The organism is Mesorhizobium qingshengii (assembly GCF_900103325.1).
GTDB classification, from domain to species: domain Bacteria; phylum Pseudomonadota; class Alphaproteobacteria; order Rhizobiales; family Rhizobiaceae; genus Mesorhizobium; species Mesorhizobium qingshengii.
The window spans coordinates 1-87329 of sequence record NZ_FMXM01000027.1 but is presented as its reverse complement, the minus strand read 5'-3'; the positions used below and the strand labels follow the sequence as shown (position 1 = coordinate 87329).

Annotated in this window: 77 protein-coding genes and 8 pseudogenes; 40 read left to right on the top strand and 45 right to left on the bottom strand. The window is 59.8% G+C overall.

The annotated features are described in order from the left end of the window. The 6 genes and pseudogenes from BLS48_RS30295 to BLS48_RS30270 all read left to right on the top strand — a co-directional run. Positions 1–291 (top strand): transposase (locus BLS48_RS30295; protein WP_208604696.1); only part of this gene is annotated, 291 nt, incomplete at its 5' end. 995 nt (positions 292–1286) lie between these two features. After that, positions 1287–1895 (top strand): annotated as a pseudogene (locus BLS48_RS30285) (DDE-type integrase/transposase/recombinase); the annotation flags it as partial. A 63-nt stretch (positions 1896–1958) separates the two neighbouring features. After that, positions 1959–2445, top strand: a pseudogene (locus BLS48_RS30280) (transposase); the annotation flags it as partial. Positions 2446–2774: 329 nt separating this feature from the next. Next, positions 2775–3107 (top strand): annotated as a pseudogene (locus BLS48_RS36875) (PAS domain-containing protein); the annotation flags it as partial. 18 nt (positions 3108–3125) lie between these two features. Beyond that, on the top strand, positions 3126–4316 hold the full coding sequence (locus BLS48_RS30275) for a helix-turn-helix domain-containing protein (protein WP_244529971.1): 1191 nt from the start codon (positions 3126–3128) through the stop codon (positions 4314–4316). 183 nt (positions 4317–4499) lie between these two features. Next, positions 4500–4634, top strand: a pseudogene (locus BLS48_RS30270) (transposase); the annotation flags it as partial. Positions 4635–5256: 622 nt separating this feature from the next. Here the strand turns inward: BLS48_RS30270 and BLS48_RS30265 are convergent. From BLS48_RS30265 to BLS48_RS30245, 4 genes are all read right to left on the bottom strand, one after another. Continuing rightward, the gene (locus BLS48_RS30265; protein WP_091585718.1) at positions 5257–5550 is read right to left on the bottom strand and encodes a hypothetical protein; all 294 of its coding nucleotides are present in this window, start codon (positions 5548–5550) and stop codon (positions 5257–5259) included. 122 nt (positions 5551–5672) lie between these two features. Beyond that, complete coding sequence (locus BLS48_RS35320; protein ID WP_143019550.1) at positions 5673–6005, bottom strand: hypothetical protein; 333 nt, start codon at positions 6003–6005, stop codon at positions 5673–5675. Between the two features lie 986 nt (positions 6006–6991). Next, positions 6992–7165, bottom strand: a complete 174-nt coding sequence (locus BLS48_RS35835; protein ID WP_167365304.1) for a hypothetical protein — start codon at positions 7163–7165, stop codon at positions 6992–6994. 304 nt (positions 7166–7469) lie between these two features. Beyond that, the gene (locus BLS48_RS30245) at positions 7470–7703 is read right to left on the bottom strand and encodes a ribbon-helix-helix protein, CopG family (RefSeq protein ID WP_091585711.1); all 234 of its coding nucleotides are present in this window, start codon (positions 7701–7703) and stop codon (positions 7470–7472) included. A gap of 164 nt (positions 7704–7867) precedes the next feature. Between BLS48_RS30245 and BLS48_RS36870 the strand changes: the two genes are divergently transcribed. The 3 genes and pseudogenes from BLS48_RS36870 to BLS48_RS30230 all read left to right on the top strand — a co-directional run. Then, the gene (locus BLS48_RS36870; RefSeq protein WP_425284754.1) at positions 7868–7984 is read left to right on the top strand and encodes a helix-turn-helix domain-containing protein; all 117 of its coding nucleotides are present in this window, start codon (positions 7868–7870) and stop codon (positions 7982–7984) included. Positions 7985–8000: 16 nt separating this feature from the next. Further along, positions 8001–8363, top strand: coding sequence for a KTSC domain-containing protein (locus BLS48_RS30235; RefSeq protein ID WP_208604695.1), 363 nt, complete (start codon positions 8001–8003; stop codon positions 8361–8363). Between the two features lie 291 nt (positions 8364–8654). Continuing rightward, positions 8655–8954: pseudogene (locus tag BLS48_RS30230) on the top strand (hypothetical protein); the annotation flags it as partial. Positions 8955–9131: 177 nt separating this feature from the next. Here the strand turns inward: BLS48_RS30230 and BLS48_RS30225 are convergent. Further along, on the bottom strand, positions 9132–10049 hold the full coding sequence (locus BLS48_RS30225) for a LysR family transcriptional regulator (protein ID WP_091585707.1): 918 nt from the start codon (positions 10047–10049) through the stop codon (positions 9132–9134). Positions 10050–10321: 272 nt separating this feature from the next. Between BLS48_RS30225 and BLS48_RS30220 the strand changes: the two genes are divergently transcribed. From BLS48_RS30220 to BLS48_RS30205, 4 genes are all read left to right on the top strand, one after another. Beyond that, complete coding sequence (locus BLS48_RS30220) at positions 10322–10981, top strand: ABC transporter permease (protein ID WP_091585705.1); 660 nt, start codon at positions 10322–10324, stop codon at positions 10979–10981. 13 nt (positions 10982–10994) lie between these two features. Next, positions 10995–11747: an ABC transporter permease gene (locus BLS48_RS30215; protein ID WP_091585704.1), complete on the top strand. Its 753-nt coding sequence runs from the start codon at positions 10995–10997 to the stop codon at positions 11745–11747. 51 nt (positions 11748–11798) lie between these two features. Next, positions 11799–12647, top strand: a complete 849-nt coding sequence (locus tag BLS48_RS30210; protein WP_091585702.1) for a transporter substrate-binding domain-containing protein — start codon at positions 11799–11801, stop codon at positions 12645–12647. A gap of 75 nt (positions 12648–12722) precedes the next feature. Beyond that, a complete protein-coding gene (locus tag BLS48_RS30205; protein WP_091585700.1) occupies positions 12723–13976 on the top strand; it encodes a CapA family protein in 1254 nt (417 codons plus the stop codon). A 16-nt stretch (positions 13977–13992) separates the two neighbouring features. Here the strand turns inward: BLS48_RS30205 and BLS48_RS30200 are convergent, their stop codons facing one another. Then, a complete protein-coding gene (locus BLS48_RS30200; protein ID WP_244529970.1) occupies positions 13993–14502 on the bottom strand; it encodes a helix-turn-helix domain-containing protein in 510 nt (169 codons plus the stop codon). A gap of 164 nt (positions 14503–14666) precedes the next feature. Here BLS48_RS30200 and BLS48_RS30195 point away from each other — a divergent pair, with 164 nt between their 5' ends. Beyond that, positions 14667–14903 carry a helix-turn-helix domain-containing protein gene (locus BLS48_RS30195; protein WP_023705965.1) on the top strand — a complete coding sequence of 79 codons (237 nt, stop codon included), beginning with the start codon at positions 14667–14669 and terminating at the stop codon, positions 14901–14903. A gap of 709 nt (positions 14904–15612) precedes the next feature. On the opposite strand, the gene BLS48_RS30190 is transcribed toward BLS48_RS30195, so the two are convergent. From BLS48_RS30190 to BLS48_RS30175, 4 genes are all read right to left on the bottom strand, one after another. Next, positions 15613–20457 (bottom strand): HNH endonuclease, encoded by a 4845-nt coding sequence (locus BLS48_RS30190; protein ID WP_091585698.1) that lies wholly within the window; start codon positions 20455–20457, stop codon positions 15613–15615. A gap of 432 nt (positions 20458–20889) precedes the next feature. Then, on the bottom strand, positions 20890–22290 hold the full coding sequence (locus BLS48_RS30185) for a hypothetical protein (RefSeq protein ID WP_167365303.1): 1401 nt from the start codon (positions 22288–22290) through the stop codon (positions 20890–20892). A 1-nt stretch (position 22291) separates the two neighbouring features. Then, positions 22292–23497 (bottom strand): MFS transporter, encoded by a 1206-nt coding sequence (locus tag BLS48_RS30180; RefSeq protein WP_091585694.1) that lies wholly within the window; start codon positions 23495–23497, stop codon positions 22292–22294. Between the two features lie 107 nt (positions 23498–23604). After that, positions 23605–24396, bottom strand: coding sequence for a helix-turn-helix domain-containing protein (locus tag BLS48_RS30175; protein WP_244529969.1), 792 nt, complete (start codon positions 24394–24396; stop codon positions 23605–23607). Positions 24397–24769: 373 nt separating this feature from the next. Between BLS48_RS30175 and BLS48_RS30170 the strand changes: the two genes are divergently transcribed. From BLS48_RS30170 to BLS48_RS35305, 5 genes are all read left to right on the top strand, one after another. Then, the gene (locus BLS48_RS30170) at positions 24770–25768 is read left to right on the top strand and encodes a class I SAM-dependent methyltransferase (protein WP_091585742.1); all 999 of its coding nucleotides are present in this window, start codon (positions 24770–24772) and stop codon (positions 25766–25768) included. A 148-nt stretch (positions 25769–25916) separates the two neighbouring features. Further along, entirely contained in the window at positions 25917–26441 is a 525-nt protein-coding gene (locus BLS48_RS30165) for a M24 family metallopeptidase (RefSeq protein ID WP_091585692.1), read from the top strand. A 218-nt stretch (positions 26442–26659) separates the two neighbouring features. Further along, positions 26660–27400 (top strand): response regulator transcription factor, encoded by a 741-nt coding sequence (locus BLS48_RS30160; RefSeq protein ID WP_091585690.1) that lies wholly within the window; start codon positions 26660–26662, stop codon positions 27398–27400. Between the two features lie 317 nt (positions 27401–27717). Continuing rightward, complete coding sequence (locus BLS48_RS30155; protein ID WP_091585688.1) at positions 27718–28290, top strand: NADPH-dependent FMN reductase; 573 nt, start codon at positions 27718–27720, stop codon at positions 28288–28290. A 215-nt stretch (positions 28291–28505) separates the two neighbouring features. Beyond that, the gene (locus BLS48_RS35305; protein WP_143019547.1) at positions 28506–29147 is read left to right on the top strand and encodes a hypothetical protein; all 642 of its coding nucleotides are present in this window, start codon (positions 28506–28508) and stop codon (positions 29145–29147) included. Here BLS48_RS35305 and BLS48_RS30145 read toward each other — a convergent pair. The 3 genes from BLS48_RS30145 to BLS48_RS30135 form a co-directional block, all read right to left on the bottom strand. Beyond that, positions 29137–29442, bottom strand: a complete 306-nt coding sequence (locus BLS48_RS30145; protein WP_280142555.1) for a pyridoxamine 5'-phosphate oxidase family protein — start codon at positions 29440–29442, stop codon at positions 29137–29139. The genes BLS48_RS35305 and BLS48_RS30145 overlap by 11 nt on opposite strands. Positions 29443–30152: 710 nt before the next feature. Then, positions 30153–30965, bottom strand: coding sequence for a DUF1365 domain-containing protein (locus tag BLS48_RS30140; protein ID WP_091585684.1), 813 nt, complete (start codon positions 30963–30965; stop codon positions 30153–30155). Next, positions 30965–32323, bottom strand: coding sequence for an NAD(P)/FAD-dependent oxidoreductase (locus BLS48_RS30135; RefSeq protein WP_244529967.1), 1359 nt, complete (start codon positions 32321–32323; stop codon positions 30965–30967). Before BLS48_RS30135 ends, BLS48_RS30140 begins: the two co-directional genes overlap by 1 nt. 136 nt (positions 32324–32459) lie before the next feature. On the opposite strand from BLS48_RS30135, the gene BLS48_RS30130 reads away from it, so the two are divergent. The 5 genes from BLS48_RS30130 to BLS48_RS30110 are packed head-to-tail and all read left to right on the top strand — an operon-like array spanning position 32460 to position 36235. Continuing rightward, the gene (locus BLS48_RS30130; protein WP_091585682.1) at positions 32460–33116 is read left to right on the top strand and encodes a sigma-70 family RNA polymerase sigma factor; all 657 of its coding nucleotides are present in this window, start codon (positions 32460–32462) and stop codon (positions 33114–33116) included. Continuing rightward, on the top strand, positions 33113–33766 hold the full coding sequence (locus tag BLS48_RS30125; protein ID WP_091585680.1) for a ChrR family anti-sigma-E factor: 654 nt from the start codon (positions 33113–33115) through the stop codon (positions 33764–33766). The genes BLS48_RS30130 and BLS48_RS30125 overlap by 4 nt, the downstream gene beginning before the upstream one ends. A gap of 9 nt (positions 33767–33775) precedes the next feature. Next, the gene (locus BLS48_RS30120) at positions 33776–34600 is read left to right on the top strand and encodes a DUF1295 domain-containing protein (RefSeq protein ID WP_091585678.1); all 825 of its coding nucleotides are present in this window, start codon (positions 33776–33778) and stop codon (positions 34598–34600) included. A 2-nt stretch (positions 34601–34602) separates the two neighbouring features. Beyond that, positions 34603–35631, top strand: coding sequence for an SAM-dependent methyltransferase (locus BLS48_RS30115; RefSeq protein ID WP_091585738.1), 1029 nt, complete (start codon positions 34603–34605; stop codon positions 35629–35631). A 4-nt stretch (positions 35632–35635) separates the two neighbouring features. Continuing rightward, a complete protein-coding gene (locus tag BLS48_RS30110) occupies positions 35636–36235 on the top strand; it encodes a hypothetical protein (protein WP_091585676.1) in 600 nt (199 codons plus the stop codon). On the opposite strand, the gene BLS48_RS30105 is transcribed toward BLS48_RS30110, so the two are convergent. The 3 genes from BLS48_RS30105 to BLS48_RS30095 are packed head-to-tail and all read right to left on the bottom strand — an operon-like array spanning position 36207 to position 38468. Then, the gene (locus BLS48_RS30105) at positions 36207–36617 is read right to left on the bottom strand and encodes a DUF2177 family protein (protein WP_091585674.1); all 411 of its coding nucleotides are present in this window, start codon (positions 36615–36617) and stop codon (positions 36207–36209) included. The genes BLS48_RS30110 and BLS48_RS30105 overlap by 29 nt on opposite strands. Continuing rightward, on the bottom strand, positions 36614–38080 hold the full coding sequence (locus tag BLS48_RS30100) for a cryptochrome/photolyase family protein (protein WP_091585736.1): 1467 nt from the start codon (positions 38078–38080) through the stop codon (positions 36614–36616). Before BLS48_RS30100 ends, BLS48_RS30105 begins: the two co-directional genes overlap by 4 nt. A gap of 13 nt (positions 38081–38093) precedes the next feature. Next, on the bottom strand, positions 38094–38468 hold the full coding sequence (locus BLS48_RS30095) for a DUF2147 domain-containing protein (RefSeq protein ID WP_244529966.1): 375 nt from the start codon (positions 38466–38468) through the stop codon (positions 38094–38096). Positions 38469–39393: 925 nt separating this feature from the next. On the opposite strand from BLS48_RS30095, the pseudogene BLS48_RS30085 reads away from it, so the two are divergent. Both BLS48_RS30085 and BLS48_RS35300 read left to right on the top strand, forming a co-directional pair. Beyond that, a pseudogene (locus BLS48_RS30085) lies at positions 39394–39986 on the top strand (SOS response-associated peptidase). A 49-nt stretch (positions 39987–40035) separates the two neighbouring features. Then, complete coding sequence (locus tag BLS48_RS35300) at positions 40036–40518, top strand: hypothetical protein (RefSeq protein WP_143019546.1); 483 nt, start codon at positions 40036–40038, stop codon at positions 40516–40518. Here the strand turns inward: BLS48_RS35300 and BLS48_RS30080 are convergent. From BLS48_RS30080 to BLS48_RS30060, 5 genes are read right to left on the bottom strand one after another with little or no spacing between them, the layout of a single operon-like run. After that, positions 40502–42211, bottom strand: a complete 1710-nt coding sequence (locus tag BLS48_RS30080) for a dihydroxy-acid dehydratase (protein WP_091585670.1) — start codon at positions 42209–42211, stop codon at positions 40502–40504. The genes BLS48_RS35300 and BLS48_RS30080 overlap by 17 nt on opposite strands. Continuing rightward, positions 42211–43665: an NAD-dependent succinate-semialdehyde dehydrogenase gene (locus tag BLS48_RS30075; protein WP_091585668.1), complete on the bottom strand. Its 1455-nt coding sequence runs from the start codon at positions 43663–43665 to the stop codon at positions 42211–42213. Before BLS48_RS30075 ends, BLS48_RS30080 begins: the two co-directional genes overlap by 1 nt. Before the next feature lie 11 nt (positions 43666–43676). Next, positions 43677–45575, bottom strand: coding sequence for a thiamine pyrophosphate-binding protein (locus BLS48_RS30070; RefSeq protein ID WP_208604694.1), 1899 nt, complete (start codon positions 45573–45575; stop codon positions 43677–43679). Between the two features lie 10 nt (positions 45576–45585). Continuing rightward, entirely contained in the window at positions 45586–46656 is a 1071-nt protein-coding gene (locus BLS48_RS30065) for a Gfo/Idh/MocA family protein (protein ID WP_091585666.1), read from the bottom strand. Next, entirely contained in the window at positions 46646–47386 is a 741-nt protein-coding gene (locus BLS48_RS30060; RefSeq protein ID WP_091585664.1) for an IclR family transcriptional regulator, read from the bottom strand. The genes BLS48_RS30065 and BLS48_RS30060 overlap by 11 nt, the downstream gene beginning before the upstream one ends. Positions 47387–47625: 239 nt before the next feature. Between BLS48_RS30060 and BLS48_RS30055 the strand changes: the two genes are divergently transcribed. From BLS48_RS30055 to BLS48_RS30035, 5 genes are all read left to right on the top strand, one after another. Continuing rightward, complete coding sequence (locus BLS48_RS30055) at positions 47626–48897, top strand: ABC transporter substrate-binding protein (protein WP_091585662.1); 1272 nt, start codon at positions 47626–47628, stop codon at positions 48895–48897. A 67-nt stretch (positions 48898–48964) separates the two neighbouring features. Further along, the gene (locus BLS48_RS30050) at positions 48965–49852 is read left to right on the top strand and encodes a carbohydrate ABC transporter permease (RefSeq protein WP_208604693.1); all 888 of its coding nucleotides are present in this window, start codon (positions 48965–48967) and stop codon (positions 49850–49852) included. Continuing rightward, positions 49845–50702, top strand: a complete 858-nt coding sequence (locus tag BLS48_RS30045; protein ID WP_091585660.1) for a carbohydrate ABC transporter permease — start codon at positions 49845–49847, stop codon at positions 50700–50702. Before BLS48_RS30050 ends, BLS48_RS30045 begins: the two co-directional genes overlap by 8 nt. A gap of 14 nt (positions 50703–50716) precedes the next feature. Further along, positions 50717–51802 (top strand): ABC transporter ATP-binding protein, encoded by a 1086-nt coding sequence (locus tag BLS48_RS30040; protein ID WP_091585658.1) that lies wholly within the window; start codon positions 50717–50719, stop codon positions 51800–51802. A gap of 834 nt (positions 51803–52636) precedes the next feature. Continuing rightward, the gene (locus BLS48_RS30035; protein WP_208604692.1) at positions 52637–52933 is read left to right on the top strand and encodes an adenylate cyclase; all 297 of its coding nucleotides are present in this window, start codon (positions 52637–52639) and stop codon (positions 52931–52933) included. 837 nt (positions 52934–53770) lie between these two features. Here BLS48_RS30035 and BLS48_RS36385 read toward each other — a convergent pair. Next, positions 53771–54175 (bottom strand): hypothetical protein, encoded by a 405-nt coding sequence (locus BLS48_RS36385; RefSeq protein WP_244529965.1) that lies wholly within the window; start codon positions 54173–54175, stop codon positions 53771–53773. A 116-nt stretch (positions 54176–54291) separates the two neighbouring features. Beyond that, positions 54292–54615 carry a hypothetical protein gene (locus tag BLS48_RS30015; protein WP_091585652.1) on the bottom strand — a complete coding sequence of 108 codons (324 nt, stop codon included), beginning with the start codon at positions 54613–54615 and terminating at the stop codon, positions 54292–54294. 1497 nt (positions 54616–56112) lie between these two features. Between BLS48_RS30015 and BLS48_RS30010 the strand changes: the two genes are divergently transcribed. Next, positions 56113–56343, top strand: a complete 231-nt coding sequence (locus BLS48_RS30010) for a hypothetical protein (protein ID WP_091585728.1) — start codon at positions 56113–56115, stop codon at positions 56341–56343. Positions 56344–56453: 110 nt separating this feature from the next. On the opposite strand, the gene BLS48_RS30005 is transcribed toward BLS48_RS30010, so the two are convergent. Further along, positions 56454–56972, bottom strand: a complete 519-nt coding sequence (locus tag BLS48_RS30005) for a LysR family transcriptional regulator substrate-binding protein (RefSeq protein WP_244529964.1) — start codon at positions 56970–56972, stop codon at positions 56454–56456. Between the two features lie 46 nt (positions 56973–57018). Here BLS48_RS30005 and BLS48_RS35295 point away from each other — a divergent pair. After that, positions 57019–57114: pseudogene (locus tag BLS48_RS35295) on the top strand (carboxylating nicotinate-nucleotide diphosphorylase); the annotation flags it as partial. 721 nt (positions 57115–57835) lie between these two features. Here the strand turns inward: BLS48_RS35295 and BLS48_RS29995 are convergent. Then, positions 57836–58486, bottom strand: coding sequence for a class I SAM-dependent methyltransferase (locus tag BLS48_RS29995; protein ID WP_091585649.1), 651 nt, complete (start codon positions 58484–58486; stop codon positions 57836–57838). A gap of 149 nt (positions 58487–58635) precedes the next feature. Continuing rightward, positions 58636–58953 (bottom strand): YMGG-like glycine zipper-containing protein, encoded by a 318-nt coding sequence (locus BLS48_RS29990; protein WP_091585647.1) that lies wholly within the window; start codon positions 58951–58953, stop codon positions 58636–58638. Positions 58954–59196: 243 nt separating this feature from the next. Between BLS48_RS29990 and BLS48_RS36865 the strand changes: the two genes are divergently transcribed. Further along, positions 59197–59643 carry a recombinase family protein gene (locus BLS48_RS36865; protein ID WP_425284753.1) on the top strand — a complete coding sequence of 149 codons (447 nt, stop codon included), beginning with the start codon at positions 59197–59199 and terminating at the stop codon, positions 59641–59643. Positions 59644–59955: 312 nt separating this feature from the next. Here BLS48_RS36865 and BLS48_RS35290 read toward each other — a convergent pair whose 3' ends face one another. The 11 genes from BLS48_RS35290 to BLS48_RS29935 form a co-directional block, all read right to left on the bottom strand. Continuing rightward, positions 59956–60237 (bottom strand): hypothetical protein, encoded by a 282-nt coding sequence (locus BLS48_RS35290; RefSeq protein ID WP_143019545.1) that lies wholly within the window; start codon positions 60235–60237, stop codon positions 59956–59958. 13 nt (positions 60238–60250) lie between these two features. Then, on the bottom strand, positions 60251–60910 hold the full coding sequence (locus BLS48_RS29980) for a Crp/Fnr family transcriptional regulator (RefSeq protein WP_167365301.1): 660 nt from the start codon (positions 60908–60910) through the stop codon (positions 60251–60253). Between the two features lie 557 nt (positions 60911–61467). Continuing rightward, positions 61468–63030, bottom strand: coding sequence for a response regulator (locus tag BLS48_RS29975; RefSeq protein ID WP_091585643.1), 1563 nt, complete (start codon positions 63028–63030; stop codon positions 61468–61470). Further along, positions 62999–63394, bottom strand: a complete 396-nt coding sequence (locus BLS48_RS29970) for an Hpt domain-containing protein (protein WP_091585641.1) — start codon at positions 63392–63394, stop codon at positions 62999–63001. The genes BLS48_RS29975 and BLS48_RS29970 overlap by 32 nt, the downstream gene beginning before the upstream one ends. 16 nt (positions 63395–63410) lie before the next feature. Further along, positions 63411–66734: a GAF domain-containing protein gene (locus BLS48_RS29965; RefSeq protein ID WP_167365300.1), complete on the bottom strand. Its 3324-nt coding sequence runs from the start codon at positions 66732–66734 to the stop codon at positions 63411–63413. Between the two features lie 422 nt (positions 66735–67156). Next, entirely contained in the window at positions 67157–67789 is a 633-nt protein-coding gene (locus BLS48_RS29960; protein ID WP_091585637.1) for a tyrosine-type recombinase/integrase, read from the bottom strand. 235 nt (positions 67790–68024) lie between these two features. Beyond that, positions 68025–68837 carry an SDR family NAD(P)-dependent oxidoreductase gene (locus tag BLS48_RS29955; protein WP_091585726.1) on the bottom strand — a complete coding sequence of 271 codons (813 nt, stop codon included), beginning with the start codon at positions 68835–68837 and terminating at the stop codon, positions 68025–68027. 55 nt (positions 68838–68892) lie between these two features. Next, positions 68893–69396, bottom strand: coding sequence for an SRPBCC domain-containing protein (locus BLS48_RS29950; RefSeq protein WP_091585635.1), 504 nt, complete (start codon positions 69394–69396; stop codon positions 68893–68895). A gap of 3 nt (positions 69397–69399) precedes the next feature. Beyond that, positions 69400–69999, bottom strand: a complete 600-nt coding sequence (locus BLS48_RS29945) for an NADPH-dependent F420 reductase (protein WP_091585633.1) — start codon at positions 69997–69999, stop codon at positions 69400–69402. Positions 70000–70027: 28 nt separating this feature from the next. Then, a complete protein-coding gene (locus BLS48_RS29940) occupies positions 70028–70810 on the bottom strand; it encodes an SDR family NAD(P)-dependent oxidoreductase (RefSeq protein ID WP_244529963.1) in 783 nt (260 codons plus the stop codon). Positions 70811–70859: 49 nt separating this feature from the next. Further along, entirely contained in the window at positions 70860–71594 is a 735-nt protein-coding gene (locus tag BLS48_RS29935) for an SDR family NAD(P)-dependent oxidoreductase (RefSeq protein ID WP_091585631.1), read from the bottom strand. 255 nt (positions 71595–71849) lie between these two features. Here BLS48_RS29935 and BLS48_RS29930 point away from each other — a divergent pair, with 255 nt between their 5' ends. Next, positions 71850–72746: a LysR family transcriptional regulator gene (locus BLS48_RS29930; protein WP_091585629.1), complete on the top strand. Its 897-nt coding sequence runs from the start codon at positions 71850–71852 to the stop codon at positions 72744–72746. Positions 72747–72997: 251 nt separating this feature from the next. Here the strand turns inward: BLS48_RS29930 and BLS48_RS29925 are convergent, their stop codons facing one another. Beyond that, positions 72998–73210, bottom strand: a complete 213-nt coding sequence (locus tag BLS48_RS29925) for a hypothetical protein (protein ID WP_091585627.1) — start codon at positions 73208–73210, stop codon at positions 72998–73000. Between the two features lie 1152 nt (positions 73211–74362). Between BLS48_RS29925 and BLS48_RS29910 the strand changes: the two genes are divergently transcribed. Next, positions 74363–74572 (top strand): hypothetical protein, encoded by a 210-nt coding sequence (locus tag BLS48_RS29910; protein WP_091585621.1) that lies wholly within the window; start codon positions 74363–74365, stop codon positions 74570–74572. Here the strand turns inward: BLS48_RS29910 and BLS48_RS36860 are convergent. The 4 genes from BLS48_RS36860 to BLS48_RS29890 all read right to left on the bottom strand — a co-directional run bounded on the left by BLS48_RS36860 (position 74549) and on the right by BLS48_RS29890 (position 77532). After that, positions 74549–75022, bottom strand: coding sequence for a type II toxin-antitoxin system RelE/ParE family toxin (locus BLS48_RS36860; RefSeq protein ID WP_091585619.1), 474 nt, complete (start codon positions 75020–75022; stop codon positions 74549–74551). The two genes, BLS48_RS29910 and BLS48_RS36860, sit on opposite strands and share 24 nt — an antisense overlap. Next, positions 75015–75320 carry a type II toxin-antitoxin system ParD family antitoxin gene (locus BLS48_RS29900; RefSeq protein ID WP_091585617.1) on the bottom strand — a complete coding sequence of 102 codons (306 nt, stop codon included), beginning with the start codon at positions 75318–75320 and terminating at the stop codon, positions 75015–75017. The genes BLS48_RS36860 and BLS48_RS29900 overlap by 8 nt, the downstream gene beginning before the upstream one ends. Positions 75321–75621: 301 nt before the next feature. Next, positions 75622–76245 carry a DUF2585 family protein gene (locus BLS48_RS29895; RefSeq protein ID WP_091585615.1) on the bottom strand — a complete coding sequence of 208 codons (624 nt, stop codon included), beginning with the start codon at positions 76243–76245 and terminating at the stop codon, positions 75622–75624. A gap of 63 nt (positions 76246–76308) precedes the next feature. Beyond that, on the bottom strand, positions 76309–77532 hold the full coding sequence (locus tag BLS48_RS29890) for a tetratricopeptide repeat protein (protein ID WP_167365299.1): 1224 nt from the start codon (positions 77530–77532) through the stop codon (positions 76309–76311). 568 nt (positions 77533–78100) lie between these two features. On the opposite strand from BLS48_RS29890, the gene BLS48_RS29885 reads away from it, so the two are divergent. Further along, positions 78101–79435, top strand: coding sequence for a WD40/YVTN/BNR-like repeat-containing protein (locus tag BLS48_RS29885; RefSeq protein ID WP_167365298.1), 1335 nt, complete (start codon positions 78101–78103; stop codon positions 79433–79435). Between the two features lie 90 nt (positions 79436–79525). Beyond that, positions 79526–81106 carry an oleate hydratase gene (locus BLS48_RS29880; RefSeq protein ID WP_091585608.1) on the top strand — a complete coding sequence of 527 codons (1581 nt, stop codon included), beginning with the start codon at positions 79526–79528 and terminating at the stop codon, positions 81104–81106. Positions 81107–81333: 227 nt separating this feature from the next. On the opposite strand, the gene BLS48_RS29875 is transcribed toward BLS48_RS29880, so the two are convergent. The 3 genes from BLS48_RS29875 to BLS48_RS29865 all read right to left on the bottom strand — a co-directional run bounded on the left by BLS48_RS29875 (position 81334) and on the right by BLS48_RS29865 (position 86049). Further along, a complete protein-coding gene (locus tag BLS48_RS29875) occupies positions 81334–82485 on the bottom strand; it encodes a tetratricopeptide repeat protein (protein ID WP_091585606.1) in 1152 nt (383 codons plus the stop codon). A gap of 564 nt (positions 82486–83049) precedes the next feature. Continuing rightward, complete coding sequence (locus BLS48_RS29870; protein ID WP_091585604.1) at positions 83050–85164, bottom strand: SEL1-like repeat protein; 2115 nt, start codon at positions 85162–85164, stop codon at positions 83050–83052. A 513-nt stretch (positions 85165–85677) separates the two neighbouring features. Next, positions 85678–86049 carry a YybH family protein gene (locus tag BLS48_RS29865; RefSeq protein WP_244529962.1) on the bottom strand — a complete coding sequence of 124 codons (372 nt, stop codon included), beginning with the start codon at positions 86047–86049 and terminating at the stop codon, positions 85678–85680. 454 nt (positions 86050–86503) lie between these two features. On the opposite strand from BLS48_RS29865, the gene BLS48_RS29860 reads away from it, so the two are divergent. Then, positions 86504–87073 carry a hypothetical protein gene (locus BLS48_RS29860; protein ID WP_091585600.1) on the top strand — a complete coding sequence of 190 codons (570 nt, stop codon included), beginning with the start codon at positions 86504–86506 and terminating at the stop codon, positions 87071–87073. 39 nt (positions 87074–87112) lie between these two features. Further along, a pseudogene (locus tag BLS48_RS29855) lies at positions 87113–87329 on the top strand (IS256 family transposase); the annotation flags it as partial.

The following is an 87329-nucleotide window of genomic DNA, read 5'->3' as shown; positions in this document are numbered from 1 at the left end:
GATCAGAATGCCTTGCTGGCGTTCTACGATTTCCCCGCCGAACATTGGGATCATCTGCGGACATCGAATCCCATCGAGAGCGTTTTTGCCACCGTTCGCCATCGCACGGTGCGCACGAAAGGCTCCCTATCATCGAAGACCGCAAGGCTGATGGTCTTCAAACTGGTCATGGCCGCCGCCAGGACATGGCGACGATTGAAAGGACAAAATCAGTTGCCGAAACTCATCGCAGGTGCCAGATTCCAAGATGGAATCGAGGTCATCGAATTGAAGCCGCAGAGCGCCGCTTGATCAGCCTCGTCACCCAAATTCCAGCATAGCTCCATTGGCCCTGAGGCAAACTAACCGCCTTATCCAAACGCGGCCTTAACCTAGATCAAAACGGAGCGGACGCGCCTATGCTTAACTTAAGGCATCTTGAGATACAGGTTGCGGACGAATGTATCGAAATGACTCAGAGTTGTGCGAGTGGGCGAGCGCGCGAGGGATCGCGCTATACCAGCGTTCGAAGACAGTGTGGATTGCGTCAGGAGACCATCTAGGCCGTGAATATGAGGTGAAGGGTCGTACGCCTGCCCTTGCGCTCGCTTTGTGGAAGGAGGCCGCACAGTACCGAGGTTCCGCAATCTAAGCTGATCAGGCGACAGTCTTTGGGATGTGGCCGGCGCTCGCAGGGTCAGGGTGGCTCCATAGAACGCCGGCCGTGGCAGGGTCGGGGTTTCTGCCGCCGCATAGATTAGGCAAATCTAAAAAAAACTTGGTACCGATTGAACTAACCAATTGGCACAGCAGGAGCATGCGAAACCCCTGCATACTCCCTGTCACCCCAGGGGCGGCCCGCCGCTGCCGTGAATGGAGCGGCGGGTCTTTTTGCTGGCCGCGGTCGGCAAATCGTCCACCGGTTAGTCGCTGGCGCGCGATGATCCCATCAGTTCGGGCGCGAGAGGCCTGTCGTTCCACAACCGATTTTCTGAAGGCTGCAATGATTATGATCAAAGCGAATGAAATTGCGCTAAGGGCATATTGGCCCGATGTGGCAATCGATCATAACAGCTCCGTTTTCCCGTTTTCTGGAACTGGCCGTTCTCGATGAGGATGGCGTGCACCCGCTCGTATTCCCTTGCGAAAGAGTGCTTGACGGGTGGCGGCACGCGATAACCGGCCTTCTCGTCGATGTTAATCCTACCCACTGGCGACATTGGGGCGAAGGGGATGAGGAAGCCTAGGTGTCTGGTCCCGGAGTGTGGGGGAATCAGTCAAGCTGATCCTTCATTTCGGGAGAAGCTATGGGACAGATACTTCACGGCAGCGCCACGACCACGCACGCCATCCGAGCAGCGATACAGCGATCGAAGGCTTCGCTCAAAGAGTTAGCCTCGCAGCACGGCCTTAATCAGAAGACCGTCGCCAAGTGGCGCAAACGGGCCTTTGTCCACGATGCGCCGATGGGCCCGAAGACTGTGCGCTCGACCGTACTGACGGCCGAGGAAGAGGCGATGGTCGTCGCCTTTCGCAAGCATACGCTGCTGCCTCTGGATGATTGTCTCTATGCGCTGCAGGCGACGATCCCGCACCTGACGCGGTCGTCCTTGCACCGTTGCTTGCAGCGCCACGGGATCAGCCGCCTGCCCGAGGTCGCCGGCGACAAGCCCGCCAAGCGGCCCTTCAAGTGTTACCCGATCGGCTACTTCCACATCGACATCGCCGAGGTCCGAACCGAGGAGGGCAAGCTCCACCTCTTCGTGGCGGTAGACCGGACCTCGAAGTTCGCCTTCGCTCGGCTGATGCAGAAGGCGACCACCGTCACCGCCAGGACTTTCCTCGAGGAGTTGGTCGAAGCCGTCCCCTACAAGATCCACACCGTGCTCACCGACAATGGCATCCAGTTCGCCGACCTGCCGTAAATCTCGCGCAAATCCGTCTTCATGTTGGCCTGCACCGAGAGCGGCACCTTATTAAGGACGTTGGCGGTCTTGTGGACGTTATGCCGACGTCGGCATAGCGTCGCCTTCATGAGGAACGTCATGGCGCACGCCGGCAAGAGCGGCCGCCGCGTCGTCTCGGCGTTCATTGCCACCGCCTTCAAGCTGGCCGCCATCCTCGACAACGCCGAACCTGACGTGCTCGCCTACATGACCTTCCCGAAGGAGTACCGGGCCAAGCTTCACAGCGCGAATCCGATCGAGCGTCTCAACGGCGAGATCAAGCGCAGGACCGAGGTCGTCGGCATCTTCCCCAATGACGATGCCATAGTCCGTCTCGTTCGCGCGTTGCTGCTTGAACAAAATGATGAATGGGCCGTGCAGCGGGCCTGCTACATGACACTGGAACCACCACCAGTTGAGCGATGATCCGCTCATCAGCCTGCCAGCCGTGCACGCTGATCAACCCGGCTGTCTGCCGGAGAGCGCGGCGACCAACGCCGTTAGCTACACCACATCCTGAGGCACGATCGATTTCGAAAATCTTCGACATGTGCAATTGAAATCCCAAGATAGCGGGCGATTTCTCCATTCGTCATGCCAAGGTCAACCAGTATTGCGACAGACATTTGCGGCTTCAATCGCACAGCCAACACCTTACAAGATGCATTCGCAACCACACTCTCAGCCTCCAAAGCGGTTAACGCTATGCATTTTGACAGGGCAGCCGCCGAAGGGCTTTGATTCGGGTTAATTTGCGGTCAAAAAATCTTGATTGAGATCAAAGGGCGGAGGGTTCTTTTCGTCCATTGTGAGCCGTAGTCGTGCAAATTTGCAACCGATGGACGGCGGATGGTAAGTGGCGAAAAACAAGAAGATTCGACGGCAGCTGCGGCGGTAGGGATTGGCGAATGGGAAGCTGATCTTGCAAGCGGTGAGGTAGTTTTCTCTCCCCAGATCAGTCAGCTTTTTGGCTTTCCAGAAAGCAAGCGCCTCGACTTCGAAGAGATTCGCGCGCGGTATATTCCAGAAGACCGGGTCCGCGTTGCCGGAGAAACCGCTGCTGCGTTCAAGGACGCTACTAGAGGATTCGTGCGTAACAGATTTCGTATCCATCGAGCAGACGGTTCCATCGGATGGCTGGAAGCACGTGGCAAAATATATCGCGACAATAGCGGTCGGGCTATACGCACTCGCGGAGTGATGCTCGACGTCACCGACCAGAAGGAGACTGAAGAAGCGCTTGCGCAGAGCTGGCGCCGGTTCGAGGAAGCGTTGTCAAACACTTCCGTAGTGGTCTTTCAACAGGATCTTTCTCTTAGATACACGTGGATCCATAATCCCAAGCTCGGGTACCAGGCGTCCTCCGTTCTGGGAAAGACTGATGCCGAACTCATGCCTGCGGAGTACGCGAAGCCGCTCGAGGCGGTCAAGCGAAAGGCTATTCAGACCGGTCTCTCTAGCCGTCAGGAGGTGGTGGTCCTCGGAGCCGAGGGACAAGGCCGATATGATCTCTACATCGAGCCGAAGCGGAACCAGCTTGGAACGGTGGAGGGCATAACCTGTGCCGCGATAGAGCTGCCCCAGCTCGGACAGGAGAACCCTCTTCTGGCTATCAGGATGCAGCGCGATCGCGACTTTCTCCTCAACCGTGTGGGTCGAGGTGCCGGGCACGGGCTAGTCACGATGTGCGCAGTTGCCCTGCAGCGGAAATTGCGAGGGTTTCGTGAGATGCGCGTGGAGGACCTGTCTTCATTGTTTAGCCTCCGGTCTGAGCGGCGCTTCGTGCGGGCGAGACAGGACCTGTGGGGCAGGCAAGCTGTCCGGAAAAACCGGGTCTGGCTTATTGGAAGTGGGTGGGCCTACTCGTGGAAAGTGTTGCTGAGCGGGGAACGGCAGATAATCGGGTTCTACCTTCCCGGTGACATGATTGCGCCGAAGGATCATCCTGGCGACGCCTTCACCGCCGTATCGGACTGCGTCCTCTGTGAAATGGTCCAGTCTGACCTCATGCATGTGGCTCGCTCTGAGAATCAGATCGGCGATGCGCTTCAATGGGCTGCGTCACGGCAGGAGGCGATTCTTGAGCAGCAAATCGTCAATCTCGGCCGGCGCTCGTCACTTGCTCGCGTGGCGCATCTGCTCTTGGAACTGGACGCTCGCCTGCGGCTGGTTGGTCTGGGCGACGAGGCTGGATACCGATGCCCACTAACCCAAAGCATCATCGGTGACGCGTTGGGTCTGACTAACGTCCACGTCAATCGCATGCTTCGCCAGCTTCGGCAGCAGGGCTGCGCAACCTTCACCAGGGGCTATGTCGCATTCGCCGACAGGGAAAGACTAAGCGATATTGCTGAATTTGATCCCGCCTATCTAAGACAAGCGCCGCGATAAATAGCGACCTCTACGGCGCAGCTGAGGACAGACTGCCGATGAGCCTCGGCGGTCTGGCCTCCCCGCATCCTGCTCTCGCGGCCGCCAACAAATCTGATGGCAGGACCATTGCCGGATGAAAGCGACGCAGTCTCTTCCACCAAACCTACAGGAGCAACCCTGCTGCGTTGTCTCTAAACAGCTCTTTGGATCGATGCGACTTATTTCAAGGTGCGCCGCGGCGGCCGCATCGTCTCGGTCGCCGTCATCATCGCCGCGGGCGTGAACAGCGACGGCCGGCGCGAGGTGCTCGGCATGGAGATCGGCTGTGAAAACGCACCGAACCGTGACCCCCGCGGTGGAACGGTTAAGTATCTGCGTCAGCTGCGCTTTTCGGCGCCGGTGAGGGGTCACGAGAAGCACCAATCGTGACCCTGCAAAATTGTTAATTTTACTCGCAAATTCAACACGATAGACCCTATCCGTGATGGGGTCCGAGTTCGGTGCGTTTCTACACAGATCACCCTCCCAATGGCCTGGGGGGCAACGTCAGAGCGTCTCGAGACCGCCATTGACGCCGCTAGGCCTTTGCTAAATCGGATCGCTGGGGATGGAGCGGCCCTGGGCGGCATTTTTCGACAAGATGGCCGGAGGGCAATTCGGCGAACCTGACCGAACCGTCGACTTGGAACGAGCAAAGGAGGTTCGATTCGCTGCGGCTGTTCTCATCCGAGACCTTGGCTTCGCGACAGATAGGAAGTTACTCGGTCAGCGCAACTAGGGGCCCTGCACCGATCCGACCGCCGCTCGTTGACCCTATGCTGGCTGATCCCAGCACTCCAGACCCTGGCCCGCTGCCTAAAGGTGGCGGGCGTTTTAGCTTTTTGCTCGGCCGTCGCGCTGGGAATTTGAGGATCGTGGCGTCGGGTTCCGGCTCCAGCGGATCATGCGTTGTGCCGGTTCATTCACCACCATCTTCGTCGTCGTTTCCATCATCGGACTGGCTGTTCTGATTGGAATCTGGCGATTGCTCCGCAACGTACGCTTGGCAGCCCTCGTTGAAAGACCGGCTATTCCCGTCACAATCGCTGTCGTCGGTGATGTCGTTCCTTTGCGCCCAATCGTATCCCGCCTGATGCCCCGAACAGTCATCAGTGCAATCGTAGCCATAGAACGTCTCTTGCGCGTTTGCGGGAGCGGCGAGTGGGCTGGCCAGCGCAAGGGAACCTGCGGCGAAAAGAATTCGGATGTTCATGAAATACTCCAACCAGCCTTCGATGCTGGGTTTGTTTTGGCGACCTAGGCGACGGTGAGGCTGGCTACGGGAGGCGACGCTCCCCGACGCGTGGGGACGTTTGCGCCGCGCTTCTCAACTTCTCAATAGTCCCAGCCATCATCATAAAACGGTGGATAGTTGGGAATGACCCGGATGATCGGCCGCGGGCGATAGTAGCGCCCGTAGTATGGCGGCTCGTAAGTCCGATAGATCCGCCGATAGTGGTGGTGCCGGTAATAACGCCGATATCCCCTATGTTTGTACACCCTGTGCGGTCGGACGCAGTATCCGTCCCGGGTCAGGTATGCACACGTCACGCGCGCCTGCTGGATCAGGCCATCGTGGGCCGGCGCGCCAATCGACAGCGGCGCTGCCTGAGCGCTAAATGCCAGCGATAAAATCGAGCTGGCCAAGGCAAGAACCGACAATTTCATCGACCTCTCCGTCGTCTCCGATCTAGCTGACCAACGCCTCGATTCTGGACGATTTAGGGCGACAAGAAATCACTTTGTTTTTCGGCTGCACATATGAGCTGAAACATATGCTTCTCTTTGCTCCGCACGCTTGATATAGCCGGGCCGCGGCGGAGCCCGCCTGCGAGATTGCCAGTAGTGAGGGCCACCAGGGCGAAGCCTCCTCCACCATTTTCCACTTCAGCACAAGCTCTCGGATGGAATGCCATTCTTGTCGCGGTCGAGCTTGCCGCCCCAGGCGCAGTTGGCCAGATACCAGTTTGCTTGATCGCAGGAGCTGATTTGCAAGCAGGTTCGGCGCGGCTGGCATGTCGCGGGCCGAGCATTATCCGCATGCGCGGCACGCCAATCCCACGGGACCTGAAACGCTCCGATCCACAGCCCGACCTTCGCCGCCTCGGCCTTGACTTAGATCAAGACGGAGCGGACGCGCCTGAGCAATGCTTTGCCGCCGTAGACATTAGGCAATCCTAAAATAGAAAACTTGGCACCGGTTGAACTAAACCATTGGCACAGCAGGGGCATGCGAAACCCCTGCATAGTCCCCGTCACCCCGGGGGCGGCCCGCCGCTGCCGTGAATGGAGCGGCGGTTTTTTGCAGGCCGTGGTCGGCAATCGTCCGCCGATTAGTCGTTGGCGCGCGATGATCCCATCAGATCGAGCGCGAAAGCCCTGCCGTTCCACAACCGATTTCTGAAGGCTGGAAAATAATCGTGATCAAAGCGAATGGAATTGCACTGGTGGCATATTCGCCCCATGTGGCGATTGATCATCACAGCTCCGTTTTCCCGTCTTCTGGAACTGGCCGTTCTCGATGAGGATGGCGTGCACCCGCTCATATTCCCGTGCGAAAAACTGCCGAACGGATGGAGGAACGCGATAACCGGCCGCCTCGTCGATGTGAATCCTACCCACTGGCGCCATTGGGGCGAAGGGGATGAGGAAGCCTAGTTCAACCACTCCGTTGGTGGGCAGTTGGTAATCTTCCGGAGCTTCGCCTTTTCCTCGTCGATCTGCTTCTGAAGCATTGCCCGAGCAGCGGGCCCCATCTCGGTCTCCAGCTTCTCTTCCAAGTACTTGATGTTTTCGCGGTGCATGAGTTCCGCCTCGCTTCGAGCCATGGTGGCGCTCTTCCCCAAACGAGCGGTTTCGCTGCATTCAATATGCTTTCCCAGCCGATGGGTCTAGAGGCGCTACCCCGCACGGTGCTAACCACCAAGGCCAAGGCTTTGACGATGGCGAAGGAGATCGGCGACAAGGTGCGGGTCGAGACGAGACCCAAGAAGCGCTCAATGCAAAAGTTGGCCGGCGCCAGTTGGGAGCTGGGTGGCTTTGGGGGTGACGCCGGCCAAGCGGACATCAGGTCCGCCGCACTGCACACATGACCGATTCGAGAGGGCACGGTTATGGCGCGATCACGGAAGCCTAAGCGCTCCCGTCGGTTTCAGAGTCTTCGTCGAGTTGCCTGACCAGCAGATAGGCATTCGCTTCCAGCCACTCACGCAGCACGATCTGAATGAGGTCCGACCGGCCTATCTTCATCTCAGCAGCGATGGAGTTCAGGGCGTCCGCGGTCGCCGGGTCCAGCGGCACGCCAGCGACGTTTCGGAGCATCAGCGCGGCGCGCCGGAGAATGATCTGAAGATCGGGGCGCGACATGTCCGCGATGCCGTTGGCGGCGCTGATGTTGAACTTGCTGGGCTCAATCGCGGAGTTCGGACGGGGCTAATGCTTGAGAGGCAACGCGAGGGGATCGCGAAGGCCAAGGCCGAGGGCAAGTACGAGGGGCGGCAACCCACGGCCCCGCCAAGGCAAAGGACGTGATGAGGATGCGGGCGGAGGGGAAATCTGTTAGCGATACAGTCGCGGCATTGGGGATCAGCCGGGCCAGCGTTTTTCGGATACGGGCAGAACACGCAGAGGCGGCGCCTACGAGCTAGGTGGATGGGGTGAGGAATGCATGTGAAGGCAAGATGCCACGCGGTTGGTGCCGCTCTATGGCTCGCGTTAATGACCTCTTGGCCAGTTGCCGCCGAAGCGGTGGACGTGAAGTATCGTGGCCCGGTAGACCTCGCCAAGTTCCAATGCACCGGGGAACTGGACAGCAGCGTGGTAAAGCGCGTCTGCTACAATGCCGAGCACTCCTATATGCTCATACGGCTCAAGCAGGTCTGGTACCACTACTGCGAGATTGACCAAGGCACGGTGTCTGCCCTGTTGGCGGCGGGGTCCAAGGGGGCTTTCTACAACGAGAGCATTAAGGACTCGGGGACGGGCGGCAAGTTCAGTTGCAGAGACAAGCCGGTGCCGGAGTTATGAAAATGCTTGGCAAGTCCTGGCCTTTGGAAATCAAGTTGACGGTCGGCGTTTGGCTCCTCTGTTTGCTCTATTCAATCGGGATTGGCCTCTGGGTAGCGACAGGCCATCCTGTACAGGCGGTCGAGTGGCTCCTGCCTATCGCTGTTTGGTGGGTCTTCAACTTCTATGTCGTCATGCAGTTCATCACTTATCGGGCCCTGGGGATGGGGTTCTTGTCATTTTGCTGGAGGATGCTCATTGATCCATCGTCTCGGTATCCCGCAAGAGATCGGATCATTGAGACGATGACCAATTTCAAACGAAGGCCTTCGCGCAACAGCAGTCACAACGTGCAACCTCTACAACCTCACCACGTCGCAAGAGGCCATCCGTCAGTGGACCCGGGCCTTGCGGGACATCCTGGGCAACCTTGAGCCGTCCATGGACATCTATCCCAACCAGCCCGGCCCAGTGGTCCGCAATGCGCTGGACGGGGAGCGAGAGCTTGCCAATCTGTTATGGGGCATGCCGACGCCAATTGAGCGGATGAAGGGCAAGGCGGACTACGGCACCACCAACATCCGCAATCCGCAGTGTGGCCATTGGCAGCAGATTTGAAGGGCGCCAGCGAAGCGCCGCAAGATCGGCATCAAGACGAGTTGACATCGGAGCTCAAAAGGACCGCGTTCTGTTGCACAGGGGCGCGGGCTGATCGTTTTCTGATAGGGATGAACCCTTACCCTCATTCAAAGGCAGCCGCTGTCGAAGACACCATCCCTCTAGGGGTGGTCACCCTGTCGCAGTCGGCATATTTGAAAACGCGGCGATGATCGCCTCGAGCGATACGTTCAATGCCCTGGAAAACGTCCTGCCCTTCTGCCAAATCGCGACGTAGTGATAGAGCGCGGATGGTTCCACTGGCTTTATTCCCAAGTGAAACGCCGCGTATTCGCGCGCGATGATTTCATTGGTTATGGAAACACCGAGGCCAGCCGAAACGTATCCGGCTTCGTGACCGTTGCAATCGAATTCCACCAGTATGTTCGGCTCAACGCCGGCGAAGCGCAATGCATTGAAGTTCATTTGGTGGGCGGCGAACTGCGGATCGATATCGACGATCGTTTCGCCTGCCAGGTCGTGAGCCTCGATACAGGTCTGCTTTGAAAAGCGGTGGTCGGGATGGAAGATGCATACGTTGCGTGCCGGCCCAAGCGGCGCCCATTCAAACAGACTTGGGTCCAGCGGCAGTCTCGAGATTCCAAGATCCGCCCGCCCAGCCAGGATGTGCTCGCCGATCTGCTCGTAGCTTCCCGAAATCGACCGGACGTTTGACGCCGTCTTTGAGTGGATGATCGCCACGACCTTGGGCAAGGTCACGAAACCAAAAACAGAAGGCGCGGCAATCGCGATCCGTTGATTTTCGTCGTTCTTCATCGCGAAGATCGACGCTTCCAGCCGATCCAGCGACGCCAGGGCGAGTTCTACGTTTCGCAGGAGTTCCCAGGCTTCCTGCAAGGGGACGATGCGGTTGGCTGATCTCTTGAAGAGTGTGATGCCGAGCGTGGTCTCGAGTTGCTTCACGTGTTGACTGACGGCCGGCTGGCTTATCCCGAGCGCTGCCGCCGCTCGCCTTGTCGAACCGGCCCGCAACACTTCTCGGAAGACTTTCAGTTGACGGAGCTTCAGGTCGCTCTGCAGCAACTCCATTCCCTGCGCTCCTTTCCCTGATACCGCCACCCGGGAAGCAGACAACGCTAACCTGGGGAGCAACGTACCACCTCAGTATATAACGGTGAGTTATAGATAAAACAATAAAAATTATAGATTGAGTGTGCAATTTCAGGCGCTACAATTAGGTAATATCTTCAATTAACTCCAAGTTACAAATATAACAATTCGCAACCTTGGATTATATGACTTGGTCTGAGTGAAAAAAGACCGGCGTATCCTGCGGTATAGCGAGTCGAGGAGAGCGCCCCATGGGTGGTTTTACTACTCAGTTTGTTGTCGCACTCAGCGTGACCATAAGCCTGGCTCTTGTCAGCGGCTGCCTGGGTACGGCATTTGGGCTGTTTCTGGCCATTTCGAAGGGCACGGCCCTACCCCGCGTCAACGCAGTGGTGACGGCTTACACGACGGTTGTCCGTGGTGTGCCAGAACTTCTCATTATCCTGCTCATCTACTTCGGCGGAACCACGCTCGCCAGCAAGATCGCCGGCCGGTACGTGGAGGTGAACGCATTCACCGCAGGGGTTATCGCGCTCTCGGTCGTCTTCAGCGGTTATGCGACCGAAGTGTTCCGCGGCGCGATTGCGGCGGTGCCTGCGGGTCAAACCGAAGCGGCAAAGTCGCTTGGGCTGAACGCCTGGCAGCGCTGGGTCTTCGTCATCGGACCGCAGATGCTGCGGCTGGCGCTACCTGCCTATGGCAATCTCTGGATCTCGCTCTTCAAGGATACCGCGCTGGTTTCGATCGTCGGCCTGACAGACATCATGCGCGTTGCGTATGTGGGGGCCGGATCCTTGCGCGCACCACTGACCTTCTACCTTGCGGCATCCGCCCTCTATCTCTCGCTGACCACCGTCACGCTGCTGTCGATCCGGCTGGCTGAGCGACGCTATCCGGCACTCGGCCGGTAGGAGGGCGCGCCCCGTGAACCTCGGCTTGATGTTTGACGCAATGGTTGTCCTGCCTTCGGGCATTGGCCTCACCCTGACCCTGACGGTCTTGTCGCTGACGGCCGGATTTCTTCTGTCCGTGCCGCTGGCCTTCATCCGCGCGTTCGGACGCCCCGGCCTCTCGCTCGCGGTGCTCGCATACACCTATGTCATACGCGGCACGCCGATGCTCGTTCAGCTCTTCCTGCTCTACTATGGCCTCGCTCAGATCGAGGCGGTGCGAGCCAGCATCTTCTGGGTGATCCTGCGCGATCCTTTCTGGTGCGCCCTTCTGACATTTTCGCTGAACAGCGCGGCACACACCACCGAGATCCTGTGCCGCGGTCTCCAGTCCGTGCCTAAGGGTGTCACCGAAGCGGCCACGTCTCTCGGCTTGAAACGCTTCCAGATCGCTCGCCTGGTCACCTTCCCGATCGCTTTCAGGATATCGCTTCCGGCCTACGGCAACGAGGTCGTGGGGATGATCAAGGGTTCATCCCTGGCAAGCACCGTGACGCTGCTCGAGATCACCGGCATGGCGAGACAGATGGTTTCGACCACATTCGCACCCTACGAAATCTTCATCGTCGCCGGAGCGATCTATCTATCGCTCACCTCGATCGCGGTGAAGGCGATCCAGCTCCTGGAGCGATGGCTTTCGACCGACGGCCATCCGGTGCATCGACGAAAGCCGCGCTTGCGCCCCGCCCTGGCTGATCACGAGATCACGACGCCGCCCCTGCCCTGACGCCGCGGCTTTTGAACTGCTTTTCCATCCAAACCAACGAAGAGGTGCATCATGCGCATACCCCTGGCTATTGCTGTTTCTATCGCATCCCTGATGTCGGCATTCCCGGCGAGCGCGCAAAGCGAGCGCGTCATTTCCATCGCCTCCGAAGGCGCTTCGCCACCCTGGGACAGCACCGACGCGAATGGTCAACTCTACGGTTACGATATCGATGTCGGACAGGAGCTGTGCCGTCGCATCCAGATCAAATGTACCTTTGTCCCGCAGGATTGGGACGGGATCATCCCGGCACTGCTTGTCGGCAAGTTCGACGTGATCATGTCTGGCATGGCGATCACGGAAAAACGCAAACAGAAGATCGCGTTCTCCGTTCCCTACGCCGCCGGCTTCAACCAGTTCGTTGTGCGCAAGGACTTGGGTCTCGACGCCGGCGACATCAAGGAGAAGGTCAACCTCTCGACCATCGGCGACAAGGAGAAGGCGACTATAGAACGCCTCAGATCGACACTCGCCGGCAGGGCGATCGGGGCCCTGCGCTCCTCGAATTCGGAAGCCGTCGTGAAGGAGATCCTGGGCGATGTCGTGACCATTCGCAGTTATGACAGCCTGGACAACATGAAGCTCGATCTTGCCGCGGGTCGCATCGACGGCGGCCTCGCCGACTATTTCACCTGGCGCGATTTTCTGGAGACGCCTTCCGGCTCGGATGCGGTGTTTTTCGGGCCAGAATTGAAGGGCGGGCTCTGGGGGCCGGGCGTCGGCGCGGGCATGCGCAAGGACGATACCGAGTTGCTCGCCAAGTTCAACGCGGCCATCGACGCGGCCACCAAGGATGGGACGATCAGGGCGCTGAGCCTGAAATGGTTCAAAAGCGATATCTCACCCGCCGTCTCGCAATAGGCGGTAACCAACTTCGACATTTGACGTGGCGCTGGCCGGAACGCCAGCGCCCTCCCCTCCTTCAAGGCGAGTTCCATGAAAGACCAGTTCTGCGCGGTCGTTACCGGCCAATCCCTGATCAAGCACGACATCCGTGACGTCAATGACGAACGCTTCATCGCGGTTACGGACTTCCTGGGCCAAGGCGACGTCGTCTTCACCAACTTCGAGTCGACGATCCTCGGCAAGCACGGCGGGTGGCCGACCAAGGGCAAATACTTCGGCTATTCCAGGGCTGAAGTGCTCGACGCATTGCAGGCCATCGGTTTCAACGCGCTTGCGCTCGCGAACAACCACGCTTTCGATCTCGGCGCTGGCGGCATCCTCTCGACGCTGGAGGAGGTGGAAGCGCGCGGTTTCCTGCATGCCGGCATCGGTGCCGACGAGACTGACGCGAGGAAACCGGGCCGCCGCCGGCTGGGCGCGAGCGAGGTCGCGCTTCTTGCGATGGATGCAGGCCCCGGCCCGGCCAACATGTATGCCGAAGACCGCACGGCCTTCCGGCCGGCTCGGCCCGGCGTCAATCGTCTGAACACCGTTCGCAAGATGGAGGTGCCGGACGGACATTTCCGCAGACTGGCAAGGCTGGGCGCTCATTTGCAAAGCTCCCCCTTTGAACTTGCCAACTATGCGCAACCGGAGGACCCGGTAGAGGTGTCGGCCGGCAAGGAGATCAATTTCTACGGCACCGTGTTCACGCAAGCCGCCGATTTTGGCCGTCTGATCGAAGTCGATCAGCGGAGCGCGACTGTCCATCTGTCCGCTATCCGGCACGCGGCGGCACAAGGCGATTTCGTCATCGCCTATCTGCACCACCATCATTGGGAACCAGGCTGGCAGGACGTGCCGCGCTGGGTGCGGACCTTTGCCCGGATGTGCATCGACGCCGGCGCAAACCTGTTCGTCAGCCACGGCGCTCCGGTGCTGCAGGCCGTGGAAATCTACAATGGCTCGCCGATCTTCTACGGTTTGGGAAATTTCCTCTTCCACGTCCACCCCGACGAAACCGAATGGGATCCACCGGAAGTCTGGCAAAGCATCGTCGCCGCCTGCCGCTATGATGCGGGCGGAAACCTCGCAGAAATAGATCTCCTGCCCGTCGTGATCGGGGCGGAAGCCCAGTCTCTCGGATCAGCAACGGGCAGATTGGTACCCGTCGCCGTCACGGGAAGCACGGCGCGAGAGATCCTCGAGGGATTCGCGACCCGCTCGCGGGCGTTCGGCGTCGAAATCGACGTGTCCTCGACTTGCGGCCGCATCGCCCTGCCCGCTACACGAAAATTCGGCTGACAAGCGCATCCGGCTGTCAGACGGTCCTGCATTCGGCCGGCGCGGATTCGCCGGCCGTTTCGCTATCCGCCTTTGTGTCTAGGAGGGCCAGTTCTTCTCCTAACGCTGCGATCAGGGACGAGATGCGACCGCGCACACGCGGCGGAAGGTTCACTAGCCCCTCGATCAGGCGCCGACCCTCAGCGCTGGCAATGAAATCCAGGCGCTCATCGACCGGCAGGGGCCGTGCCTCGACGCGGGTCTCGTCGTTTCCCGGCAGGCCTTCGAAGAAGCGGCCGACAGGAACGTCGAGCGAGCTGGCGATCTCGTAGAGCATCGACGCGCTCACGCGGTTCCTCGCGTTCTCGTATTTCTGGAGCTGCTGGAAACTGATGCCTATGGATCGGGCAAGCTGGGCTTGCGAGACGTCCGACTGGACACGAACGGTCGCGATCTGCCTGCCGACATGCTGATCGGCGGGATGAGGGTCACTCTCGATCTTCGGCTTCGGCTCCGTCCGAAAGAGGACGGAGCGTTGCAGCTTCAACAAGGCCTTTCCTCCATTAGTCGGGCCTACAGAGAGTCTGTCGCGTAAGCTCCGGGTTCTCGTATCGGCATGATCCGAAAGTCGAATCGCCACTTTATATACCTTACAGGGTGCAAAATAACCCTATAGGTGGCGAAGAATATCGGGCTGCCGATTGTGGACTCATGGTCAGTCCACGACAGATTCGAGCCGCACGAGCTTTGCTTGGTTGGTCGCAGCAGGAGCTTGCTGACAAGGCAATTGTGTCGCTGAATGCACTTGCCCGATTGGAAAACGGCAAGGTCGATTCCCGGATCAGCACTTTGCAGGCGATTGAGGCGGCTCTGACAAAAGCGGGTGTCGAATTCTTGTCCGCTGGCCAAAAGGGTGAGGGTGTACGGCTCTTAGATCCTCATGCTTGAATGTCTAGTTAGCGGAACACACGATCCCACTAGATGAAGGGGTTTGATAATCCGGGACTGCTTTTCTATAAATTTGCCGATTGGCCCAACCCCGTATGGAAATACCTGGTTCGGCTTTGTGTGCCGGCCAATGCGAATACATCCTCCAAGGCCGATCGGATCTGTGGCCTAGGAAACTCAGCATCGTCCTTCGAAAACTGCTGTCCCTGCAAACAGCCCTTGCGGGACGGAAGGCAAAGTCGTGGTATTGTCGGAATCAGCCATGACCCGAACTCCTGACAGCCTGGTTGTGGTCAGACCGATCAGAGTGGCTCCCGCACTCAGACCGGCCGCAGCACGCGCGATGCATGTGCATTGCACGTGCACAGTTATGCATTTTTTGACGCAAGGTTCAAGCCGAAAAGCGACAATGACAAAAAAGCCATTCACAACGCGTTTAGATCCATCTGTGCTAGCTCTGGCTGAACAACTCGCAGCGTCCGAACGTCGTTCGGTAACCGCTGTCATTGAACTCGCATTAATCGAGTATGCAGAACGTCGTGGTGTTAAAGCGCGAGATGCCGAAAACGGCGGATAGCTGCATCGCGATGCACACATTGAACGGCCGAAATGGGCCGTCAGCAGACTGGCTGCTTTTGGCGCCCCTGGGAAAGTAGCGGATGGTCATTCAGTAGTGCGAGGAGCCGAGATGGCCCAAGGCGACATTGACCTATGACTTCGCGCTCTGCCCCCTCCCTCGCTTCGCCGCCCGGTTTCGGCGAGGCAGCCGTTGGCGTTGCGGAGCCTGCGTCCTGAACCTGTTGTCAATCTGCTCCAGCGTCTCCTTGGCGGTGTAAGCTTGGATCTCGACCAGCTGTTCGAAAAGCTCTAGGCCTATCTCTCGCGTTTCTTCGCCGATGCGGTGAAGTGTAATGGCAAGGTCAACCAGCTCGGATGCTGACCCTGCTGTTCCGGTCTGGATGTCCCCGAGTTCGTCGCGCCAGGTTTCGATCAGGTGCTTGGCGATCCTCGCCACAAGCAGCGCGTGATGGGGGAGAAGCGTCTGGAGACGATCAACGACGAATGTTGCATTGATCTTCTGAGCCCCGGCAAGGTTGGCTTCGATGGCAGTGAGCAATGCGAGCCAGCTTGGGTCGGGCGTGATCTCATCAACGAGCCGGAACACATCGAAAAGGTTGTTCCAGGCGACCCCGCTTATCATGGGGATTATGCGAACAAGCAGCTCAGATGCGCGGTCGCGAAATTCGACATCCGGGAAGAGGTTGACTGCGGCATTGATGGCCCCCAGCCGGGTCCATTCCGTGCCCGGTCCAAAGACGATCTGCTCAAGCAGCGGCTTCGTCCAGGACAGCTCGGGTTGCAGGAAGGCAATCAGCGGCGTCAGTTCACCCGCAAGCTGCTCGAAGTACTCGTCACCGGAAGTTGCCCACCTTTCCAAGTACGTGCGCACGAAGTCAGCGTGCCGCCAATGTAGGTAGGCGAACAGAATGGCGAGTTGGTTCGTCTTCAGAAGAGCTGGATAGCGGTCAAAGACCGCGTCCAGAAGCCGCTCAAGCGCCGCACTATCGGTCGGCTTCAAGTAACGGAACCAGTGGAGGATTGCCGTCCATACTCTCTCGTCTTCCCCGCGTTCGCCTGCACGTGTCAGTAGGGCCAGGACGCGGTCGTGCTGATCTGCTAGGAGCAGCGCATGAACCAGCACGTCCAGCTTTGGGAAGTTTCCAGACGAGACTGCCGAGCCCATTCCCCAGAGAATGCTTTTCTCCCGTCTCGACGGATCCTTTTCGCTTGCCTTTTCCGCCCCCATATCGAGTAGCTCCAGATCGTCATCCTCGCTCTTGCTATTCGCGGCCTGTGCGGGGACAAGATCGGGAGCAACGGACTCGTTGAGCCATTTCTCAATGAGATCGAGGATTTCCGATGAGACTGCAATTTCGCGGCGAACCAGTCGGCGCGCAGCTTCGGAAGCGGAGTTCGTGAACTCGTCGCCGGTAAAGCCACGCCCGTCCAGCTCCTTCATCAGCGTCATGACGAGTTGCGGGTCACCGGCTTCTGCGATGGCTTCCAGAGCATAGCCTGCTGCGCGTGTGCCAAAACTCGGCTCGAACCTGCGGATGAGGCTTGCCGCTCGCTGAGGGTCGGTCTTCGCAAACTCTGCGAAGGCCCGCGAGAGCTGTATGTTGCCACCCTCCATCATGCGGTTCGGATGGTCCCATTCATACTTATCAGGCAGTTGGCGAAACGCGTTCAGAACCTCGTCATCCTGCGCCTTTGCGAGCTGCTCCGCCGATATGGGAGAACCTATCCATGACGGACCGTAGTGCCGTATCCCCTCGTCGGAACGGGGGAACCGGCGGCGTTCCTCCATGACAAGTCGTCGGGTCGCTTCCGGCAAACGTTCGGACGGCAGGGCCGAGAGAAGGCCCAGCTTTATCCGGCGAACCCTCTCGCTAAAGAGCTTGCGGCCTTTAGCGTCCAAATCGGCATAAGGCGTCGGGTCGTAAGCATAGACGGCGGCAACAAAGGCTTCGACATCTGCGCCAGACCAGTGCGGGCTTACTTGCGCTATCAGTCGCTTAGTCGTCGCAGATGGGTCTTCGTGGTTTCCAAGCCTGAAGCGCCGAGGGTCGCCTTGAAGGAAGCGATGGGCCGCCTGCGCATACTTTTCCGGGTAGAGCGACAGGACATGTGAGAACAGCCGCTGAGCCGGGCTGAACTCCTCTTGTTCATGCTCCGATAGCCAGGCAAGAAAGCTCTCTTCATCGCTGAACGCAAGCGTCTCAAGCGCAACGCGAATGGCGCTGAGAATGGGGGCGTCAGAATGGCCCCGGCCTCGCTCCTCCTGTTCGAACTTGAAATCCAGAGTGTACTGGACCGGATAGTCAAGGCTGTCCTCGCCGCGTTCAAGATCGCGAAGCGAAATCATCGCCTCAGTCAGCCAGGGCCACATGGTATTGAGGAACAGCGCCGGATTGTCCTTCCCGAGCGCTTCCAACGTGTCCCATGCGTTCGCCTGCTCGACGACGCTTGTGATAGGTTCTCTGGGCGACGACGAGATGCGCCATTTCCAATATTCGTCCCCGTTTTCTTTCGGCGCTGACGCAAGTCTCGCGGCGGACTCCTGCTTTGCCGCTTGTAGCTCCTTGTCGAGATTTGCCAGCAGAAGCTGGATCGCAACGTCGGGCTGGCTCGTCCCAATAGTGCTGATTGTGTATTCGAGGCTGCGTGCGTGGATTGTTGTCCGCCGAAGGAGCGCTCTTGTGATTTCGACCATACCGGGCGTCCAGACACGCGCGTGCCCTAAGGCAGCCCAGATGAAACCATCCCTATCCGGAAGTGCCGACCAGTTTTCTACGATCAGCCTCTCCACTTCATCTGGAGCGAAAGCCCACGCCAGATCGAGAACGCCAAGCGCAAGGACGGCTTCCCTGTCGTTGTTCATCGCGCGAGGAATCTCGGTGTGCCTGTATCGCTCGAACCATCCAGGACTCCCCGCCATTGCCATGAGGGCCGCTGGCCGCCTGTCGGACGCAAGCGCCTCGTCAAACAAGCTCACCTCGACGGCATCCGGGGTCGCTTGCTGGCCCAAGAATTCGACGAGAAGTGTCCGAAGGTGGAGGCGAAGATCCGGCGTGTGGAAGAGCGTCTGCATCTCCACGTCATACGCTGCAGGATCAACCTCCCTGAGGTACGTCAATCCGGACCACAATTTTGGCCGCACGAATAGCGAAGTCTGCCGGGCGATTGCAAACTCGGATAGCCGTCCTTCACTGCGGGTGAAGGATCGAGCGAGTGCATGTTCAAACATCGTCTGGTGGGAGAAGCCAATTTTGCTCCCGGCCTGGCCCAAGTCGGAGAGCAACCCCGCCCTCACCAGATAGGTGATGTCTTCCGAGTGCTGGTCAAAGCGGGCGGCAGGGAGCCAGAGGACTTCCTTCTCCGCCATCTGGTCTGCGATGTCGGTGACAAGCTGGGCGAGCCGTGACCCGCCGGGCTGCCTGGTGATTGTCTCAGCCCACATCTGGTCCAGCATGAGCTGGTACTTGCGGTAGGGTTCGCTGCTTCTTTCCTCCAGCTTCAGGAACGTGTTAAGCGCCTGGGGTGACCTCAAAACTTCCTGCGCGTCGGCAGGCCAGCCTGCCGGATTGAAGCCATTGCGCTCCAGCACCGGAAGGACCTCCGACCAGGGCGGAAGGTCGAGGTGGATCGTCTCTGCCTTAATGGACTTGAGACGAGCGTCGTGCTCGTACTCGAACTCGCGGGCCGAAAGCACAACATGCACGTTTGTCCGCCCGCTGACGCGCCGGACCAGACTGAGAAGTACGCTAAGCCGACCTGTTTTGATGTCCGTGTACCCTGCTAGCGCATCGAGCTGGTCGATCATGAGAACGACAGGGCGCAGCTGACTTATCCGCCAGAGCATTGCGCTGGGAAGGATGGTCAGTCCTAGCCACTCGGCTAGATCGTCTTCAGTTTCGATTGCCGGATCGAGCAGGTCCGCCTTGATCGTCAGAACCCTGACGCCGTCATTAATGAGCGTGTTGGCGACCTCCGCGAGCAGCGCCGACTTACCTGAACCTGGCAGCCCCAGGACAGCCTGCGTCGTGCTGTCCTGGCTCGCGATAGCCCCAAGTATCTGATCCTTCTCGGGGCGGGTGAAATGCGTCCCGTCGGGAAGAGTCTGCGACCAGTCCAGCAAGGCGCGCGGGACGCGGTCCAGTTCGTCGTCCCTCATCCGCGCCTGCCGGAATGACTGTTCGTCCACGACGTTCGTTAGAATGGCGTTAAGCTCCCGGAGAAGCAGTGCCCTTGTCTCCGGTGTGTCGATCTTTGCTTTGCCGTCGGCGGTTGTCCGAATTAGCATCAGGAACGAGCCGCGCTCGGTCGCGACAAGCTGAAGCCCGGCGTCGCCGGTAATCTGTCTCAGCGAGTCGATAATCGCATCCACCCTCTGGACGTTGAAGTCTTCCGCACTGCCTTCAAAATTCAGAACGATGACTCTGGTCTGCACTGCTTTAGGCTGTGGGAGCGCGAGTGCCTCTCCGGGCTCGGCAGTGGAGACTTCGCTCTCGGGTATTCGAATAGCGCGCTCGGCGTTCCGCCGCTCAACCTCGACTTCCCAGTTCGCCTTGTTGTACCTCAGCCACTCCGGCTTGATCGAAAGAGTGAGCTGATTAGACGAACGATGCGCCTGGTCGTGGCAAGTAGGACAGAGGACGATCAGGTTATCGTAGCCGTTGTCCTGTGAGGTCGAATACTCGTCGATGTGGTGAACAATGAAGGATTGGCCCTTGTCGCCTTTGCAGCAGTTGCAAAGATAGTTGCTCCTTTCGAGCAGCAAGAGCAGCACCACCTCGTCAATTGGCTGACGAGCTACCGCGTCCTTGAGTGCCTTAGCCTCGTCCTTGAGAAAGCCCTTGTCTACGAGATCCTTTTGACTGGCCGCCCGGACTTTCGTAACCGTAAGCGCAGCCGCTACCGCACGCTGCCCCAGGTCCTGTGACACGCCGTATTGCAGAAATTTGAGCAAGTTCTTTTCAAGCTGTGGGGCCAAAGAACGTCCTTCGAAGCCGTATTTTTCTAGGGCGGGCGGATTTAGTAGCCCAGATTATCGAGCTAAGTCTCGCGCGGGAAATCAGCAGAGGTTACCTGGCCTGACTTATCCCGCATTATTTCGTGGGCGTCAGATCGTGAGGCAATACCCAAGCGTCGTTTGAGCCAGTCGGTGGGCGCTCTAAGACTCTATCCACTGATGTGGGCAAGGTAGTCTGGCGAGCCCCGCGGACCCTGCCGTCCCGCGACGCTCGCCGGCGGGCTGCCGAACTGCAGAGTTTCGCTCTTGACACGGCTTTGGACGCAAGCGGGAGCCAACCGGACCGGCAGCTTTTGGATTAGACGAAATGCTGCTTAACGACGGAAATGCGGCGCGAAACAGCCATTCGCAACCCGGCGTACACACGCCAGTTGCTGGAAGCGCAAAGAAATTTCAGGAACAGGCCCATTCCGCATCGGCCGGCGTGACCAACCCCTGCCGAAGTCGTCTGTGAAGTTCATGCCACGACGGGTCTGACACGAAGCCTTTCATGCTTCCACAAGCCTCGGCGAAGGAGATGTCGCCCAAACGCTCAATAATATCACTCTTCGCGCCGTTCCTGCCATTTAGGAATAGCTCGAACGGATCATCATCGCACTCAATGACCCGATGTCCCCAAGCTCCCGGCACGTCGTCCCTTGCCAGAGCCTGCAGAAGATCCGCATCCACGCCGGCAACCTCAAGCGCCCGGCGGACAACATAGCGCATCAAGGGATAGTAGACCGGCTGATGACTGCCTCCGAGCACGCGAACGCCGGGCAGAATGGACAAAACCAAGAACACGAGGAGGAGATTCGGAATGAGGGTGCGGTTTGCCAGCCGCTCAAGGATTTCGGGGGCCGAAAAGGGGGCGACCTTCATGCCGGTCGCTGGATGGACGAGTTCCCCCGCGGCGAGCCGCAGCGGCAGGCGCTTGCCATTCTCATAGAACCAGAAGAAGTCGGTGCCGCGCGGGAGCCAGCCACTCCAGGGACCGGCTACCAGCCTGTCGATCTCGGCAAGGATATTCGAAGCAAGCTTCGAGTCTTCCAGCAGCCACGCCCGTAACCAGGAATCTGCGTCCGACAGATGGTCCGCCACTAGGTCGGCAATATCCTCGTCGTCGATCTGCAGAAAAGCGAAACGGCCTGCGAACATTTTTGGCCAAAGCATCAGATTGGCTGCCTTGATGGCATGCGCCGGCCGCTCGAATTGGGTCTTGGGCAGAAGACTGCGCAGCCGCGCGAGCGCGTCGCCCTGAAGGTTTGGCTCCGTCGGCACAAGCTCAAATCTATAGGAGCCCGGCCCGGCCAGAAGGTTATATCCCGCCATCCGGCTTCGGCTCAGACCAAAGACGTTGACCGGCTTGCCGCCAACGGTGAGCCAGCCGGGCCCCTTGCGTGGCTTTTCAACGAGGCTGACTGTCGAAACGGCGTAGGAAACGTAGGTCGAGCAGCCATGCGCCGAGAGACCAAGGAGGCTGAAGACATGCGTGTAATATGCTTCCGGGTCCATGAGGAGAAGCAAATGCGGGCCAGTCTGCAACACGCGGCGCCTTTGGAAATCCCGGCAGATTTCCGAGGCGGCATCGGCCGATAACCCGTTTCGTGTCGCTGCCTTCCTGATGAGGTCGAGTAGTTTGGTGAAGGCTCGAAACCGGATTTCTGGCATGGGCCTTGAAGCTGGCGCCTCGAACAGGCGAAACGCATAGTCGCGTATCGGCCGGGAATGATATGGGCTCATCCAGGGGTAGAGTGCCCTCAGCGACCCCAGGACTGCCTGTTTCGCGTCGGCACCTGCTGTTAGCTCTTCCACCTCACGATTCACCTTTTTCTTGTGTCTGAACGACACCGGCGCTCAAACACGAAATACTGATGAGGAGCACTACTCCAAAGCTGAAGAAAATCGTCGAAGGAAATGCTCGATCTCCTACAGCGGCGGCGATGCCGAAGACGAGTAACCCGAGCACTACGGCCGCACTATGCATAATGCCTTTTGCCCGGCCCAACAGATAAACGGATACATGCGACTGCAATGTGACTTCAACGCTGACGCGTCCAAGATTGTATAGAAATCCGAGTGCGGCAAAAAGGATGACTGTCCAAGGCGTGCGCAGAGATGTCAGCGCCATGAGGACCAGCGCCGTTAAGCCCAAAAGCGTGAGATGCCGCACGTGGGTACTCATCGCTCTTTCAATCAGGAATAGAGAGACCGCGCCGATCAGCGAGCCCGCCGACCATGCAGCCTCGAGGTAGCCGAAATCCACGGCACTACCCTTCTGCTCCTGAAAGACGAAACTCGATCCCATGACGCTGACAAGCACCGCGCTTGTATAGAGAAGCGCGTAGACGACAATGAGACGACGCAGGCTCAGATCGATTTGTGCTGCAGAGATTTTGGCGATGCGGACGTCGCGCGAAACCGGTTCCAGCCGCATCAAGGCAAGGCAGCCCGCTGAAAACATGAAGAAGGCAGCAAGAACGGTGAATGGCAGGGTTGGGGAGCGCTCATGTAGCAAAGGCCCCACAAGCAGCGCTGCGCCGAGATTGCCGAACTGCATGACGAAGAAGACGGCGGAATTCGAGGCTACTAGATCGCGGCCGTCAGCCATCACAGGGATCATTGCTTGCGAGCTCGTAAGCGCGACACGGTCGCAAAACGAAAAGAGGGCCGCTGACAGACAGATGGTCAGAAAGACGTCGAGGTAGAGAAGCGCGCAAGCGGTAGCGAGCATGACGACCAAGCGGCTGAGGTCTGCCGCAACGTTCAAGCGTCGCCTGTCAAATCGATCCGCCGCTGCGCCGGCCAGAGGGCTTGCGATGAATTCGACAACGCTGGCGATCGCAAGGAACCTTGCCACGCCGGCTGTTCCGTATCCTCGCTCGACGAGGATCCAGGCGGATGCGATGTAGTAGCCGTTTCGGGCAACAGCAGCCAACAGCGTGCTGGCCAGGAATCCGAGGCAGGGATTGGACCGGTCGGCCCGTCCTTTGCCATGATGAATTCGAACCAGGTTTGACATGAGCGGCGTATCCGGGCTGACCGCCGATATAGACCTTCTTCCGCCAAGCCTGCTTTACTGTGATGTCGGGGTTTTCCGATACTTGCTGAGAACTGACAAGCGGCGGCCTAGATTCTGCACTTACGGCGAAATTCGGTGGGAGACGCGCCGAAGGCCCGCTTAAAAGCAATGGTGAAATGGCTCGAGCTTCCAAAACCACACTCCATCGCGATTTTCGTTGCCGACAAATTGGTAGATCGCAACATGTCCGCCGATTGTTCCAGTCGACGACGCGCAATGAATGCATGTGGCGTCATGCCTGTCGACTGCTTGAAAGCCCTGCAGAAATGGAACCGGCTGACGCCAACCTCCTTTGCCAAAGCGGCCAAGGTGGGTCTGCCGTCCGACGAGGCCTCGATCATTCCTATCGCCCGCTTGAGATCGAACGATGACAGACCGCCTTTTGCCTGTTCACGATAGACGCCGCTCAACCTGACCATCTGTGCGAGCAATTGCGTGGCTTGGCTCTCCACCATCGTTACGCTGATAGGATCGGGCTGCTTGAGTTCGATGGCGATCCTCTGCAGCGCCATCTCCGCGACGCTGTCTCGAAATCCGATCGAAGGCGGTAGGTCAGCCGGGCGAGCGCCCACCATTCCCCCAAATACCTCGTCAGCGAAGCCCTGTTCGATCGAAACGAGCAGGTAGGCGGCGGTCGCGTCGCCCTCATCCCAGCCAGTCCAATCCTTGCCTCCAGGCATATAGACTATTGAGCCGGCGCGCCGCGGCTGGAAGGATATCCGGCGCCCATCGACGAAGTCTTCTCCGTTGCGCGCGACACCCTTTAGATTCAACAGGAACACAGGCCCTGGAAAGGCGATCTTTGTTTCCTGACGCTCCAGTCCAGTCCTTTTGATCAAGTCCGCCCGCACTTGCCCCCAGCCCCCACACTGGTGAGCAAGCGTCTGGTGCAGAGATGGGCGAATCTTGTTGGGGTCGAGGCAAGGGTATCCGCGAATCGAAGCAGCCTCCCAATAGCGACCAGCTCGTTCCGCTGTGTTTTGCCGAACCACAGGTTGCCGAACAACTCACAAATAACTGGGAGTTGGTGGAAGATGTGACTTTAGTAAAAATATGGCAATTGAATGAAAGCCGCGCGCCCCACGCAGCCCTACCAGTGTCCTCAGCCAGTACTTGAGCCAACGGGAATATTAGACCATTCTTATTTTATTGGCATTTCCCCATCGAGTTCTTGGCGTCTCACAGATGGAACGGTGTGGGAGACATACTGCGATGCGAGGTCTAAAGGATTTCCTGGCCGAATGCGATCATGGCCCGCGGATTAACGGACTTGCCGGCTTCTTCGCGGCTACCGCTGCCGGAAAGAGCGGGATGCCGATCCGGAAGCCCATAGCCGACGCACGCCTTCTACCCAGCGATGGACTCCTACGCGATCTGGTTGCGCTGCACGCGACCCGCCAAGGCTTTTTTGACCAGCACTATCACGGCAGCATCCCTTATAGATTGGAAGAGGAGTGCCGGATGGCCCATGCAGTGCTGAAATACGCACGGCACCGTGGCGCTCCGTTTGCGCTATACAGCCTTGGAACAGCGGAAGGGACGATGGCGAGAACACTGTCCGAACTGTCCGAGGGACAGATACGCACGCTGTCGTGCAGCCCGAACGCGGAAAATTACAAATGCTTCATGGCTTATGGCGAACCGCCGCACGCCGACTTCTTCGTCGGCCCCTTCCATCATTTGACGAAGGACGTCCTGGGTTCAGATCCGCGACTGGCAGGTTTCGCTCACGGATTCGATGTTATTCTGGAAGATACGACGTTTCAGATGTACTCGCCGAATAGGGTCAAGCAGATCGAGTTTGTCAGCCAGCACCTCAAGGAAGGCGGCATCTTCGTCTTCGTCGAGAAATTTCGCGCGATCGAGGAGACCGACTATCGGCGTCGCGAGTACCAGAAGGATTTCGGGTTCAAGGCACGCTACTTTCCACAAGACGAGATCGAAAAGAAGCAGACCTCGGTCCTCAACACGATGTTCAACAATGAGGTGACTCTGGGCGAGATGCATGACGCGGTGCGAGCGCATTTCAGCCACTGCGTCATGACGTGGAACAGCGGAAACTTCTGCAGCCTGGCGGCAAGCAACGACCGGGAAAATTTGAACCACTATGTTTCCCAGATGGCAGCCCCTGCCATTCCACACGAATATGTCTACGAGACCAGCCTCGATCCTGACGCCGCCGATCTCAGCGCCGAAGGGGAGAGAGAATGAAATGCGCGGCGCGGATCGCGCGGCGATGGGACGCCGCGACCGCTCGCAAACGCGGTTCACACCTTATCGGGTTCGTTGAATGTAGCTGCTGTTGGATCGACAGTCGCGTCAGCCAAGCTGTCTGTGGGGCGGGTAGGCCGTTTGGACCATGTGCTGGCAGCCGTCGATCATGGCAGCCTCAGGCAGGCCGCAAAGGCTCCGCAGAGGTGAGTTCAACTACGGCCGGCCGCCAAGGATGCAGCCATTGCAGGTCGGCCAGTACGCGTGGAAGGATTTTCCGTCAACTTATGGCGGCTATCCGGCCGACAGAAACCGCATTGCCCGAGGTGGCTCACCCGAGGTCTGCAAGATCGGCGCCTATGAGCGAACACGCGGGCTTACCGTGGCACCCGCGGGCGGCATCAAGGCCGGGATGAGCGGTGGTGAGGTCTTCGCAGCGTTTGAGCAGCTTTGGCGTGATGCGGGTCTGCCACCCGCCTACGGGCTCGTTTCCCGTATCGGTCACGTTGGTGGCCTCGATGTCACCGAGCCGCCGTCGATCTCCAAGGCCAATGTCGAGATCGTCAGACCCGGCATGATCTGGCACCTGGAGCCCAAGCTGGAGATCAACGGGGGGCCGTCTTTCAGTTCGAGGAGGTTGTCTGCGTTCGAGAGAACGGAGTTGAATTTCTGAGCGAGCTTTCTCCGGAACAACTGCCCGTCATCAACTGATTGCTTGCCAATGCCGCGGTCGGACCGGTCGCAACGTTCCGGCCCGGCAGGTGGGATATAACGGCTAGGGCGACGCGGCGAGCAGCAGCCAAATGCAGCGAGGTAGCCGTGCGTCATGGAGAGGCTCGGGTGCTCAAGAAACAGGCGAGGCCATTAGGCTCCCGAAACGCGAATTACGTCATGAAGCCAAAGATCGCAATATGCTCCCATGATGCGGAATTCTACCTGGTGCTCAGCCACATCCTCAAAGTGGATGGCTTCAGCGATGCGTTGGCCCGCGATGTTGATGAAATGGTCGAGCTGGCCGCCGAAACACCGGTCGATGCCTGGGTGATGGACTGCAGGCCGCACAATCATATGGCGGACGTTTGCAGCCGGCTGAGGCAGGATCCTCGAACAGGCCCCCTGCCGGTCGTCGCGTTGATCGCGCCCGGTGCCGAGGATCAGCATATTGGCCTGCTGAAGTCAGGAATAGACGAGAGTTTTATCCGGCCGTTGGCGCCGGCGAAGCTGCTCGACTACCTCCACACCAGATTGGGAACCGGCCGCCAATTCGGATTGCGAACGCACAGCGCGATGTCGCTGAACTGCGGGGACATCGAAATGCAGATCGACACCCACCATGTGCGCTGCAACGGAACCGAGATTTCGTTAGGACCGATTGAATTCAAGCTACTGCGTCACATGCTGGAACATCCCGGCAAGGTGCTTAGCCGTGACGAGCTGATCAGGGCGGCTTGGCCTGGCAATATCTATGTTGGTCCCAGGACGGTAGATGTTCATATCAGCCGGTTGAGAACGTCGATCAAGCAGTCCGCTCACACCAATCCCATCCGCACGGTCAGGCTCGGCGGATATGCGCTGGAATATCAGAAGGCTCAAGGGACAAGCGTCGGGTCGTTGCTGGCCGACGATCTGTAGGCTGGGTTGGACCCCGCAACGTCGCCGACCAGGTGGGGATGAAAACGGGACAGATCGAGCCTGTTCTCGAGGGTCGGCAGCGCGACGGTAGCCTCGACGTCAGCTAAGCGGATGTCGAGCGCCTTTCATGGAGGACAGACGGTAACGCGCGGAGACGCGGAGAGATGTGATTTTGCCGACTCGACGATTGCGCAAAATCGCACTGGTTTCGGGAGAGTTCCCGTATCTTGCCTTGAACACCGGCAAAATCTCACTGGCGCCCGACCTTTGTTGGGCGGATAATATGAGGGGTGGCGGTGGCGATACGGTAGATCCTCATGACCACGCACAAAGTCGGCTATCTGATCGGCAGCCTCGCAAAAGGCTCGATCAACCGCAAGCTCGCGACAGCCCTCGTCCAGCTCGCCCCGCCAGAGCTTGAAATGTCGGAGATCTCCTTCAAGGATTTGCCCCTCTACAGCTACGACTACGATGCGGATTTTCCGCCTGTCGCGCGTGCTTTCAAGGATGCCATCGCCTCGGTCGAGGCCGTCCTTTTCGTCACACCTGAGTACAATCGCTCTATCCCGGGCGGGCTCAAGAACGCCATCGACTGGGCAAGTCGGCCCTACGGCAAGAATTCCTTCTCCCGCAAACCGTCTGCCGTCATCGGGACATCGCCCGGAACGATCGGGACCGCCGTAGCCCAACAGAGCCTGCGCAGCGTGCTCAGCTTCTGCAACTCGCCCCAGATGAACGCGCCGGAAGCCTATATCCAGTTCACGCCGGGCCTGATCACGGACAGGGGCGAAGTCACCGTTGAATCCACCGAGCAGTTCTTGCGCAGTTACATGGCGGAGTTCCACATGTTCATCGCGCGGGTTCTCCAGGTCCTTCCCAGGGAGGCGTAGGGCCGGTGCAAGCCTGTGGGCGCCCCCATTCCGACGTTCTGTTTCCAAGAGTGGTATCGTGGCTGGCAGCCTTTGCCGGGAGCCTTTCATACGGAGGGGCGCCGGTACGATCTCGGTGATCCGTCATATGCCGCGCTGCTCCTTTGGCTTTGAGGCGGCTTATCGGCGTTGACCCAAGCGACAACCGCGCCGGATGCGTTCAAGGACCCCCTGCGATGCGGGCTCAATTCCAGAACGAGGCACGCCATGCGACGGCCTGGATGCAGCCGCGGTCGCCGCCCGGTGACGAAAACGACATCGCAAACACAAAGTATCGCTCTGGACCCGCTGCGGCAAAAGCTTATATCGCGCGTAGAGTTAGCAACGTTCTGCAGCCAAAGGGGCGCGCATTGCCCATCAATACGCTGAATTTGTACACCAAAGAAACATCAGGCATTTCGAAAAGAAGCTGGAAACAGAAACAGACGCTGCAAATCTCGAGTTGCTTCTACAGTTGTTGGCCGAGGAAAACGCGAAACTTTGCCGGTCGAGCGGTTCTAAGTCGGCGCAAGGTTAGCCCAGACGATCTCGGCGATAACAGTCTTCGCAGTGACCGTGCCATGCAGACCAAGGCCGCCGGTATGCTCGCCTTGAACCTGTCGCCGCCTTTGATCATCAGGCCTGGACGGCACTTGTCCAAGGGCAACTGCCGGCCTGCGGGCGTGGTAGAATTCTTCGGGAACCGGGTCCATGTCGCGCCGAACAGCCGGCCATTCCTGGCGCTGCCCGAGGACCGGATCGCGGTGTATTTCGTCGCAGGATTGTGCATCTGTTTCTCCGGCAATGCTGCCGACTGGCCTGACCATCTCAGAGATTGACCTCTGCATTGTCGACCACATTCGGCTTGGCGCCGGTGACAGCCGCGAACACCATCGTTGCGGTTGCGACGACAAGTCCTGGGCTGTCCCACAATTCGCCTTCGTCCGGTGTCACCGTTATCAGCCGGATTTCAGGGTCGTCGGCATTGTCCCACCATGCCGCGTCAGTTTTCTCCCAGAGCTCGGCAATTTTTCCCTTGTCATTTGTCACCGAAGCCGAACCGGCGATCTGTCGCCTCGGCGGGTGTGAGGTCTGTTTCTTGCTCTCGACGCTTTGCCATAAGATGTCCTCCAATGAACGGATTGCGCTCGTACAACTCGCGCTCGGCTGCGGCGTTCCAAGTAGGATTTCGTCAGGTTGCGTTGGTCGGGATGACGTCCGACCTTGGCCACGGCTCGAAACAGAACTGGCTGTCGCCTGCCCGGTTTCACGCTGTCGATTCGCCGGCGCGGTTGCTGATTGCCAATACAAGCGCAAATCATCGACGACAGCTTTCGGCAGGGCTCATTGCACCCTCAATGGCCAAATGAGGCGCAAAGCGGACAAGGTTACCGAACCCACTAACCTGTCTGCGCAACGATCGTATCCTGGGCACGTCCTCAGTTGTTTGACGCCATGGCAGCCCTATCCCCGGTGATGTTTTCCAGGCCGACGATGGCTTGGCCAAAGAAATCCTCGTTCCCCTTGCCAGAGGCAGCAAGCGCGAGATTGCTTCCGCTCGCCATGTCGAGGGCGCGCCGTAGCAGGAAGAAAGCCCCGATATTCCTGGCTCGACGGCTCGTCCGTGGTGGCGCCTTCCAGCAGGGGACATCCTCCGCCGCGACAAGGCGAACAGGCGGCTCGAGGGATATGCCGTTGGAGCCTTTGATCTCGAGTGTGTAAACGCCTGGCGCCCTACCGCGAACACTTCATCGCAAATGCAGGAGCCTCTCTCTTACCGACCTGCAGGAACTCCACGCGGCAGAAAGTCTGCGCTCCGGCAACAATCATGTTCAACTAAATGGCTATGACGGCTCGATTTCCCTCTGGGAATGCCGCTCCACGGAAACATGAGTCACTGGCTCGCGCGGCGGGTCCGGGCGCGCGTAGAACCGCATACCCTTTGCCCATAAAAGGAGTGCCTCCCAATGGATGGCGGCGATGACTTTTATTGTCAGCAGCGGATAGGCGAGGAAGGCGCGCGCCAGCGTAGTGTCGGTGAGCGGACGCCGCTTGCCGGAGAAACTGGCGACGATGAGTGGTCCTTGGTCATCGCTGGCAGTAATGTGAATCGACACTTCGTTGCCTGGTGGACCGACCCGGAAGCGATAGTGCATGCCCATGGCGATGAACGGTGACACATAGAAGTGTTTGTCGCAGTGCTGCTCGATCAAACCCTCCCGCCCGCTGTCAGCGACGGGGATCAAGTAGCTGTGACGCTGGCCGAAAGTGTTGCTGACTTCGTAAAGGATGGCGGTGAGATCGCCCTGCCGACGATGGCAGAAATAAACGCTCAGCGGATTGAAGGCATATCCGAGCATCCTCGGCATCGACAAAAGCCGGATCGGCCCGCCATCCGCCTCGATCCCCGAGGCGTTCAGCTGCCGTTCGACATAGGCACGAAGCGATCCATCCGAGCTGTCGCCGTGATCGCGGTCAACGAAGCCAAAAAAGTTGAACCGGTTGCGCGAAAACAGCCGCAGCCTCGTGCCAAGAGCGTCGATCTCGTCGAGGTCGAGCAGCAAAAGGAACATGCGATAGGATAGCCTGTGCCGACGCGGCTTCAGCCGCTGGTGCATGACCTTGCCTGCGTACAGAGCTGATTGCGGTTCCGGCATCAGGCAGCCACGAGGTGGGGCCGCTTGACCGCGGTCGAAATGTGGATCCGGCCCGATTCATCCGGCACGTCCCAAGGGCGACGCACACCCCCCAGCGCCTCGGCTACGGCAAGGCCGGACTGCAGCCCGTCCTCGTGGAAGCCGGCGCCGAAATAGGCCCCGCAGAACCAGGTGTTGCGGACCCCTTGCAGCGACCAAAGCGCCCGTTGCGCCCGCATTGCGGCTGCGTCGAATGCCGGATGCTCGTAGATTTCGCGATGTCTCACAGTCCGGGCCTCAGGCTCCACGGCAGGGTTGAGCGTCACAAACAGCGGCTGTCGGTCCGGCAGGGACTGTAACCTGTTCATCCAGTACGTCACGGACAACTTGCGGGTTTCACCTTGCGTCTCGGCAAGGTAGTTCCAGCTCGACCAGGCGCGTTTTCTGCGCGGCATGAGGCGCGGATCGGAATGCAGCACGGCCTCGTTGCGGCTGTAGCCGAAACTGCCCAGCAGTTGTTCTTCCTCGTCGCTCGCGTCGGCCAGCAGGCGCAGTGCCTGGTTGGCGTGGGTTGCGACAACGACTTGATCGAAGCGGTGCTCGACGCCCTCGGCATCCGTGAGCCATGCCGCTCCCGAGTGCCGTGCAATGGACCGGACGCCACGTCCGAGGAATATCCGCCCGGTGAAGAGCTCGGCAAGGCGCTCCACATACTTGCGGCTTCCGCCATCGACGGTCCGCCACATCGGCCGGCCCGCCAGCTTGAGCAAGCCATGATTTTTGCAGAACCGGATGAAGGCTGCGGCCGGGTAGTTGCCAACCTCCGCCGCCGGGGTCGACCAAATCGCCGCCGCCATAGGATAGAGATGGTCCTCACGGAATGCGGCTCCATAACCCTTGGCATCGAGATATTCGGCGAGGCTGCACTCGCCAATACGGGAGATATCGTAAGGTGCCTCGCGATAGAACCGGAGCAGCTCCCGAAGCATGCGCCAGAACCGAGGGCGTCCGACATTGCCTGGCTGGGCCAGCAGCCCGCCCAACCCGGTCCCGGAATACTCCAGGCGTCCACCGTCCAGCGAAACCGAGAACGACATCTCGGACGGCTTGCTGCGCACGCCAATATGGGCAAACAGGGCCGTCAGATTAGGGTAGGTAACTTCATTGTAGACAATGAAACCGGTGTCGACCTGGATGCCGCTGGCCTCGACTGTGTTGCTGTGGCCACCGAGGCGGGAACCTGCCTCGAACAGGGATACGTTGTGGCGTTCCGAAAGCAGCCATGCGGCTGACAGTCCGGAGATGCCGCTGCCGACGACCGCTATATCCTTGCGCTGATCCGTGACCAAGTGCGTGCCGCCTGCCATGATACGCGCCATCCAGTTTCGAGTGGAAGGGGCGGCGCTCCTCCCCTAACTTCAACTTGTACGCGGCTGCGCGCAGTGTGGATCACAGTCCTGGCGGATTACCGCACGGTTGGTGATCCGAACGTCGTGGCCGCGCGTAACAGGGTCCATGAATGCATCGGGAAATTGGTTCATTGCTGATACGGTTTCGCTGGCCTTCGATTCCACGAAGATCGGATTGGCGATGACCATGCGCGCGGATGAAGGGACCCTATCTCCGGAGGAGGCGATACGCCTGATTTCCGCGGTCGCCAAAGGGCGGGATCGCGCGGCCTTCGCCGCGCTCTTCGGTTTCTACGCGCCGCGATTGAAGGCCTTTATGATGCGATCCGGGATGACGGCTTCGGCGGCCGAGGATGTTGCTCAGGAAACCATGCTTCTGGTCTGGAAGAAGGCCTCCTACTTTGATCCGCGGCGAGCGGGAGTCTCGACCTGGATATTCACGATCGCCCGCAACGTGCGGATCGACCGGCTGCGCCGGGAAAGCCGCCCCGCGACTGTAGCCAGGGCCTTCGATCCTTCAGATGAGGTGGATGGTCCGGTTTCGGGGGAAGCGGCGGTAATGACGGCAGAGCGCGAAGAGCGCGTGCGTTCGGCGATCGCCCTGTTATCCAGCGAACAAGCCCAGATCCTGCGGCTGTCCTTCTTCGGCGACAAACCCCAATCGGAGATCGCGGGCGAGCTCGGTATCCCGCTCGGCACTGTAAAATCGCGCGTTCGGCTGGCCCTCGGCCGTCTGCGCCTCATCCTGGACGACCTCAAATGATGAAGCATCATCCGAGCGACGAGACGTTGTTCCGCTTCGCAAGCGGCTCGCTGGAGAGCGGACCGCGCATCGTCGTGGCCGTGCATGTCGGCGGCTGCACGGCTTGCGCCGCGCGGATTTCCGAGTTCGAAGCAGTGGGCGGCGCCCTGCTGAATGGAATCGAGCCGGAAGAGATGGGCGAGGACGCCCTGGACCGCCTGATGGCGAGGATCGAGGTGGATAGCGATAGCGGCGGTGAGGCAGCGCAGCGCTCAAGGCCGACGCGTGCCGATGTCGGCATCCGTCTGCCCGAGGCGTTGGACGGGTGCGGCATCGGCCCGTGGCGCTGGATCGGACCCGGAGTGCGCTGGAGCCGCGTGACCATCCCCGAAGATGCCAGTGCAAATGTCATGCTGTTGAAGGTAGCAGCGGGTCGCAGGCTGCCGGAGCATACGCATTCCGGCTGCGAATACACCCAGGTCTTGAAGGGCTCGTTTTACGATGCGCGTGGCCGTTACGGGCCCGGAGACCTGGATGAGGCCGACGACGAGATCCAGCACCAGCCGGTCGTTGACGAGACGGGGGAATGCATATGCCTTGCCGCGCTCGAAGGTCGTATGCGGCTTCGCGGCTTCTTTGGACGCCTGGTCCAGCCTTTCATCGGCGGCTGAGCGCCTTTGATGAGCATCGTTTTCGCCCTGTTGATAATTGCCGTCGGCCTGTCGGCGACGATGGCGGTGGCGTACCTGGTGGCAGTCCGTAGCGGCAGGTCAGGATGGATCGATGCGATCTGGTCTTTTTCCGTCGGCCTCTTCGGCGCCATTGCGGCGTTGCTCACTTATGCCGACAACGAAATACTCCCACGACAGTGGCTGGTGGCGGGTCTTGCGCTTGCCTGGTCGCTCAGGCTCGGCTTCCACATCGCCATGAGGACCGCCGGCGGCGGCCAGGACGATCCGCGCTACAGCCAGCTCAAACATGAGTGGGGCGCCGACTTCCGCGCCAGGCTGTTCTGGTTCCTGCAGATCCAGGCCGCAGCCGCCTTCCTGCTCGTGCTGTCGATCATGGCGGCTGCCCACAATCCCGGCCCGGCGCTAGGCTCCAATGACTGGGCTGGTATCGTGCTTATGCTGGTGGCGGTGGGTGGAGAGGCGATAGCCGACCGGCAACTGACGGCCTTCCGGGCTGATCCTGCCAACACGGGCAAGGTCTGCGATGCGGGCCTTTGGGGACTGTCACGACATCCCAACTACTTCTTTGAATGGCTGGGATGGCTCGCCTACGCGGTCATCGCGATCGATACCACAGGCGTCTATCCGTGGGGATGGGTGGCGTTAGGAGGGCCTGTCCTGATGTATTGGCTGCTCGTCCATGTATCGGGCATTCCGCCGCTGGAGGCCCATATGCTTCGCTCGCGGGGCGAGCAATTTCGTCACTACCAGGCACGCGTCAACGCGTTCTGGCCGGGATTGCCAAGGGCCGCCGCCCTCAACCAGGGGAGATGAACGTGAGCCTGATCGGGTCCGCAATTCGCGCCGTCGAGCGCGCGCCGCTGCCGGATTCCGCCACTCGTTATGCCATCGACGTTCTTGTTGGCAGGACACGACGGCGCCTGGCGACAGCGCCATTGGTCGATGAAATGCGCTTTGCACGGAACATGGCAAGTCACGCCATCGCGGAGCACACCTCTGCAGCCAACGAGCAGCATTACGAGCTGCCGCCCGATTTCTTCGCTCTGACGCTCGGACCTCGTCGAAAATATTCCTGCTGCCTTTACGACACCGGCGGTGAAACGCTGGCCGAAGCGGAAGCGGCTGCCCTTGCGCAAACCGTCGAGCATGCCGCACTTCAAGACGGACAATCCATTCTTGAACTGGGTTGCGGCTGGGGTTCGCTGACGCTGTTCATGGCAGAGCGCTTTCCCTCCGCACGCATCGTGGCGGTATCGAATTCGTCACCGCAGCGCCTGCATATCCGGTCCGAGGCGGCAGCGCGCGGCCTGCGAAACATCGAAGTGATCACCGCCGACATCAATGAGTTCGTGCCGGATGCAAGTTTCGACCGCGTGGTGTCGGTCGAGATGTTCGAGCATATGTCCAACTGGCGCGAGCTGCTTGCCCGCGTCAGGACCTGGCTCGAACCCGAAGGCAGGCTGTTCGTCCATGTCTTCAGCCATCGACATAGCCCCTATCGCTTTGACCATCGCAGCGACGCCGACTGGATTGCGCAACATTTCTTCACCGGTGGGATCATGCCGAGCCATGGCCTGATGGCCCACTTCGCCGATTGTTTCTCGATCGAGCGTGAATGGCGCTGGAGCGGCAGACACTACGCGCGGACCGCGCGTCACTGGCTTGAGCGGTTCGATGCCAACCGCGAGAAGATCGACCGCATCCTGGGCAAGGTTTACGGCGGTGATGCAGGGCTGTGGCGGCGGCGCTGGCGGTTGTTCTATCTCGCGACCGAGGGCCTGTTCGGCCATGCGGGCGGTGAGGAATGGGGCGTCAGCCATTATCTGCTGCGACCAGCACGCTAAACCGATGAAAAGCCTCGCACGCCTGTGGCGCTGGTTGAACGCCTATGCCGCGCACAGCGATCCGCTGACCGTTGCCGCCAACTGGATTGCAATCGTCGTTGCGTGGAATCAGCCTTTCTATCCGCTCTATCTCTGGGCTGTCGTTGGCGCGGACAAGATCGCGCCGTCCTTTCTCACCTTCCTGTCGACCCCTTTCTTCCTGGCGGTTCCGGCTGTCGCAAGGCGTCACTCGATGATTGGGCGCCTCATGCTGCCGATGACGGGTATCGCCAACGGAATCGTCAGCACCAAAGCCTTCGGGACAGGCTCGGGAGTGGAGATATTTCTCATTCCCTGCGCACTGATAGGCGCGGCTTTGTTCAGGCCGTCTGAGCGTGCGGCCGGCCTCGCGGTCATAACGCTTGCCGCCGGCGCATACTTCATTCCCGACCGTTTCTACGGCCTGCCGCTGGCTGCCTATAGTGCCGCTGACAATGCCGCGATGGTCGGGCTCAATGCGTTGAGTGCCGCGACGCTGATCGTGTTCATCGGCCTTCTGCTCTCCGGCGTTGTCGCTGCGTCGGAAAAACGCGACGTCAGGCACCGCGCAAGAAATAGCGGGTGACAAGAAAGCCCAGCACCGCCGTCGTGGCACTGAGCAGCGAACCCCAGCACATGTCAGCGATCGTGATTGCAAAGGGCCAGCCGCGTATGGTTGCCTGGTTGGTCAGGTCGTAGGTGGCGTAGGCGAAAAACCCGTAGAGCGCGCCATAGATGGCAGCCGTGGTCCACCTGCCGGTCGAAAAGGCGGGTGCCGTTGCGAAGATGATGATGCCGGCGACGTAGATCAGGTAGAAAAGAGCGGCCGGAACAGGGCTGAATGTTTCCACCAAAATGTCGCCGAGATATCGACGATAGAGGCGCTGCGACATCGTCGTCAACCAGATCGCATCGATAGCCAGGAATATGAGGAGGCTGGAAACATAAGCGACGAGATAGCGGGTCATGAAGGCTCCCTGTTTTCGTTGGTGTCGGCCTTGCCCCTGACGGAATGGTAGGCGGCCAGCGCCCGGTCCCGGGCAGCGCCGTGATCGACGATTGGTTTCGGATAGTCCCTGCCCAGCTCGATTTGCTTTTCTTCCAGCAAGGCCTTGGGTGCATCCCATGGCCGATGGAGGTAGCGGTCTGGCAGCGCGGCAATTTCGGGCACGTAGCGGCGCACGTAGTCGCCATGCGGGTCGAATTTCTCGCCCTGAAGGACGGGATTGAAAATACGGAAGTAGGGCGCGGCGTCGGCTCCCGAGCCGGCCACCCACTGCCAGCTCGCGGGATTGTTCGCCGGGTCCGCGTCTACCAGTGTGTCCCAGAACCACTTCTCGCCGTCGCGCCAGTCAAGCATCAGATCCTTGATGAGGAATGAGGCGGCGATCATGCGCACGCGGTTGTGCATCCATCCGGTCTGCCAAAGTTCGCGCATGCCGGCATCGACGATCGGGTAACCGGTCCTCCCGTCTTGCCAGGCCTCGAGGGCCCGTGCGTCGTGCCGCCACGAGAAGACCTCGAACTCCGGACGGAAGCTGCGCTCGCGCAGATCGCGATTGTGGAACAGGAGATGGTAGGAGAATTCCCGCCAGGCGACCTCCTTTCGGAACTTCGCTGCTCCTGCCTCGTGCGACTGGTGCAGCGCGGCGAATATCTGAAAAGGCGTGATCTCGCCGAAAGCAAGATGTGGCGAGAGGCGCGAGGTGCCCTGAAGGGCAGGCATATCGCGCTGGTGCTCGTAGTCGGGCAGATCTTCTTTTTCGAATGCCTGCAGTCTTTGCCGAGCGCCGTCTTCGCCGGGGGTCCATCGGCCGGCAAGTCCGCCCGCCCAGTCAGGCTTTTTAGGGAGCAGGGCGAGATCGTCCAGTGACAGGCTGTCAAACTTGCCGTTCCAACCCTTGATCGACCTTGGGGCATCGATCGGGTCGCGTCGATCGACCCCGCCGTTCAGCGCCTTCCAAAACGGCGTGTAGACCTTGTAGTAGCCGCCCGAGCCTGTCTTGAGCAGGGACGGTTCGTGGAGCAGCGCGCCATCGAAGCTTTGCACAACCAGGCCGGCTTCGCGAAGGTCGGTTTTCAGGGCCGCGTCCACTGCCGCCTCGGCCGGCTCGTAGCGGCGGTTCCAGTGCACACGCTTGGCCCCGCTCGCCGCGATGGCCCTGGCGACCACATCGCGTGTTCGGCCCCGCGTGAAAATAAGTCTTGCGCCGGAAGCGTGCAGCTTCTGGCCAAGCGCATCCAGTGAATGGTGCAGCCACCAGCGGCTTGCCGCACCCATCGGCCTGACATTCTCGTTCTCCTCATCGAGAATGTAGAGCGCCAAGACCGACCCGAGGTCGACCGCTGCCGCGAGCGCGGCGTTATCGCCCACGCGCAGGTCGCGCCGGAAGAGCACGATCGTCGGCGCCGAACCTGATCTGCCGTTCATCATGCCGCCCGGATCATTTTGCCGGCGTCCAGCTGGTATTCTTGCAGACCAAGCCGCTGGCCACACAGCCGCGCGTCGTCAACCCCTTGCTGGCGACCCGCAGCGTCATCGAAAAGGTCAGCTTTCGCTTGGGGTCATATGCGGTCCCCTTCAACGTGCTGTCGGAATTCGGCTTCAGCGTCATGATCAGTTTGTCGCCAACGTCTTCGCCTTTGCTGGTATCACCGATCCACAAATTGGTTGCGCACAGCTTCTGTCCGCATGGGGCAATTCTGACGCGGGCATTGCCGTCGTCTCTCAACCAAACGCCACGGGCATCGGACAGAGCGTCGGCATGCGCGATCGAGCAAACGAGCATAGACGCCACGAATACGGTCTTTCTTTTCATGGGCCAGTTCTCCGCATGAATTATCCGGATCTTACGTCGTGACGTCGGTTACGGATCACCCTTTGCTTGCAAAGCGACCAGACGTGCGCAATGGCGCATAAGCCCGCAGAGCCCGGGTTCACGTCGCTGCCTAGAGTTGGGACTCGATCGGAAGGTGGCGGACCAAGGCCCCAGGATGCGGCGAAAACTCCCTGCTTCTGGTTCTGCGTATAGTTTTGCAGCCTGCCTTCATCGCACCCATGCCAGTGCAGGACGGTGTTCTTGAGTTCAAGGCGATAGATCGCTCAGGTGATATTCCGATTTGAATTGATGGCGGAGTTCAGCGAGTGCCGTCTGCCGGCTGAAGCTCGAAAAGTTTTGAGCCACTTCTGAGCAATCTTTGCGATAATTCGCATAGGCGCCTTGGGCCGCGGCAACATCCGTTGCGGCCAAGGAGTTGGTCTTGCGCCCCATCGCCAACGAGGTCGGACAAAATCGCGCAGTTCCCTCTTTCCGGGGATGAAATAGGAGACACAATTTCCAGACTATTACGCGCCGATTTCACTGACCCCTGCTCTGTAAGCCGGTGCAATTGGATGCCGGGACCATTGGGCCGATTTGACACGCCTTAGCCCGGTCGTGGGCCCTCCTACCGCGCGCCTTCCATCCACAATGCGAGAGCAATCGCCGACCTGAGGAAGGCAAGAGGTTCCCGCGATCGGCAGGCTGTCGGTCGTTTGGCGCGCGACGCACCTGAAAGGCTCCGCTCAATGCGTGCGAGCGGGGCCAGTGCGCCAGGCCAGTCAAGTGTCGTGGGCCGGCCAAAGCTTCAGCGGATGGCGTGCTGATCCCCTGCACAGTGCCCGCATTTGAAACGAGCCGCACGATTTCCATCGCGTCCCAACATGCCGTAGTGTGGATAGATCGCCCCTGTCCGGAGACGTCCATGTGTAACGACTACGAGCAGCATGTCGCTTGGGCCGAATATTGCCGGATGATGGCGTCACTGGCGCTTAAAATCCCGACCCACCAGACCGAACTGGATTTGCCCCGGGCGGACGACATTCGGATCAATGACCCAGGGCCAGTAATGCGCGCCGCTGATGAGACGATCGAACTTGCATCGATGACGTTTGGATTTCCACCAAGCGGACCAAAAAGCGGGCCTGTGTTCAACTTCCGCTCCGAAGGCCGGCAATTCGGAAACAGCAAACGCTGCCTCGTTCCCGCGTCGGGATTCTTCGAATTCACAGGCACCAGATATCCGAGGGCGAAACATCGCTTTACGCTCAACGGCTCTCCGTTCATGGCCATCGCAGGTCTTTGGCGCGAAGCCGTTGGCAACAAGCCACCCGCCTTCACAATGCTGACGACCGATCCGGGGCGGATGTCGCGCCGTATCACAATCGGCAGGTTGTGGTCCTTCAGCCGGAGGATTGGGCCGACTGGATCAATTTGACCAAGCCTGAGGCCAAGCTGTTGCGGCCGCTGCCCGCCGGATCGCTCTCGGCCGAGACCGTTCGCCCCGAAAGCTCGTGACTCAGCTGCGCAGAATCTCTGGCACGCTGAGCGGTCCGAGATCGAGGACTTGCGTGTATTTGCCCGTGCGCCGCCAGACCCCTCGCACCTTTCCATTCTCCCGATCCCGCCTTGGATCGAACCTCAGCCCTTCAAAGTGATCAAGAAACGCCTCCGCGGATGCGGCATCGCTGAAGCGATGGAGCCGATAGGATTCATATCTGCCGTTGGGCCATATCGCCTGAACATGCCGCGTCTGGTGCTTAAGCCCTGGCAGAACGTCGCGATTATGGTGAAGTTCCTGTCGGTGCAAAGGTCATCCGGCAGCGCAACCTGGTGTGGCCAGTCTCGGTCGATGACCGATGGTGTTGGTGAGGCCCGACTGCGTTTGACCACTATTCGAAATGCATCGACTGACCTCGGCGCACTGATCAAGCGCCGAGGTCCCTACTACGCCATATCGGGCAGCGTGCGGATTTTCGTTTCGCTGCGCTGGACTTCAAAATCCAGTCACTCTGATCAGGCGAATGCCTGCATCAGACTGTCTTCGTGACACGCAGAAAGTCGAAATCACATCCGAGCGTGGCAGGCAGCACTGAGCGACGGTAGAGCGCTTGGTAACCCCGCGCCGGGACATCTGCGTCCGGTCGGAATTCGACCTTGCGCCGAGCGAGTTCGGCTTCGTCGACAAGCAGATCGATCCGTTTGTCCCTGGCGGAGAGCCGAATACGATCGCCGTTGCATACAAGTGCGAGAGGACCGCCCAAAGCTGTCTCCGGCGTGACATGCAGCACGATCGTGCCGAAGGCGGTGCCGCTCATCCTCGCATCCGAGATTCGCACCATGTCCTTGACACCCTGACGTGCGAGCTTTTTCGGAATCGGAAGATAGCCGGCTTCCGGCATTCCGGAAGGGCTTTTCGGGCCGGCGTTCTGCAGGACCAGTATGTCGTCGGCGTTCACATCGAGATCGGGATCGTCGATCCTGGCGGCGAGATCATCCAGCGATGAGAACACAACTGCGCGGCCCTCGTGTTCGAGCAGCCCAGGCGTTGCTGCAGCACGCTTCAGCACGGCACCACCCGGCGCGAGTGATCCATTGAGCGCGATAAGTCCGCCCTCCCGCTCAATGGGATCCTCGGCAGAACGGATATAGGTCCGGTCGATCGGGTCGGACAACGGCTTCGCCAGCCGCTCCGCCATCGATTGCCCGGTAATGTCGACCGCATTGAGATCAAGCAGTGGTGCAATCGCGCGCAACACGCCCTCGAGCCCGCCCGCCGTGTGGAAGTCTTCCATGTAACCTTGCCCGACGGGCTTGAGGTTGACCACGACCGGCGTCTCGTCGGAGAGCCTGTTGAAATGGTCGAGATCGACATCGATCCCCAACCGGCCGGCTATTGCGGTCAGATGAATCAGCGCGTTTGTCGAACCTGACACCGCCAGCAGCACCCGCATTGCGTTTTCCACCGAAGCCGCGGTGACGATCTTGTCCGGCGTCTGATTCGAGCCGACGAGCCGCGCGGCAAGCGCGCCGGTCTCCTCAGCAGCCCGCAGCCGGTCGGCATGCACGGCTGGGATGGCCGCCGTATCTGGCAGGCACATGCCGAGCGTCTCGCCGATCAGCGCCATGGTGCTGGCTGTTCCCATCACCGCGCAGGTGCCGGCCGTCACGGCGAGACGTCCCTCGACCTGGTTGATCTCGGCCTCATCGATGGTGCCACCGCGATACTGTCCCCAGAAGCGGCGGCAATCTGTGCAGGCACCTAGCCGTTCGCCTTTGTGCCGCCCAGTCATCATCGGACCTGCCACCAGAAGAACCGCAGGCTTGCCGGCCGAGGCCGCGCCCATCAGCAGCGCCGGCACAGTCTTGTCGCAACCGCCCATCAGGATGACCGAGTCCATCGGCTGGGCGCGGATCATTTCCTCGACATCCATGGCCATTAGATTGCGAAACTGCATGCTGGTCGGACTGAGGAAAACTTCGCCGAGTGAAATCACCGGAAACGGCACCGGCAGGGCGCCGGCAGCGAGCACGCCCCGTTTCACCGCCTCCAGGAGCTCGGGAAAATGGCGGTGGCAGTTATTGAAGCCGCTTTCCGTATAGCAGATGCCGACGATCGGCTTGTCGAGCGACGCGTCGGTGTAGCCCATCGATTTCGCGAAGGAGCGGCGCAGATAGCGGGCAAATTCCCTGTCGCCGTAGTTGGTGAGGCCACCGGTAAGGCCTTCATGCCTGTCGACCATCAGAGGGCACTCCTCACTACCAGCCGGTGCCGGATATATTTCGGCTCGAGATAGTCCATGATTCCGAGCGAGCCGCCTTCCCGGCCGAACCCGCTCTCCTTGATGCCACCGAACGGCGCCTCCGCGGTTGCCAGCATGGTTTCGTTCACGCCAACCATGCCTGCATCGATGCCCTCTGCCGTGAGCGCCGCGAGCGCGTCATCATGCGTAAAGACATAGGAAGCGAGGCCGAAAGGCACGCTGTTGGCGCGACGGATCACGTCGTCGAGCCGGGAGAAACCGGCAATCGGAGCGACCGGCGCAAACGGTTCCTCATGCATGATTCGCGCCTCGTCGGGCACGTCCGTCAATACCGTAGGCTCCAGGAAGTTGCCCTTGTTGAACTGGCTTGGCCGGCGCCCGCCGGTCAGGAGCTTCGCCCCGTGCTTAACGGCGTCCTCGACAAGTCCAAGCGACTGTTCGACCGCGCTAGGGCGGATGAGCGGCCCCATGGTGACGCCTTCCGAAAGTCCGTCGCCCACGACGAGTTTCTCGGCAAACGATTTGAAGGCGTCTTCGAATTCGCGCTTGATCTTCACATGCACATAGAAGCGGCTGGGCGAAATGCACACCTGCCCGCCGTTACGGAATTTCGCTGCGGCAACCCGTTCCGCCGTCGCGACAGGATCGGCGTCCGCATGGATGATCACCGGCGCATGGCCGCCAAGCTCCATCGTGACCTTCTTTATGCCCGCAGCGCAGAGCGACAGGATATGCTTGCCAACCCGGACGGATCCCGTCAGCGAGACTTTGCGGACAACAGGCGAAGCGATCAGTCGTTCGGAGATCGGCCCTGGATCGCCAGTCAGGATCGTCAGGACCCCGGAGGGAAGGCCGGCATCCATCAGCGCCTGTGCGATGGCAAAGCATGCGCCTGGCGCTTCAGACGCCGGCCTCGCAATAACCGAACATCCCGCAGCAAGTGCCGCGGCGATCTTTCGACCCGGGAGCAGAGCAGGAAAATTCCATGCAGACAACGAAAGGCAGACACCGACCGGCTGGTATGTCACCGACATGCGGTCGGTGGCGTTGCGACCCGGGATGATCTGGCCATAGATACGCTTGGCTTCCTCGCCATACCATTCGAACTGGTCGGCCGTGGCGTTGATTTCACCCATCGACTCGGCGAGGGGTTTGCCCGTTTCGGTGCTGATCATCCGGGCGATCGCATCGGCGCGCGTGCGGATCAGCGATGACGCCCTGGCGAGAGTTCGGCCACGCTCCCAGACCGCAACGGCACGCCAGACCCTGAAAGCAGCCTCTGCGCCTGCCAGCGCCGTGTCGATGTCTCCTTGGGCGGCGTTCGGCACGTGACCGACCGGTTCGCCGGTGACGGGGCTGACGACCGCGCGGGTTTCGCCGGAACCGGCGGGCCGCCACCGGTTCTCGATAAAAAGGCCATAGTTCTCATACATGGGGGAAGTTCCTATATCGTCGCCGCCCGGTAGGCTTCTTCGACGTCGGCAACCCAGTTGCCGACGTTCCAGGAACCATGGGCGCCCAGGGAGGCGACCGGATCGTCGCCGAAGTAAACGGGCACATGCACCACGCTCAGTCCACGATAAGCATGTGCCCGCCTCAATGCGTCCAGCAGGCTGTCGGGTGAATTGCCGCCGTCGAGCGCCAGCACGCCTTCAATCGCACCGGCGAACCGGACATAATCGACCGCAACGCTGTCATTGGTGCGGAATTCGCGGCCATACTGGGCAAGCTGCAGGGAGGTGATCGCCGCCATCCGACGATTGTCGAACAGGACGATCGTGGCATGCAGGCCATGTTCGACACCGTCGACCAGGATCTGTGGGTTCATCATGAACGATCCGTCGCCGGTAAAGGCGACTGTGTAACGCGGCTTGTCCGCCACGGCGGCGGCGAGCAATCCCGAGACTGCAAAGCCCATGTAGGACGCACCGCTTTCTGTGATCGTGTCCTCAGGCCGTTCGTCCTCGACGATCTGAAAACCGTTCGCCTGGACATCGCCGGCGTCGAACAGCTTGAGCGCGTCATTGGCCTTGCAAAAATCGGCGACCACTTTGATAGCGCGCGGCTGGGTCAGCACCGGCCGTCCCCAGACTGCGTCGATGATCGGGGCCGCTTCGTAGCGCACCCTCTTGAAGGCCCCCCACCGCCGCTTTTCAGTCAGGCAATCGCCGAGCCAGGCCTGCCGAGCGCGGTCCACCAACAAACCTGCACTTTCGAGGCGCGCCGTCAGCGCTGCGAGAATGGTGCCGATGTCGCCGTGTAGCGCTGTCGTGTTGTTGTAGTGCTGAACGTCGTCGAGATCGGCATTGACGTTGATGACATTGGTGACCCGGGGATAGCCAATTCCGGAGCAGTCGGACTGGCAGACGCCGCGCGAGCCGACGACGACCAGCAGTTCGGCATGCTCCATGGCCCAGTTACCACTGATCGAACCCTTCGACCCGCCAACATGCATGTTCTGCGGATGATCGTCCGGCACGACGCCGGTTGATCCGGGGCTCAGCACGACGGCGGCACCCGAAGCTTCGGCGAAGCGCCGCAGAGCTTCGGCATGGCCGCGGCTGCCGCCACCGGCCTTGACGACAATGCGTGCGGTTGCGCGGATCAACCCCTCGGCTCGGTCGAGCGAGGCCGGCGCGGCCGGGGCCGAAGGGGCGATCGGCGTCACCGCCGGCAGCGTCTCTATCCGGATGTCGACTTCCTTCGGCTGCGTGTTGATCGGCAGCAGCAGGTAGAACGGGCCAGCCTTGAAATCATGGAACACGGTCGCCGCGCCGCGGCGCAAGGCGTCGCGCAGCGCGTCGGGCGTATGCAGCACATAGGAGCGTCCCATCAGCGCGGTGATCCGGCCGAAGAGCATCTGCTCCGGTTTCGGCACCTGCTGCATATTGTAGCCTTCGCCATGTGTCGTCTCGTCACCATAGAGGTGATAGACGCCAATCCCATTCGAGGCGGCAGCGAGCGACCCGGCCATGGCCTGTAATGCGCCGGGCCCGATAGAGGTCACGACGGCCGAGGGTTCGCCATAGGCCCACCGAAGCACGGTGGCGGCATGCGCCATCTCGACCTCGTTGCGGCATTGCCAGACCCTGACAAGTCCATGGATTTCGTAGACACGCAAGGTCTCGGCAAGCGCGGTAGAACCGTGGCCGAAGATGGCAAAATATTTGCTCACCCCTTGCTTGAGAAGGCCGAGCACGAGTGCCTCGCTCAACGTGATCCGGTGAGGTGTCGAGAACAGGCCAGTGGCAAGCGCTTGCTCAAAGCCGCCGGTGGCAGCAATGCGCCCTGCCAGGCGCGCCGCGGAAATATCGGAGCCTGAGTTGGCCTCGGTCTGCAGCACGGCCACCCCCTCACCTGAGCTCGACTGTCTTGCCGGTGCGCGCCGACTCTTCAGCCGCCAGCGCGAACCGGAGCACCTGACGGCCTTCGGCAGCGGTCAGAGAAGGAGCGGTGCCGCTGCGCAACGCCTCGATGAAATGCCGTGTCGAGTGCACGAAGCTCGCTTCCCAGCCGGTTTCCATGCCGTGGAAAGTGCGGAGTTCGCCGTCCCGATAAAGGGCGAGCGGCGGGGGATCGCCAAGGCGGCCGTGACCGCAATTGATCCATATGACGCCCTTGGTGCCGGTGATCTCGACACGATCGTCTTGGGCATAGTGGCGAGTGATGATGTCGAGTTCAGGGGAATAGACTACCTCGAGATTGCCCATGCGGTTGCCGGGGAACCGGAACGAGACCATGGCCGGGGCATCGAAATAGAACCCGTCCGGCCGCTGCGTCTCGCCGATGAAGGCATGCACTTCTTCCGGATTGCCCATGAAGTGCCAGGCGAGCGCGAACTTGTGATGGCCGTCGTCGAACACCAGCGGCCCACCGCCAGACTGCGACCGCTCCTGCCGCCAGGCGTCCGCCGCATGCGGGACGTTCCAGGCTGTCTGCGACCGGCCGGGATTGCTCTTGATACGGATGGTGAGCGGGGTGCCGATCGCGCCTTCATCCACGAGCGACTTCGCCTTCATCACGGGAGGATAGAAGATGAAATTTTCGAACACCTTGACCGGTGCGCGGGCGTTCGCGGCAGCCTCCACCACTTTATCCGCTTCGGCGAGATCGACACACATCGGCTTCTGCAGCGACACGACCTTTCCCGCCTCGATCGCCGCAAGCGTCACCGAGCAATGCAGGTGGTGCGGCAGCAGGATTTCGACCAAATCGATCTCCGGATCGGCCAGGATGGTCCTGTAATCTTCGACGATCCGTGCATTCTCGACGCCCCAGGCTGATGCCCGGCTTCTGGCCGATTCCGTATCCCGATCGCAGAGCGCGACGATCTCCGCGTGCGGGTTCTGGCAATATTCGATTGCGTGCAGGTCGGAAATCCGGCCCGTGCCGATCATGGCCACGCGCAAGCGGTCATAAAACATTCAATACCCCAGGTTTGATCTTGTCGATTTGTGCCAACACGGTCTGGCCGAGTTCGGCGAAACGAATATCGTCGATACGTGCGGTGGGACCGGACACGCCAATCGCCGCCACCATCTGTCCACGCGTGTTGTAGATCGGCACGGCGGCGCAACGTATGCCGAGCGTGTATTCCTCATCATCAAGCGCAAAGCCTCGCTTACGGGTCGAGGCGACCTCGGCATTCAGCGCAAGCTGGGTAACGATCGATTTTGGCGTGTGCTGCTCTAACTTTGACGGCGGATTTGCACCCCCAAAGGCGAGAAACGCCTTACCCAGGGCGGTGCAGTGCAGTGGCGCAAGGGAGCCGATCGGATGGTCAACCTTCAACGGCAGCGGCGAGGCGATCTGGTCGATATACCAGACGCGGCTGCCAACCAGCACGGCTACATGGGCGCATTCGCGGGTTTCCTCGACGAGCGCGGCCAGCGCCGGACGCAGTCGATCGCGAACGTCGATGATGTCCTCGAGGGAAGGCGACGAATCGGTCGCCACCTTGGCCGAGGCCTGGTAGCGCCGACCCTCGACCTGGTCGGCATAGCCGCTCGCCACCAGGGTCTGAAGCAGATGCGAGGCGTTGGATTTGTCGACGCCAAGCGCCGAAGCAAGCTCGGTCAACCTGACCGGTCCGCCTTGGGCGACCAGGTAGTCGAGGGCTTCCAATCCACGTGCCAATGATTTCAGCAATCTCATTTTTCGTCTCGCGATCCTTTGTTGCCATAGCCTTGTTTAACATACGCAAACCGTAAGTTAAACATAGGGCAACAAATAATCGATAACCGCTCCATACGAGGACGATAATTCAGAAAAAATAGCCGTATGCAACACTTTTTATTGACAGCATGGCGGATCCCTGACTTTTATATCCTCGTGCAATGCACACAGTTTAACATTGTCAAACTTTGGGGTTTGGCGATCCGAGGGAGGAACAGATGTTCAAAACAACACGACGCGCCTTGATGGTCTCGGTGCTGGGGTCCGGCCTCATGGCTGCGCTGCCGGTTCAGCAGGTCTTTGCAGGCGGCGAAGTCACCATCAGCCACTATTTCACCGGCGATCTCGGCCTCGACGGCCTCAAGCAGATCTTCGCCGAATTCAACAAGGAAACCGGCATCACGGTGAAGGACAGCCCGATCGGACACGAAGACTTCAAGACCGGCATCCTGGTGCGGGCAGCCGGTGGCAACCTGCCCGACGTGTTCAGCTACTGGGCGGGCGCAAAGACACAGTTCATCATCAATTCGAAGAGCCTGCATCCGATCGACGACATGTGGAAGGCTGCCAATCTCGACGCGATTGTCGCCAAGCCGGTCGCCGACGGCGCAACCCTCTATAACGGCCACCGTTACCTGATCCCGTTTGGCTATCACTATGCCGGCATCTTCTACAACAAGAAGATCCTGCAGAAGGCCGGTATCACCGAAATGCCGAAGACCTGGGACGAGTTCAAGGCGATGTGCGACAAGCTGAAGGCAGCCGGCGTCACGCCGATCGCGCTCGGCTCGAAGAACCGCTGGCCGGCGCAGTTCTGGTTCGACTACCTGCTGCTCAGGACCGCCGGACCGGATTATCGCGCAAAGCTCATGGCCGGCACCGCCTCCTATACCGATCCGGAAGTCGCGCAGGCCATGGAACTCTGGAAGCAGTTGCTGGAAGCCGGCGACTTCACCAAGACTCCCAACGCCTATGACTGGACGGACGCCGCCGACCAGGTGCAACGCGGTGATGCCGCGATGACCCTGATGGGCACCTGGATCACCGGCTACTGGAACACCAACAAGTTCACCGATGCCGACTATGACTTCTTCGAGTTCCCAACCGTCAAGGATGGTGTTCCGCGCGCTGCCGTCGGTCCGGTCGACGGCCTGGTGATCGCGGCGAATGCCAAGAACATGGAGGGAGCCGAGAAGCTCCTCGCATTCATGATCTCCAAGCCCGACGTTCAGGCGAAGTGGGCCTCGATCCAAGGAGCCCTGTCGGCCAACGAGAAGGTCGATCCCAAGACCTACACCCCAGTGATGCAGCACGCGCTCGATGTCGTGAAGCATGCACCGGCCTTCGCCTTCAATTACGACCTTGCCACGCCTCCGGCGGTCTCTGAAGTGGGCCTTTCAATGTTCTCCCAGTTTCTTGACAATCCTGGCGACGTCAAGTCGATGCTCGACCAGACGCAAACTGCCGCGGCCGCTGCATTCAAGCAGTAAGCGACCGTCCCGTCATGAGGGGCCGGCCGATTCGATGATATCGGCCGGCACCGACCGTTGAAGGAAGATGAATTTGGAGAAGGACAAGACGCTGTGGCGGGTGGCGATGCTGATCCCACCGCTTGCCGTGTTCGGGATCCTCGTGGTCTGGCCACTGTTCAGCTCGTTCTATTACAGCATCACCAACTGGAACGGTTTCAGCGCCGACTATCGGTATGTGGGATTCGACAACTTCCTGCAGATCTTCCACGATCCGCTTTTCACGAGAGCGGCGGTGAACACCGTGATCTGGATGCTGGCTGCCGTGATCGTGCCGACGGGCCTTGGCCTTGTCCTGGCCCTGCTGATCGACTCGCAGGTTCCCGGCGCTTCGGTATTCAAGTCGATCTTCTATCTACCGATCTGCCTTTCGGCGATTGTCGTGGGACAGATCTGGGTATGGATTTACCAACCGGACTGGGGCCTGCTCAATACGGCGATCAGCTTAGTCACCGGCGGCAACAGCCATTTCGCCTGGCTCGCCAAGCCCGGGACAGCCCTTTACGCGGTGATTGCAGCCTGGTCCTGGCAGCAGACAGGCCTCGCCATGGTGATTTTCCTTGCCGGCCTGACCGCCATTCCGGCTGATCTCATCGAGGTCTGCCATATCGAAGGCGCCAGCTCCGGTCAGCGCATCCGGCAAGTCGTCCTGCCGCTGCTGCGCCCGGCCACCGTGGTGGTGGTGGCACTCGGCCTCATCAACTCGCTAAAGGGCTTCGACATCCTCTACATCATGACCGGCGGCGGCCCTTTCAACAGCTCCGACACGCTCGCCATGCATATGTATAACGAGTCCTTCAAGAAATATCACATGGGCTACGGCAGTGCGATTTCAGTCGTCCTGTTCCTCATCGCGCTCGCTATCATCTTCGCCTATTTCCGCCAGTTGAGGAAAGTCGACGAAATCTATGAATGATCGCTTTGCCTCCGCCGCCATGCCCTCCTTCAACCCGTGGCAAGCGGCAATCTTCGTATGTCTGACAGTGCTCGCGCTGCTCTTCCTTGCCCCGACGATCGGCGTGCTCCTATCGTCGCTGAAGACCACCGAGGACATTGCTCTCGGCAAACTCTGGAGCTTCCCGACCAGCCTCTATCTCGACAACTTCAGGACCGTGCTCGCCGACCCGGCGATCCACACCTATTTCCTGAACACGCTGCTGATCGCCGTCCCGGCGACAGCAGGCTCTATCGTGCTCGGAATCCTCTCCGGCTACGTCTTCGCGAAGCTGCCGTTCCGCGGCAGCGACGTCCTGTTCCTGGCGATCGTTGCCGGCATGTTCTTCCCGCCGCAAGTGATCTTGATCCCGCTCTTCCGCCTCTTCAACGGACTTGGCCTGCTCGACACGCTCTGGCCGATGATCTTCGTGCACATCGCCATGGGCATCCCGATCTGCACGCTGATGATGCGCAACTTCTTCGCCACCGTGCCGGCGGCGCTGCGGGAAGCCGCCATCATTGAAGGCGCCAGCGAATGGCAGGTGTTGACCAAGGTCGCCCTGCCACTCAGCCTGCCGGCGCTGGCGGTGCTGTCGACACTACAGTTCACCTGGATCTGGAACGACTTCCTTTGGCCGCTGATCTTCACGCAATCCGACGACAAGCGCACGATCATGCTCGGCCTGGTCTTCCTGCAGGGGCAATACAGCGTCGCCTGGGGCATCCAAGGCGCATTGTCGCTGATAGCCAGCTTGCCGACTCTGATCGTTTTCCTTTTCTTCCAGCGCTATTTCATAAAAGGCATGACCATGGGCGCCGTCAAAGGCTGACCCGGAAAGATCGCATGAGCACTCTTACTCTCAAGAACATCCGTAAATCCTTCGGCGATGTCCACATCATCAAAGGTATCGAACTCGACATCCAGTCGGGCGAGTTTGTCGTCTTCGTAGGACCGTCAGGCTGCGGCAAGTCCACGCTGCTGCGCATGATCTCGGGCCTGGAGACGACGAGTTCTGGCATAATCTCGATCCGCGACCGTGATGTCACCCATGTCCCGCCGGCGCGGCGCGGCATCGCCATGGTATTCCAGTCCTATGCGCTTTTCCCCCATATGAGCGTCGCCGACAACATCACCTTCGGTCTTCGATTGGCGCATGCCGGCAAAGATGAAATTACAAAAAAGCTCGCCGAGGTCGCCGATATCCTGCAGCTGACGCCGCTTCTCGATCGCCGGCCCAAGCAACTGTCAGGCGGGCAGCGCCAGCGCGTCGCGATCGGTCGCGCGATCATCCGCAACCCGGACGTGTTCCTGTTCGACGAGCCGCTCTCCAACCTCGATGCGGCACTTCGCGTGCAGATGCGGCTCGAGATCGCAAGCCTACACCAGCGCCTGAAGGCGACGATGATCTACGTGACCCATGACCAGGTCGAGGCGATGACGCTGGCGGACCGGATCGTGGTTCTGAATGAAGGCCGCATCGAACAGGTCGGGGCGCCGATAGACCTCTATGAACACCCTGCAAATCGCTTCGTCGCCCAGTTTATCGGTTCGCCGAAGATGAATTTCCTCGCTGCAAAGATAGACGTCGTCGAAGGGCGGCAGATGGCGGTGGCCGATGGCATGGCCATGCAACTCAGCGACGAAGTGCCGGCTCAGCCGGGAGAGGACATAACGGTCGGCATCCGGCCCGAAAGTCTGGCCATCGGCGGCGAAGGTCGGCAGATTTGCCAGGCAAGGATTGCGGTCGTCGAGCGGCTTGGAAGCGAGACCATCGCCTATGCTGGCGTCGATGGCCAGGAAGAACTGTTGTCGATCAAGCTGCCGGCCAATCCGCAGGTCCGTCCCGGCGACCTCGTGCCCGTAACCATGATTGGACAGCGTGTCCACGTCTTCGGACGAGACGGGATCTCCATACGATCGCAAATCTAGAACTTTGCAGGCCATCCCCGGGAGCGCTTGCTGATGATCGCCTTAGCGTTGAGGGTGTGACGGCTGCCTCGGCCAAGAGTCGAAGCGCTCAAGAGTTTTATAGCGTCATTGATCACATTGCAGAATTTCCGGCGAGAATTGTCCCCATTTTACAACCAAGCCACTGAACTAAGATACGTCAAGCTTTTGAGGCTGTGATTACATAGGCGCAAGCTCGGCCGGACGAGGCTCGCCGGCTCAGTCCTGCTTACCGCCGCACTCTTTCCCTAGCCCTGAACGCTTTGACCTAGAACAAATTCCGGTTAACCTCGAAAATGGCGACGGGAGGGTTTGATTGTGGATCGGAATGGCGTCCGGTCAGAGCTGGGCCGTTTAATGAAGCGCTCGTCAGGAATCGGCGGATCGCATTGGGTCGCTGCCTTGCCCTGCTGATGGCGTTACTTAGCAGCGGTGGTCATCATCGGCGGTTTTGGGGTCACTATTGGCGGACCGGTAGCCCTCCACGCACATCGCGACTGGTTCGGTTCTGATAAAAAGCCCGCCGCCCGTGAGGCAGCGGGCGCTAATTCGGGAGGACGGAGCCCCCTTTGCCCGTGAATTAACGTACGCCCAGCTTCCCTGGATAATAAGCTCGCGCAGGTTGAAGCTCTGCATATTCGAGCTGCGTGACTTTTCTGCCACAAGACAAGGCCCGCCACCGGCGGCAGCGGGCAAAGACGTGCCGAGATCACAGGTTCGCGATCCGCGGGATGAATGGGGTTTCCAAAAGCGTTTCGGTCTTAGTTCGTCGGGTGCTCCTGCCCCCGGACGATCAAACGCTTTGGGAGAAAAACCATGAAACATCGCCTCATCCCGATAGTGCTCGGCTTTCTCGTAACCTCCGCTGGCACGGCTTTGGCTGCCAATGTCCACACCGTAACAGGTACGACAGGTCAGCCGAGCCAAACGATTGGAACCCCCGAAACAGGAAGTGCCACCCCTGGCCACGCCAGTTCTGCTCCGGGCTCAGCCTTCAATCCCAGTGGGAATGCAGGAACACGCTACGCGGGCGAGCAGCCGCAGAACTCAAAGAATCCGAAGAGCGTATCCCAATACGACGTTGCCGGCTTCCAGCAGTCCCATAACCATTAAGCGACGGCCGCAGTCTGCAACGACAAGGCCCGCCACCGTGAAGCGACGGGCCAAAGCCTTCCCCGGCTCGGAACCGGTTGGGCCGGGGGGGCGCCCGTGAGCTTGATGCAACAAATATCATCATATCACGTTGAGGCTCGTTCGAGATGGAGCTTCAAAGATGGATCCGGCAACTGCTGTTGTGATGGTTTTGCTTTCTTGCAGTCCCGGCCATGCTGTCTGCACACCGTTCGAACCGTCATCGGCCATGTTCGTATCCCTTGCTGAATGCCAAATAGCCTTGGCCAACAGGCTCGCAGATGCCCCCAAAGGGGAAATCGTCGGAAGATGTCGCTCGGTCGATCCGTCCGCTACCGGTTCCCTTCCTGCCGGGTATAGGACGGTTGTCGTCACGCGCGGCACAGGGGCGGATGCGGTGAGCAGTCAGTATATCGTCCTGCACAAGGAATAAGCCCGTCATCGTGAGTCGGGATTGCTTCGCCGTCTGGCATCCAAATTTCGATTGGCCCGATCCTTCCCGTGGTGAGGAGAAGCATCGAAAAATATGGCAGACGGAAGGTTTTGGGGCGCCGGGCTGAGACGCGCGGGCAAAGGATGGCCACCGCGCGCGCTGAATATCTCGATGTAGACCTCGGAAAGAAGGATTTTGGATTGGCGCGAGACAATTCTGATGACGTGAAGACTAGCTTCAGTGTCTTACGGGCCACCTTTGCCCATAAGTTCTGATTCGGCCGGCGCCTACCCGAGCCCCCGCCCAAAAGGGCGTCGGCCACCAAGATTTGGTTGTGGTGTTAACCACTTGCACCGACAACACGGAGCCAAATTCCAAGTGACGGGTTAATGGGTATGGAAAATCACCAGCACAGATTTTACTGTCAAATTGAAACCGGTGGAACGTGGGGTGTTTGGGACAGCACCGTTAACAAGCCGGCACGGCTGGGAGGCGGCGACCTTCTCCATTGTACATCGCAGCGGGCTGAAGCCGCCAAGGGTGTTCTGTCGAGGATCTACGGCAACTGCCTGGATGCCGTTGCTGTTCGCGCGTCCAGGAAAGCGCACTAACGCTTCTCCGGTTTCGGCGTAATTGTCTCGACCCGCGCCTTGTCCCCGATTTCTTTCGCCAAAGCCAGCGCCTTGTTCTTGTCGCTCGTCGTGAGTACCAGCGCGCCAGTGCGGCTTCTCGAAGACACCGACGACGTAGGTTGTGACGGCTTGTGCTCCACCTTTTGCTGCATCGTTCATCATACTGATCAGTCCCGCTTATATTAGCAGAGGTGTATATATTCGCCAGCCGGGCGCGCGCCCTTCCTCAAGGCCCCGCCGGTCAGGCCCAGCGGCCTCCCGCTGCCAGTGCCCCCCTAGCAAGCCGCTGGGCCGTTGCCTAAATCTCTCGATTGGCGCTTTCGTACGTTGGCCTCCAGTCGATTGCGCTCCCGCTGGTGGCTCTCATAGTCAGGAATGACGGTGAAGAACACCGGCCAGCGATCGCGGCCCGCGGCATTGCATCTCGAGCAGCCAAATAGCCCGACGAGATCCTGATGCATCGAACCGTGATCAGGCCCGAGCCGGTTCACCAGCGCTTTAAAGTCCAGCTTGGTGGACTTGCAGCACATCGGGTGCCCGCAGTTGACATACATCGTTTCACGGGCGGCCAGAGTGTCGGCGAGGGTCTTGAGAGGCATGGCGATCTCCGTTTTGAGGGGTTCGCCGCAACGGGAGGATTATATTCCTCGCCACGATCTCGATGGCAAGCCGGCTTGCACGCCATCGCATGCTGCGCGATGCTGACGCAGGGGAAACGGAGAGGATCACTGTCCGATCTGTCAAGAAAGCAATCCGCCGTCGAAGCGCTAAGAACGGGCTTCGAGGCCCAGAAGTCGGTTTCAGGGCACATTACCCAGGCAGCCGCAACAACATGATCGCCCGAAATATCCTTCATTGGGATTTTGGGCTATTTTTCCGATGCGCTGACATCTTACAGCCTCGGCGAACAGACGCGTGACCGTCTGATAGCGCATGGCAGGCAAGACGCAGTCACACCCTAACCAACACGATCACGCTGACGGAAAGCCGCGCTGGCGCCCGCCTATTTCCCAGCCGCGATGCATGGTTGGCCCCCTTTGGGGAGAGCCGGGCCGCGTGCACTTGAACCGGCCCGACACAAAGGGCGTAGTGGCAAATGGACACCTACTTTAGCGGGTGCTAAATACGGCGAGCGGCATTACCCCCTAAAACAATGCCGTGGTGGCCGACGCGAGCAATGTTGTCTCACCGGCATTCGCGTCGGTCATCTTTCAGTCCTGCGCGCGTACTTGCCGACCGCTCTCCTGCAGCGCCGAAGCGTCCTGCCGCCCCACCTGTAGCTAGCCGCCACTTCCCCTACCTGCCCACATATTTTCTCGATATCGGCGTCGCCAGGCCCTTCTTTCCAGGGCGTCCAGTCGCGGCCAGGGCGCTCGGTAAGTTGGCTGTGTCGCATTTGGCCTCCGTCGTTCGTCCGGGGTCGACCGGTTAAAAACCGACCATGTTTGTTTACCCGCTGGAAATTAACCAAAGCGTCCAATGACAAAACTATCACTCCGACGTTAAAGCCAACGAAAATCAGGGAAGCGTAAGCACTATATCTAAATCGTACCTCGATGGCAGCTGGTTGCGTCGGGACTCCTAATGGGGCCGACGGCCGACACCTTTGACTCAGATGAAACCCGGTCGATGTGCCCGAAGATAGGCTTTCTCGAATGGAGGCTTTCGAGTTGCACGAGCCTACATTTTAGATTTGCCAGCCCGGTAAACATCCAGCGGCATAGCGCATTTCGGTCCGGCAGCCATGGGGCCGAGTACTAACCGTCCGCTACTGGGCTGTCCAAGATGAAAGCGGACACACAACCATCGGATGCCATGGTCTGGAATGAGGCGCATTTCTGCCGTGCGGGTATAAGTCCTCCGGATCACCGTAGCCGGTCTGCCAGCCGACGTCGCCAACGACCATGGCAAGTCCGAAGGCCACCCGACCTTCACGGGAGCGCTGTCGAACGGGCCGCCGGGTTGCCCTCAAGCATCGTCGCCAAACGGCGTCCGCGGCAGCAGCGAGCCGGGGGGTAACTCGAGCTCGCCGGGAACACAATGTTCAGCCAATGCGTTTCGATCCTGCAAGGGACGACTTTTATTGGAGGCTGAACATGCGCAGCTTCGAAATGGTAGATCTGCTTTACGTGGTCGAGGCCTGTAAGCACGATCGAGCGGTCGGAAATTTTGTTTCAATGGCTGAAGGCGTGGAAGAGTTGCGGGTGCTGACGGGAGACTTCGTGTCGCCGGACGACGTGGTGGCAAACGCCCTTTGCACGGTCGCGCTTGCACGAGGTTGCCCAGTTTTATTCGACGAACAGGCGGGCGCTGAAATTCAGCTTTGACGTCCTGATAGCTAAACTCCAGGCCTTGCCCAGCACATGGCGACCTCCGCAAACGGCGAAAGCCGCTCAGTTTCCGTCCGGCCCGCCCTCCACCCGGACTTCAAGCGGCTCTAGGCTGACCGGGCAAGCGTGGACCGTACCGTCGACAAAGACAGCTGCCTGCCCTTCTGCCAAGTCGCGACGTAGTGATAGAGCGCGGATGGTTCAACTGGCTTTATTCCCAAGTGAAACGCCGCGTATTCACGCGCGATGATTTCATTGGTTATCGAAACACCGAGACCAGCCGAAACGTATCCGGCTTCGTGACCGTTGCAATCGAATTCCACCAGTATGTCCGGCTCAACGCCGGCGAAGCGCAACGCATTGAAGTTCATTTGGCGGGCGGCGAACTGGGGATCGATATCGACGATCGTTTCGCCTGCCAGGTCTTGCGCCTCAATACAGCTCTGTTTTGAGAAGCGATGGTCGGGATGGAAGATGCATACGTTGCTTGCCGACCCAAGCGGCGCCCATTCAAACAGACTTGGGTCCAGCGGCAGTCTCGAGATTCCAAGATCTGCCCGCCCAGCCAGGATGATTGTGATTTTTCGTGGAATGAGGACCCTGTTTGAGGGGTGATTTTCGTCCAAACCTTTTCGCGAAAATGCGGGGTCCAGATTCCACGGTCATTGACAGGCCATCGCCGCGACCTGTGTCGATCTGATCTCCGTGGGTTGGTTAACTCACAGCGCGCCGATCCTCGATATGAGTCTGGACTACAGTGAGTTTTGACCGTTGGGACTGACCATCTCCACTCGACGAGCTCCGCCAGATTCAAGAGGGCCCATGCCGCGATGCCCCCTTCAACGACGTGCTGTTCCAGATCGTTGACCGCCAGAATTTCGATCCCAACAAGGTCCAGCTCAGCCGGCTTCTCAGCATCAAGACCGCCGCGGTCCCCCAGTCGCCGGACCACGGGTCAGACCTCAGTCAGCAGAGTTGCTCAGGCAACGGGTATCGCTTGGAGGGGGTGGCGTGTCTGATGTCGATAAGAGGTCAGAGCCAGCAGATACGTTGGCCTGGAGGATGGCGCCCCCCTCTATCGGATTACGCCTATCGGGCGAATTGAATGCAAGGCGAGACGCGCTCACTATCCAATCTTCCGAGGCCCAGCACATTCAACGCATGCTGATCTTGCTATCGGATTGTTTGCCGAAAACCCGTCTTCCCCCCGAAGCAGCTCGGCAAGCAAAGGCGGACCCGTGTCCCCCGGGTCCGCCTTTCGCCTGATGGGGTTCCAACATGTCTCACAGCTGGCCAGGCAAAAGCTGCGCGGGCGCGACGCCCCCGGCCCTCGCCTGGGCCCTAACAGGCCTCAGTGATTTCTAGCGCGATGGGCGTCATGTCCTTGACCCTTGATGCGGTGCGGTTCCAGTTCGCCGCCTTCCCCGTCACTGCTGCCAACGATATCGCCCGCGGGCCAAGAGCGGAATCCGGACCATGCTCGGCCTAATCACCCCGTCTTCTTCGCGAAAGCCCAGACCATCAGCGGGTATTCCTCGTCGTTGCTCAAATCGCGCCAGAGGCCGTAGGCGCGGACCGGGCCGCCGATGTGGGCCTTGGCGCAAGCCTTGTTGCCCCAGCCGTGGACCTTGACGTTGGCTTCGGGGAAGCCGCCCTCGACCATCAGCTGCTTCAGGCCGGCGGGCGTCCACCTAGTATAGTCGTGCGGCCTGGCGTGGACCCGAAACAGGAACGGCGTCGCCACCATCGCCCAGCCGCCGGGCCGTGTCATGGCATGGATATTCTGCGCCGCCGCGAGCGGCCGCTGCACGTGTTCCAGCACCTGGTCGGCGATGACGATGGAATACTGCTCTTCGGTGCGGTCCCTGCAGATGTCGAAGTCGGGGAATTCGACCGACCTGTAGTTGGGGCACATTGCCCGCCAAGTGCGGTTCCAGCCGGGAGAGATCTCGATCACGTCGGAGGCCTTGCGGTTACCCGCTTCGAGAAAGACCGTGAACGCCTCGATCTGGCGGATGCGCAGCCAGTTGCGGGAATCGTAGCCAAGCAGGCGCTTGGCCACCTGTCTTCCGCGGTTTTTCAGGGTGCCAGCAAGGCTTGTCGTCGTCACTTCGACCTCCTTCGAGGCCCACCGCGTCATCCTTATAGCATCGTGAAATGGGCAAAAGATGACGACGATGCGATGCTTTGCGTCGGCGCCTGCTGCCTTGCAACGATGCCGCGACTGGCGCCGCCATCCTGCTACGTCCCCTTCTCCCGCGAGAGAAAGGGACGATGGGTCGCCTCTGCCTAATAATCGCCGTTGTAATAGCGGTCGTCGCAAGGAGCGGTATAGATGCGGCCGTAGCGGTCCTGGTATCGGCAGAGCTGCTGGCCACGGCGCTGCGGGGTCGTGGCTGAACCAACGACGGCGCCGAGCAGCGCTCCGCTGGCCGCACCGATGACCGTGCTCTTGGTGTTGCCGCCGATGGCCTGGCCAACGAGGGCGCCGCCGGCGCCGCCGATCAGCGCGCCCGTGGTTGCCCGCTGCTGGCCTTCGGTCTGCGACTGGCAGCCTGCAAGCGCGGCCGCTAGAAGTACGCCGGCTATGGCTTTGTGAAAGGTCATGTGAGTCTCCCTTAAACGTCTGAAATCCCTATCGATCGTCCCGTGCGGCCGCAATGCGGCGGAACGGGGGCATGCGTGCTCACATTATGAGACATGGTTTCTCGCTGGTTGAACCAACCGCTTGGCCCACGGAAGAGGACTTCGAAAAAGCGGCCCATTCGACACAAACTGTTGGCAAAACCGTAAGCAAACGTCAGGCCCGATGTCGCTAAGCTTTCGGCCCTGCAAGGCGCGAGAAAAGCGATGGCCAAAAATTCGGATTTTCCAAGGGCCGCGGCGTCCCGGCCCAGGTTCCGAGCTGCCCAGTATCTGCGCATGTCGAAAGAACACCAGACCTACTCGATCGATAACCAGAAAGATGCCATCCGCAACTATGCCGATATAATGGGCTACGAGATCATCGCCACTTACGAGGACGCGGGTCGCAGTGGCCTTAAGTTGGACGGGCGCCTTGGCCGCTTTCTCAGGGGGCGATCCCCCGGCAGGCCCAAGCGACATTCGCAGAGGGGCGCGGGACGTCGCTTGACCCTGGTAGGCGTCGCACCGATGCCCTTGGTTCTCGCTAGCCGCGATATCGGTGGGCGAACAGTTGGTCCTGCGGGAGCGGCCGGCGCCTTCATTGGGGTGGTTGGGCGAAGGCGCCGGCCTACCGGGGCGCATCGTTGGGGCAACGCGCTCCGACTTCAATAGAGATCTGCTTTTTCGAAAGGCCCCGAATCCCAATCCTCAAGTCAAGGTGAGCAGCTAGTCGCCAATCGAAGGTACACGCCCCATCGTCGATATCACCGCGATCTATATCGATGGCGGCGATCGCATCGCGCTTCATCCGCTCTAGCTGAGGCGCCTTGGACGGCGACCAGACCTGAGGTCCATCCGAATACGCCCCAGCATGTTGTCGCCCATGGGTCGGATGCACCAACAAGCGGATCCGTGCGGGGGCTACTCGTCCTAAACGCTCGCAAAGGTGCGTGAGCCCCGAAGCGTCAACCGTCCGCGGTGACCCTACGTGTCAGATGTTGCCGTCCGTTGATTTTCAAACTCCCACTCGGCCTCAATATCGAGCACGCATTTATGCATGTCGGTTTCGAGAAAACACTTACATGGGTTGGTCTTCCGGGCATGGAATCGCCCACTGAGTATGCGGCCGCCGTTTAGATGTATCCCATTGCGGAGAGGCCCCGCGCCGCTGCGACCAAAAGAAGGATGGCAAACCAATTCAGCGGCATGGTCGAAGCAGGAAAATGAGTTGATCTTGTCGGGCGTGAGATGGACGATCGGCTTCAACGCCCCTCTTCCATCAAGGGAAGATGTAAGCAGGGTCAAACTCCGCCAGCTCCCGCAACCGCTGTGGCTGAAGTATCTCCAAATGATGTTTGTGAAGGGTGATCAACCCGTCCTTGCGCATCTGCTGCAGGACACGGTTGAGGTGAACCCCGCTCATTCCCGTGGCATCGGCCAGGACCTCATGGGTCAATGGCAGATCGAAGGAATGATCGCCAACGAGATCGACGCGGCGAAGGCGGGCATGCAGCTCGCAAAAGAGATGTGCCAGATGAGTCGTTTTCTCGTGCCGCCCCATATATGCCAGCCAAACTCGCAAGGTTGCCTGTTCGACTAAGGCGATGCTTATGAAAGCTTTTGCGAGGTTGGGATGGCGAGCTATCGCCGCAGTGACCGCCTGCCGGTTCAGAACCGTAACCACGGCCGGGGTCAGTGCGGCCACACGTCCAACAGAACCCTGCCCCAGTGCCGACAAGTCACACAAATCGCCGACGATGAGAAAATCGGTAATCTGCCGGGATCCGTCCTTGAACGAAACGGACCGGGCGGCCCAGCCCCCCGACATTACATGAAGCTCTGGAGTATCCTCATCGGAGTCAAAGATGGTCTCGCCGCGGCTGTAATTCCTTGTGCTCGTCATCGTTCTCGCCAAAGCATCTCGCTCGGCGTCGCCCAACGGTATCCTGCGCATTCGCTTAACCAAAGCGTCCAATGACAAAACTATCACTCCGACGTTAAAGCCAACGAAAATCAGGGAAGCGTAAGCACTATGTCTAAATCGTACCTCGACGGCAGCTGGTTGCGTCGGGACTCCTATTAGAGCCGACGGCCGACACCCTTGACGCAGATCAAACCCCGATCAATGTGCCCGAAGATAGGCTTTTTCAAATGGAGGCTTTCGAGTTGCACGAGCCTACATTTGGATTTGCCAGCCCGGTAAAACATCCAGTGGCATAGTGAAAACGCGACGCCCTGCGAGCTCACTTTCGAAATGGGCCTTGCTGGCGACCTCAGCGGTGCTGCCGCGATTGCAGCGATTGCAGAGGGTCAAGTGCGGTTCAGATCGGGCGAGCCCGTCTGTGCCATCATCTGCTGCGCCGGACCGGAAGCGATTCCAGGATGATCTGACTGAATGTCTAAAATGAGCCGGGAGCTGACAGGCCGTTTCCGGTTGCGTATCTGTAATAGCGGACATTCAGCTCGGCGCGAGCATCGCGTAACCGACATCCTTGCCTATATCGGCAGGTCCTCGATTGCTCCATCCAAGAGAGGCGGCTCCTCCTCCGCTTCCTGCTTTGGCTCGACCATGATCAGACCGACAATGATCAACCCCAGTGCCGCCCAAGTCCACAGGGGGATGTATTCACCCAACAGGACGATACTCCAGCCGATGCCAGCAACGGTCGTTGCGTACGCGCTCTGGCTCGCAAAAACTGCTCCGGTGGTCCTTATGAGATAGATGAACAGGATCATCGCAAGGGCCGAAGCGAGGGCAATCAGAATGACAATGACACCGAGTTTTCCAGCAAGAAATTGGACAGGAATGAAGTCGCTAAAGCCCACTGCCAAGGGAATAAGCATGAAGCACGATGCAGTTAGCGCGAGCCCGTAGATCGCTACACAGTCGATGTTGGTGGGCTGCTTCTGGGATATGTAGAGGTCCTCAGCGGCGTATGTCGCAGGTATGAGCAGGGCGAGCGCCATCCACAGCCATTGCCCCTCTTCCCCGCCTGTTTCCGCGTTGACCATGATTGCGCCAACACCAATCAATCCAATAGCAAGACCAAGAAAGCGCTTCAGCCGAGGCGACTCGACACGCATGACCGCAGCGAAAAGAAAAACAGCGAAGCCTTCGAGAACGATCACAATCGCCACGATGAACGCTGGGAGTTTTCCTACCAGCCAGTAAACTAGTAATTGATTGATCACGGAACTTAGGAAGGCCAACCCCGCGATATATGTCCACTCTGTTTTTGTCAGCGTATTTAGGGGCGGCAGCGTTTTTCGGCTCGCACAAATCCCAATGCAAAGCGCCGCCCCGATCGCATCCACAAGCAATGCCAAGCCGATAGGATGCGCGGCTATATTCGCAGCCATTTTAGACAGCGGCACAATCAGTCCCCAGAGGGCACCGCAGGCAATGAGGAGCAGCCCACCACGAAAGGTTCGAATATTCTGGCGCAGCTGGCGTTCGCGCTCATACACTTTCTGCGCCATTGTGGAAAACACCGTGGCAAGCTTGCCCAAGCCATCGCGTCGGCCGGTGACGTCCTGAAGACCGAGTTTCGACGGGTTGAATTTGCCTGCCTCAAGCGCCGAGGCAGCTCGCGTCAGCTTGGCCACTTGTCGGAGATATTCTTTTTCGATGTCTCTTAGCCGCTTCTTTTCGATGCATGTCGAAACACGCGCCTCCAACAGGGCTGGCTCGAAATCCTTTGGCAGAAAGTCTTCCGCACCCAGCTCGATGGCGTTTACCACACTGCTCATTTCTTCATCGAGGGCCGAGATGACGATCACCGGCAAGTCGCGGGTGGCGCGCGAAGATTTGAGCGTTTTGAGTACTTCGAACCCGTCCATTTCAGGCATGACTATATCGAGGAGTACGAGGTCAAATGTATTCTGGGCAACCTGTTCGAGCGCCAGCTTGCCGCTTGCGACAGCTGTTGTTTCATGGCCAAGCATTTGGATGGCTTTGCTGAGTTTCAGGCGCACCGTCGCCGAGTCATCGACTATGAGCACGCGCGCACCGTCAGGTGCGAGAGCCTCAGGTGGTTGAATTGCCGATACTATGCTCATTCGATTGTCCCCCTCTTTTCAGATCGGCAAGGCGCGAGCTGAGATCCTTTTTCGCCGTGTCAGAGGCGCCGGCGATGAGTTCCACCTCCATCACGGCCTCGCTGGGCAGACCGTCGCGGCAGGATTTTTCCATCGCCGCGCAAAGCGCGGAAAGTTCGTTGGCGCCGAAGTCCCGCGCACTCGATTTTAGCGTATGGGCTGCCCGGCCAAGGCCTGAACGGTCGCCGGACTCCGCGGCGCGGCGCATCTGCTCGACGAGCAACGGGGATTCATCCAGAAAACTCTCAATGAGTTCAGCCAGAGAGTTTTGATCCCCACCTATGAGATCAAGGAGCTTGTCCAGAGCTTCCTGTGCAACAGCCATCACCAGACCCTTGTCGTCAGTTGTGCTTAGGGGCGCGTTTCAGAGAGGCGACCAACTCCTCCACGCGCAGCGGCTTGCTTAGGTAATCGTCCATCCCAGCTTCCAGGTACCGCTCTCGGTCCCCGGCCATTGCATTAGCGGTAAGTGCCACGATGAAAGGCTGCCGCGAAACCCCGGAGCCTGATGCGCGGATCAATCTTGTGGCTTCGAGCCCGTCCATGTCCGGCATCTCGATGTCCATCAGGATGACATCATGTTGTCCCTCGGCGAATGACGAAATCGCCGCCTCTCCATCCACCGCCAAATCTGCCTTGTAGCCAAGCCGTTCAAGCACCTTGGTGCCAATCTTCCGATTGGTGATGTTGTCATCAACCAGCAGGATCCGAAGCGGCAATTTTGCCGCCATTTCGCTATCGAGGGATGGCCCCTTGGGCTGATCAGGCTTGGCCGAACGTGTGGGAGCCTCAGCAAAGACCGACATGAAAGCATTGAGGAGTGGCGAGGGCTTGATCGGCTTAGGAAGCATGGCCGCAAATTTGATGCTCTCAATATCCGCCTTGTTTCTCTCATCAAGAGGCACGAGGGAACTGAGCAATATCAGTGGAAGGTCACCGCTTTTACCAAGCCCACGTAATCGTTTGGCCAGTTCTATGCCGTCCATCTCTGGCATGTTCATGTCGAGCACGACGGCGTCGTAATGCTGGCCACTTGCAATCCTGTTCAATGCGTCCAATGGCGAATGGGTTGTATGGGGCACCATGGCCCACGATTGGGCCTGCAGAGACAGGATGCGCCGGTTGGTTGCGTTGTCGTCAACGATCAGCAACCGCTTGCCTGCGAGTTCGACTTTGGCCGCAGACATTTGCGCCTGCCTGGGAGCGGGCGCAGCGGCAGCGCGGATCGTGAAGAAGAATGTCGTACCCGACCCTTCAACACTTTCCACCCATACCTCTCCGCCCATCAGTTCTGCGAGGCGCTTACTAATCGCCAAGCCGAGCCCGGTTCCGCCATAGCGCCGCGTCGTCGAGGCATCGACCTGGCTGAAAGATTTGAACAGGCGGTCCATCCGGTCCTTGGGAATACCGATACCGGTATCGCGTACCGCAAACTGCAGGGTGGATAAGCCCTCTTCGCCTCCGCTGTGGGCTGTCCCCACGCCCTCAGCTGCGGGGAGAACTTTCATCACCGATAGTACAATTTCACCCCGTTCGGTGAATTTCACAGCATTGTTGAGGAAATTGAGCAAAATCTGCCGCAGTCTGATGCTATCCGCGACAATCGCGTCAGGAGTACCTGCTTCCACCAGGTAGGCTAGGTCGAGCCCTTTCTCTGCGGTCTTGGAGGCTACCAGGTCAATCGCGCTCTCAAGGCATTCCCGCAGTTCGAAGGGCCTTGGATCGAGCTCCAGCTTGCCAGCCTCAACTTTGGAAAAATCAAGTATGTCGTTGATGATCGTTAGCAGTGCCTCCCCGCTCTGGCTGATCGTCTCGCTAATCTCGCGTTGTTCAGAGTCAAGCTTTGTGCCAAGCAGCAAGTTGCTCATTCCGATCACGCCGTTCATTGGTGTGCGGATTTCATGGCTCATGGTCGCCAGAAACGAACTCTTCGCGTCATTTGCCGCTTCAGCCGCTTCCTTGGCCTGCTGCAGCGCTAGGGAGAGGTGCCTGAGCTCGGTGAACAGCTGCGCATTGTGCAGGGCGGCACCGGCGTTGGCGGCGATGGTGGAGAGCAAGCGGAGCGAGTCATCGGTGAATATGCCCTCCCGCGTGGTGCTCTGCACGCTGATCACGCCCACCGTGCCTTGCGCGGTCTTGATCGGAACGCCAAGGTAGGACAAGGCATCCTTGCCGACGGGGGTGGCCCCGATCTGTGCGCCGCGTTCCGCCACATCCTGGTTGATGAGCAACGGCTCGCCGGTCTGTATGATCTTGCTTGTCAACCCTTCGCCGAGAGTGAGCGTGGTGAAGGCCTCGCCAAACTGATAGGGGAAATGGATCAGCCTGGTTTCCGGGTCGAGCAGGGCGACATAGACGATGTCGGCATTGAAGATTTCCTGCATCTGGTTGCCGATCAGCTGGATAGTGCTTTCGAGTTCCGACTCTGCGATGAGCGCTTGGCTGACCGTGCTAATGGCGCCCAGCTCGGCGGCCCTGGCTTCAGTCACCTTGAGCAGACGCTGAGTTTCGTCGAACAGGCGGGCATTGGCGATGGCAACGCCCATGCTGGAGGCGACCGTCTGCAGCAGGCGCACGTGGTTTTCGTCGAAGGCATGCTTCTGATAGCTTTGCACACTGAGAACACCCAGTGTTCTTTCACCAGAATTGATCGGCACGCCTATGTAAGACGCAGTCCTATCCTCTTCGTGTGGAAAATAGGCGCCAAGCTCTTTTCCTTCCTCAAGAGTGCCAAAAACCAACGGCTTACCTGTTGCGATGATCTTTGATGCCACTCCTACGCCCATTGGAAATGGTTCAATAACCCTATGCTTTCTAAAGTACGCATAAGGGACATGAAGAAGTCCGGAATCGCTAGAGTGTAACAGAATTTCGCTGACCTCGGTGCCGAAGGCTTCCCGCACCTTTTCGCCTACCAGGCGAATAACAGTGTCTAGGTTCAACGACTTCGTCATCGCCTCGCCGACGCTGTTGAGAATGGCCAGTTCCTTCGCGCGGTCCTCTGTCACTTTCAGCAGTCGCTGGGTCTCATCGAAGAGGTGGGCGTTGGCGATGGCAACGCCCATGCCGGATGAGAGTGCCTGCAACAGACGCACATGATCTTCGCTAAATGCGTTCTTCTGGTAACTTTGCACGCTGACAACGCCCAGAATTCTGTCTCCGGCGATGATCGGTACACCGATGTAGGATTCGGATCGTTCCGCTTCGCTGAGTACAATGACACCCAACTCAACGGACTGCTCAAAGGTCCCGATAATCAGCGGCTTTCCCGAGAGGATGACCCTGGAAGTCAGTCCCGTGCCCATAGAAAAGGGTTCGATCTCCAGATACTCCCGATAGAATGAATACGGGACCGTGATCAGGTCAGACGTCTCATCGCGCAACAGGATTTCGGTACCATCCGCTCCGAATATTTCGCGCACCTTGTCACCGACGATGCGGGTCACAGTCTTGACATTTAGCGTCTTCGCCATCGCCTCGCCGACGCTGTTGAGAATGGCCAGTTCCTTCGCGCGTTGCTCTGCGATCTGGAGTAGGCGCTTGTTTTCAGCAGAAAGTTGGCTGGCTTCAGTTGCCGCAGATGCTTTGGCGATTTCCAGCTCAGTAATGTGCCGGTTGGCGTATTCGAGTCGATTAGCAAGGTCGATTTCGACTGAGCTCTGCATGTCGGTTTTCTCCCCAAGGAACATTCCGCCAAGAAGTTAAGCGGCATCCTTCCCCAACTGCCTACGCATATTAGCAGGTAATGTTACATAGCAACCGCTTGATTGACAGTACCTGGCGCGCTGGTCTTTGCGCCGGCTCAGAACGTCCTGCTACGATGTCTGCCTCTGACGGAATCGCGACCTCAGCGTCGTCACCAGAAAAGTCCGCTTTTGGTACGCGGCCAAGTCGGCCGGAATGACCAACATTGGGCGCTTTGCCGTCGCCAGTAAACTCGGAATCGTGCTGCGGCAATTCATATGAGGGCGGTTTAGGGTCCTCGATCGTACGTTCCGGTTTGGCCCATTCGTGGGAGCTCGATGGATGGCGAAAATTGCGGCGCAACTTGTTCACGGCTCCACTCGTGACGTGGAGCCGCTCTTGATCAAACCTCAGTTGCCTCGGCAAGTTCGAGAGCATCCTCTACATCGACTCCCAGATAGCGGACCGTGTTCTCGATCTTCGTGTGACCGAGCAAGATCTGGATGGCTCGCAGATTTCCCGTCGCTTTGTAGATAATCGAAGCCTTGGTGCGACGCAGAGAATGGGTGCCGTATTCCTGGGGTCGAAGCCCAATCGCCTCAACCCATTCGTCGACGAGGCGGGCATACTGCCTTGTGCTCATGTGAGCCTTTGGATCGATCCTGCTGGGAAATGCGTAATCATCCACTGTCCCGCCGCGTCGTTCCAGCCATGCGAGAAGGCTGGAGCGTGCGTCGCTCATCAACTCGAACTGAACAGGTCGACCGGTCTTCTGTTGGATGACCATCGCGCGAGTTCGGATTTCCGGCCCCAGAACAAGGCTGCCGATTTTGACCTTGACGAGATCGCAGCCGCGCAACTTGCTGTCGATCGCCAAATCGAAGAGCGCTCTGTCTCGCAGACGCCGTTCCCGATCGAGAAAGAAGCGTATCGCCCATATCTGTCGAGGTTTCAGAGGGCGTTTCGTTCCGACCTTCTTGCCTGCATTCCATGCTCGGCGATCGGAGGCGGTGAGATCGTAGCACGAGTGTCCCATTTCGTTTCTCCTTCGGCCATGATTGGCCACGGGAGGAACGCCTAGTTAGTGACTCGGTTGGAGTGACGGAGGCCGCTTGCAGACAGGCCGGTTGTGGCTGAGGAATTCGGTAAAGCGGTCATTCGACTGACGACCCAAGTCTCGTCGTTTAGCCAATTTGATCGCCACGCCGAAAGCAGCCGTTGCCGGACGACCAACGCACCGAGTGCTTAAATCTCGGACGGTCAGGTCAGGGTTATGCAACGAAGCGCACAACGCCGCCGTCCACGCGCAGCGCCGCGCCAGTCGTCGCGGAGGCCTGCTCCGAGCAGGCATAGACGATCATACTGGCCACCTCGCCTGTGGTCGCAAAGCGCCGGATGAGAGTGGTCGGGCGAAGGGCCGCCAGGAAGCCCTGCTCGGCTTCCTCCTGCGTGACTCCGTTCGCCTCGGCCTGCTTCGCCATGAAGTCGCCCAGGATTTCGGACCGGGTCGGCCCCGGCAGGACGGCGTTGACAGTGACGCCCGTGCCCGCGACCGCCTCGGCAAGCCCACGCGAGACCGCCAGCTGCGCGGTCTTTGTCATGCCGTAGTCGAGCATCTCCTTGGGGATGTTGACTGCGGATTCGCTACTGACGAACACGACACGGCCCCAGCCTTTCCTCACCATGCGCGGCAGGTAATGGCGCGCCATGCGCACGCCGCTCATCACGTTCAGCTGGAACAGCCCGAGCCAGTCCTCATCGGGGATTTTCGCGATGTCCTCGATGCCGTTGTAGGCGCGGATGTGCGCCGTCCCCACGTTGTTAACGAGGATGTCGGCGTCGGGCGCCTGCGCGAAGACGGTCTCGGCGCCCGCCGCCGTCGACAGATCGGCGGCGATGCCGGAGATGTCTCTATCCGGAAAGACTTGTCGCATCTGCCGCACCGCTTCATCGACGCGGGCGCTTCGACGGCCGTTGATGACGACCGATGCGCCGGCACGCGCCAGTCCTTCCGCGGTGGCGCGGCCGATGCCCGCCGTTGAGCCCGTAACGATCGCCTTGCGACCCTTGAGTTCGATATTCATGTGATTCATCTCCGATTGTATTTGGGCCGTTAGCCCTGGTGTCAGAACAGGCGCGTTATACTGCCATCTGCGCGACTTCGGCCTCCGCAGCGCGAGCGAGGCTTTCGACCCATAGCTGGTGATAGCGGAAGAGCGCGCCGGGATGCTTGCGCCCGAGCTTCTCAAGGAACCAGGGACCCTGCTGCGTCTCCTCGGTCAGCACATGACAGCCGTCGGCCGTGGGCGTAATCACCCAGCCGTGGTAGGCGCTCGAACCTGTCTCGTCACCGTCGACGGTCGTCGCCCAGGCGAGCCTGCGGTCAGGCATACATTCCATCACGACAAGGCTCATCGGAAAGCCGACCGTCACCCGGCTGTATCGCGTCCCGAGTGCCAGTTCCCGCCCGCCGCTTAGGATTTTGACCTGATCTTCGGCAGGAAAGTAACGCGACCAGTTCTCGGCATCGACGAGCAGCTTCCAGACCACTTCGGGCGGAGCTTTCACGTCGATGTCATTGAGCGCGTAGATGGCCGAGATTTTCGGGTCGTACCGCTCGGGCCAGATTACACGGTCATACATTGTTCACGACGCCTTCTTGAACAGATCCTGGAAGATGAGAGGCGCCCAGCTATTTCCGCGCGCCTGGACTAGCAGCCCACCTTCCGAAAGCCCGCCAAGTTTGACAGGCGCGAAACCGAGATTTTCCGCAAGCGCACCAATCTCCGCTGCGGCGACGTCATTGTCGCTCGCCAGGAAGACGACTCTCCTGCCGCCCTGTACGGCTGGGTCTTGGTCCAGGACGGCAGCGACCAGATGGTTGAAGCCTTTCACCAGCTTGGCTCCGGTGAACGCCTTCGCGACGACGGCAGAGGACGGGAGACCGCCCAGTTCCTGAGGCGGGGCCTGCGTGTTCATGGCGTCGATGATGATCTTTCCCTGCCAGGTGGGCAGCGCTCTCGCGACCTCCGGGTGCGACTCGAAACGGACAGCCAAAAAGATGATGTCCGCCTTGACCGCCTCCGACAGGGTCTTGGGAATGATCTCCGATCCGATTGCGGCTGCATCGGATGCAAAGCTCTCCGGGTCGCGCGTGGTTGCAACGGATACTTCGATGCCTTTGCGGGCGAACGCCTTGGCCAGGGCCCGGCCGATGTTACCGAAGCCGATGATCGCGTAGCTCATGATAGTCTCCTTTGGTTTTTCGGCGTGGTCAGAGCTTGTAGCCGCCGCTCGCCTCAATCGTCTGGCCGGTCACCCAGTGGCCGGCATCGGAAGCCAGGAACGCCACGACGGCGGCGATTTCCGAAGGCTCGCCAAAGCGTCCAAGCGCGATTTGGGCCTCGACCGCCTTTACGAGTTCGGGATCCTCCCGGAAGGCGGCGTTCGCGTCGGTTCGCGTGTAGCCCGGTGCGACGGCGTTCGCGGTGATACCGCGGGGCCCCAGCTCGGACGCGAGCGCATGGGTCAGGTTGTTGATGGCCGCTTTGGCCATCGAGTAGATCGGCGCGGCGGTCACGGGCTTCGTGGCGGCAGCGGAAGAGATGTTGATGATGCGTCCGCCATCGGCGAGACGATCCAGAGCGGCCTGAACGATGAAGAAGGGCGCGCGGGCGTACACCGCGATCAACGTGTCCCAACTGTCCGGGGTCGCGTCTTTGAAGCCGACCCAGCCGGTATTGCCGGCGTTGTTGACCAGGATGTCGAGGGCTTTGCTTCCGTTCCGCTTGATGAACTCGTCGTCGAGTCTCTGGAACAAGGTCGGGACGGTCGTCGGGTCAACGAGATCCGCCTGGATTGCGAACGCAGTGCCACCATCTTTCTCGATGGCCGCGACCGCCTCGTCTGCGCCGGATTTGCTGGCGTTGTAGGTCAGTGCAACCATCGCTCCATCCTTTGCAAGACGTTCGGCGATGGCGCGGCCAATGCCCCGCGATGCCCCGGTAACGAGCGCAGTTTTTCCTTTAAGAGATTGTTTCATTTTGTTTTCTTCCATGGATGTTCGACTAATAGGTTCGCTGGGGTGACCTGCCGGGCGCGGCGCGTCAGAGCTGCGCCAGGCCGCCGTCGACGGCGACCTCGCTGGCGGTCATGAAGCTGCTGTCGTCCGACGCGAGGAAGGCGGCCACAGCTCCAATCTCCGCCGGATCGGCCATGCGCTGCAGAGGAGTCATCGCGCCATAGGCCCTCTGGCCCTCCTCGCCGAGCGCCTCTTTCGCGAGTTCGGTCGCCGTCGCCCCTGGCGACAGCACGTTGACCCGGATGCCGGTGCCCTTCAGGTCCTCCGCCCAGGTCCGCGCTAGGTTGCGCACTGCCGCCTTGCTGGCGCTGTAGGCGCTGAATCCCGGGGCACCAGTGGTGCCGGCGCTCGATCCGGTCAGGATGATCGAACCACCCGGGCCCATCAGCGGCAGTGCCCTCTGGACCGTGAAGATCGTACCCTTCACATTGGTGTCGAAGGTTTCGTCAATGTGCTCGGCGGTGATCTTCCCGAGCGGGAGCGGACTTCCAGCCCCGGCATTGGCGAAGACGATGTCGAGGGTTCCGCGCTCGGCCTTGACCTCCGCGTAGAGCCGATCGAGATCGGCCTCATCCGAGACCGAGCCCTTGACCGCGCGGGCATTTGGCCCAAGGTCGGCCACAGCTGCGTCGAGCGCGTCCTGCCGGCGGCCGAAGATGAAGACGAAGGCGCCCTCTTCGATAAAGCGCTTTGCAGCAGCGCGGCCAATGCCGGTAGCGCCGCCCGTAACGACTGCAACCTTGCCCCTAAGCTTTCCCATGACTTCTCCTTGCGTGGTGTCGGGACAGCGTCTGTCCCCGAGAACCTCGAAATGGGTCCGCCGGCGTCACTTGTTGAGTGCGGAAACGCGCATATCGGTGGTGCGAAATCGATCCGGCTGGACGACTAACGGCGGCCACGACGATCGCGGGGTTGGGTCGCGCTCGTCGGCATGGGCAATAATGACCGCCCGTATTGCCGTTCGATGTGTTAGATACGGGCTTTGAAGGCGCACCATTGGTGCGGGATTGCACCAATGATCGAATGGGATGACGTTCGCTACTTTCTTGCCGTCGCGCGCGGAGGCTCAGTGCGGGCCGCCGCCAAGCGCCTCGGTGTTAACCACGCGACCGTGCTGCGACGCATCGCTCAGCTCGAGGAAAGCTTGGGAACGCATATGTTCGAAAAGCTGCCCTCGGGCTACCGCCTAACTTCTGCGGGAGAGGAGGTCCTCGAGTTCGCGGAGCAGATGGAGGCGTCGTCGCATCTGCTGGAGACGCGCGTCTTGGGTCGCGACCAGAGCGCGCGCGGGCTTTTGCGAGTGACGCTTCCACCGTTCCTCGCCACACACCTGCTCATGCCCGATCTCGCCGACTTCGCGCGTCTGCATCCGGACATTGAGATGGAAATCTTGACTACTGGCGAGGTGGCGAACCTGACCAACCGGGAGGCCGACGTCGCTATCCGCATTGTTACCGACCGTAAGACCCTGCCGCTCAATCTTCACGGCCTGAAAGGGCCGGAGCTGTTCAGCGGCATCTACATGTCCCGTGACCTTCTTGCCGCAAGGCGTGCGGGCGCGTCTGATCCCGTCCGGTGGATCGCGATAGACGATCATGGAATTCCGCGATGGGTTCGCGACGGAGAGGTTCTCACCACTGGAATTCCCTTCAGGACCCCGGATGCCGAGACGCAGATCGTAGCGGCGCAGCAAGGAATCGGGATGACGAAGCTGCCGTGCTTCGTCGGAGATACCGACCCCCTGCTGGCGAGAGTGCCGGGCACCGACCCGCCCATGCATGGAACGCTTTGGCTTCTGACACAGGGGGAGACGCGCAAGACGAAGCGCGTGCGGCTCTTCACCGAGTTCGTCTCCCGCAGGCTCGCGGCCTACGCTCCGCTTCTCGCGGGACTGTCCTTAGCGGGCGACTGACGCGCGGCAGGTCGCCGACGACGCTTGCAGTGGACATCGATCTTGCCGTCGCCGCTCTGCGGGCAGCAGGGGCCGACCGCTCGAAGATTGCTTCTAGTGCTACTGGCGACTGTGTCGAGCGATGAAAGCTGGATCGAGACCTGGCTTTGCTTGATTGCTAAATATTAGCGATCTCTGAAATACTTTGCGATAACTTGACCTGAGACAATTCGCGACGCCGCGCTCTGGCCCGCCACAGAATAGCGCACGCCTTAAAGATATTCGCGCCGGAGCCCGTCATCCAGCTCATCTTCATCGACGATGCCCTCCTGAAACAGGTGCATAGCCCTTGCGGCCAGCCATGCCGCTTCCGGAGAACCCTCGAGAAACCCTCGTTCTTTGCATATCTCGTCAAAGACCTTCTTCAACAACGCAAGGTCGTTGGGGTAGGCCAATCTGGTGCTGGAAACGTGGTGCGTGATCATCGCAACCTCCGCTATTTGGGGCGGAAGCGCAATTGTCGCTCACAGCCGACGATGCCCTTGAAAGTTATCGCCGATGGAATGAGGCTAGCCTCCTATCGGCCACATGTCCAATCATTGCGTTTCGCGCTTGCCGACCTGGCGCGGCGCGAAGGATCCTAGCCATTCGAAATCATAAAGCGCATAGTTCTCGAATGAAGTCGCCCGTAGCGCCAGAATTAGCCAACGACAACGGCAAGCCTGAAGATCACCTGGTGGCCGCCACAATCGAGCTACACAGAGCCATGAAAGGCCTAGACGCGCCTGCGAAGGTGATGGAGGACGCATTGGCTGCTGCAGTGCCCGTAGGCGCGTCCCCGCGGCAGGTCGGGCCAAGTGGCTAACTGGGCCTAGTCCTTGGCCGACCTAGAATTAGTGGGCTGTAAAATCTTTGTTTTTTCCTCGGCTAACAACCTTCGCAGCATATCGCGATTTTCCGGGTCTGTTTCCGTTTCCAGCTTCTTTTCGAAATGTCTAATGTTTTGTAGATGCACGAACTCATCATAACTATGCGGCATCGCGCGCTCCTTGACTGGAGAACGTTGCGGTATCTTGGTCCCAATATTACCCATATCGCCCAACAGGTCCAGAACGCTATCCAGCCCCAGGCACCTGAGTTGGTCCGCCGCGAAGCAACACGAGAGGAGCTAGACAGTAATACCCCATGAAGCCTTCGCGTGCACGCGCATGCGACAGGACTTCCGCCCTAAGGCGTGATAGGCTCCGCCAAGGCATGTTTCCCCTGCCTTGGGCCTATTTCCGCCTATTTTGCGCTACTTTACAGCGGTTTGACCTTCGCGCGGGCGCGCGTACCGGTAGCGAAACTAAGGATGACGTTCGGCCGCTCTAGAATCCCCTTCCGGTACGCACCGGCTTTTTGACTGGCCTGTTGAAACCTGCGCTATTCGGTAGCAACCGCCACCAGATCAAGCTTGTCGCGTTGACCACTGGTCAGCGGAACGATAGGGGTCGCGGATCGGGTATGGACGGCGCCGAAGGGGATGAAGCGGCCGGCGACGCAATGGGTCAAGTCTGGCATCATCGGCCGCGTGAAGCACCTGCGAGGCGAGGAAGATCTGCGGCACGCTTCGCTGCAAGATTTCCGGGAGGAGAATCATGCCGATCCGGAGGAAAGCGACTGAGGCCGGTATTTTCGATGCATCCGAATTGGCGTTGCTCGCCCGGGTGTTCGAGCAATTGCGGCTCGACAACCAGACCACGGAAGCGCGAGACGCCATCGCCTCGCGGATCATCGCCAACTACATGGCGGGCATCAAAGATGAAGCGGAATTGCTCTCGCTTTCAAAGCAACCCTTCGGGCGTTAGCCGCGCGGTCGATCTCTTCCGGCAAGGTCGAACGAACGCTTCCTGCGGGCCACGCAGAGCGCCAGAGCGCGCCAGACGGTTCGGCGGTGTAGGAAACGGCCAGCGACGATCGCGCGCTGGGTGGGCTCTGGTTGCTAGAGACGCAATCGCAGCGTTAGCGTTGCCAACCGAACACAAGTCGGTACGCGATTGCCGACACGGTGGCCCGTATTTGGGCGTCGAGGCGACACGTCGCCTGCTGTGACCGATGTGGTATGCGCCAATGCTCCCGAAAGTTGTGCGTCTCCACGATACGGATTTCTGCTCGGGATCGTCCGCTACATCTTCCATTGCCGCGACCAAGAGGGCGGCATACCGCTCTCTTGAGAGATCGCCAAACTTCTCCTGGCTCCAATCCAGGATTTTATCGATTTGGGCTTCTGCTGGGGCTGATAGGCGATATTCAGCCATGCCGAGGTCGGCTGCCTTCCGTTCGGCCGGACGCACGCGCGTTCAGACGATCCAGCAATGCCTGAGAGCCATTCGGGCCGCTGACAAGCGTGAAATCGCCACTCTCGATCGCTGCGATGCCCGTTTCGGCAATCTTCTCGAGCACTGCAAGGCTGGCATGCTCAGCGGCGATGTCGTCTTCGTAACGCCTGAGCGCTTCACGGACGACTTCACTGGCGTTCTGGTGACGCCCGGACGCGACTTCCTTATCGATGAAGCCGCTCAGACGGTCTGTTAGGCTGAAATTCCTGCCGCTCATGTTTTCCTCCGGAATGTGATCTATATCAAAGTTTGATACCCGGATCCAACCATCAAGGTGATATCGCCAACAAGGGCCTCGTCTCCGAACCCCTGGAGAGTTTGGCGGCGAGGCCCTTGTGGACAGCGCAATCATTCAAACATCGATCAAGACAGATCGACCCGAATCCCTTCATCCTATCTCCCTACCCCACGCTGCTACCTTCAGGGCAACGGGCCTATTGCCCCGGGGGAGTGGCTCACCTGAAGGAAGACCCAGGGATCGGTAGCTGGGTAGGCCTGTGCCGAGAGGTTCTCTCGTCTCAACCGCCGAGTTGCCAACGGGAGATGACTTCGCTGGGACGGATCAGTTGGAGGATGTTGAGCGTAAGATTGTCGTGGATCATGTAACCGAGGAACACTTCAGTTCCCACCACGACGAGGGCGCTCGTCCACACCGGAAGGATTCGTGCCAGGGCAAAGCCGGACGCCGCGAAGACAGTGTCGGACAGGGAGTTAAGCACGCTGTCCCCGAAATAGCCGCGCGCGAGCGCCTGCTGACGGTAGCGGTCGATGACCATAGGCGTGTTTTCGACGATCTCCCATGCAGCTTCGAGCCCGATCGCCAGCAGCAATCGCGAGCCGAACGAGGCGCGCGGCGCGATCAGCCAGAGAAGCGCATAGAACCCGAATCCATGCAGGATGTGCGTAAAGGAGTACCAGTCCGTCAGATGCTGGGATGTCCACGGGCCGGCAGGATCCGGGTACCAGAATTCAACGGACCCGCATGTGCAGATCCACGGATGGCCCAAGGAGGCAACTGCCACTGCCTGCGCGCCGAGCAGGGCGACCACGATAAGGATGCATGGGACAAAGGAGCGCTGCTTGCGCGTTCCTTTCGCCGCGTTGCCCTCGACCTTCGGGCCGAATTGCTTGTCACTCGCCATTTCCGTCTATCCTCAGGATACCGTTTCCCGCCCTCTCGGAGTCGCATACCCCGAGCACCGCGTCTATTCCTGGCCCGGCCTCCACGCTGCCGCACGCCGTTCCGCATACACGACCTGATTCGGCGTCAGCGCCAGGGTTAGTTTCTTGAGCAGTTCCTCCGCCAGCTTCCGCTCGTCAGCGTCCGTAGCTCGCCAAAGCCCGAGCTTGAGCCAGATGTAGGCGCGAACTGGATTCCACTGCACGCCGTCGCCTTCCTGACACCTCTTCCCGAAGCTGATCTGCGCCATCGGTAATCCCTGGTCGGCCGCGCGGCGCAGCCACTTCATTCCCTCGGCGGCATCCTTCTCAACGCCGTCTCCTGAGAAGTAGAGTCCGGCAAGCCGGTACTGCGCCTCCGGAACACCTTGCTCGGCAGACAGGCGGAACCAGTGGGCGGCCAGCGCTGCGTCACGCAGCAGGCCGCCTTTGCCTTCCGCGTACATCGCGGCGAGATTGTTCTGGGCTCCTGGATGGCCTTTGTCCGCGGCAACGCGAAACCCTTTTGCGGCATCGGCAAACTGGCCGTTTAGCTGGAAATGCAAAGCCAAGCCGAACAGCGCCTGGACCGATCCCGCGTCGGCAGCTGCCGTGTAGCGCTCGACCGTTGCGACATCACCCGGCCTGTCGATCCAAAGGCTGCGAACGAATGCGTCGGCCTCCGGCTCGAGGCTTTTCATCAACGAGACTCCGGGTGGCTCATTCTTGACGAACCACTCCGAAAAACTGAGGTCGATCACTTGATCGGGATGCAGAAGATCCAGGCAGAGAAAGCCGATCGTTTCGTACGTTACCACCTTGCCCGAGAACAGCTTGTTGTTCCGTTCATCGAACTCCAGGTCATAGCGGACGCATTGCGTTCCCAGACTGTCGTCCCGCTCAGCGCGGCCGCGTTTCAACGTGGCCCCGGGCAGCCGCTTCAGCGTCAGCCGGGTTTTGCCGGAAAGCTGGACAACGCTGATTCCGCCCGCGCCTATCCATTTCTTGGCGAAACTCGTCAGCTGCGCGATCGAGTTCGGCACACTGCCATCAACCTCATCCGGTCGCGCCCACATCAAGAAGCCATGGGTACGATCCCGCGCCCTCGGCGGACGTTCCCAGCCGGTCTCGCTTTCCCAGCCGCTCTCTCTCTCCAATAGAGCAAAGCCCAGTTGCCCGCGTTGAGAGAAGCCCGGCACCACCGGTCCCCAACGGGCGGCTGCACCGAAAATCCTCGTAGCCAGATGCGATCCGGGTAGATTACGGGGCATGATGGCCTCGCCTGCGCGTTCTCCGCAGACATGCACTGCTGGGTGGCCCCCAACAAAAGCAGGGCCGCCGCCACGAATCCAATCCGGGCATCCATGAGTGGTGCCTTCCGGTTGTCGCCGCGACAATCCTGCCTCTCCGATGCCGGCGCCTTGACGCGGGTCAAATCGCGCGGCGCCAGTCGTCCCGACGAGGATCAGGAAAATGGACGCCAACATGGAAGCTGCCCCGTTGTCATGAGCAGCACCGTCGCCAAAGGAAGGATCCCATAGGGGGTCAATGCGTTGTTATCCCCGACCGGCGGCTGCCCCCAGAAGCCCCGCAGCCAGATACGGTAGATGACGGGCATGATGGCATCGCCTGCACGTTCTCGGCAGACATATGCGCTCCGGAACAGCACCCGACACAAGCAGGGCAGCCAGTAGAAGTCTGACTGCGGCATTCATGGTGCAAGTAGTCTCCGGTTTGCGGCGGCTATCCCGCCGGGCCTTGGCTCCACTTCATTGACGTGAATCAATCACTCGCGCGCAAAACAAGAGCAGCATGCGTCGTTTGGTGGGAGATCAGTCAATGTCTCGTCTGACAAACGCTTCACTAGCACGTATCGCGTCTATCATTCTCATGTTGGCCTCAAGCAACGCCCATGCGGGCGAGCCGAAGCCCTGCGTTTCCCAGCCGCAATCGAGCGCCGACGCCGCGATCGGCAGCTGGGTGCAGGCGACACTGTTCGATGCCGCGCGAAGAAAGCGCCCCTGGGGACCAGCCGAGGCGGCGGCGGCCACCATGCAGCAACGCAAGTCGGACCTGGCGACAATGCGCGAGACCGCACATGAGACGCTGGCTCGCTTTGGCGCATTATCGAAAAGGCAGCAAGCAGAGGTCCTCGCTGCGGCTGCGCCGGCCCTGGAGAAACTGAAGCCGCAGAGCGAGCGGGACCAGGAGTATCTGCATGCGATCCAGTTCAATGGTTCAGCGCTAGGATGGGCAATGGACTGGAACGGACGCTTCCACAGGACGTCCGATGGAGGGGTGACCTGGACCGATACCCGGCTGGTTGACGCGTGGGTGCCCGGTCTCACGCCCGAAGACGGGATGTTTCGAAGCATGCATTTTGCCGATGACCGGTTCGGCCTGATTGTCGGTCCGGCAGGTATTCTCGAGTCCCGAGACGGAGGTGAGAACTGGGAGACATCTCCGCTCGCGTATTTTCACGTTCCGGATGCCGTATTCTGCGATGCGGCACGCACTTGCTGGGTCGCCGGCGACGAGCCAAATGCAATCTACCGTCGTGAAATCTCTCAATGGGCATGGTCGCCTCAAAGCACGCCAGCGACGGGTCCGATCAATGCAATCCAGTTTGTCGGATCGAACGGGTGGGCGGTCAGTCTTGGCGGGGAGATTGTCGGAACCACTGACGCCGGCGAGAATTGGACCCTGCTGTTTCACGATGCCAGCAAGCGCTTCCGCGCCATCCATTTCGTCGATCAGCGAACCGGCTGGGTTGTGGGCAACGATGCACTCGTAATGCGCACGGACGACGGCGGAAAGACCTGGCACCAGCAGACGATACAGCTTCCACCTCACTTTCCAGTCGACGAAGTCAGGCTCAATGCCGTCAGGTTTGCCGACAGCTTGCGCGGGTGGGCAGCCGGCCTACACGGGATGATATTCGCGACCACGGATGGCGGAGAATGCTGGAACCTCCAGCGCTTCGAAGGAATTCCGCAGAACTGGCTGACGATCTATTCGCTCGCCATCACGGCTGGACCGACGATCTGGGCATCCGGCAACTCAGGCAACATTCTCGTATCTACCGACAACGGAAAGTTCTGGTTTCCGGTCCATGGCCTGGCAGTTCCGGTCTTTGAAAACCTCAGACGCGCGATGGACCGTATGGCCAAGTGAGGAAATGTGCCGTTGCGCAGGAAGGGTACTCCTTTTTTCGACGTTGAGCATGCTTAAAGACGAGCGCAAGGTAATCCAGAGGCTGGATCGATGAAGGCCCATATCGTCGGTGGCGGCTTTGGAGGACTGGCAGCGGCCGGCTATCTCATCCGCCACGCCGGCGTGCCCGGTCCTGACATCACGATCTACGAGGCCGATGCCCAGATGGGCGGCGGCTTTTTTCTGGGCGGCGACGCGCAGAGCGGGTACAACGTGCCCGGCTCGGTCTTCGACAGCGAATTCCGCTGCACGTTCGAGATGCTGAGCGCGATCCCCTCCAAGAGCGACCCGGGCGTGTCCGTCAAAGACGAATTCTTCGACTTCAACACGCGCCACCCCTTCGACGACCGCGCGCGCCTTATCGACGGAAAGGGTCGCATCGTGCACGGACCCCGCTTCGGCCTGAGCTGGCGCGACGGCTTCGATCTCATGCGGCTCGCCCTGACGCCGGAATCGAAGCTGGTGGGGCGGCGGATCAGGGAGTTCTTTAGGCCGCATTTCTTCGCGTCCGAATTCTGGCTGGCTTACTCGACCATCATGGGTCCGCTGCCGCAGCACAGCGCGGCGGAGCTGCGGCGCTACCTGAACCGTACCCTGCACATGTTTCCGCACATTTCGGACATGGCGAACATCTGGCGTACCCGCTTTGACCAATACCAGACGCTCATCGTGCCGCTGGTCGATTGGTTGCGTGAGCGCGGCGTGAACCTGAAAAACGGGGCCTACGTCCGCGACGTCGGCCTCGCACCGTCGCCCGACCATATCACCGTCGTCCAGCTGGATTATGAATGGGACGGCATGGCGACCTCGATTGTGGTGGCGCCGGAGGACATCGTATTGCTGACCTTCGGATCGCAGGCCGCCGACATGTCAGTCGGGTCGATGACCGCGCCGCCGCCGTGGCAGCGCGCAGGACGCTCCTGGGCGCTGTGGAAGCGCTTGGCAGATGTGCGCCCGGAGTTCGGCAATCCAGCCGCGTTCTTCGGCGAGGCGCATGTGCCCAGCTCGCACTGGGTGAGCTTCACGGTCACTACGACTGGCACGGAATTCCTCGACAACATGGCTGCGCTAACGGGCAGCCAGACGGGATGCGGCGGGCTGGTGAGCCTGATCGATTCGCCATGGGTCCTGTCGCTTTCGGTCTTCCATCAGCCCGAAATCATCGGCCAGCCGGACGGCACCTACCTTTGGTGGGGCTACGGCCTGCTTCCGGAAATGGCCGGGCAATACGTGCAGAAGCGCATGGACCAATGCACCGGCAAAGAGATCCTGGAGGAAGTGCTGCGGCAACTGCAGTTCGATCGGAACCGTGACCAGATCATAGGAACGTCGATCTGCATCCCATGCGACCTACCCTACGCAAACAACATCTGGATGCCGCGCGGGCACTCCGACCGCCCTCCTCCGGTTCCGAAGGGCGCGACCAATCTCGGTCTCCTCGGCCAGTACGTGGAGCTGTCGCGCGACGTGGCGTTCACCATTGAGTATTCCGCTCGCGCGGCATGGGAAGCGATCTACGTCCTGCTCAAACGCGGCCCGGCACCTCCGCCGGTCTACCAGGCTCGATCCGATCCGAAGGCGTTGCTCGCCGCGCTGAAGGTGTTTGTGTGTCCGAGGTCGGCACGACCGTAAGGTCCGATGTCGGAGGGAGATACAGCTACGACTCTCGTTCGCATTCTGAAGTGCGGGCTGGCCCCCCTCACTGGCCTCTACCTAGAAGCCGCAGTCCTCTAGCAGTTCCATCGACGACAAGATGGAAGTCAAGTTCGACATGTTGCCGTCTACTAACGGGCTGATGCCGACGGAAGGAAACCCTCTAAGACTTCTCGCAAGGCGAGAAATCCGGCCCCGGCAAACCGCTACTTGAGTTGCGCATCCAACCATTCGCCTACTCGCCTACGCCCCTCTGCGACCTGCTCGGGGGTCAGAAGCGCGGCAACCTTGTCACGGGCGCGAACCGCATCAACGCTGGGCTTTCCCTCCGGGAGCAAAGTTGCCGCAAGACTGAACTCGACATATGACAGCAGAAAATCCTGCAGGTCGCCCTCGTCATTGGCATAGAGAAGTCCGAGGCCCCAGTGAGCGTCGGCAATCCCGTGCTCGGCAGCCTGTCTGAACCAGTGCTCTGCCTGGTGCTTGTCCGGCGGGACGCCACGACCTTCGACATACATTACCGCAACATTGTGCTCGGCCGGTGGGAAATGCTGTTCCGCTGCAAGGCGGTACCACTTGAAGGCTTCGGCGTAGTCCTCCCTTGTCTCCATTGAGGCCCCGAGGCTGAACTGCGCCCCTGCCAGGCCCCGGGCTGCCGCTTCAGTGATGCCCCGCATCTCTTCGTCGCCCGTGGAAGGTGATAGCCAGATGGTTGGCAGGAACCGATTGATCTCGGGAACGACTTCTTGCGCTACGGCCTCCGGCACACCCGCGATGTCGGCGCCAATGTGAATCAACCTGATGTTCGACCTGGGGTCGAGGCAAAGTGCTCCGATCTTTTCCCCACTCCGCAGTACAACACGATAGCGGACGCAATCGAGGCCGATCGACCGGTCGATCTCGGATGCTTGAACCATTGGCGCCTCTGCTTCCGGTGCTGCATTGATCGAGATCAGCTTGCTGGTCGACATCATCAGGGGTCTTTCGGCTGTGCCGCTGCGTAGCCACTGTCGGGTCAGATCCAGTAAACCGCCGAGGTCGTGCGGTGTTTGCCCGGGCGGTTCCACGATAACGGGGCGCGCAAACAGCCAGACGTGAGAATCGTCCGCGGCTTTAGGATCGGTTGCCAGGCGAAAGAAATCGACTGACTGGTAATACAGCCCCAGCATTCCGCACCAATTCGGGCCCGCCGGCGGCTGTACCGAAAATCCGTCCGTTGTTACGCGAGGAGGATGTTCGGGCATCAACAAGAAGATGCGCGAACAGTCACTCCCGTTGAGTGCGGCAGCGCTCGCCGCGAGCGCTAGGGAGACGAGTGCTGCCACGACTCCAATCAGGCGCAATGCAAGTCTCGGCATGGCTCGACCTCCAACTAGTAGGGCTCATGCCATTCTTATTCCCGCGTCACGTTGCCCACGTTGATCGGTGTCAACACGCAGTTGATCCCATCAATCTTGGTCCCACAAGCAATGCCGCGAGGATCTATCGCACCCAGGAAACACCTTCTTTATGCAGTAGTCCCAAGCTTGGGCGATTCGCGACGCGACGACATTGGAATTGGTTAACTGCTCGACGGTCAGTTTCCGTGCAGAATAACTGCCTACGCAGTCGCAGTACTGACGCAGCTCACGCCTCCCGCCGCCGAAGGTCTTGATTATCGTTTTGACGTTAGGCTCTGTCATGCATCCAGGGGAGAAATTCCTCACGAACTCTGCCCGCTCCGAAGAGTTGAGAGGGCGCGCTTGCGGCGCAGAGGGCACCAAGACCAACAAGCCTGCCATCGCGAATGTAGTAGTGAGCCTAATCATTGGCGGATCCTCGCAGGTCGAGAAACACTATGGGAGCAATCCTGAGATACATAGATCGAGGTCAAGATGTCGTGGAACCGCCCAACCGAGGGTCGGCGTGGCGATGCGCCGTAATCAGAACTGACCCTTCTTGAACGCTTCGGCGATCGCGCGCCCTGTTGCGAGGTCGGTCTTGGACAGGCGCTTCTGCAGCCTGTCGCGTTCCTTCGACGCCAAGTCCTTTCCTTGACCCGGCTGGAAGAGGTCCGCCGCCGCCGCGAACCACGCGAAGGCCCGGACACGGTCCTTGGCGGTTCCCTTGCCCGCTTCGGTGAGATAGCCCAAGTTCAGATACCCGGAGGGTTCTCCCTGCTGCGCCGCTTTTCGATACCACGCCGTCGCAAGCGAGTAGTCCAGGGGAACGCCGTGGCCGTTTTCGTACGCGTCACCCAAGTCATTTTGGGCAGGCGCAAATCCGGCATCCGCAGCCTTGCGTAGCCACATCGCCGATTTATCGAAATCGCGCTTCACGCCATCGGCGTCGCGATAGGCGCTCCCGAGGAGGTGCTGCGCGAGAACAAATCCACTCGTCGCTGCACGCTCGATCAAGCGAAGCCCGGCGGCGGGATCCTGCTTCACGCCCATGCCATAGCGCAGCATTGATCCGAAATCGGTAAGCGCGCCGAGATGCCCCTTGTCTGCGGCCCGCTTCATCCAGGCCGCAGCCTCACGATCGTCCTTCCGGACTCCGTCGCCAAGGAGAAGCATGCGCGCAAGAGCATATTGGGCTTGCGCTTCGCCTTGCTCGGCGGACTTCCTGTACCACTTGAGGGCAAGGGCGGCGTTCCGGGCGGTGCCAATCCCTTTCTCGTACATGTACCCCAGAGCTCCCTGAGCGCGGGAGTGGCCTTGCTCGGCAGCTTTCTCGTACCAATGCAGGGACTCTGCGTAGTCTGGCCGCATGTACTGGCCCGCCCCATACACGAAGCCGAGATTTGACTGAGCGAGAGGATTCCCTTGCGCCGCTGCTTTCTTGAGCCAATCAATTCCCGCCGCGACGTCGCGCGAAACGCCTTCGCCGTTCAGGTACGCGAGCCCGATCTGCATCTGCCCGGCTGCGAGGCCCTGCTCGGCGGCCAGCCTGAACAGGCGTGCAGCCTCCACATAGTTCTGCTTCACGCCTGTGCCCGCCTTGTACATCATGCCAAGACTCTTTTGGCCGTCAGGGTTGTCTTGGTCGGCGGAGAGCCTGTACCACCTCGCGGCCTCCGCGAAGTCCTGGCGAACTCCATAGCCGAATTCGTACATCACGCCGATGTTCTGCTGGGCAAGGGCATCGCCAGCATCTGCAGCTTTCCGGAGCCACGCCAGCGCCAAGGAATAGTTCGTCTCGACGCCTCTTCCTTGGGCGTATAACTGGGCGAGTTCCACCTGAGCGCCGGGATCGTTCTGCTGGGCCGCCTTACTATACCAACTCGCCGCCTTGCTGAAATCCTGGCCCACTCCGGCGCCTTCAGCATACATCTTGCCGACGGCCCGCTGGCCATTCGGTTCGCCCTGGTCCGCTGATTTTTGCGCCCACGCAAAAGCCTCGGCATAGTCGCGCGCTATCCCTGTGCCGTCGTAGTACATCTTGCTGAGATTGTACTGCGCAAGCGGCTCTCCCTTCTCCGCTGCACGGCGGTACAATGCGACAGCCTCGACTGGATCTTTCTCTACGCCTTTTCCCTGGACGAACAGGCTTCCCAAGGCATTCAGGGCTGCGGGATTGCCGTCGATAGCTATAGCCTTGCGGTACCAATCGATTGCCTGAGCGTAGTCCACCGGCACGCCGAGCCCGTGATCGTAAAGAGCCCCGATGTTGAATGCTGCGATGCTATCGCGTTGTCCAGCCGCTAGGCGATACCATTTCATTGCCGCCAAGTAGTCCTGGGGGACGCCTCGGCCGTTCAGATAAAGAAATCCAAGATCGCTTTGCGCCCAGGCATGGCCCTGCTCAGCCGCGCGGCGAAACCATTTTGCGGCTTCCGCGTCGTTCTTCGGGACACCATGCCCATCCCGATAGAAATGGCCCACCTCCCACTGTGCCTCCGCGTTGCCGGCCTCAGCAAGCGCGCGGTACTCGCGCAATGCCTTGGTGTAGTCGCCACGAGCCGCGGCAGCATCGCCTTCAGCGATTCCAGCATGGGCGGCAGGGACATGTGTTCCTAGCGCAAGCAACACCAAGACTGCCAAAAGCGATCGTGACATGTCGGAACGGCCCGTATGTATAACCCCGCTGAGCCGAACAGTGCACGTCCAAGATGGGAAGACGTTGATCCAGCGCAAATATTGATGTGTCGGCAAAGCGCCACCCCAACCTCGGCTGAACGAATGTACGCGTTAAGCGGCGGCCACGGGCTTTCGAACCTTCGACCCGTAGCCTGGGTGCCGCGGGTACGGGATTGCTACGGCTGGTGTTGCATATGCCGCCTGTCGGTTCATATGCGGTGGCCGCAAGTCAAAGGCGTGCCTTGGCTACCAATACAAGCTGGCGATATTCGAACCACCTGAGAAAACGGTGAATTCGCCCCCGATATTCGGATTCTAGACTGCGGACATCTTGCCACCACCTACCGTTTCTTCGAGTTATGTGTGATTACCTCGACCCGAGCTTTGTCGCCGGCCATATCGAGCGCCTTCTGCTTGTCCGTGGTGGTCAGCACGGTCCGCCAGTTCGGTTTCTCGAATAGCTGACGATGTAGGTTGTGGCCGGCTTGTCGGTCATTGGCCGGGATCGGTGCTGTTGAGACTGCACATGCGGATCAGCCAGCCTCCGCCAGCAGTCTGTCGCTCAAAGACGCTGAGTGAAGTTCCGTTCCCGGTCGCCTCACCCTCTGAATAGGCCGCGAGAGACCATGCAAGGTGCCCGGATGCCCCCGCCTCTATTATGGCTAGTGTTTTGTCGGGGGTGGCGTGTTGGGTCCAGACGCCATGCAGCGCCTCTATCGCCGCGCGGCCGCGAGCCGGCGGCGCATAGGGAGAATGCAATTCCGCGTCAGATGTGAAAACGGCCGCGCAACCGGCGGCATCCCCGGCCCGATAGGCCTCAACGTAGATGTCCCAAAGCCCCTGCAGTTCATCGCGGATCGACATCATTTCCTCCGAAAGCCTGCTCCTTCATTTGCATGCTTCACTTATATTAGCAGAAGCATATAAAGCTCGCAGCCGGCGCGACCGGGCAACCGCGCCGGTTAGGCCCGGTATTTGCTGGCCGCCCCGCTCGCGAGTGCCGGGTCGCTGCAAGAAGCGACGCTATCCGAACGTCACTTCCGATCGTGATTGCGCGCCAGCTGCCTAGCCTTCATGGTTAGGGATGATCGAAAATTACGTCTGCGAGTCTTAGGGATGCGGGACGCGCGCCGTTCGGATTTGCCAAGCCGAGGCAGCCATCGCACTGGTTCTGTTTCGAGCATCGCGAACACGGCGACATCGGCGTCCTTCTATCTCGGACCAAGGCAAAGGGTCCTGACTGGGGCCAGTTGTCAAGCCGCGGCGGGCTTTGAGCGAAATCAAAGCGGCTAAGAGAAGGCGGACATAATTTGAAAAAATGAGTTTATTGTTGAGACTGCACTCAGCCGCCATTGTGTTGGGCTTTTGCACGGCGTTTACTACCTCTGCGCTGGCGGATTTCGAGGCGGCCGAAAGTGCTGCACAGAAACAAGACTACGTAACCGCTAGAAAGGAGCTTGAGGCTCTCTCCGGCGGTACTGATGCGCGCGTGTTCCGCCTGTTGGCCGAGTTCAATCGCGATGGCAGGGGCGCCCCTCCTGACCTCGTGGAATCGTATAAGGACTTCAGTCTGGAGTCGATGTTCACCAGCGACCCTGACGAGCGAGGGACCGCCTTCGGTCTTCGCCGCCAAGTCGCCCGGAAATTGACAAAGGATGGAATACTCGAAGGTGAAAATCGCGTCGAAGGATCAGTGATCTCGCGGTTGGGAAAAGTTGCAGTTGACCACCAGGTGGAACTGATCGCCTCCGATCTTGCGGCTTGCAAGACAGATTGTGAACCAATTGCCCTCACGGTATTCGGCTTGGGTCCGGCCGCGGCAAAGGTCGAGCTATGGCGGAAAATGGGTGATGACGGTTTGAGAAGGGCGGCGTATCGAGGCGGGTGATTGAAGCCTGCCAGGACCTCTCAAGGAGAGCGATACGCCATGAACGAGACTATCAACATTGTTCGCCTTCGTCAGCCCGACGAGATCGATGATCCCCTGACGGATGTGCTCCGCACCGGCGCGCGCAAATTGCTGGCGCAGGCGATCGAGATGGAGGCCGAAGCGTTTCTTGCCGAGATGCGGGATCTGAAGCTGCCGGACGGACGTGAGCGGCTGGTCCGGCACGGTCGCGGCCCGGAGCGGAGCATCCAGACGG

Coding starts and splice junctions, on each gene's coding strand:
- BLS48_RS30275 (WP_244529971.1), top strand. CDS start 3,126: ATGCTCGACGTCACCGACCAGAAGGAGACTGAAGAAGCGCTTGCGCAG.
- BLS48_RS30265 (WP_091585718.1), bottom strand. CDS start 5,550: ATGAACATCCGAATTCTTTTCGCCGCAGGTTCCCTTGCGCTGGCCAGC.
- BLS48_RS35320 (WP_143019550.1), bottom strand. CDS start 6,005: ATGAAATTGTCGGTTCTTGCCTTGGCCAGCTCGATTTTATCGCTGGCA.
- BLS48_RS35835 (WP_167365304.1), bottom strand. CDS start 7,165: ATGGCTCGAAGCGAGGCGGAACTCATGCACCGCGAAAACATCAAGTAC.
- BLS48_RS30245 (WP_091585711.1), bottom strand. CDS start 7,703: ATGTCGCGCCCCGATCTTCAGATCATTCTCCGGCGCGCCGCGCTGATG.
- BLS48_RS36870 (WP_425284754.1), top strand. CDS start 7,868: ATGAGGATGCGGGCGGAGGGGAAATCTGTTAGCGATACAGTCGCGGCA.
- BLS48_RS30235 (WP_208604695.1), top strand. CDS start 8,001: ATGCATGTGAAGGCAAGATGCCACGCGGTTGGTGCCGCTCTATGGCTC.
- BLS48_RS30225 (WP_091585707.1), bottom strand. CDS start 10,049: ATGGAGTTGCTGCAGAGCGACCTGAAGCTCCGTCAACTGAAAGTCTTC.
- BLS48_RS30220 (WP_091585705.1), top strand. CDS start 10,322: ATGGGTGGTTTTACTACTCAGTTTGTTGTCGCACTCAGCGTGACCATA.
- BLS48_RS30210 (WP_091585702.1), top strand. CDS start 11,799: ATGCGCATACCCCTGGCTATTGCTGTTTCTATCGCATCCCTGATGTCG.
- BLS48_RS30205 (WP_091585700.1), top strand. CDS start 12,723: ATGAAAGACCAGTTCTGCGCGGTCGTTACCGGCCAATCCCTGATCAAG.
- BLS48_RS30195 (WP_023705965.1), top strand. CDS start 14,667: ATGGTCAGTCCACGACAGATTCGAGCCGCACGAGCTTTGCTTGGTTGG.
- BLS48_RS30180 (WP_091585694.1), bottom strand. CDS start 23,497: ATGTCAAACCTGGTTCGAATTCATCATGGCAAAGGACGGGCCGACCGG.
- BLS48_RS30170 (WP_091585742.1), top strand. CDS start 24,770: ATGCGAGGTCTAAAGGATTTCCTGGCCGAATGCGATCATGGCCCGCGG.
- BLS48_RS30165 (WP_091585692.1), top strand. CDS start 25,917: ATGTGCTGGCAGCCGTCGATCATGGCAGCCTCAGGCAGGCCGCAAAGG.
- BLS48_RS30160 (WP_091585690.1), top strand. CDS start 26,660: ATGAAGCCAAAGATCGCAATATGCTCCCATGATGCGGAATTCTACCTG.
- BLS48_RS30155 (WP_091585688.1), top strand. CDS start 27,718: ATGACCACGCACAAAGTCGGCTATCTGATCGGCAGCCTCGCAAAAGGC.
- BLS48_RS35305 (WP_143019547.1), top strand. CDS start 28,506: ATGCGGGCTCAATTCCAGAACGAGGCACGCCATGCGACGGCCTGGATG.
- BLS48_RS30140 (WP_091585684.1), bottom strand. CDS start 30,965: ATGCCGGAACCGCAATCAGCTCTGTACGCAGGCAAGGTCATGCACCAG.
- BLS48_RS30135 (WP_244529967.1), bottom strand. CDS start 32,323: ATGGCGCGTATCATGGCAGGCGGCACGCACTTGGTCACGGATCAGCGC.
- BLS48_RS30130 (WP_091585682.1), top strand. CDS start 32,460: ATGAATGCATCGGGAAATTGGTTCATTGCTGATACGGTTTCGCTGGCC.
- BLS48_RS30125 (WP_091585680.1), top strand. CDS start 33,113: ATGATGAAGCATCATCCGAGCGACGAGACGTTGTTCCGCTTCGCAAGC.
- BLS48_RS30120 (WP_091585678.1), top strand. CDS start 33,776: ATGAGCATCGTTTTCGCCCTGTTGATAATTGCCGTCGGCCTGTCGGCG.
- BLS48_RS30110 (WP_091585676.1), top strand. CDS start 35,636: ATGAAAAGCCTCGCACGCCTGTGGCGCTGGTTGAACGCCTATGCCGCG.
- BLS48_RS30105 (WP_091585674.1), bottom strand. CDS start 36,617: ATGACCCGCTATCTCGTCGCTTATGTTTCCAGCCTCCTCATATTCCTG.
- BLS48_RS30100 (WP_091585736.1), bottom strand. CDS start 38,080: ATGAACGGCAGATCAGGTTCGGCGCCGACGATCGTGCTCTTCCGGCGC.
- BLS48_RS30095 (WP_244529966.1), bottom strand. CDS start 38,468: ATGAAAAGAAAGACCGTATTCGTGGCGTCTATGCTCGTTTGCTCGATC.
- BLS48_RS30080 (WP_091585670.1), bottom strand. CDS start 42,211: ATGGTCGACAGGCATGAAGGCCTTACCGGTGGCCTCACCAACTACGGC.
- BLS48_RS30075 (WP_091585668.1), bottom strand. CDS start 43,665: ATGTATGAGAACTATGGCCTTTTTATCGAGAACCGGTGGCGGCCCGCC.
- BLS48_RS30065 (WP_091585666.1), bottom strand. CDS start 46,656: ATGTTTTATGACCGCTTGCGCGTGGCCATGATCGGCACGGGCCGGATT.
- BLS48_RS30060 (WP_091585664.1), bottom strand. CDS start 47,386: ATGAGATTGCTGAAATCATTGGCACGTGGATTGGAAGCCCTCGACTAC.
- BLS48_RS30055 (WP_091585662.1), top strand. CDS start 47,626: ATGTTCAAAACAACACGACGCGCCTTGATGGTCTCGGTGCTGGGGTCC.
- BLS48_RS30050 (WP_208604693.1), top strand. CDS start 48,965: ATGAATTTGGAGAAGGACAAGACGCTGTGGCGGGTGGCGATGCTGATC.
- BLS48_RS30045 (WP_091585660.1), top strand. CDS start 49,845: ATGAATGATCGCTTTGCCTCCGCCGCCATGCCCTCCTTCAACCCGTGG.
- BLS48_RS30040 (WP_091585658.1), top strand. CDS start 50,717: ATGAGCACTCTTACTCTCAAGAACATCCGTAAATCCTTCGGCGATGTC.
- BLS48_RS30035 (WP_208604692.1), top strand. CDS start 52,637: ATGAAACATCGCCTCATCCCGATAGTGCTCGGCTTTCTCGTAACCTCC.
- BLS48_RS36385 (WP_244529965.1), bottom strand. CDS start 54,175: ATGAACGATGCAGCAAAAGGTGGAGCACAAGCCGTCACAACCTACGTC.
- BLS48_RS30015 (WP_091585652.1), bottom strand. CDS start 54,615: ATGCCTCTCAAGACCCTCGCCGACACTCTGGCCGCCCGTGAAACGATG.
- BLS48_RS30010 (WP_091585728.1), top strand. CDS start 56,113: ATGCGCAGCTTCGAAATGGTAGATCTGCTTTACGTGGTCGAGGCCTGT.
- BLS48_RS29995 (WP_091585649.1), bottom strand. CDS start 58,486: ATGACGCGGTGGGCCTCGAAGGAGGTCGAAGTGACGACGACAAGCCTT.
- BLS48_RS29990 (WP_091585647.1), bottom strand. CDS start 58,953: ATGACCTTTCACAAAGCCATAGCCGGCGTACTTCTAGCGGCCGCGCTT.
- BLS48_RS36865 (WP_425284753.1), top strand. CDS start 59,197: ATGGCCAAAAATTCGGATTTTCCAAGGGCCGCGGCGTCCCGGCCCAGG.
- BLS48_RS29975 (WP_091585643.1), bottom strand. CDS start 63,030: ATGAGCATAGTATCGGCAATTCAACCACCTGAGGCTCTCGCACCTGAC.
- BLS48_RS29970 (WP_091585641.1), bottom strand. CDS start 63,394: ATGGCTGTTGCACAGGAAGCTCTGGACAAGCTCCTTGATCTCATAGGT.
- BLS48_RS29965 (WP_167365300.1), bottom strand. CDS start 66,734: ATGCAGAGCTCAGTCGAAATCGACCTTGCTAATCGACTCGAATACGCC.
- BLS48_RS29960 (WP_091585637.1), bottom strand. CDS start 67,789: ATGGGACACTCGTGCTACGATCTCACCGCCTCCGATCGCCGAGCATGG.
- BLS48_RS29955 (WP_091585726.1), bottom strand. CDS start 68,837: ATGAATATCGAACTCAAGGGTCGCAAGGCGATCGTTACGGGCTCAACG.
- BLS48_RS29950 (WP_091585635.1), bottom strand. CDS start 69,396: ATGTATGACCGTGTAATCTGGCCCGAGCGGTACGACCCGAAAATCTCG.
- BLS48_RS29945 (WP_091585633.1), bottom strand. CDS start 69,999: ATGAGCTACGCGATCATCGGCTTCGGTAACATCGGCCGGGCCCTGGCC.
- BLS48_RS29940 (WP_244529963.1), bottom strand. CDS start 70,810: ATGGAAGAAAACAAAATGAAACAATCTCTTAAAGGAAAAACTGCGCTC.
- BLS48_RS29935 (WP_091585631.1), bottom strand. CDS start 71,594: ATGGGAAAGCTTAGGGGCAAGGTTGCAGTCGTTACGGGCGGCGCTACC.
- BLS48_RS29930 (WP_091585629.1), top strand. CDS start 71,850: ATGATCGAATGGGATGACGTTCGCTACTTTCTTGCCGTCGCGCGCGGA.
- BLS48_RS29925 (WP_091585627.1), bottom strand. CDS start 73,210: ATGATCACGCACCACGTTTCCAGCACCAGATTGGCCTACCCCAACGAC.
- BLS48_RS29910 (WP_091585621.1), top strand. CDS start 74,363: ATGCCGATCCGGAGGAAAGCGACTGAGGCCGGTATTTTCGATGCATCC.
- BLS48_RS36860 (WP_091585619.1), bottom strand. CDS start 75,022: ATGGCTGAATATCGCCTATCAGCCCCAGCAGAAGCCCAAATCGATAAA.
- BLS48_RS29900 (WP_091585617.1), bottom strand. CDS start 75,320: ATGAGCGGCAGGAATTTCAGCCTAACAGACCGTCTGAGCGGCTTCATC.
- BLS48_RS29895 (WP_091585615.1), bottom strand. CDS start 76,245: ATGGCGAGTGACAAGCAATTCGGCCCGAAGGTCGAGGGCAACGCGGCG.
- BLS48_RS29890 (WP_167365299.1), bottom strand. CDS start 77,532: ATGCCCCGTAATCTACCCGGATCGCATCTGGCTACGAGGATTTTCGGT.
- BLS48_RS29885 (WP_167365298.1), top strand. CDS start 78,101: ATGTCTCGTCTGACAAACGCTTCACTAGCACGTATCGCGTCTATCATT.
- BLS48_RS29880 (WP_091585608.1), top strand. CDS start 79,526: ATGAAGGCCCATATCGTCGGTGGCGGCTTTGGAGGACTGGCAGCGGCC.
- BLS48_RS29875 (WP_091585606.1), bottom strand. CDS start 82,485: ATGCCGAGACTTGCATTGCGCCTGATTGGAGTCGTGGCAGCACTCGTC.
- BLS48_RS29870 (WP_091585604.1), bottom strand. CDS start 85,164: ATGTCACGATCGCTTTTGGCAGTCTTGGTGTTGCTTGCGCTAGGAACA.
- BLS48_RS29865 (WP_244529962.1), bottom strand. CDS start 86,049: ATGTCGATCCGCGATGAACTGCAGGGGCTTTGGGACATCTACGTTGAG.
- BLS48_RS29860 (WP_091585600.1), top strand. CDS start 86,504: ATGAGTTTATTGTTGAGACTGCACTCAGCCGCCATTGTGTTGGGCTTT.